Below are 114,289 nucleotides of genomic sequence, written 5' to 3'. Positions count from 1 at the left end.
GGTGTCTTTCGCGAACATTTTTCCAGGATTCATAATGTTATTTGGATCGAAAGCTTGCTTTATTCCTTGCATAGCTGCAATACCTTCCTTACCTAATTTCATTTCTAAATATGGAGCTTTCATCGCACCAACACCATGTTCACCAGTAATTGTGCCACCAAGTTCAATTGCTTTCGCAAATATTTCAGCAAAAGCTTGTTCAGCTCGATGCATTTCTTCTGCATTACGAGCGTCTGTCATACAAGTTGGATGTAAGTTACCATCACCAGCGTGTCCAAACGTACAAATAGGAATATTATATTTTTTTGCAATGGTATTAATAGCTTCAACCATTGGAGCTATTTGTGAACGTGGTACAGTTGCATCTTCTAATATTGTAGTAGGTTTTAATCGTGCGAGCGCTGATAGGGCACTACGGCGAGCGGTACGAAGCGCATTTGCTTCCGTCTCATCTTTTGCAACGCGAACATCAACTGCATTCATAGAGTGGCAAACGTTAGCCATTTTTTCAATATCTCGATTGACTACTTCGGGTGGACCGTCTTGTTCGATTAATAAAATTGCTTTTACATCTGTAGGTAAACCGATTTGTGCAAACTCTTCTACTACTTCAATTGTCGGTTGGTCTAAAAACTCCAGTGTTGCTGGAATGATTTTATTTGCAATAATAGAAGAAACAGCACGTGCAGCTTCATTAATATCTTCATATAATGCAAGCATTGTTTTCTTTGTTTCAGGCATAGGAACAAGTTTTAATATGGCTTCTGTTACCACGCCAAGTGTTCCTTCAGAACCGATAAATAAACGAGTTAAATCGTAACCAGCTACATCTTTTGCTAATTTACCACCAGTGCGAATAATATCACCATTTGGTAAGACAAGTTCAAGCCCCATTACATAATCACGTGTTACGCCATATTTCAAGCCGCGTAATCCACCTGAGTTTTCATTAATATTACCGCCGATTGTAGAAATTTTCATCGAGCTTGGATCTGGTGGATAAAATAAACCTTTTTCTTCTACTGCTTTAATAATATCAAGTGTAATGACACCAGCTTGTACAGTAATTGTTAAGTTTTCTTCATCAATTTCTAAAATATTGTTCATATGGCGGAAAATAAGGACGATACCGCCTTCAAGTGGACATGTTCCTGCGCAAAGATTTGTTCCAGACCCGCGCACATACACAGGAATTTTGTGAGTGTTACATACTTTTAACACTTCAGCTACTTCATTTGTATTACGAGGAGCAATGACTGCATCAGGCATTGCTTGGAAGTTTGGAGTGGCATCATAACTATAAGTTAAACGCCCCATATTGGATGTATCTACATTATCTTCGCCAACAATAGATACGAATGAATGAATAATTTGTTTTTCTAACATTGGAAATCCCCCTCAAACTGTTAACGTGTTTAGTTATAATAAACAACGTGGTAACAGTGCTTTCATTATAATGATAAAAAAGTCGAGGGATTCTTTCTATGTATAATCATCTAAAGATTAATCTGTTTTATCGTTCTTTTTTGTACAATTATCTAATAGGAGGAGTGCGAAGTATAAAACGTTTAAGTCTTTGAATTGTTTTGGATCAAGTCCTGTATGTTCTTCAATCTTTTTTAGCCTATAATGTAAGGTGTTAATGTGTATATGTAATTGTTTAGCTGTCTGTTTATAAGATTGGTTATAATCGATAAATAAGCGTAAAGTGTGCATAAGCTCAGGAGATGATAGTAAGCTTTCGATGGTACGCTCTAGAAATTGTTCACGCGTTTCGACAGAAATATCTTGTAAACACATTTCTAAACGTAAATCTTCATTAAATACAATTTTTTTCGTTTCCAATGATACAGAAAGAGCACGTAATGCTTGTTCGTAACATATGTTCATATTGTTTGGGGTAACTGTTTGCCCAATCCCGATATATAAAGGAATAGAAAATAAAGCTTCGCAGTCTTGTTTTAACCGTTTTAAGAACTGATAAGTTTGTTCTTTGGAGCTCATCGCTGTAAATAAAATAAAACGATCATTTCCCCAGCGAACAAATAGATGCTCTTTTGTTAAAATATTTCGTACATGTTGCCATATTTTACGCTGGAGCATTGTGTCATTTTTGCCAATAGAAAACAAAACAAGTTGTTTTTTCTTATATAAATCAATGCCAAGTGTTTTGGCACGATCAAGAAAACTCGGGGACCACTCTGTATTTTGAAGCCAATCAAAGACAAAAGCTTCATAAGAACGGTGCTCAAGTTCTAATTGCTCTAAAAAGTAGTTTTCATGAATTAATAATTCGGTCATCTTACGCAATATTTCTCCGTAGCGTGAAATATTTTCAGGTTCTCCGGTAATCCCAATGACACCGATTACTTCATCATGAAATAATAGAGGAAGATTCATCCCAGCCTTTACACCTTGCAATCGCCTTTCATCTTCTTTTGTAATGATGACGGTTTTCTTTTGTTTAGCGCAGCGGAGTGCACCTTCATGAAATTGGCCAATTCTTTCTGTATCTGTACTTGCGATAATAACGCCTTCTATATTAATGATAATTATATTTTCTGTAATTAGTCTGCGTACTTCTCGTACAATTTTATTCGCTAAATCAGGAAATAGCATAATTGACACACCTCAAATTCTATTTGTTGTACATTATATATGTAAATTGAGTAAGAAAGGGGAATTTCACACTTTCCACACATTTATTTGTTATTTTACAATTATAACGAAATCATCTGAAGATGGAGGGAATCTTTTGAGAAAGTATGTTTTTCTTCTCTGTTTTTTATTTCTATTAGTAGGGTGTCAAGGAAGTTCATATACACCAATTGCTAAAGATAAAAATGTTATTATAACTACGAATATAAAAGAAGGCAGTATTAGTTTTATTGATAAAAAGGATAAAAAGTTAATTACGACATGGGAACTAAATGAGCCAATGGCCGGAATCACACTGCTTCCAAATGGCGATGAAATACTTGTATACGGTAAGCAATTAGAATATATGTATGTATATTCACTAGCGGAAGGAAGGCAAGTGGAAAAATATAAAACTGGAAAGGGCATTGTAAATGTGGTCGTATCAGCAGATAAAAAACAATTATTTGCTGCTGATCAAAATGTTCAAAAGGTAAGGTTCTTTACGATAAATGGGAAAGAGACAGGAAATGTTTCAACAGGAAAAGGGCCTATAACGATGGTAGAGTATCAGAATCGGTTATCTGTACTAAACTTTTATGATACGAAACTAACGACAATTGATACGAAGAAAAAAGAAGTTGTTCAATCCTTTATGATTCCGCCAGCATCAACAGGAGCGACGATTAGTCCTGATGGGAAAGAAATATGGATTGGCGGGCATGGTGATGGAAATCAAGTGAATGAGAAAGTATTAGTGTATTCTTTACAGAGCGGTGAAATGGTACGTTCTTTACACGCTCCATTTATGCCTGTGAACATAACGAAAGATAATAAGTACGTATATGCATTAAGCCACGGTTCGAATATGCTTAGAAAATTTGATACTAGTACGTATAAAGAGGTAGCTTCCGTTGAAATAGGCTCAAATCCATTTTCATTTTTGAAAAGCGGAGCAGAAGGATATGTAGCAAGTTATGATAGTGATGAAGTGTGCGTTATGGATATGAAGAGTATGAAAATAAAACAAACAATTAAAGTCGGAAAAGGACCGTTTCAACTCATAGAGAGGGAAGGGAAGGACAATGAATAAATATAGAGTGCTAGTTGTAGATGATGAAAGTGATATGAGGCAGCTTGTTGGAATGTATTTGGATAACTTTGGATATGAGTGGGGAGAAGCTGAAAACGGAAAAGAGGCTCTTAAAAAACTAGAAACGGATCATTATGATTTCGTTGTATTAGATATAATGATGCCAGAAATGGATGGACTTTCAGTTTGTAAAGAAATTAGAAAAACGTCAGATGTGCCGATTATATTTTTAACCGCAAAAGGTGAAGAGTGGAATAGGGTGAATGGCTTACGTATGGGAGCAGATGATTATATTGTAAAACCGTTTAGTCCTGGTGAATTGGTTGCACGTATGGAAGCTGTACTAAGAAGATATACAAAGCAAGAACAGCAAGAAGAGATTCAATTTGGACCAATTCTTATCAATGAAAAAAGCAGACGAATTGAGGCGAATGGTGAGTCGATTTCTCTTACTGTAAAAGAGTTTGATTTACTATATTTTCTTTGTCAGCATACAGGACAAGTATTTAGCCGGGAGCAATTACTTGAAAAGGTATGGGGATATGATTATGCCGGAAGTACAAGAACAGTAGATACGCACGTGAAAACGATGCGCTTGAAGCTTGGAGAAAGTGGAAACTACATTCAAACTGTTTGGGGTGTAGGCTATAAATTTGAGGTGTAACATATGTTTACGATGGTACAAAAACTTTGGCTTACAGTAGTATGTGCAGTATGTGTAACAGTGTCCTTTCTTTATTTCGTATCTTTATACTCGTATGAAAAGTTATACGTTGATAATTTAAAAACTTCGTTAGTAATGGAAGGGAAAAGTCTTGCTGCTCAATATGATAAGCGTGAAGGAATATCAACTTTTGAAGAGAAAGTAAGATCGTTTGATCAAATATCTAGTTCAGACGTTATTTTCGTATCTAATCCGCGTGATTTAAGCGCATGTTTGCCTTTTGATGTGCATCATCATTCTCTTATAAGTGAAGGAGATAGGCAAACGCTATTAGATGGGAAAACTGTGACAAAAATAGGATATGAAGAACATTTTGACCGTAATATTATGGGGGTTGTCATTCCTGTATTGGAAAATAAAAAATTAGTCGGAATTGTCTATTCGTATATTCCTTTAAAAAGTATAAAAGATTTAATCTATGATATGGGTCTTATTTTAGCACCGTTAGCAATTGCTATGATTTTAATTACGATATGGGTTGGAAGAAAAATTATAATTGCAATTACGAAGCCACTTTCGCAAATGGAGCGGGTTGCAAATCATTTGGCTACGGGAGATTTTTCGGAGCGGATTACAGTTTCTTCAGAGGATGAAATTGGACGATTAGGAAAAGCATTTAATAAAATGGCAAATTCATTAGAAACAGAAGATGTAAAGCGTAAGGAATTTTTAGCAAATGTTTCGCATGAACTTAGAACACCACTTAGTTATATAAAAGGGTATAGCGAGGCTATTTTAGATGGTGTTGCAAAGGGAGCTCAGCAGGAAAAAGTAACTCAGCTAATTCATAAAGAAGCAGGTCGTATGCAGCGTCTCGTTCATGACTTGTTAGACTTAGCACAATTAGAAGGTGAGCACTTTCCGTTAAAGAAGCAACCTATCGTTTTTTCACAGCTGATTGAAGACGTATTAGATACGTATGAGATTAAGTTTATAGAAAAGGAAATTCATATTTCAACCAATTTAAATCCAGAGGTCATTGTCATGATTGATGAGGATCGTATGCAACAAGTGCTTCATAATGTGTTAGATAATGCGATACGATATACAAATCAAAAAGGAAATATCGTTATAACTTTAGAGCAAATCGATGATTACTGTGAATTAAAAATAAAAGATACAGGAATTGGCATTGATATAGAGCATTTGGAGAATCTTGGGGAACGCTTTTACAGAGTTGATAAAGCGAGAAGTCGTCAACATGGTGGAACAGGTTTAGGCCTTGCTATTGTGAAACAAATTGTTCATATACATGGTGGACAGTGGAAAATTGAAAGTGAAAAAGATAAGGGAACAACGGTTATTATTAAACTGAATGTACAGGATGAGGGGGGCATGTTCTAATTTTTAGGGCATGTTCTTTATATTGAAGAAAATATTTATCCCGCTATTCTCCGGTCAGTAAGACCCTCACCTCAAAATTCAGCGGAAGCAAAGAAGTTAGGTGGAGGCACTGCTGCCCGTAAAAGCCCGATTGGTGAGGGCTAATAATCAGTGGGGGATGAACAAAACCCTCACTGATTAAAGTTTCACTTTATACGTAAAAATATAAATTAATATGTAATAAATATCGAAAATTTGACTATTTTATGAACAAAACATTTGTACTTCTTATCAATTCGGTCTAAAATAGTTATGATGCAAAGTTCTTATAAATCGTTTCAATTGTTGTTTGGAAGATACTGAGGTGATTTAACTGGAGTACAAATCTATTAAACCGAAAAAAATTTACGAAGAAGTATCTGAAGCTATTTTAACAATGATTAAAAATGGTACGTTAAAACCTGGTGACAAACTACTCCCTGTGCATCAATTAGCTGAGCAGTTTCAAGTTGGCAGATCTGCTGTTCGTGAAGCGCTAAGTGCGCTAAGAGCGATGGGCTTAATTGAGATGAAACAAGGAGAAGGTACATATGTGAAGAACTTCGATTCTTCTTCATTAACGAAATCATTAAACAATAGATTATTAATGAAGAAAGAAGATATTTTGAATTTATTAGAAGTACGAAAGGTGCTTGAAGTGGGGGCAGTTCGAGTAGCGGCGGCAAAACGTACGGAAGATAATTTACAAAATATGAAACATTGGTTAGATGAAATGGCAAAGAGCATTGGAGATGAAAAGGCTGGCGAAAAAGCCGATTTTCAATTTCATATGGGAATTGCAGAGTCTTCGCATAATAGCATTTTGCTTGAGCTCATGAATCATGTTTCAGAGATGATTGCTGAAACGATTGGTGAATCAAGACGCATTATTTTATATGGTGAACAAACGACATCAGAACGACTTATAGAAGAGCATCAAGTTATATATGATGCGGTGTTAAAACAAGATGTAGAATTAGCGCAGCAAGCAATGCTAGATCACTTAACAAATGTAGAACATATTGTCACAGGTAAAAACGATATAAATTCGTAATTTAATCTTTTAAAAATTTAATTTTCTGATAAAATAGAGAAAGATTAAGTAAGCGTTTTCTTTAGGAGAGGGAGAGGATAGGCCATGGTTGAGCCTATTTCTTCTCTGCTAAGTCATCTGATGACCATATGTTTGTTGGTGAAGTTGTAAAAAGGGGGAGTAATAGTTATGAAAGTTACTTTATTTGTTACTTGTTTAGTCGATATGTTTGAAACAAATGTCGGTAAAGCAACGGTTGAAGTGTTGGAGCGTTTAGGTTGTGAAATTGAATTTCCAGAAGCGCAAGTTTGTTGTGGTCAGCCTGCTTATAATAGCGGCCATGTAGAAGCAGCAAAAGAAGCAATGAAACATATGATTGAAACTTTCGAAGATGCAGAATATATTGTTACGCCATCTGGTTCTTGTGCGACAATGTTTCATGAGTATCCACATGTTTTCAAAGATGATCCAAAGTGGGCTAAACGTGCACAAAAAGTTGCTGATAAAACTTATGAATTTACACAGTTTATTGTGGATGTTTTAAAGGTTACTGATGTTGGTGCAAGTTTACCAGGGGTCGCTACTATTCATAAATCATGTCATATGACACGTATGCTTGGAATAAAAGAAGCACCAGGAATTTTATTATCGAATGTAAAAGGATTAACTGTGAGAGATTTGCCAAACGTGCAAAATTGTTGCGGGTTTGGGGGAACGTTTTCAGTTAAGATGACTCCAATTTCTGAGCAAATGGTAGACGAAAAAGTAGATAGTGTAATGGAAACAGGTGCAGATTATTTAATCGGTGCAGATTGTGGGTGTTTGTTAAACATTGGCGGACGTATTGAGCGTTTAGGAAAAGAAGTAAAAGTAATGCATATTGCTGAGGTACTGAATAGTCGCTCATGAAGGGGGAACATAAGCTATGTCTATGAAAATCAGTGAGAAAAAATTTAATGATCGCGTTGGTGATGGAATTCAAGATTCGTTTATGCGCGGAGCAGTATCTTCTGCACAAACGCGTTTATATACGAATCGCTTAAAAGCCGCAGATGAACTAGGAAACTGGGAAGAGTGGCGTGAACTAGGTGAACAAATTCGTCAACATACGTTAGAAAATCTTGATTATTACTTAATGCAGTTAAGTGAAAATGTATCAAAAAGAGGCGGACACGTGTACTTTGCGAAAACGAAAGAGGAAGCAGCAAAGTATATTCAAGACGTTGCAAAAAAGAAGCAGGCAAAAAAGATAGTAAAATCAAAGTCGATGGTAACAGAAGAAATTAGTATGAACCATGCGCTTGAAGAGATTGGCTGTGAAGTGTTAGAGAGTGACTTAGGAGAGTATATCTTGCAAGTAGATAACGATCCACCTTCACATATTATTGCACCTGCACTTCATAAAAATAGAACGCAAATTCGCGATGTATTTAAAGAAAAGCTAGGCTATGAAAATTCTGATGACCCGTATGAAATGACAAAGTTTGTTCGTAAACAACTTCGTGAGAAATTTATGGATGCAGAAATTGGTGTAACTGGTTGTAACTTTGCTGTTGCAAATACTGGCTCTCTTTGTTTAGTAACGAATGAAGGTAATGCAGATCTTGTTATGTCAATTCCTAAAACACAAATAGCGGTAATGGGTATGGAACGTATGGTTCCGACAATGGAAGAATTAGATGTTTTAGTTGGTTTACTATGTCGTAGTGCAGTAGGTCAAAAATTAACAAGTTATGTAACAGTAGCGGGGCCAATTCAAGAAGAAGAAGTTGATGGACCTGAAGAATTTCATTTAGTTGTTGTTGATAATGGTCGCTCTCAAATTCTTGGATCTGAATTCCGTTCAGTATTACAATGTATTCGTTGCGCTGCTTGTGTTAATGTATGTCCTGTATATCGTCACGTTGGTGGACATTCATATGGATCGATTTACTCAGGACCAATCGGTGCGGTATTAACACCGCTTCTAGGTGGATATGATGATTACAAAGAGCTTCCTTATGCATCTAGTTTATGCGGAGCATGTACAGAAGCTTGTCCAGTAAAAATTCCATTGCATGATTTATTATTAAAACATCGTCAAGTCATCGTTGAGCAAGAAGGTCGTGCACCACTTGCAGAAAAATTGGCTATGAAAATGTTTAGTATGGGTGCTTCTTCAGCTGCTTTATATAAAATGGGTTCAAAAATGGCACCAGCGGCAATGAGTCCATTTACATCTGGTAATCGTGTATCAAAAGGTGTTGGACCACTTAAAAACTGGACGGATATTCGTGAATTCCCAGCTCCAAGTAAAGAACGATTCCGTGATTGGTATAAAGATCATAAGAAAGGCGGGGATAAATAATGACAGGATTAATTCAAAACCGTGATGCCTTTCTAGATAACATTGCAAAAGAACTTGGGCGCGCGCGTAAAACAGAAGGTGTAGAGCGTCCAGTATGGAAAAGTAATGTGAATATAGAAACGTTAAAAGATTATTCACAAGAAGAATTACTAGAAGTGTTTAAAGAGCAATGTACAAACATTCATACAACTGTAGTAGAAACGACAAACGACCGTTTAGGTGAAGACCTTCAAAAAGTAATCATGGAAAACGGCGGGGGACCTATTTTATTATCAGCAGATGCGCGTTTTGATGCATATGGTTTAACATCTTTATTTAAAGAAGAACTTCCAAAGCGAGATGTTGAAGTAAATGTATGGGATCCAGAGAGAAAAGACGAAAATATGCGTTTAGCTGAAAAAGCGAATATTGGTATTGCATTTAGTGATTATACATTAGCTGAATCTGGTACAATTGTTGTACAAAGTCATAAAGGTCAAGGGCGTTCTTTACACTTTTTACCGACTGTATATTTTGCTATTATTCCACGTGAAACACTTGTGCCTCGTATTACACAAGCAGTTCAGGATATGAACTCACGCGTAGAAAATGGGGAGACAGCGGCATCTTGTATTAACTTTATTACAGGGCCAAGTAACTCGGCTGACATCGAGATGAATCTTGTTGTCGGAGTACATGGACCATTAAAAGCAGTTTATTTCATCGTATAAAAGAGGGGAAAGCAGGCCTGGAAATGGCCTGCTTTTTAGTAGAATAAAGGATAATATGAAGTAGAAGTTCTCTCCTTTTTTTGCTATGTTTTTTGGGAAAGGAGAGGAAGGGATGTTCACTTATTTATATGCACTGTTAGCAGGGATGGTGTTTGGTTCTTTTTTTATGCTAGTTGCGATGAGGGTTCCATTAGGTGCTTCTATTATTACCCCGCGTTCACATTGTGATTATTGCAAATATGTGCTAAGGACAAAAGAACTAATCCCCATCATTTCATTTTATATACAAAGAGGCTGTTGTACGAATTGTAAGAGGAAAATTCCAATTATGTATGTAGCATTTGAATGTATAACAGGAGGTATATTTCTTCTTACAGTGTATATGATTGGAATAGAACGAGAGCTTATTATTATTTTATCCCTTTTTTCGCTACTTCTTATTATTTCAGTTACAGATTACTTATATATGTTAATTCCTGATTGTATTTTAATTTCGTTTGCCTTTTTACTCATTCTCGAAAGTGTTTTTGTACAATTAGTTACTTGGACAGATAGTATAGCTGGTAGTGGTGTTATATTTATTTTGTTATATTGCATGCAAAAGATATATCCAGAAGGGCTTGGCGGAGGAGATATAAAACTACTTTCGTTACTTGGATTTATAGTAGGAGTGAAAGGAGTTTTTATCGTTTTATTTTTAGCATCTTGTTTTAGTCTTTGTTTTTTCGGGATTGGTATCGGATTAAAACGTATAGAAGTACGAAAGCCAATTCCATTTGGTCCTTTTATTAGTCTCGGGGCAATATGTTATGTATTGGCCGCATATTCAAATTAGAGAGGGAATCGAAAATGAACGTATATATGGATGATCAAAGAAGTTGCCCGTTCGGATATGTGCCCGCAACTACAGTAGAATGTGCTTTGCAAATGGTTCGGGATTATGATGTGAATATTCTTTCTCTTGATTTTAATATGGGATGGGGAGCGAAAAATGGACTAGATTTTGTAGAAGCTTTTTGTACAGAGGGATTATATGTAAATGAAATTCACTTTCATACGAATGATGTCATCGGTATGCACAAGATGAAACAGAGAATGGATAAGGGAAAGGAAGAAGGAGAAATTACTCCTCACCTTGTTGTTAAATACGTGGGTAGCTAAAAACTCCAAAGTAAAACTTTGGAGTTTTTAATGTTTCATATGGGCTTGTAAAGGAATAATCTCTTCTTGTTGAGCTGTTGCGATTTCAGTTTCTTCCTGTTGAACTTCAGGCGTTTTCTTTGTTAAGTAGTGGTATACCATACCGACAAATACTGATCCGCCAATAATGTTACCAATTGTAACAGGAATTAAGTTATGAATAGCACCTGAAAAAGAAATTGTCTCAGGATGCGGTGAAACTAAAGATAAAGCAAAGAGTGATAAGTTTGCAATACTATGTTCGTAACCAGATAAGAAGAATGTGAAAACAAGTAGCATCATCACCATTATTTTTGCTGTGTCACCTTTAACCTGAGAAGGTAAGAAGCAAGCAAGACATACGAGCCAGTTACATAAAATGGCTTTAAAGAATAACTGCATCGTAGGTGTATTCATCTTTCCTTCAACGACTTTACTCATTAAGTGACCGTGATCAATTGCTTCAAAAATTCCAGTTGCGTAAAATAGTAAGGCAAAGAATAATGCGCCGGCTAAGTTACCTGCATAACAAGCAACCCAGTTACGAAGTGTATCAGAAATCGTTGTTTCTTTTCTTAAAGTTGCGACAGTAAAGTACATTGTGTTCCCAGTAAACAATTCAGCACCGCCATATATAATAAGTACGAGAGCAATCCCGAAAAACATAGAGGCAGATAAATAAGTTGCTGGTGAATCTGCAATGTGAAAAAAGTTACCTAATTTAAAACATAGTACAATAATAAAACCGATATAAATACCAGCAAGTGCAGCACGAATGAAATATTGCATTGGGTTTGTATCTAGTATTTTCTTTTTGCTTTTAGCCAGTTTGACAACATAATCTAGTCCTTGTTCTAGCATGAGTAATACGCTCCTTTAGTAAATCTTCTATAAATACTCCTTATATGAATAAAGTACATGGAATTGTTCCTACTTTCAATGAGTTTGTGCAATGTTTCACAAAAAGGACATACATACATTAAGAAAACGTTTACAAAAGATAGTATAATGGAATTTTTTCTGGACATTGCGAGGAAGAAAGGAAAAAGAAAAAGCGCTGTAATTACAGCGCTTTTTCGTCTAAATTCTTTTCCACTTTTACTTCTACTTCTTTTGAGAAGAACCAACCACCAACTGCGATTCCGACTAATACAATCCAGAATGTAAGCTTCCACGGAGTGGATTCTGGGAATGAATGTGGAATTACATTTAATGCAGGGTGTGCTAATGTATAAACTGCTAGCTTCACACCAACCCAACCTACAATTAAGAATGCTGCAGTTTCAAGCCCTGGTTTACGTTTTAAGATTTGTACGAAAGCAGTTGCTGCAAAGCGCATAATGATTAATCCGATAAGTCCACCTACAAAGATAACAACGAATTGCCCAGTATCAAGACTACCAATTGTACCTAGTCCTGTTTTTGGTAAAGTCATTGCTAGTGCAACAGCAGCTAAAATTGAATCAACTGCGAAGGCGATATCAGCAACCTCAACTTTAAATACAGTCCACCAAAAGTTCTCTTGTTTTTTCTTTGCTTCTTTTTCTTCTGTTTCTTCATCTGTATTCTTTTTAACATATGTTTTAAATAAGTGATTACCAGCGATAAACATAAGGTAGATGGCACCGATTGCTTGCACTTGCCATACATCGACTAAGAACGAAATCATAAATAACGATCCAAATCGGAAAACGAATGCCCCCGCTAATCCGTAAAATAGTGCTTTCTTTCGTTTTTCTTCTGGTAAATGTTTTACCATAATTGCAAGAACAAGAGCGTTATCAGCCGCTAAAATCCCTTCAAGTGCAATTAGGATGAGTAATACCCAACCATACTCCAATAATAATGATACATCCATGTACATTCTCCTCTCATCTCTATAACTTCTAAATAAGTGAAGAATTTCCCCACTATTTAGTTTCCCCATACTCCTGCCTATTAACTTTGGAAGAATCTGGAAATGAATGCAAAAAAGACCTCTGCCGTTAATAGGCAAAGGTCTTGCTAGACATATGTAATAAAAATGCCAACAAAGCCGGAAGAACTAAGTTCTACGTAATGACGACTTTGTTTCCAAGATATATTCTTGGACGCTACTCCCCTTTGGAGATATGTTATTGTATTCTCATTATATGGATAATTTATACGGTTGTCAACCTGTTAAAATATCTTCATTCGGATATTTTATTTTTCGGTTCTTTTTACGAGCAAATGAAAATGCCAATGTTAAAGGACCCATTTTCCCAAAAAACATCATAAAAATAATAATCGTTTTTCCAATTATAGTTAAGTGGGGTGTTAAGTTCATACTGAGGCCAACAGTCCCAAATGCTGAAAATACTTCGAAAGCACTCATCAATAGAGGAACTCGTTCAGTAATACTCAAAATTAAAATAGCAAAAAAGATAAATGAAATAGAAATAATAGTAATGGTTAATGATTTGACAATGAGAGTATCTTTAATGGATTTTTTAAATACGACAATATCTTCTTGTTCTTGTAAAAATTTAAATACACCAAAAAATATGATTAAAAATGTTGTTAACTTAATCCCCCCACCCGTTGAAGCACTACCAGCACCAATAAACATAAGTAGCATCATTAATAGCAGGGAAGGTTTTGACAATGTAGAAATATCAACTGTATTAAACCCGGCAGTTCGCGTTGAAATTGCTTGGAAATAAGAGGCCATTCCTTCTTCAAATGGGGTAAAACCTCTCATAGAAAGAGAGTTATGGAACTCGAATATAAAAATAAAAAGGGTAGCAATAATGTTGATGATTAGAGTAGAAGAGAGCATAAGTTTTGAATGTAGTGTAAGGTTTTTAAAGTTTTTCTTTCTTTTTATGTCTACGATCACTGTAAAACCAATTCCACCTAAAATGATGAGAGAGGAAATGACGAAATTGACAATAATGCTATGAGAATGGGACATTAAATTATCGCTCCACACAGAAAAACCAGCATTGTTAAAGGCTGAGATTGAATGGAAAAAACTATAATAGATCCCTTTGGTAACCCCGTATTTTGGTACCCATTCAAAAGAAAGAATTAAAGTAGCGATACATTCGACTGTAAAAGAGAATAAAAATAATGCTTTGGCAAGACGGATGACGCCGCCTATATTCGTTTGATTTAATGCTTGTTGTAATAAAATACGGTTTTGAAGACCGATTTTTCTGCCGAGCATAATCGCAATTAAGACAGCAAAGCTCATAATACCAAGTCCGCCAACTTGTATAAGCGTTAAAATGACACATTGTCCAAACAAAGTAAATACTTTTCCAGTGTCCACAACACCAAGCCCTGTAACCGTACAGGCAGAAACTGTTGTAAATAAAGCATCGAGCCATGAAATAGACGTTGTTGTAGCGATTGGAAGCTTTAATAAGCATGTACCTATAATTGATAACATGATAAAAGACAAAGTAAGAACGCGGGGAGGACTCATACGAATGTTAATCCGTTTCATGTTATATATCGTTCCTTTCTGTTTGCTCTTACTAGTATGTGAAAAAGTCCGATTATGTATGTGAAAAATAGAAAGAGGCAGAGAATATCTGCCTCTAAGCCATATGTTATATTATTATCCGCGTAATTGTTGTTGAGCTAAAGAAACAAGACGTTTTGTTACTTCACCGCCAACTGATCCGTTAGAACGAGATGCTGTATTAGACCCTAAGCTTACGCCGAATTCTTGTGCAATTTCATATTTAAATTGATCAAGTGCTTGTTCAGCACCTGGAACTAGTAATTTGTTTGTTTTTGCCATGATGATACACATCCTTATGAGTAATCCAGTCCAGATAAGTACTTATCTGAATTGGTACTGTTATTTTATGTGGAACCGGCGTGCTCATACGCGGAAGTAATCGGTGTGATTAGAAGTTATTGGATAGAAAAAAGAGTAGCAAATTTGCTACTCTTTTTTTAGTATTGTCGCTGTACCTTCCACGACAATATCATCCGATTGATTATATATATTTGTTTGCAACGTAATGATTTTTTTATCGTCACGCTTCTTAATAACCTCTGCCACAACGCGAAGTGTATCACCGATTTTGACAGGGGCACGGAATGAAACATTTTGGGATAAATAAATCGTATTTTTGCCTGGGAGTTTCGTTCCAAGGATGGTAGAAATAAAACTCGAAACGAGCATACCATGGGCAATGCGTTCTTTAAACATTGTCGTTTTTGCAAAAGAGTCTAAAATGTGAATAGGATTCACATCCCCAGTCAATTTTGCAAAATTGATAACATCTTCATCTGTAATTGTTTTTGTAAGGGATGCTTGATCACCGACTTGAATCTCATCATAACGAAGCTCCGGGACGGTTTGTGCTTCTTGGAATGGATTCATTTTGTCCTCCTTCTTTTCCATATCGAAAAATGCCAGCCATCTTGATGTAGTAGGAGGAAGAAAGAGTTTTGTTTGTGCTGCAGTTAGCTCCCACATTTTTCTTACTTGATGGAAGTAAATAGATTTTTTGAGTTTTCCTCGAACTTTTTTGCGAGTTCCAACTGTTTTGACTTGAACTCTTCCAAAAAACCCTCTAACTGTTTTTGAGCCTCTTCACGTTGTAATTGTTGTTGCTCAATAAATTGTTTTGTTGTTTCTTCAAATTGACCGCTTGTTTGTGTAAGAATTGACAAAGATGTTTTTGTAGGAGAAACAGTAAGTTGATGCATATGAGCAGAAAGTTCCTTCCATTTGTCCTGCCACTCGTTAATTTGATCATTTAAGGAGTTTCCAGTTAATTGTTTCACGTAATCTGTATATTGGTTGTTGAACTGAGCAGTGAGTTGTTGTAGTTCTTTTTCTAGTTCATCTACTCCTGATGTTAATTTATGCAAAGCGTCTTGTTGTTGTTTTAATGTTTCTAAAGTAAGCTGCTCTAATTGTTTCCCAGCTGAAGAGAAAAGGGAAAGTGATTGAGACCAGTTTTTCCAAAATGCATCGACTAATTCGTATGGTTTAGTTTCCATTATTTGACCTCCAAATGTTTTTTTGCATATTGTGAACGCAGATTACTCTGCTGTACCACCAGGTGAAGATGAAGAATCCTTTTCATCCTTTTCTGGAGAAGTAGAAAATGGAAAGAATGCATTGGTGTATAATGTGAAAAACGTTCGCAACATATTTTGATAATGTTCAAAAGAAGTCGCACATGTTGTTAAATATTGCTCTCCATATTCAGTTAAAGAATAAATTCTTTTTGCCGGCCCTCCATCGCTTGTATCCCAAGTAGAAGAAATAAGGTTTTCTTTTTCTAATTTGCGTAGTGTTCTATAAACATTACCTTGGTCAACAGAAGAAAAGCCGATATCCATTAGCATTTGAATAAGTTTGTAACCATGAAGACTCCAGTCTTTTAGACAGAGAAGTAAGAAGGGAACTAAGAAGTTTTTTGGCATGGAGTTTGGTTGTTTCGCTTGGTTGCTTTCCAAACTTTCGCGTTGTTCTGGTTCATTTTGTAGCATGATTGTGCATCACCTCATGAATCAGTTAGATGGAATTTTTTGCTTATAAGTGCAATTTACACCTATCTGTTTTTAAAGTCAACACATTTGTTAGAAAATAGAAAAAAATAAAATATAGACTTGAAGTTTTATTCAGAATATTAGAAAATAGTGAATAGGTTGAATTGTTTCAAAAACGAAAAAGGGAGTGTAGGTAAAGTGATTGATCAAAAATTCGATCCACTACAAGCATGGAAAAATGCTTATGAACAAACCGAAACATTTTGGGGAAAAGCGCTCAATGAAACAATTAAAACAGAAGAATATTCTGCTTGGATGGGCAGCGTTCTAGATTTGAATTTGTTTTATCAAAAAGCATTAAATGATACGACAAAAAACTATTTAGAACAAGTAAATGTGCCGACGAAAGAGGATATCGCAAGAGTAGCTACGCTAGTTATTAACTTAGAAAATAAAGTAGATAACATTGAGGAGTTTCTAGAGGAAAAAGTAGATTCTTTAGGACAAGCTCCTACATTAAAGCGTGATGTAACGAAAGTAAAACAAGATATTCATACGCTTGAAACAAAAGTAGATCAAATTTTAGAATTGCTAGAAAAGCAAAATGCAGTACTAGCTAAACTACAAGTACCTGTAAAAGAAGAGGTAAAGCCTGCGAATAAGCCAGAAAATAAAAAATGATAAAAGCGCTTGTTTATAACAGATAAAAGAGAGAGGGAGAATCTCTTTTCACGTATAAACAGCGAAACATAATTATATATGGACTCTATAGTATGAGTACCAAAATGATTCATAACAATCGTTCACAAATTCATTTAAGGGGGAAAAGAAATGGTTCAATTAAATGGAAAAGTAGCAATCGTAACAGGTGGAGCAAAAGGAATTGGAAAAGCGATTACAGTAGCATTAGCACAAGAGGGAGCAAAAGTAGTTATTAACTATAATAGCAGTAAAGAAGCAGCTGAAAACTTAGTAAACGAATTAGGAAAAGACGGACATGACGTTTATGCAGTGCAAGCGGATGTTTCTAAAGTAGAAGATGCAAACCGACTTGTAGAAGAAGCTGTGAATCATTTTGGTAAAGTTGATATTCTTGTTAATAATGCTGGTATTACAAGAGATCGTACATTCAAAAAGTTAAATCGTGAAGATTGGGAGCGCGTAATTGACGTGAATTTAAGTAGCGTATTTAATACGACAAGCGCGGTTCTTCCATACATAACTGAAGCGGAAGAAGGAAGGATTATTAGCATTTCTTCTATTATTGGTCAAGCAGGTGGATTTGGCCAAACAAACTACTCAGCAGCAAAAGCAGGTATGCTAGGATTTACAAAATCGTTAGCGTTAGAACTTGCAAAAACAAATGTCACTGTAAACGCTATTTGCCCAGGATTTATTGATACTGAAATGGTAGCAGAAGTACCAGAAGAAGTACGTCAAAAAATCGTTGCAAAAATCCCGAAAAAACGTTTTGGTCAAGCTGATGAAATTGCAAAAGGTGTAGTATACCTATGCCGTGACGGTGCGTATATCACAGGTCAACAATTAAACATTAACGGCGGATTATATATGTAATGAAGTAAGAAAAATGTGCATATCCATAGCAGGAATGCACTTCTTTTTTTAGAAGGAAATCGACCAAAAAGGAGATAGAAAAATGACTACATTCGCAACAGAATGGGAAAAGCAATTAGAGCTATACCCAGAAGAGTACCGAAAAGCATACCGCCGAGTGAAAAGGGCGAGTGAAATTTTATTACGTGAACCAGAGCCGCAAGTAGGATTAACGCCGAAAGAGGTTATTTGGACGAAGAATAAGACGAAGCTTTATCGCTACATTCCAAAACAAGAAAAAACACAAAGAGTTCCAATTCTGTTAATATATGCTCTTATTAATAAACCATATATTATGGATTTAACTCCTGGAAATAGTTTAGTGGAATATCTAGTGGATCGTGGTTTTGATGTGTATATGCTTGATTGGGGCACATTTGGTTTAGAAGATAGTCATTTGAAATTTGATGATTTCGTGTTTGATTATATTGCAAAAGCCGTAAAAAAAGTAATGCGAACTGCGAAATCGGACGAGATTTCTTTACTTGGTTATTGCATGGGTGGAACGCTAACTTCTATTTATGCAGCGCTTCATCCGCACATGCCAATTCGTAACCTAATCTTTATGACAAGTCCTTTTGATTTCTCTGAAACAGGATTGTATGGTCCTTTATTAGATGAGAAATACTTCAATTTAGATAAAGCGGTTGATACATTTGGAAATATTCCGCCAGAAATGATTGATTTCGGAAACAAAATGTTAAAGCCAATTACGAACTTTGTTGGTCCATATGTTGCTTTAGTAGATCGTTCAGAGAATGAACGCTTCGTCGAAAGCTGGAGATTGGTTCAAAAGTGGGTTGGGGATGGTATTCCGTTCCCAGGTGAATCATACAGACAGTGGATTCGTGATTTTTATCAAAATAATAAATTGGTTAAGGGTGAACTCGTTATTCGCGGACAAAAGGTAGACCTTGCAAATATTAAGGCGAATGTCTTAAATATTTCTGGGAAACGTGATCATATCGCTTTGCCATGTCAAGTAGAAGCATTGCTAGATCATATTTCTAGCAATGATAAACAATATGTATGTTTACCGACAGGACATATGTCTATCGTTTACGGTGGAACAGCTGTAAAACAAACATATCCGACGATTGGAAATTGGCTTGAAGAGCGTTCTAATTAAAGATAAAAAATCCAACTAGCCTATGTTAGTTGGATTTTTTTATGAAAAATAACAAAACATAGAAAGGAGAAATTTATATTTTAGGAGTATAATTATGAAACTTATGATGGGTAAGTTGTTTTGGAATACAGGAGTTTCTGTACCTTGTTATCCACTGTTAGAAAATGATATGATATGTGATGTGCTCGTAGTCGGAAGCGGCGAAGCTGGTGCTCATATAGCGCATTCGTTAGCGAAAATTGGCATGAGTGTTACACTTATTGAAAAAAGAGCCATTGCATGTGGTAGCACAGCTGCTAATACAGGTTTACTACAATTTCTTCATGATAAATCGTTAACCTCTCTTATCCATACATTTGGTAAAGAAAAAGGGGTGCGAGCATATAAGCTTTGTTATGAAGCGCTAAGAACAATGGAAGCGGTAATACCGACTCTTGATATTAATCCCCATTTTATTCTGCGAAATAGTTTATATTATGCAAGTAAAAGTGAGGATGTCTCATTTTTACAAGAGGAGTACAATACGTTACAGAATTATGGATTTCCTGTTGAGTATTTTACAGCATCTGATATTAAGGAGCGTTATCCTTTTATAAAACAAGCGGCATTATATACACACGGTGATGCTGAGGTAAATCCGTATTTATTAGCACATAGTCTTTTGCATAAAGCAAACCAAATGGGAGCTAATATATATGAACATACAGAGGCAATACATATAAAAAAACGCAAAAATGATTTAATTTGTTACACGAAAACAGGGAATCAAATTGTAGCAAAGAATATTATTATGGCGACAGGTTATGAAGCGCTTTTTGGAAAGAAAGAAAAAAATACAACAGTAGACACCTCTTATGCAATTGTAACAAATGAAATAGATCAGTTTGAAGGCTGGCATGAGCGATCGTTAATTTGGGAAACGGCACGACCCTACTTATATTTTCGAACGTATCAAAACCGCATTATTGTAGGCGGATTAGATGAAGCGATGCAAATTCAAACAATCGGTGATACGAAATTATTGCATAAGCGTGATATCCTTATTAATATTGTAAAAGAGATGTTCCCGCAGTATAAAAATATACAGGCAGACTACTATTGGGCAGCTGTATTTGGTGGTACTCATGATGGTCTTCCCATTTTAAAAGAAGATGAAAAGATACATAATTTATTTTACGCATTGCCGTATGGAGGTAATGGAACTGTATATGGAATGGTCTTTGCCAAATTATTTGAGCAGTTATTTACAAATAAAGAAAGTAAAGATTTTTCTTTATTTAATCGATAGAAAAAAGGTAGCGAAGTGATGGAATGAGAGATATAAAAAAGTTTTTACAAAAATTACGTCCTGTACAACTCATCGTTTTGTTTTATTTATTAGCGGTAGTTGTATCGGTGATATTGCTTAGTTTCCCGTTTGTTACGAAGCCCGGTGTGAAATGGACATTTATAGATGCTCTTTTTACATCGGTTAGTGCGGTAAGTGTTACGGGGCTGTCTGTTATTACGATTCCAGATACGTTTACTACTGCAGGAATTATTGTTTTAGCTCTTATTTTACAATTAGGCGGCTTAGGAATTATGGCGCTTGGTACATTTGTTTGGATCATTACGGGGAAAAAGATTGGTTTGCAAAGAAGAAGATTAATTATGGCAGATCATAATCAAGGAAATTTATCGGGTCTCGTAGAATTGATGCGTTCTATTTTAATTGTAATTATTTCGATAGAACTTATTGGAGCAATCTTATTAGGTACAAGATTTTTACTTTACTTTCCGACTTGGCAAGAAGCTTATTTTCACGGTTTCTTTGCAGCTGTTAGTGCGACTACGAACGGCGGATTTGATTTAACAGGACAATCATTAATTCCGTATAAAAAAGATTATATTGTTCAAATGATTCATATGTTACTAATTATTTTAGGAGCGATTGGTTTCCCTGTGCTAATGGAAGTAAAGCAATTTCTTAGTAAAAGGCGACAACAATTATTCCGTTTTTCATTATTTACAAAATTGACGACAACAACATTTTTCACACTCGTTGTTGTGGGTACAATTATGATTTTTTTACTGGAGAGAAATCATTTTTTAGTAGGAAAATCATGGCATGAAACTGTATTTTATACATTATTTCAATCTGTGACGACGCGAAGTGGTGGACTTGCAACAATGGATATACGTGAATTATCACAACCGACGCTTTTATTTATGAGTATATTAATGTTTATAGGGGCATCTCCAAGTTCGGTTGGGGGCGGAATACGTACAACTACATTTGCTGTTAGTATATTGTCACTATACACCTTTGCAAGGGGCGGTAGAACAGTTAGAGTCTTTAAACGTCAGCTACATGAAGAGGATGTACTGAAAGCATCTGTCGTTATGACGATGGGGATTTTGTTATGTGCTACTGCGCTATTCATTTTATCTATTACGGAAAATGTACCGCTTATGAGCTTAATTGTTGAAGTTTGTTCTGCTTTCGGAACGACGGGACTATCAACAGGTGTCACGCCTGATTTAACAACTGTTGGGAAACTTGTACTTATTGTGCTTATGTTTATCGGACGCGTTGGTATTTTAACATTTATTTTAGCTAGTGGTGGAAGGGAACAACCACCTCGCTATAAATACCCGAAAGAGCGGATTATTATTGGATAGTATGAAACCATTCTACCTACGTTAGGTAGAATGGTTTTTTAGTCGTTAATTCCAAATTGTGGATGCATGAAAGCTTCATCTTTATTATCCGCTTCGTTTTTTAGCAACTCTTGATTTTCTTCTGAAATCCACCCAATATCATTTGTAGGATGGATCCACTCATCGCCAGCCATAATGGCAGAATCTACTTCATCACTCCAATTGTTAAGCGGACTGTTCTCGGAATTATATTTACTGTCTCCAATTACAACATTATATTGATTCACAAAAGGTTGTTGCATCGTTTTTCCTGTTCCTTTAAAAGATGGAAAATTCATTTGATGCGGGAGCGTTTCGTCTAAAATGGGTGATTGAATCTTTTCTTTTTTCTTCAAAATTATCGCTCCTTTTTATAATGATTTCTTCATATGTAGTATTTCCATCTAACGCCTCTTATGTACTTGTTAACACTTGCCAGTAATAATTATTTTAAGTTGTTTCAAACTAGAGTAGAAAGTGATTTCTTGAGAGCAGGTGAATGTATTGGTAAAAAGAAAAGTGAAACAAAATGCGGCAATCAATAATAATAAAACTCCGAAAGAAAGCTTACCAGATGCAGAATTTGCATTAGAGTATGAAGGAGAAAATAGCGCAAAGTATGCGAATCGTAATTCAAAAAAAGGGAAACAAAAATGAGGCGTTTTTTACAAACGCCTCATTTTTTTGTGGGATTATAAAGGTTTTTTTAATTATTTGTAAATTTAGTGTTTTCTATTAGCAGAAAAATGCGAAAAAACATAGAAGTAGCAACGTATTACACAAAAACAAACAACAAACAAAAGATTAATGTTGGTTTAATACTGCTTTTACACTAGTTGTTTATATTTGAGTTGTACATAAGATTTGTAAAAGGAGAGAGAAACAGTGAAAAAAACAATCTTTAAAGCTGTAGCGACTGGAATGGTATTTTCGTTATTAATGGGGTGTGGTGCAAAGAAGGAAGAAAGTGCTGGAGCGAAAGTGAAAGATGACAAATTATCTGGATCATTAACTGTTTACACAGCAATTGAAGAAGAGCTTGTACCAATTTATCTTGATTCCTTTAAAAAGAAATATCCTGATGTGAAATTGAACATTGTACGTGATTCAACAGGAGTTATTACTGCGAAATTGCTAGCTGAAGGGAAAAATACACAAGCAGATGTTGTATGGGGAACTGCGGCATCAAGTCTATTAGCTTTAGATAAAAAAGATATGTTAAAAGGATACTCTCCAAAAGGAGCAGATCGTGTTCTTCCACAATTTAAAGATGATAAGCAACCTGAAAAATGGGTAGGAAATACTGCATTTATGACGGGGATTGCTGTAAATAAAGAAGAGTTAAAGAAGAAAAATTTACCGATGCCAGAATCATATGAAGATTTAACGAAACCAGAGTATAAAGGAACACTTGTTATGCCACATCCAGCATCATCTGGAACAGGATTTTTAACAGTTTCTGCATGGCTACAAATCATGGGTGAAGATAAAGGCTGGGATTACATGAAGAAACTTCATGATAATATGGCAAGTTATACGCATTCAGGATCAAAACCAGCGAAATTAGCAGGAGCGGGTGAATATCCAGTTGGCGTATCAATGGTTTATAGTGCTTTGAAAGAGAAACAAAAAGGTGCACCAGTTGAAGTTGTATTGCCGAAAGAAGGATTAGGTTGGGAAGTAGAAGCGAACGCACTTATTAAAAAAGATAATGCAAAAAATGAAAAATTAGCGCAAGCATTTTTAGATTGGGCGATTACTGATGATGTAATGAAGTTATACTTCGAGAAAAATGGATTTGCGACAATTAAAAATGATTATAAACTTCCAGATGGATTTCCTAAAGATGTAACAGAAAAGTTATACAAAAAGAATGACTTTAAGTGGGCAGCAGAAAATCGTGACAAAATTTTAGAAAAATGGGAAAAAGAGTTTGGCCAAAAAGCAGAACCGAAAAAGTAAGTGAGTGGGAGAGAGAAAAAATGAGCGAATATTTATCAATTCAACACATTCAAAAACAGTTTGATGCATTTACAGCGTTAAAAGATATTTCTTTTACTGTGAACAAAAATGAGTTTGTATGTTTATTAGGCCCAAGTGGTTGTGGGAAAACGACATTGCTTCGAATTTTAGCAGGGCTAGAAGAGGCAACAACAGGTAGTATAGCTGTGAATGGAAAAGATATTACAGCATTACCTCCTGGAAAGAGAAACTTCGGAATGGTGTTTCAATCGTATGCATTATTTCCGAATTTAACAGCACTTGAAAATATTGAATACGGCTTAAAGACAAAAAAATATGGAAAAGTAGAAGTAAAAGAGAAAGCGCTAGAGGCGTTAAAACTTGTAGATTTGCTGAATGTAAAAGATAAATATCCTGCTCAAATGTCTGGTGGACAACAGCAGCGAGTGGCACTTGCACGTGCGCTCGCTCTGTCTCCAGATATTTTGTTACTCGATGAGCCGTTATCTGCTTTAGATGCAAAAGTACGTGAAAAGTTACGTAGAGAAATGCGTGATTTGCAAGAGAAAGTAGGAGTAACAACTATTATGGTCACGCATGATCAAGAAGAGGCATTAACGATGGCTGATAAAATTGTTGTAATGAATCATGCGGAAATTATGCAGATTGGAACACCAGAGGAGATTTATCAAAGACCGGCCAATCCGTTTGTGGCAGATTTTATTGGTTCTATTAATTTCTTTTCGAAAAATAACGAAGAGCATGCAATTCGTCCTGAACATGTAACAATTGTACAAAAGGACGGTATTAAAACAGTTGTGGAAAGTATGGAATTTCGTGGATCTGTATATCGAACGGAAGTGCGAGTCGTAGAAGAAAACACACACCTTTATAATGAGAAAATTGTAGTGGATATATTAGCATCAGAAGTAGAAGTAGCTGATATTAGAAAAGGAAAGTCGATTCAAATCTCTTTCTCAGAAAATCATATGTTGTCATATGGAAAGAAGGTCATTGTATAGATGGAGATGTTAGAAAACTACAAGGTAGAAAGTGCGAAAAAAAAGATTAAGAGAAGTATAGGGAAAGAGGAATGGATCCAAAGGCTTGTAATTATCGGTATGATTCTTTCCTTCCTTGTCATACTTGTATTACCACTATTACAACTATTTACACAAGCTTTTTATAATAAAGATGGAGTTTTCATTGGTTTAGCGAATTTCAGTAAATATTTTACAACACCAACTTTAGTTCAGTCTTTACAAAATACGGTATGGATTTCGGGCGCAACAACAATTATTTCAGTTTCAATTGCATTCGTTTACGCATATGCAATTGCCCGTACGAATGTTTTTGGAAAGCGTGTATTTCAGTATGTAGCGTTATTACCATTGTTTGCACCAACGATGATGCACGGTATAGCACTTACATATTTATTTGGTAATCAAGGGCTAGTAACGAAAGGAATGTTTGGGTTATTTGAAGGTATACAAATCCCTTTATATGGACCAGTAGGAATTGTAATAGCTGAAGTTATGTATACATTTCCGCAAGCCTTTCTCATATTACTAATTGCCTTTCAAGGATCCGATTATCGTTTATATGAAGCTTCTAATATGCTAGGGGCGAGTAAAACAAAACAATTTTTCACGGTTACTTTACCTAGTGTAAAGTACGGATTAATTAGTGCAATGTTTGTTGTGTTTACACTTAGTTTCACTGATTTTGGGGCACCAAAAATTGTTGGTGGACAATATAATGTGCTTGCTACTGACGTATACAAACAAGTAATTGGACAGCAAAATATGTCGATGGGTGCAACAGTTGGAATGATTTTATTAATCCCAGCTATATTCGCATTTGCAGTTGATCGTATTACGCAAAGAAAGCAGGCGAATTTCTTATCTTCAAAAGCAGTACCATACAGAATAATAGCTAATAAGAAAAGAGATGTCATCTCATTCATATACTGTAGTGTGATTACATTTATGATCATTCTGTTATTTGTGGCAGTTGGTATTGCTGCAAGTGTGAAAGTATGGCCATATAATATGAGTTTTACATTTGAGCATTTTAATTTTTCGAGTTTAACAGGAGATGGACTTGAAGCATTTAAAAATAGCGTAATTGTTTCAGCAGTTACAGCAGTTATTGGGGCGATTTTAACATTTGTATTTGCATATGCAATTGAGAAAATAGACCAGCTACAATTCTTCCGAAAAACAGGTTACTTTTTCTCTATCGTTCCTTTAGCCATACCAGGTTTAGTACTCGGATTAGGATATGTCTTTTTCTTTAGTCAACCAACGATTCAAATTTTGGGACTATCAGTAACGAACCCGTTTCATTCTTTATACGGAACAATCGCTGTGTTAGTACTAGTAAATATCATTCATTTTTATTCTGTAACATTTGTCACGGCAACGACTGCTTTAAAGAAATTAGATCGAGAGTTTGAGCTTGTTTCGCAGTCGATGGGTATTCCGTTTTATAAAACATTCTTTAGAGTAACGGTACCAATGTGTTTACCAGCAATTTTAGAAATGGTAATGTACTACTTCGTAAATTCAATGGTAACTGTATCGGCAGTTGTATTCCTATATGCAGCTGATTTTAAACTAGCTGCCGTATCAATCGTAAATATGGATGATGCAGGAAATGTGGCGCCAGCAGCTGCAATGAGTGTGCTTATTGTTGTTACAAATATTGTAGTAAGAGTTGTATATGAATGGGGAACGAAAGCACTTCGTAACCGAACTTCACAATGGCAAAAAAGATAAGTAAGAAAGGTGATGGACAGAATGAAAATTGAAGCAGTTATTTTTGATTGGGCAGGGACAACAGTTGATTACGGATGTTTTGCACCACTAGAAGTATTCATGGAGATTTTTCATAAACGGGGTGTAGCAATTACAGCAGAAGAAGCTCGTAAGCCAATGGGGTTATTAAAAATAGATCATGTAAGGGCACTTACTGAGATGCCTCGTATTGCGAGTGAGTGGAATCGTGTTTTCCAACAATTACCAACAGAAGCAGACATTCAGGAGATGTATGAAGAATTTGAAGAGATTCTCTTCGCTATTTTACCACGCTATGCTTCGCCGATTAATGGAGTAAAAGAAGTGATTGCTTCTTTACGTGAAAGAGGAATTAAAATTGGTTCAACGACTGGTTATACGAGAGAAATGATGGATATTGTAGCAAAGGAAGCAGCGTTACAAGGATATAAACCTGATTTTCTTGTTACGCCAGATGATGTTCCAGCAGGCCGTCCATATCCATGGATGTGCTATAAAAATGCAATGGAACTTGGTGTGTATCCGATGAACCATATGATAAAAGTTGGGGACACAGTATCAGATATGAAAGAAGGTAGAAATGCTGGAATGTGGACAGTTGGTGTAATTCTTGGCAGTAGCGAGCTCGGTTTAACGGAAGAGGAAGTGGAGAATATGGATTCGGTAGAACTTCGTGAAAAAATAGAAGTAGTTCGCAATCGTTTCGTTGAAAATGGGGCGCACTTTACGATAGAAACGATGCAGGAACTCGAAAGCGTAATGGAACATATCGAGAAACAAGAACTTATTATTTCATAAAAGGGGAATAGGATCATGACTGAAAATCACTACTTATTATTAACACCAGGACCATTAACGACAACAAAATCAGTAAAAGAAGTTATGCTATACGATTGGTGTACGTGGGATGATGAATATAATACGATGGTGCAAGAAGTAAGAGCTAAACTTGTATCGTTAGCGACGAAGGAAGAAGAGAAATATACAACAGTGTTAATGCAAGGAAGCGGTACGTTTTCAGTTGAAGCAGTAATTGGTTCTGTTATTCCGGCAAATGGGAAGATTCTCGTTTGTACAAATGGTGCGTACGGTAAGCGCATTGTGCAAATGGCAGAGATGTTACAGATTGATGTGGTGGTCAGTCAAACAGAAGAGTGGGAACCTACTAATATTGTAGAAGTAGAGAAGTTATTGCAAGAAGATAAAGAGATTACGCATATTGCAGTTGTTCATTGCGAAACGACGACAGGCATTATAAATCCAATTGTAGATGTATGTAAATTAGGAAAACAGTATGGAAAGGTTACAATTGTTGATGCGATGAGTAGTTTCGGCGGGATTGAAATAGACATTGCTGATTTACAAATTGATTTTTTAATTAGTAGTGCGAATAAGTGTATTCAAGGGGTTCCTGGATTCGGATTTGTAATCGCAAAACGTGATGAATTATTGAAGTGTAAAGGGCAAGGACGCTCTTTATCTCTTGATTTATATGATCAATGGGAAACGATGGAAAAACAAAATGGGAAATGGCGTTTTACTTCACCTACACATGTTGTACATGCTTTTTATCAAGCACTACTTGAACTAGAAAAAGAGGGAGGAGTAAGAGCGCGTTACAATCGATATTACAACAATCAAAAACTACTAGTAAATAGAATGGGAGAAATCGGATTTAAGCCACTAGTAGATGAGGAATACCAATCTCCTATTATTACATCTTTCATTTATCCAAAAGAGGGATTCGAGTTTCAACAGTTATATAACGAATTAAAGCGTTATGGATTTGTTATTTACCCTGGGAAAATTTCGAAAGTAGATACGTTCCGCATTGGAAATATCGGTGATGTACATGAACAAGATATTAATCGCTTAGTTGATAGTATTGCTAAAGGAGCTGTTATTGGGTGAAAGTGTTTTGCTTAGGTGGAGCAGGTAAAATTTGTCGCGAAGCTATTTTGGATTTAGTTCAATTTTCATCTTTTGAGACAATTACAGTAGCTGATTTTAACGAGGTGGAGGGCCGTAAAGTAGTAGAATGGCTCAACGACCCTCGTGTTGATTTTGTAAAAGTAGATGTAACGGATCACGAGGATACGGTTGCAAAAATGATTGGTTATGACATTGTAATGGACGGTACGACGATAAAGTTAAACAGATTGTCGACCCGCTGTATTGCAGAAGCAGGATGTCACGGTGTGAACTTAAATGGATTTGGTGAAGAAAATGAATCGCATGCTATATTTGTTGAAAATGAAAAGATATGTTTACCTGGATTTGGCATGACGCCGGGTGTAACGCAAATGATGGCAATGCATGCAGCAAATCAATTGGATACTGTAGAGTCTGTCCGTGTAAGTCACGGTTCGTATCGTCCGATTGCTTTTTCTGCATCAATTACAGAGACAACGACATATGAATATGATCCATATTTACCATCGCGTACAGTGTATGAAGATGGTGAATTTAAGCAAGTACCTCCGTTTGCGCGTCCGAGAGAAATAGAATTGCCAGAGCCTTATGGTAAGGCAACGCAGTATATCATTCCGCATTCTGAAACGATTACGCTAGCAAAGGCATTAGAAAATAAAGGTGTCAAACTGATAGAGACGAGAGGAACTTGGCCACAGCAAAATATGCAACTTGTACGTGCTTTATATGATTACGGCATATTGCGTAATGATCAGATTGAAATAAACGGGAAAGAAATAGGCATTATGGATTGTATTTCACAGTATTTATTGCAATCGAAAGAAGGGCAAGAAACAGAGCTTTATGGTTATGCACTTCATGTAGAAGTAATAGGTATGAAAAATAATGAGAAGCAAAGACATGTGTTATATCATACACATCCGTTATCTGATGGTTCTGTTGTAGGATGGGAAAAATTAAGAGCGTATACGAGAAACGTCGGTATTCCATTTGGGATTGCTGCAGAGTTAATTGCAAATGGAAATGTAAATAGGGTGGGTGTTGTTACGCCTGAAGAAGCCTTTGAAAATCCACAATTGATTTTTGATGAGCTAGCAAAGCGCGGTATTCATATTCATGAAGAAGTTTCTACTTATAAAGAAAATTATAGCTTTGTATAAGTAAGGACGTTTATAAGGGAGATATAAATGAGGTGAAGCTATGTCTGTAGTAGGAGAAGAAAGAAAGCGAACCATTCTTGAAAAGGTAGAATTTAAAGGGAAAGTAAAGGTTTCAGAATTAGCGAGAGAATTTGCTGTATCAACAGAAACGATTCGTCGATATTTAGAAGAATTAGATCGTGAAAAGAAGCTGAAAAAAGTGTATGGTGGAGCTGTTCAACTTCCAGGCGCTGGAGTAGAGGCACCAATGTTAGAAAGAGAAATGCTACATATAGAAGAGAAGAAAAGAATTGGTTATAAAGCAGCGACATTTGTAGAAGACGGTGATGTCATTGCAATTGATGATGGAAGTACACCGCTTCAAATGGTTCCATACCTTGTTCATCGTAAAAACTTAACGATTGTAACAAGTTCATTTCCAGTCGCAACACAATTAATTTCTTCTATTAATAAAAAGATGTTTCACGGTGAAGTTTTGTTTATAGGTGGAAAAGTATCTCCAAAGCATTCGCGTGTATCAGGGTCTATTTCTCAGCAAGTCATACAGCAATTTCATTTTCATAAAGCGTTCGTTTCGATTGATGGGTTATTACCTAGTTTTGGAGTTTCCAGCTTTGAATTAGAGAAAGCGAAATTGTCAGAGGCGATGATGAAATTAGCTGAGAAAACATATATTTTATGTGATCATACGAAGGTAGGCGTGAAAGGGAATTATCGTATAGCAGCAATTTCGCGTATTCAACACGTAATTTGTGATAAAAAAATGCCATATAGCTTTGAAGAAGAACTTAAGAAGCATAATATTCAGTGGACAGTTTGTTAAATACAGTGAAAGCACATAAACTCCCGCCTAATTTTTAGGAGGGAGTTTTATTATCTGTAAATTGTAAAATAAAAGATTTGCAGTTATGCAAAAAGTGGACACATTTTCTCACCTCTTTCATATAATTTACCAATACAAAAAAAGTTGGTCGAAGGAAAGAAGGGAGAACATGTCAGAACGAATATATAATAAACTTGTATTGTACGCGAATATTTTGCAAAAAATCGGTGTCATCAATGAGAAGGAAAAAAGTGAAATTCTTCATACGATAGGTAAAAAAGCCCTTTGAATAAAGGGCTTTTTTATTTTTTTATCTTTAAAAATATAAATTTAATGTAATATTCTCATTGACAATGATAATGATATTCATTATCATTTATTTGTGGATAATTGATAATACTTATCAATTGTAAAGATTATATATGATAGGGGATATTATTTTGAAAAAAAATTACATGAAGGCGCTAGTAGTAGCGACAACATTAGCAATTCCATTTGCTACGTACTCTACTCCAGCATTAGCGGCATTAAAAGTTGAAGCAAATCAATCGGTAGCAGCAGCGAGTGATCGCACGTATGATACTGAGATTAAAATATATAAGGACCAAAAAGATGAGCCATCTATGGTTTCTCAATATATAAAAGATCCTAAAGTAACGATTGCGGCTGGCAAAAAAATTGTCACTGTAACAATGCAAGATAGTGATTATTTTCAATATCTTAGAATAGAAGATAGAAACCAGCCTGGTGTATTTCATGATGTGAAGGTTTTGTCAGAAGATAAGAGGAAGAATGGAACGAAAGTAGTTCAATTTGAAATTGGTGAGTTTGAGAAGAAGCACAATATGCAAATGCATATACTTATTCCAGCTATTGGATATGATCACAAATATCAAGTTCAATTTGAAATTAAAGATCCAACTGTAGGTAACAAAGAAACAGAGAAACCAGATGATAACTCTAATTCAGGCAATACGGAAACGGATAATCCAGTTGATAATCAAAATATGATAACAGATAAGAAATTAAGAGAGCTTGTTAATAAAAAAGTATTTAATAGAAAAGATTTAAATACACCAATTACGAAAGAAGATTTATTACAAGTAAAGGATTTGTTTTTAAATACAAATGAGATACTTGATTATAGTGCATTAAAATATATGCCAAATTTAAAATCTTTAACAGTTGCGAATGCGAAGATAAAAGATCCGTCGTTCTTTGCGAACTTAAAGCAATTAAGTCATTTAGCTTTGCGTGGTAATGAATTTTCAGATGTAACGCCACTTGTTAAGATGGATAATTTAGAATCTCTTGATTTAAGTAATAATAAAATTACAAACGTTGCACCACTAACTGAAATGAAAAATGTAAAAAGTTTATTTCTATCAGGCAACCAAATAGAAGATGTAACAGCATTAGCGAAAATGGAACAACTAGATTACTTGAATTTAGCAAATAATAAAATTACGAACGTTGCTCCATTAAGCGCTTTGAAAAATGTAACATACTTAACTTTAGCAGGTAATCAAATTGAAGATATTAAAGCGTTATATTCATTACCTTTAACAGACTTAGTATTAACACGTAATAAAGTTAAAGATTTATCCGGCATTGAGCAAATGAAGCAATTAGAAGAATTGTGGATCGGGAAAAATGAAATAAAAGATGTTACTCCTCTAAGTAAGATGACACAGTTAAAACAATTACACTTACCTAACAATGAGTTAAAGGATATTACGCCATTATCAAGTTTAGTAAACTTACAAAAGCTTGATTTAGAAGCGAATTATATTTCAGACTTATCACCAGTTAGTAATTTGAAAAAATTAGTATTTCTAAGTTTTGTTGCAAATGAAATCCGTGATGTCCGACCAGTTATAGAACTAAGTAAGACGGCTTATATTAATGTCCAAAATCAAAAAGTATTTTTAGAGGAAACAGAAGTAAATAAAGAAGTAAAAGTACCTATATATGAAAAAGATGGTGAGGTTTCTACGAAAATCCGTCTGAAGAGCGATAACGGTACGTATAGTAATGGTGTAGTGAAATGGAGTACACCAGGTGAGAAAATATATGAATTTGGTGTGAAAGATCCATTCGCGGATACAGGAATTTTCTTTACAGGGTCTGTTATTCAAAATGTAGTAGAAAGTAAAGACGGTAATACGTCTAAAGAAGATGAGAAAACAGAAGTGGTAGAATTTAAAGATATACCAAAGGGACATTGGTCAGAAGAAGCAATTAATTACTTAGCGAAAGAAAAATTATTTATAGGCTATGGAAATGGTGAATTTGGATTTGGGGATAACATTACTCGTGGACAAGTAGCTCTTCTAATACAAAGGTATTTAAAATTAGAAAATAATCTAGTACCAAAAACGGCATTTACAGATACGAAAGGAAATATGTATGAAACGGCTATTGATGCAGTGGTTCAATCTGGAATTATGACAGGCTATGGAAATGGTATGTTCCGTCCAGATGGAGTATTAACTCGATATGAAATGTCAGTAGTATTACAAAGAGTATTTCAGTTAAAAGAAAATGAAAATAGTGCAGAGAATTTTAAAGATATACCAAATGACCATTGGGCGAAAGGATATGTGAAAGCTTTAGTGGATAATAAAATATCAAAAGGCGATGGGGAAGGGAATTTTTTAGGAGATAATTTCGTAACACGTGAACAATATGCACAGTTTTTATATAATGCAATAAAGAAATAAAGTGAAACTTTAATCAGTGGGGGTTTTGTTCATTCCCCACTGATTATTAGCCCTCACTAATCGGGCTGCCCGTTAATGCGGAATAAAAAATGAGGAAAATACGCTATTCTTTAATTAAAGAGTAGCGTATTTTTATGTACAAAATGAAATAGAAAATAGATAGGAGTATAGACATATGAATAGCCTATTTTAAAGAAGAACCACGAAACTATATTGACAAAAAAGCGTTCTCATGTGATAATTCAATTAATTTTTAGAATAATCAAAAAATATTCCTTTTACATAGAAAGGATTTGAACCTTATATGAATATTATGCCGGGGGTGACGAAATGTTATTTTTTCTGAAGAAATGGAATGAATTAAAAGATGTGAAATCTGAATTGGCACTTCGTGATTGGTTTTATGGTACCAAAATTAGCTTATCGCTATGTACGTCAAAAGAGCCGTTAACATTCTTAGTAAATGTTGAAGGAAGAGATAAAGGGCTATTTTCGGAAGAAGATTTTATTGTCGTAAATTGCATGTGCGAGTCAGTATTTGAAAATGAAGAAAAACCAGCTGCAGAGTCATTTATGCATGCGGATATTTATAAAAAAAGTAGTGCAGGATGTATTTTACAAGTGCAGACTGTAGATAGTCATTTAATATCAGAGTTATATGGGGAAGAAGGAGAAGTAACGTTCGATAAACGCAGTGTGGAGCGTGTTTTCGGAAAAGAAGGTATAACAGAAATGACAATTCCAATTGTAGAAGATGAAAAAAAATTCGCTGATTTATTAGAAAGGAATGTTCCGAATTTCATTGAAGGTGGAGGGGTAGTTCTTGTTCATAATTACGGCATGATTGTGTGGGGAAAAACGCCAGAAGAGGCGAAAAAATGGCTAGAGGGTATAGAATATTTAATGAACTATCATGTAAAGTTATTAATGATTAAGGGGGCAAGAAGCTCTGTTATATAAAAATGGATGTGATATAGCTACAAGTTAATAAATAAATGAAAGCGTTTTAAAAATAATTTCACTCATAAAATATAGGTCTCCTTATTATATATAGATTACATGTTGACATGTAAGGAGGAACATATTTTGCGAGTTAAATATCATTTTCTGCCAAAGCAGCAAGTAACATTTTGCAAAATAAATGATTCTGGTGAAGAGGCACTGCAAATGATGAACGAAACGGGATTTCGAGCCATCCCGGTATTAGCAGAAGATGAGAAGAAATTCACGGGGATTATTTATAAAGTAGATTTATTAGAAAAAAAATGCAATAGCGGATTAGAGCATGTAAGTGCAGGGGATATGCTCGACGATTCCAATGCATTTATTTTTGAAAAGGATTCCTTCTTCAGAGCCTTTTATGTAATTCGTCGGCTTCCGTTTTTAGCCGTGCTAAATGATTATAATGAATTTGTCGGTATGTTAACGCATTCGAATATATTTGATGTTATTGAAGATTCATTTGGTATGCGAACAGGTGGTTATATATTAACAATTGCAACACAAGATTGTAAGGGAACGATTAAAGAGCTTGGGACATTGTTAAAAGCATATAATATCGGTGGCCTATTTACGCTAGATAACGGTGATCAATATATCCGCCGCGTTATTGTAAATATATCAGATGAGTTAGATGAAACAAAATTAAAGCAATTAATCGGAAAAATAGAGAAAAAAGGATTCAGAGTGAGTCATGTAGATTATATTTAAGTTAAAAAGAAAAGTACCTATCTGTTATATATAGATAGGTACTTTTTTGTCCCGCTATTTGTGGGCAGTAAGATCTTCGCCTCAAAATTCAGCGCAAGCAAAGAAGTTAAGTGGGGGCGGACTGCCCGTAAAAGCCCAATTGGTGAGGGATGTGAGTAATGAACTTTATTTTGAAACAGGAGGCGGGGATAATGCTAGATCAGATAAGAAAATAAAGTCTGCATGCTCACGAATTTTAGGGATAGAAGTTTCAATAACGCGTGATGTAATTTCACCTGGGGGGCCCACATGCCCGATAGCTACCATAATAGGTTTTTCTTGAATTTTTTTGATGAGTAATTGGGCTTGTTTTGAAATATGTCCTGCTGTATACACATCATCAAAAAATAGTTGGTTTTCAATAATAGGAACTCCTAATTCTTTTCCGATTTTTGGGACGACACTATTAGGATTCGTTTTACTATCTAAGTAAAATAAACCGTGTTTTTTACAAGCAGCAAGTATAAGGCGAACAATTCTTTCATCCGCTGTTACTTTTGACCCCATATGATTGTTCATTCCAATTGCATGCGGTACTTCTTGAATCGCTTGTTCAAGTCGGTTGTTTATTTCTTCATCGCTTAAATCAGTTGTAATTGCTTTCGGCCCAAGCCATTCTTTTTTACCTTTTATAGGTTCCATTGGCATATGTATAATAACTTCATGTCCTTTCTTATGGGCAGCTATTGCGTCTTCTTTTGTGGAAGGAAGAAAAGGCATAACAGCAACAGTGAGTGGAATGGGAAGTGATAACATTTGATTAGTCCCCTTCATATTATTACCGAAATCATCAATGACAATAGCAACTTTATTCGTATGAGCATTTGCTTGAATAGGAAATAAGAAAGACGGTAAAAACAAAACAATGATGAATAATGCAATCGTATATTTTCGCATATAAATATTTCCTTTCTATTGTTATCCTGCTATTTGTGGGTAGTAAGACTCCCACCTCAACATTGGGCTGGATAGGTGGGAGATTCACTGCCTACCCGATTGGTGAATGCTAATTATCAGTGGGGGCTGAACAAAAAAACACTGATTAAAGTTTCACTTTATCAATCATCATTATGTTTTGCTTTTTTATATAAATTAAACAAAAAATGTCGAAGAAAAGTAGGTGGAAAATTAAGAATCCCCGGTTTACGTAGAATTTATAAAAAAAGAAGATGAAAAAAATGTCTATTATTGCGAATGTATTTACAAAGATAGAATAATTTGTAATAATTCTCAAAGTGAGGGTAAAGATTTGTAAATTACAGGGAGAAAATGTTAAATTTTCTGATTCTTCAAATTTGCATATGATTAAGTAGTTAAAAAAAGTCAATGGAGAAGTGAAGTTAAGAGCATGGAAGTATAATAAGGGGGATATGGATGTTTACTGTAAAAAGGAAGTACACATTAGAAAAGCTTTCACGTGATATTCATATGAAACGTGAAGAAATGATTCAACTAGGATTAACAAGTGGGCTAAATAGTAGGGAGACAATTCAAGTTAGTCAAGAATTGGACAAGCTTATTTTACAATATCAATGTTATAAAGAAAAACAAACACCGAAATGGTTTTCAATTATAAAAATACCTATTTTCCAAATCGGGTATGAAGGAAAATCAAATAATTTTTGGCGAATGCTTGTGGCTGGTTTTATGAAATAGGTATAATTACCCTTATAGGATAAGGATAATTATACTATGTGTAACGGAATTTCGATATGAACTGTCGTTCCTTCATTTTCTGTACTGTCGATAAAAATATGCCCATTATACATCTCTACAATTCGTTTACATATGACAAGTCCAAGACCTGTTCCAGTATCTTTATTAGTAAAGAACGGATGAAAGAGGTGTTTTTGAATATGTTGCGGAATCCCTTTTCCAGTATCTGTAATATGCAGTTGTGCGTGTGTTTCATTGTTTTTTACTACAATGGTTAGTGTATCATTAGAAGTCATGGCCTCAATTGCATTTTTGGTAATGTTTAAAACCACTTGTTTCATATGGTCTTTCGAACAACGGATATGAACAGGATGGTCTGGCAAATGTAAATGGAATACAATGTTATGTAAATTCGCCTCAGATTGAATAATTAATGCTACCTCATTTAGAATTGTTCTTACATCATATGTTTGTTCGATGATGGCGGTTGGCTTTCCTAGAATAAGAAATTCACTTACAATTTCATTGATTCGCTCTATTTCTTGTTCAATTACGGAAAAGTAGAACTGATCTTGTTCATCTTTATATTTCTCTTTTAATAGAGCGACGAGTCCTTTAATTCCAGTAAGAGGATTACGGATTTCGTGTGCTGTACTCGCTGCAAAAGTTCCAACTAATTCAATTTTCTGTAGTTCATTTTGTTGTCTTTCAAGTTTTGTTTGACGTTTTAACAACATATATTGAGCAAGCAAAAATAAAATAGACATTAAAAATAAAGTAGCTATACACTCTATTGCAACCCACTGGTATAAGGTTTTTTGATGAATGGGTAATGGAGAAACAGAGACCTTCCAATTTAATCTTTGGAGTGGGGTAGTAAGCATATTAGAATGCGTATCACTTGTGTCGTTATTATCATCGGTTAGAAAAACTACATCATGTTTATCAGTTACCTCAAAATGGTATTGTGGTTTAATGGCATTTAAAGAAGAGGAAATGTAATCAAAGCGTAAACTAGCTAATAATAATCCTGAGAGCTCCTTCTGTTTATTAAATATGGGGGCAGCAATCATAATAGCTTTATGTCCAAGAACGCGATCAGTAATGACTGATGATACAGTGGTTTTTTTAGTTTGGAGCGCGTCTTGAATATATTTACGGTCTGAAACATCTATAGGCTTTGATTCATCTTCAGATGCGATTGTAATGACTCCTTCTGGTGTAGCGTAATATAGACCAGAAAAGCGTGCATCGTTTCCATCTGTATCATGTACAATTTGTTTAATGCCATTTATATTACCAGTCTCGGTGCCTACAACTTTTGCAAGCATGTCTAAAGCAGAAATTGCTTCACCAAGATGATGATCCAAATAATCTCTATATAAAAAGAGAACTGTATGAGCAGATAATTTGTTTTCCTGTTTCATTTTATATGTATGATACGAATAAAATGTAGCACCAATCCCTATTGTCGGTAGGATAACAAGCAATATATATATAATTATGCTTTGGAATTTGACTTTCAAATGTGGTACTCCTTCTTTTTTTATTATCATTATATATAAACTATGTTAAAATTGTCATGTTTTTATTCAAGAATGATTTTTAATATATTAGGGGAGAGGAAATGGATGAGTGAATGCTCATTCGGAATTCACATGAAGTATGAAGTGGTATTTTCTTTTTATTGCTGAGAATTTAAGTGAAGGGTTGAAAGTTGTATGACATCAAATAATGAACGAGAAGATGTTTCTCAATCTTTAAAAGTATTTATTGCATTATCTCGTGTACATCGTTCTGTTATGGATACTACAAATAAATCTATACAAAGTAACGGGTTAAATCCAACTGAATTTGCTGTATTAGAACTGCTATATCATAAAGGCGGTCAACCACTCCAGCAAATTGGTGAGCGCATTTTAATAGCTAGTGGCAGCATTACATATGTTGTAGATAAGTTGGAGAAAAAGGGATTAGTAAAGAGAATCCCATGTCCGAATGACAGACGTGTTATTTACGCGCAATTAACTGAGTCTGGCGAGAACTTTATTGCTTCTATTTTTCCGGGGCATGAGAAAGTTATACATCAGTCTTTTGAAATGTTAACGAAAGATGAAAAAGATGAATTACTTGATTTATTAAAAAAAATTGGGAAGTATGAAAAATAATATGTTCCAAAGGAGCTTTGGATAAATAAATCCAAGGCTTTTTTATTTGTAATGAACTCAGGGCAGTCACTGCCGAAATTTGTTGAAAATTAAGAGGGGATTCGAGAATACGTATTGAATTATAATAAAGGTATGTAATGGAGAGGAGGCTCGTTCATGTCATTTAAAGACTATGAATATAAACGCCCAAATATTGAAGAGTTAAAAGAGAAATTTACTGTTGCTTTAGAGAAGTTTGATAACGCAAAAACTGTAGAAGAACAAAAACAAGTCATTCATTCAATTAATGAGATTCGCAACGATTTTGGTACAATGGGAAACCTTTGTTACATTCGCCATTCTGTTGATACGACGGATACTTTTTATAAGGAGGAGCAGGATTTCTTTGATGAATTCTCTCCAGTTGTACAAGGATATGGTACAAAATATTATAAGGCACTCATTAATTCTCCATTTCGTGAAGAATTAGAGGCGTATTATGGAAAACAATTATTTGCTCTAGCAGAATGTGATTTAAAAACATATTCAGATGAAGTCGTGAAAGATTTACAATTAGAAAATAAATTATCATCGCAATATACACAGTTATTAGCATCTGCAAAAATTGACTTTGCTGGAGAAGAAAGAACGTTATCGCAACTGATTCCGTTTATGCAAGGAAAAGAAAGAAGCGAACGTAAAGCAGCAAGTGAAGCATACTACGGATTTTTAGCTGGAAATGAGGAAGAACTAGATCGTATTTATGATGAGCTTGTTAAAGTGAGAACGAAAATCGCAAAATCTTTAGGTTTCAAAAACTTTGTTGAACTTGGATATGCAAGAATGTACCGTACAGATTATAATGCGGAGATGGTGGCTAATTACCGTCAGCAAGTGCTAGATTATATCGTTCCCGTTACAACGGAATTAAGAAAGCGACAACAAGCACGTATCGGTGTAGAGAAGTTAGCTTATTACGACGAAAACTTTGAGTTTGCTACAGGTAACCCAACTCCAAAAGGAGATGCGGATTGGATTGTTGATCATGGAAAGACAATGTATAAAGAGTTATCGGTTGAAACAGATGAATTTTTCAATTTCATGCTAGATAATGATTTATTAGATTTAGTTGCGAAAAAAGGAAAAGCTGGTGGCGGATATTGTACATATATTGAGAATTATAAAGCGCCATTTATTTTCTCAAACTTCAATGGAACATCTGGTGACATTGATGTATTAACACATGAAGCAGGTCATGCTTTCCAAGTATATGAAAGTCGTAAATTTGAAATTCCAGAATATAATTGGCCAACATATGAGGCATGTGAAATCCACTCTATGAGTATGGAATTCTTTACATGGCCATGGATGAAGCTATTCTTTGAAGAAGATGCAGATAAATATTACTTCTCTCACTTAAGTTCAGCACTCCTGTTTTTACCTTATGGTGTATCTGTTGACGAATATCAACATTATGTATATGAAAATCCTGAAGCATCACCGGAAGAGCGTAAGACAGCATGGCGTAACATAGAGAAGAAATATTTACCGCATCGTGATTATGAGGATAATGATTATTTAGAGCGCGGTGGTTTTTGGCAACGTCAAGGACATATTTATAGTTCGCCGTTCTATTATATTGATTACACGCTTGCTCAAATTTGTGCGCTACAATTTTGGAAACGTGCAAGAGATAATAGACAAGAGGCTTGGGAAGATTATGTGAATCTGTGCCAACAAGGTGGAAGTAAATCGTTCTTAGAATTAGTAGAAGTTGCAAATTTAACATCACCATTTGCTGAAGGCTGTGTAAAAAGTGTTATTACAGAAATTGAAGCATGGTTACATGCGATTGACGACACAAAATTGTAAAAAACATACGCTTTTTTTCACATGTTTAACATCGACATAATGGGAAAATGATGAGATAATAAAAGAAAATTCAGAATACTAAAGAGGTGTTTCTAATAAGGAGCACCTCTTTTCACAAACAAAAGGGGGGAACAAGTATGCTTCAATCTAATATGGATGTAAGTTTAGAAAGTTTAGTAAACTCATTACAGTCTACTCGAAGCACGCTATTATCAGAAATTGAAATGTTAAATGACACAGAAGTGAATGTAAAGCCACGCCGTGATAAATGGAGCATTATTCAAATTTTACACCACTTGCATTTAGTTGAACAATCTGTCACGTCTGCCCTTGTATATGCTTTACAAAAAAAGGAAAGAAACATAACTCCATTTAAAGACCTCCAACTTACGCTTGATCGCACACATAAACGAGAAGCTCCTCAGCAAATGCAACCAACAGAAACTTTAATGAAAAAACAGCAAGGAATTCAATTGCTAGAACATTCACGCCAAGAACTATTACACGCGCTTCATAGTGTTATAGATGAAAAAGATTTATTTGAAAATGGATTAAAGCATCCTGTTTTTAATGATCTGAATTTGTATCAATGGGTTCAATTTCTTGATTTGCATGAACAAAGACATCTTACGCAGTTAAAAGAGGCGAAACATGCAATTTTGCAACGCTAAAGTGGAAGAAGTGGGAAACCACTTCTTTTTTGATACGTGCATAGTTTTCTTTCTTATTTTGGAATACTACATGGAGAAAGAAAAGAAGGAGTTGAAAAAACATGTCTAAGAAGAAGCGAGAAGAAGAGCGCGCCTGGAAAGCACGTAAAGAAAATCAACAACCGCACGGAAAAGTGAAAACTTTTGCTGAATTAGTTGAAGGAACAGAAAAAACGTGATGAGTATTTCATCACGTTTTTTGTATGAGTGGAAAAGTTAATAAAAAGGTTGTACCGATTCCTTTTTCACTTATAATATCAATTTTTCCATTCATAGCTTGAACAACACTGAATACGACCATCATTCCAAGTCCAGTACCTTTTTCTTTCGTTGAATAAAAAGGAGAGCCAAGACGTTTTACTTGTTCTGAATCCATACCGACTCCTGTATCTTTTATATATAACTGAATATGCTTATGATCAGGAACTAATGTGAAATAAAGATCACCGCCTTTTGGCATAGCCTCAATGCAATTTTTTAAAATATTTAATAAACATTGATTTAGTTTTTGCTTTTCACCAGCGATAAAAAAAGAAGTGCTTTGCTTTATATAATGAGTACGTACATTTGTTAAATTAGCAAGCGGTGTAATTAACGACAATGCATGTAGTAATTCTTCTTCTAACTGTAATGTTTGTTCTTTTTCAATGCTTGGTTTAGCAAAGGTTAAATAATCTGTAAGAACATGATTTGCTTGTTCGATGCCATTAATGGCAATGTCGATATATAATTTTCGTTCCTGCTCAGTGCATGTACCTGATTGTAACAGTTGTAAAAAACCTTTCGTTGAAGTTAATGGATTACGAATTTCATGAGAGATAGACGCTGCCATTTCACCAATTAAATGAAACTTTTCAGCATTTATAAGTTCGTTTTGGAGACGAACTTGAGTTTGTAATATGTGTAGTAAATATAGAATTAGAATCGTACCAAGCATTGAACATAACTCATACACAATAATATGCGGTATATAATCAGTCTTATTTGTAACCTTTGAAAGGAAGAAGGGTATCCAACTAAATCCGTATGTGAGACTGTAGATAATAGCAAGTGTTATTTTTATACGATTAGAAGTTCGATTGAAAAATTTATATGTTAATAATAGAACAATAAATAGAAGAACAGAACCGATAAGAGATGGGAAAACACCTACCCCACCTAATAATAAGCGATATATGTTTAATACAACTAAGATAGAACCACCAGCAATAGGCCCTCCCGTTAATGTACCGACAATTAATACAATATGGCGCATATCAAATTGAAAACCATTATTTGTTTTTGCTGCAAATGTAATACAGAGTACGGTAGCAAGGCAACAGAGTACAATGAATATAGCTGAATTTAATTTAGGAGAGCGTTTCCCTTTTTGATTCCAAAATAAATGATATACGAGCATTGTAATCAGGATGAATAATATATTTAAAAAGAGATAAATAATAAAGGATTTCAGTGGGATGCCTCCTCTCTTCTTAGATTAAATTAATCATACTATAAAATGAAAGAAATGAAATAATAAATAGCGGAAAAATCAGAAATTTTTACGCTAGTATACAATATGTTACAATAAGCTGTGTCAATGAAAGAAGAAATTCCGTGCATCGCGCGGGAGAGGTTCGCGAACTCCCTCTATAAAAAACTATGGAAACAACAATATCCTTAGGTATTGTTTTGTTTTTTTATTGTGACAGTTCAAGAACGTTCTTTCTTCTTATTTATAGTAGAGAAGGAGAATGAGTGAAATGAAAAAAGAAAAAGCAGTTGTTGTTTTTAGTGGAGGACAAGATAGTACGACATGTTTATTTTGGGCAATAGAGCAGTTTGCAGAGGTAGAAGCTGTAACGTTTAATTACAATCAACGTCATAAGCTAGAAATTGATTGTGCAGCGGAAATTGCAAAAGAACTAGGAATAAAGCATACGGTACTAGATATGAGTCTATTAAATCAACTTGCTCCAAATGCGTTAACCAGAACGGATATGGAGATTACACATGAAGAAGGTGAATTGCCATCGACATTTGTAGATGGACGAAATTTACTCTTCTTATCATTTGCTGCTGTATTAGCAAAACAAGTTGGAGCACGTCATATTGTAACGGGTGTATGTGAAACTGATTTCAGTGGTTATCCAGACTGCCGTGACGTGTTTGTGAAATCGTTAAATGTTACTTTAAATTTATCTATGGATTACCCGTTTGTCATTCACACGCCACTTATGTGGATTGATAAGGCTGAAACATGGAAATTATCAGATGAACTTGGAGCATTTGAGTTTGTTCGAGAAAAAACATTAACATGTTATAACGGAATCATTGGTGATGGTTGCGGTGAATGTCCAGCATGTCAACTTCGTAAAGCAGGATTAGATACGTACCTACAAGAACGCGAAGGAGCGAATAACTAATGGATAACTTTTTTGGATTTCGCATCGTAGAGAATTTGCAAAAAATGGACAAGGATATTCAGCGTAAACAACTCAAATACCATAATAAAAGAGTAATGGTCAGCAAGGAATTTACATTTGATGCAGCACACCATTTACACTGTTATGAAGGGAAATGTAAAAACTTACACGGTCACACATATAAAGTTGTATTTGGAATTAGTGGATATGTAAATGAAATAGGTCTTGCAATTGACTTTGGAGATATAAAAGAAATTTGGAAAAATGAAATCGAAATTTATCTAGATCATCGTTATTTAAACGAAACGTTACCTGCAATGAATACGACTGCTGAAAATATGGTCGTTTGGATTTATGAAAAGATGGCAGAAGCACTAACAAAAGAGAATCGAGTGAACGAATATAAAGGAGCTCGCGTTGAATTTGTTCGTCTATTTGAGACGCCGACTAGTTATGCGGAAGTAAGACGGGAGTGGATGCTTGATGAGTAAAATCCCTGTCTTAGAAATATTCGGTCCGACTATTCAAGGTGAAGGAATGGTTGTAGGGCAAAAAACAATGTTTATCCGTACAGCTGGTTGTGATTATAGCTGTGCTTGGTGTGATTCTGCTTTTACGTGGGATGGATCAGCTAAAGATCAAATTAGACAGATGACACCAGAAGATATTTGGGATGAGCTTGTTGCAATTGGAGGAGAAAATTTTTCTCATGTTACGATTTCAGGTGGAAATCCGGCATTACTGAAAAATATTGAGTTTCTTCTTTCTATATTAAAAGAAAATGGAATGCGAACGGCAATTGAAACGCAAGGGAGTAAATGGCAAGATTGGTTACTTCAAATTGATGAGGTAACAATTTCTCCAAAACCACCAAGTTCAACGATGAAAACAGATTTTCATAAGTTAGATGCTATTATTCAGAAACTAGCAGGAAAAGATATTAGTTTAAAAGTAGTAGTATTCGATGATCATGATTTTGAATATGCAGTTAAGATGCACGAACGTTATCCAAAGGTACCATTTTTCTTACAAGTAGGAAACGATGATACAAAAACAGTGGATGATGCGATGCTTATAAAAAAATTATTAGATAAGTATGAATGGCTGATTGATAAAGCTGTAAATTGTAAAGAGATGAATGATGCAAAAGTATTGCCTCAGCTTCATGCGTTAGTATGGGGAAATAAGCGCGGCGTATAACGAGAAGGGATGTTTAAAATGACAGGAAGATTAGATGAAGATTTAAAAGATGTAACATTACTAGGGAATCAAAATACAAAATATTTATTTGAATATAGCCCAGAAATATTAGAGGTATTTGATAATAATCATCCAAACCGTGATTATTTTGTAAAATTCAATTGTCCTGAATTTACAAGTTTATGCCCGAAAACAGGACAACCAGATTTTGCAACAATTTATATTAGCTATATTCCAGAGCAAAAAATGGTAGAGAGTAAATCTTTAAAGTTGTATTTATTTAGTTTCCGCAATCATGGTGATTTCCACGAAGATTGCATGAACGTTATTATGAACGATTTAATTAAATTAATGGATCCGCGTTATATTGAGGTATGGGGGAAATTCACACCACGTGGTGGCATTTCAATTGATCCATACTGCAACTACGGGCGCCCAGGTACGAAGTATGAACAAATGGCTGACTACCGCATGATGAACCACGATCTATATCCGGAAACAATTGATAATCGTTAATAGAAAGAAAGGGCCTGTATAGTATACAGGCCCTTTCTTTCTATTATATTATGCATTTTGATTAATGACAGTATAGTTTTTATGACTTACAACTGTAAGAGGTTCCATATCTAGTTCTCTAAAATTCTTCATAATTGTTATATCAACAATAACAGAGTTTTGATTTACTTTTTGAACACGGCCTTGCATTCCACCTTTAAATTCGATGATATCTCCAGTTTCTGCGATCTGCATAAGCAACTCTCCTTGTTACAGTTTTCCCAAAAAAAGAATAAATTTGGGTTTTTTTATTTCCTCCTATTTTGAACCATATTTCCTACTTTGTAAATGTTTCCAAAGTAAAAATTCGAAAAATATTCACTTTTTGTAAGAAAATATGTAGAAAATCCATGTTTTTTAGAAAAAATAGCAAAAATGCGAGAATCTTTATATCGAGGTATAATGAAAAAGTAGAATAACCTGCTGAAGTGGGAGAAATTAGAGGCGGTAAAATGATGTTTGAATTTGTGGGGAGTGTTATAGCTTTAATTTTATTTTTATTTTCTTATATGCATTTAAAAAAGATTCGTCAATATGATACGAGTACATATTTTGATGGGATGGATGGTATCCATGCTTCGATAACACATGATAGTGGTGGGGAGATGTAAAGGTATATAACTTTATTTTCTTGCGTGGTATGATGTTTAGAACTAGTGCATAATAGAGTTCATAAGTGATGAATGGAGAGTGAAAAGAATGAAGATTTCTTTTATTCGTCATGGTTGTTTAAGTCGTATAAGAGAACCGATGACAATTAATTCATTTCACGAATGGATGAAACAGTATGATTCCGAGTCAATGATACAAAAAGCTAAAATACCGATAGAAACAATAGAGGCAATTGAAGCAGCGAAATTTGTCTTAACAAGTGATCAAAGGCGTGCTGTACAATCAGCAGCTGAATTGACGGATTCTTTATCTTTTATGCAAAATTCTCTTTTTAGAGAAGCTGAAGTTCCTTCATGCTTTTTTGCTCCGAAGTGGTTGAAATGCACAATTAAGGTATGGATGTTCATTGGACGAACATTATGGATACTTGGCTACCATAAAGATGTTGAGTCTTATAAGGAAGTAAGAGAGAGGGTAAGGCAAGCGGCTTACCTGTTACATCGTTATGCTCTCGTACATGGAAGTATAGCTCTTGTAGGTCATAATTATGTGAATGTAATGATTGGTGCCGAACTGAGAGCGATGGGATGGTCTGGTTCTCCTATTTTGCACAGAGAGCCATGGGGATGTACAACATATACGTTTCACGAGGCGATGGATGGAAATATATTAAATACAAATTTAACATAAAAGCACACGATTTATATAAATCGTGTGCTTTCTTTTTAAGATATAGAAATTTTGACGTTTAATGGTTTTACGAGATGAGCATAAGGTTCCCCTACTAGCATAACAATTTCATCTTTTTTATAACCTAACTTTTCGTATAGTGAATAGGCGCGTTTGTTTTCTAAATTAACAAGTAAAGCGATTTTTTTATGCCCTTTTTCAGTTGCATAGATTTCGGCAGCTTCAATTAATTTAGAACCTATACCTTTTCCGCCGTGTGCACTTGAAACTGATAATGTATCAATGTAATACTCATCAAGCTCAGCTTCTTTTTCTAACGTAATTGATTCATCTTTATGTAATGCTCTTAAGTGATGTACAATTGGTGCGTCAAGCTGTGTTGCTTCACTACCGTGATAAGCGACAATAATTCCAACTGCACTCTCGTCTTGTTCATAGACAAAACAGTTTTCGTAGCTCAGACGGTTATTTTCTTTTGAGAACCATGTCTCAAGTCCTAGTAATACTTCTGCTTCAACTGTGCTACCTGTGATTTTTTCAGCAATTTCATGCAGAGCATTATACAATAAAGGAGCTATTGCCATTGCATCTGTCTTTTTTGCTTTCCGAATCATAGTATCCCTCCTAGTTCTATTTGTATATTGTAGCATAGTGGTATGGAACTTTGCATAATTGAATGCCGAAATGTTTGATATAGAGAAGTAGCTATGTTAGTATATGATATTTAGTGGACATATAGTAAAACAATATTGTTTGCGAAATAACGAAAATAAAATCATGGCATAATAACGAGATAAAGTGAAACGTTAATCAGTAAGATTTTTTGTTCATTCTACGACTGATTAGTAGTCAACACCAATCGGACTACCTGCAAATAGCGGGATAAATTTACAGTTGTTGACCTATAGAATATAAGATAAAATAAAATATTGCAGAGAGGTGAAATACATGGATAAAGAATTAGCAAATACAATTTTAGATCAGCTAAAAAATGGTGAAATAAAGGAGTATGTTGTTACGAAAGATGTATTTTATACGTTCAGAGAAGTTGTTGTAAATAGAGAAGACTTTAAGCATTTCATTGGTAACGCACAGCGAGGCGGGCAAGTGATTTATACATATTCAGAAACGCCACGTTCATAAAGGAGAATTTTGATCAGCAGGGCATCTCTCACTGATTAGTAGCCTTCACCAAACGGACGTTTCATGCGGGATAAATAAAAGATAAAGGAGAGGGGAATTATGGGCGATTTTAAACAAGGCATTTTACCACATTGGGATTATATGTGGAAAGATAGAGCCGGCAATCGATTTATGGGAATGGTTATGTATCCAGAGAAACGAAAATGTTCAGCAAAAATGCTTCAGAAAATAAAAAGAGCATATGAAGAAGCAATAGAAATTAAAGTAACTGTACAAGTTCAACATACATATCAGTACGTAGAAGGACTGATTGTATACTTTGATGAAGAGGCTCCTGTATGTACAATGCTTGATAAAGATGAAAATCCACATCATATATTTGTAAAAGATATTTTGCGCATTGAGTACTCTGAATAAACTTTTCATAAATAAATTGAAGTTCCATAATAATAATCTTTTTCTATAATAGTTATCTTTTAGTATGTAACGAAAAACGAAAGTATATGTATAATATATTTAATAAGGTAAATTTGATAAATGTAATCGTTTTTTAGAGCAGATTATAGTTTCATATCTGTTCTTTTTTGCGTGATGCTGGAGAAATATATTTCTTCAGCATCTACCGTTTTATGACAAAATATATTGTTAACTTTTTTAAAAATAAGGTTAAATTCGTTGACAACTTTTTTGAAAAGCACTTTATTGACATGAGTTTTAGAATGTTGTTTCATAGTCATTGTATTGAAAAAAAACGGCTATCATGTCGAAAAGTAAAAGTTAAAAAAAGAAAGAATTTATACATATATCTTGTGTCTTATTTTGAAACGTAATACAATATATAGAGAAATCAAGAACAACATATAGAGAATATAGATTTGAGAGGGAGGGTCGGAAATGTTAGTTGCATATGATTCTATGACAGGAAACGTGAAGCGTTTCATTCACAAATTAAATATGCCGGCCGTTCAAATTGATGAAGATCTAGTAATAGATGAAGACTTTATTCTTATTACGTATACAACAGGTTTTGGAAATGTACCAGAACGTGTTTTAGACTTTTTAGAGCGCAATAATGAAAAATTAAAAGGCGTATCTGCAAGCGGCAATCGTAACTGGGGAGACATGTTCGGTGCAAGTGCTGACAAGATTTCTACTAAATATGAAGTGCCTATTGTATCAAAATTTGAGTTATCTGGAACAAATAACGATGTAGAATATTTTAAGGAAAGGGTGCGGGAGATTGCGACACATTGAACTGAATAATGAAATCACGCAAATGCAGGACGGTTTTTATCAGCTTCATAAAGATAAAGAGGCATTAGAAGTCTTTATGGAAGAAGCTAGAGAGAATACCGTTCCTTTTAATAGCGTGGCAGAGCGAATGGAGTATATGAAAGAACATGATTACTATTACAACGTTCTGGACGAGTATAGCTTGGAGGAAGTAGAGGAAGTATATAACATCGCTTATGGTGAAAACTTCGAGTTCCAATCTTATATGGCAGCATCTAAGTTCTACAAAGATTATGCGTTAAAAACGAATGATCAAAAACAATACTTAGAAAGCTATGAAGATCGTGTAGCAATTGTTTCATTATACTTAGGACGCGGTGATGTTTCGAAAGCAAGACAATTCGCAAGCATGATTGTAAAACAAAACTACCAACCAGCGACACCAACCTTTTTAAATGCGGGAAGAAGCAGAAGAGGAGAAATGGTGTCTTGTTTCTTGTTAGAGATGGATGATAGCTTAAATTCAATTGGCTTTAACATTAATACTGCGATGCAATTATCAAAAATCGGCGGGGGAGTAGCTTTAAACTTATCTAAGCTACGCGCACGTGGTGAGCAAATTAAAGGTATCGACAACGCTGCAAGTGGCGTAGTACCTGTTATGAAATTGCTTGAAGATTCGTTTTCATATGCGAATCAGCTTGGCCAACGAAAAGGTGCCGGCGCAGTATATTTAAACATTTTCCATTGGGATATTATTGAATTCCTTGATACAAAAAAAATAAATGCCGATGAGAAGAGCCGTATTCAGTCTCTATCAATCGGAATTATCGTTCCAAGTAAGTTCTTTGAGCTTGCTGAGAAAAACGAACCTTTCCATGTTTTCGCGCCTTATACGGTTTATAAAGAATATGGCAAGCATTTAGATGATATTGACATTGATGAAATGTACGATGAATTAATGAGCAATCCGAAAGTGAAGAAGAAGCCACTAGATATTAGTGCACGTGATATGCTTATTAAAATCGCTATGATTCAGCTTGAGTCTGGTTACCCATACTTAATGTTTAAATCAAATGCAAATAATCAACATCCATTGAAGGAGATTGGAACTGTGAAGATGTCGAACTTATGTACAGAAATCTTCCAGCTTCAAGAAACTTCAGAAATAAATGATTACGGTACAGATGACATTATCCGTCGTGATATTAACTGTAACTTAGGATCGTTAAATATCGTAAACGTAATGGAAAATAAAGAAATTCGTGAAGCAGTTCATGCGGGAATGGAAGCTTTAACAGCTGTTTCTGATATGACGATTATTCCGAATGCACCAACTGTGAAAAAAGCAAATGACGAGCTTCATTCAGTTGGACTTGGAGCAATGAACTTACACGGATATTTAGCAAAAAATAAAATCGCTTATGAAAGTGCAGAAGCGAAAGAATTCGCTCGTACATTCTTTATGATGTTAAATTACTATTCTATTGAGAAAAGTATGGAAATCGCTACAGAAAAAGGCGAGACATTTAAAGACTTCGATAAATCTGATTATGCGAATGGCACATACTTCGAAAAGTATGAAACGACAGATTACAGTCCAGTAACTGAAAAAGTTCAGCAACTATTTGAAGGAATTCATATTCCGACAAAAGAAGATTGGACAAGTTTAAAAGAGCAAGTGCAGAAGAATGGTTTATATAACTCATATCGTCTTGCCATTGCTCCAACACAATCAATCAGTTACGTTCAAAATGCAACTTCAAGCGTAATGCCGATCGTAAGTCAAATCGAATCAAGAACATATGCGAATGCGACAACATATTATCCAATGCCGTATTTATCAAAAGATACGTTCTGGTACTATAAATCTTCTTACGATATGAATCAGTTTAAATTAATTGATTTAATCGCAGAAATTCAAGAACATATTGACCAAGGAATTAGTACAATTCTTTACGTTAATAGTGATATTTCAACACGTGAATTAGCACGTTACTATATCTATGCACATAAAAAAGGCTTAAAGAGTCTGTATTATACGAGAACACGTAAATTAAGCGTGGAAGAGTGTGTGGCTTGTACCGTTTAATATAAAAAGTGAGACATGATGAGCAGGGTTTTCTGAACCCTGCTCATGCTTAGTTATCATATTTAGAGAAGGGGCGATTTAATGCGTGCGGTAAACTGGAACAAAAAAGAAGATGATTTTAGTTTAATGTTTTGGAAGCAAAACATCGCTCAGTTTTGGACAGAAGAAGAAATTGCGGTTTCGTCTGACAAAAATACTTGGGTGCAATTATCGAAAGAAGAGCAAATTGCTTATAAGCGTGTATTAGGTGGTTTAACACTTTTAGATACGAAACAAGGTGGCGAAGGAATGCCACTTGTACTTGTTCATCTTGAAAATTTACAAGCGAAAAGTGTATTAGCTTTCATGGGAGCTATGGAAGAAGTACATGCGAAAAGTTATAGTCACATTTTCACAACACTAGCTACAGAAGAAGAGATTGATGATATTTTTGACTGGGTAGACAATCATCCGTTACTTGAGAAAAAAGCTGGTATTATTACTAGTTACTATCGTCGTTTATTAAAGCCTGAAGTAACAAAAAAAGAGTTATACATGGCAATGGTAGCAAGTGTGTTCTTAGAAAGTTACTTATTCTATAGCGGATTCTTCTATCCACTTTACTTAGCTGGTCAAGGAAAACTAACAGCAAGTGGTGAGATTATCAACTTGATAATTCGTGATGAGTCAATTCACGGCGTATTCGTCGGTATTTTAGCACAACAAATCTTCGCAGAACTTTCTGCAGAAGAGCAACAAGAAGTGCAAAAAGAAACACAAGAGTTATTAATGGAACTATATGAAATTGAAATGGCCTATACAGAAGAAATTTACACTTCTATCGGTCTTGTAGAAGATGTAAATCGTTTCGTTCGTTACAATGCAAATAAAGGGCTTATGAACTTAGGGCTTGAGCCGAAGTTTGAAGAAGAAGAAATTAACCCAATCGTTTTAAATGGTTTACGTACAGATACGAAAAACCATGATTTCTTCTCTGTAAAAGGAAATGGTTACGTAAAAGCAACGAACGTTGAAAAGTTAGCTGACGATGACTTCGTGTTTAACTTTTAATATAGGATTATAAAGAAAAACTGTCTTATTCATTGATAAGACAGTTTTTCTTTATAATTTTGTTTACATAACACTATTATTTTTGTATAGCGATTTATATTTGGGAAGTTCTATTCGTTTAACGGATAGAACTTTTTTGTAATTAAATGGGTATTTACAAACCTTTTGTATCGGTGTATTATTTAACTAGTACACCGATACAAAAGGAGGGAAGAAATGAAAATAGAGTTTTCTCCAAATACACCAATTTACATTCAGGTAATGGAATACATAAAAAAAGAGATCGTAACAGGACATTTATTACCTGGTGATAAAATTCCCTCGGTCCGTGAATTAGCGAGTGAATTACAAGTGAATCCAAATACGATTCAGCGTACATTTCAAGAGCTAGAACGGGATGGAGTTGTTGTCACACGTAGAGGAATGGGACGGTATGTAACGAATGAAGGGGAGAAAATTATGGAGCTACGAAAAGAGATGGCGAAAGAATTACTTCATTCTTTTATAGATGGAATGGACAATTTAGGTTTTTCAGAAGAAGAAATTCTTACAATTCTTCGTTCTTCATTACATGAGAAAAGGGAGGAGAGCGAATGACAGAGCTATTAAAAATAGAAAATTTATGGAAGAGATACGGATTAAAAGCAGTGATTCGTGAATTAAACATAGAGATTCCGGAAGGGAAAATCGTTGGGCTTGTTGGAGATAACGGGAGCGGGAAAACGACGTTATTGAAAATGATTGCAGGCTTGCAACACCCTTCTGAAGGTAGTATTACAATAGACGGTAAAAAGGTAGGATTACAGACGAAAGAAATCGTTTCATTTATGTCCGATAAGCCAATCTTTGATGATTGGATGACTGTAAAAGACGCTTTATTTTTCTACCGGGATTTTTACAATGATTTCGATATTCAAAAAGCGGTAGATACGATTGCAGAATTTAAAATACCGTTAGAAGAAAAAATTACAGCTTTATCAAAAGGTATGGTTGAAAAGCTTCAAATTATATTAACGTTTTCGAGGAAAGCGAAGTTATACGTATTAGATGAACCGCTTGGCGGGATTGATCTTGTTTCTAGAGAGCACATATTGAATCTCATTCTACAATTTTATAGAGAAGATTGTACGATACTAATCTCGACGCACTTAATAAACGAAGTTGAAAATATTTTTGATGAAGTGATCTTTTTAAAAGATGGGGAAATTGTATTGTATGAAAATGTAGAAGAGTTACGTTTTCAGAGAGGAAAAGCTGTTACAGAGGTGTTTAAGGAGGTGTTTAGTAGATGAAGCCGAGCTTAATATATATGTACAATATAAATAAAAAGCAAATAATTATTTCTTTGTTAACATTTATATTCGTTGTCGCTGTAGCTTTCGTAAGTTTGGGGAATTATATTAAGCAAGAATCAGGAGAAGTAAGACAAACAATTATAGTTAGTTTCGTTATTCTAGTATATATAACTTTTTTAGCAATGATAGTTATTCAGGCGGTGTCTGCATTTGGAAAAATGACTGAAAGCACATTATTTCGGTTAACATCGATATCCGGTAAAAAGATTGTTTTAGCAATATTGTTATACGCTGTAATTTATTCACTTATTTTCGAATTAATAGGATCTATTTTTTTATATGGTATTTCTATGAAAATAATAAAAGGTACAGAGCTCTATGAGGTATTATTTACTCAAAGTGTATTCAATCCACTAAAGCACCTCTTTAGTACTATGTTATATGTATTTAATTTATCAAGCATATTGCTAGTATTACTTTTTTCAGTAGCAAGCGTTAAAGTGTTTTCTTTGAAAAAGAAGAAGTTAAAATATCCACTGGTATTTTTCTTATTTTTACTAGTAACAAAATTATTAGGTACTATATATGGAATGTTGGGTGGTCTTGCACCTACTACGCCTTTAATAGCAAAGTTAGTATATATAGATGAATCATCAGAAGTGAATGTGTTTCTCTATCCAGAAAAACTTATGAATTTATATAGTATTGCTTTTTCAATCGGTATATTTGTTCTACTTATTTATATAACAGGTCGCATTATCGATAAAAAACTAGAAGTCTAAAGGAGGAATCAGCATTGGGAAACGTAGTAGTAAAGTTAGAGAATGTTCGAAAAAAGATTGGTGGAACGGAAATTATTCGTGGTTTATCATTTGAGGTTCGTGAAGGAGAAGTATACGGATTCCTTGGGCCGAACGGTAGCGGTAAGACGACGACGATCCGTATGATGACAGGTCTTATTTCAATGACAGAGGGCGATATTACAATTTGTGGACATAGTATTCGCTCGGAGCGTGAAAAGGCACTAGAGCAAATTGGAGCGATTGTAGAAAATCCTGAACTATATGATTATATGACAGGAATGCAAAACTTAAAGCATTTTGCGAATATGGCCATTACACCAATTAGTAAAGAGCGCATTGCTGAGATTATAAAGCTTGTTGAGTTAGAGCATGCGATTCATAAAAAGGTGAAAACATATTCACTTGGCATGAAACAACGTTTAGGAATTGCACAGGCATTACTTCATCAGCCGAAAATCTTAATTTTAGATGAGCCGACAAATGGATTAGATCCAGCTGGTATTCGCCAAATTCGTGATTATTTACAACGTTTAGCGAAAGAAGAGAATATTGCTGTAATCGTATCAAGTCACTTATTGAGTGAAATTGAATTAATGTGTGATCGCGTTGTTATTATTAAACAAGGTGAGTTTGTACAAGAGTACAACTTACATGAAAAAGTGAAACATGATGAGGCAGTCGTTGTAGCGTTTGAAGTAGATGAAGTTCAGAAAGCAAATGAAATCATTAAAGGCAAAGCAAAAGGGAATGTAATTGTAGCATCTGTAACAAAAGACAACATTCCACAACTTGTAAAAAAACTTGTTCATGCTGATGTGCTTGTATATGGCGTTACTGTTCAAAATAAAACGTTAGAGGATGAGTTCTTAGCGATTACTGGGGGAGTGAAAGCGTAATGTTTAAATTAATTCAAAATGAATTTTTAAAGTTGCATGCGAAAAAAGGTATGTATATTTTAATTGGTGTCATTGCGGCACTCGAAATTTTAGGTACTTTAGCAATGTTGAAGTGGGGAAAAGGTGATGAGTTTAAGGGGTCATATTTAGATTATGCAAACTCAGAGATTGGCTTAATTGTTTTATTTACAACGATTTTTGGGATTACACTTGCTGCCCGTACTCTTACTGATGAGTTCCAAAAAGGTACAATTAAACAATTGTTAATCCGTCCAAGAAAAAGACTTGCAGTTTTATTTTCTAAATATATTACAGTGTTATTAGCAATGTTATTTATCGTATTAGCTGGTATGCTAATTGCAATGATTATTGGCGGTATTGTAATGGATGGTAGTAAAACAGAATTAACATTAGGAATCGTAATGAAGTCCACTTTATATCAACTACTTTCACCGTTCTTTTTTGCAACACTTTCATTTTTCCTAGCAAATGTCTTTAGAAAATCTGTATTACCATTAATTATTACGATGTTCCTATTCTTCTTACAAGGTGCAATTAATATGGTATTAATAATGTTTGCAAAAGGTGTAGCGAAGTTTGTAGTATTCAACCATTTGGATTTAAGAGCTTACGATAGTAATAAATTAATCAATGGTGGAATGGAACCAACATTTACAGAATTTACGTTTACAACTTCATTATTACTTGTAGCTGCATACTTTGTTGTGTTACTTGTAGCATCAAGTGCATTATTCCAAAAACGTGACGTATTATAATAAAAGAAATCCCCGCTTGTAAAAACGGGGATTTTTATTACATAAATTTCTCTTAGATTGCAACCTGAAGAACAGCGATATGTTATTTTAAGAGATATGCTGTTTGAAATGATTTGAGAAAAATAGGAAGAATTTCAACTATATTCATATTATAATTTAGTTATCCTGCTATTTATAGGGAAAGGATTGCCTATAAAGTATTGATTAAAGTTTTATTGTATTTTTACTATCTTTGGGGGTGTTCTATATGCACTATGCATTTTCACGTATAAGGCTACGTAGCTTTTTTGGATGGATGATTATAGGGGTGCTCCTTATAATGATCCCATTAGGTCTAGCAAATGTTTCTGAGAATACGATGGAGGTTATTTCACAAATAACTGTATTTTTTGTATTTCCGTTACTTTGGCTATACGTAAAAACAAATAAAAATAATATTGTATTTAACAGTTTTTTTTATAAGCAAGGACATTTACCTTGGGGATTAATTGTATTAGCAACGATAATGGGAATGATTTTTTCAGTTGGCATATCTCAGATTCAATTTTACATATTAGCACATACGTTACCGAATTTCTTAGTTACTATGCTAGAAGACGGAAATGTTATTAATACGAGTAACGTATATATGACGATATTTACTTTCATTTCAGCATGTGTGTTAGCACCTATTATGGAAGAGGTTATTTTTAGGGGATTTTTCTTACAGCGAATGGCTTATAAATGGGGAATTAAAAAAGCTGTAATTATATCTTCAATTATTTTTGGCTTAGGACATTTTGATGTTATTGGTGCGTTCATGTTTGGTGTCGTTATGTGTCTTTTATATATAAAGACACAAAATATATGGACGAATATAGCTGTGCACGCTCTAAATAATTTGATTGCAACAAGTATGCAATTTTTCGGTGGAGAAGAAAGTGGTACAATCTCAATTACTGAATTACAAGCGCAAAGTAATTTATGGATTGGTATTGGTCTTACAGTTGTTGGATTACTTTGGTTAATTCCTTATGTTTGGAAACAATGGCGTACAGTAAAAGAAGTTGGCGTGCCACGCGTACGTTTTATAAATGAGCAAAAAGTAGTGAGTTCATCACAAGAAAATGAAGTGTATAGTCAAGTGATCGTAACCGATAGATTGATGGCCATAGAGTTACCAGATGAGGCTGTAAATAAGCTTCGGTTAGAAGAAAATGATTATGTAACAGTATCTGTAGAAGAAGATAAAATCGTTATAAAGAAAGCACATAATAGATAATTAAAAAGTAGCTCCTTAGGAGCTACTTTTTAATTTGTAATAATTTCTACACGAAAATTATTACCGTTCTTTACATATTTAATATCTGTAACAGTGCGGACCGTCTTTAAAATCTCCACTTTTTCACCAATTCGTGGGATGGTCGGAACATTGTCCCAAATACCAAGCAAGTCATCTAATTGTGCCGTTTTTTCATAAAACCAGATTTTCAATGTAAAGCCCCTTTCTCGAACTTTATGTATTTTAATACATAATATATTATTTTTATTCTTATTGTAAGGGTTTTTTTTATATTTTATGAATAAAAATAAATTAATCTTCTGGGAAGATATGTTCAATATCAGGAGTAAGAGATACTTCTGATAATACGATATGAGAAACGGTCGTTGCATATGAAGAAACATCATTGATAAATTCTTCCAGTTCAACGAGTGAAGGAACAGAAATTTTTACAATGTAGCATAAGCTTCCTGTTACTCGGTAACAAAAACTTGCAGATGGATAAGATTGAATAAACTGTTGCATACGTGTTGTATCACCATTTTTTAAAGTGATTTCTAAAATACAATCTAAAACGAGTCCTGCTTTTTTATAATCAATATCGATTGTGTATTTTTGAATAACACCTTCGCTTTCGAGCTTACGAACACGTTCTGAAGTAGATGGAGCAGATAAGTTTACTCGTTTCGCCAATTCACGCATCGAAAGGCGACTATCATTATATAATTCATTTAAAATTTTTCGATCAACACGGTCTAATTGCATTTGTAAATATACCTCCAGTAAAATAATGATTTTTGTAAAGGGAAAATATAAATTAAGATTCATATGAAATGTAAAGTGAACGTTATTTATTTTACAATAAAACAGAAGGAAATAGGAGGGGAAATGATGGAGAGAATTTCATTATCAAATGTAGGAGATACAAAGTTTCAAAAGTTATTAGGGCATAATTCGGATATATTACATTCGTGGAGTACGTTAGAAGATACACTGTACAATAAAGGAACTCTTTCAGCAGAGTTGAAGGAGCAAGTGAGAAGAACATTAGCGTATGGGAATGAATGTCCGTACTGTATGGCAAAAGGAAGACCTGATGATATGCAAAAGGCAGAGGAGATTGGTGTAGCCGTTACTTTTGCGCATACATTTGTTCATGACCGAAAAGCAATAGATGATACTATGTTTCACGTATTAAAACAATATTGGACAGAAAAAGAAATTGTAGAGCTTTGCGCCTATGTTTGCTTTATTACTGCGTCACAACAACTTGGTTTTCTATTTCAATTACAGCCAAATTAAGGGGGAAATGATGACAAATCAAATAGCACTTATCATAATCGATGTACAAAAGGCATTTCAATTACCAGATTGGGGCGAGAGAAATAATATTTTTGCTGAAGAAAACATGAGAATTTTATTAGAAGAATGGAGAAAAAGGGAACGACCAGTTTTTCATATTCAACATGTAAATAAAGAAAATGCTCAGTCAATGTTTTATGAGAGAGCGGAAACGGTAAACTTTAAAGAAGAAGTGCAACCACTACTTGGTGAAGTGGTTATTCAGAAATTCGTTAACAGCGCGTTCATTGGGACAAATTTAGAAGAGCAATTAAGAAAGAACAAATGTAATGCAGTAGTGGTTGTAGGATTAACGACAAATCATTGCGTGGAAACTACAACACGAATGGCAGGGAATTTAGGATTTACAACATATTTAGTGAGTGATGCAACGGCTACTTTTAACCGTAAAGGTTTAGATGGTAAGGAGTATAGTGCAGAAGATATTCACAATATGACACTTGTAAATTTACATGAAGAGTTTGCTACGATTGTGACGACAAAAGAAGTATTAAAATTATTTTAAGAAAATAATTGCAAATTATGTAGAAAAAAATGAGAATATTTCGTATAATCTAAGTACAATCATTTTGAAAATAGGGGTGGCATCATATGGAGCAAATTTCAGTAAAGAAATTAGAAGAGGTACTTGTTGTAGCAGGGGATGATAAACAGAAGCAAAAGGAATTTTATGAATTGCTCTTATCTACTGAGTTTTATGTTGCTGGTTCACTAGAAGCAGAGGACGGGGCAACAGAGGGAATACTTCGTTTGCGTCATTTCCAAGGAGAAGGTAGATGGATCGTTCCGTTCTTTACACAAATGGAATTTGTAAAAGATGTGTTGCCAGAAGGAACGCCCCTTATTACGATACGTGGGAAAGAGTTATTTGGTAGCATTGAGAAAGATGCTACAGCTGTATTAAATGTTGGTACTGATATAAGTAAAACATTTATTCCAGAAGAAATTGCAGATATCTCATCTGGACGAATTTTTAATTATTATAAGTAAAAGGAAAAGCGTAATCGCTTTTCCTTTTTAATTTGAATATGGAGTGGCTATACCGGAAGAAATAGAGACTGTTTTATTATTCGTGTTTATTGTCGCTGTAGCTCCAAGTGGAATACCGATGTTTGGACTTATATGTCCAATTGGTAAACCGAATAGGACCGGTATATAATATGGTGCGAAATATTCATATAATATTGCTTGCAATGATTGAGATGGCTTTGAAGGAGTGCAGTCGTGACAACTTGTGAAAATAACGCCCCTGCATTCATTAAACTTTCCAGATAAAAGTAGCTGATTTAACATACGGTCAATGCGGTACGGTTCTTCACCAATGTCTTCAAGTAATAAAAGTGTATTGTCCGTATTTATCTCGTAGGGCGAGCCAATTATACTTGTTAACACAGCTAAATTTCCTCCAACTAACGTACCTGTAACTGTACTGTGAGAGCAAGGTACGATACATTCTGATGCAGATAAAATGGTTGAATACGGATGGAATAGTTGATTGAAAGAGGATAAAGATAGGGAATCAATACCTTTTCCTAGTTCTTCAATCATCGGACCATGAAATGTTATAAGCTTTGCATAACGTGAAACAGCAGTATGTAAAGCTGTAATATCGCTATATCCCCAAAAGATTTTAGGGTTTTGCCGAATGATTTCATATTGAATGTGAGGGAGGAGACGAGCACTTCCGTAACCACCTCGTGCACAGAAAACGGCCTTCACTTCATTATTTGTAAATGCTTCATGTATATCGTCAAGCCGAACTTGATCACTTCCGGCTAAAAATCCATATTTCTCGTAAACGCTCTTCCCGATTATTACGGATAACCCCATCTCTTGTAATACATTCACACCTTGTAATACATTTTCGATTGTAGGTGGACCAGATGGTGCAATAATCATTACTGTATCACCTTGTTTTAATGCATTTGGATAAATCATTAAGCTCAGCCTCCTTCTCTTTCAATATATTCGCTTCATATGAAGTTCAACCCTTGCAAAAGCAGGGGAAAGCTTATCAAATAAAGAAGATATAAGGGAAATAGGAGGGAAAATGATGTTTACAAGTCGAGTAACAGACATATTAAAAATTGAGTATCCCGTTGTTCAAGCCGGTATGGCAGGCGCGATTACGACGCCAGAACTTGTTGCAGCAGTAAGTAATAGCGGAGGATTAGGGACGCTTGGAGCGGGCTATATGAGCCCAGAACAAATTCGTGAAGCGATTTATAGAATAAGAGAACTAACAGATAAGCCTTTCGGTGTTAATTTACTTGTAACGAAAGAGATACAAATAGAAGAAGAGAAGGTAAATGAGGCGAAAGTATTACTAAGCGGAGTGAATAGAGAATTAGGTATAGAAGTAGAAGGAACGTTAAAGCTTCCAAAAAGCTATAAGGAACAATTACAAGTGCTATTAGATGAAAAAGTACCGGTCGTTAGTTTTGCATTTCAAACGTTAGAAAAAGAAGAAATAAATGATTTAAAAAGAAGTGGAATAAAAGTTATCGGAACAGCTACCCATGTGAAGGAAGCGAAAGTACTTGCCGAGTTAGGAGTAGATATTATTGTCGGGCAAGGAAGCGAAGCCGGAGGGCATAGAGGAACGTTTATTGGGAAAGAACGAGATGCTATGATCGGTACTTTTGCGTTAATACCTCAGTTAGTAGGGGCTATTCCGCATATCCCAATTGTCGCAGCAGGTGGTGTAATGAACGGACAAGGGCTTGTTGCGGCATTGGCACTAGGAGCAGAAGGTGTTCAAATGGGATCGGCCTTTTTAACAAGTGAAGAGAGTATTACGCACGATGTGTATAAAGAAGCGGTTTTACATAGTACAGATACGAGCACAACTGTAACTCGTGCGTTTTCCGGGAAATATGCACGGGGTATTCGGAATGAATTTATAGAGAGACATGAAGGAAAAGAAGAAGGGCTTCCAATGTATCCAGTGCAAAACGTATTAACTTCTAAAATACGCAAAGAGGCAGCGAAGCAAAATAAGGAAGAATATATGTCGCTTTGGGCAGGACAGGCAGCATCATTAGCTCGAATCGAATCAGCTCAGTATGTAGTGGAGCGAGTTATGAAAGAAGCAGAGAATGCAATCGAACAATTACAAAATATATACAAAAAGACCACTTGAGTAATTCAAGCGGTCTTTTCACTAGTTTGCTTTATAAAATTGTTGGATGGCTTCGTCGATGTAAACCCAGCCTTTCCAACCTAAGTGCATATGATCTTTTAAGAAGTATTTATCATATTCATGATTTGAGAAGTCGGCAATTGGATAACCAGCTTTTTCAATTTGCTCATGAACTTTCTTATAGTATGCTTCGCGGCGTTCTTTCGGGAAGCCAGCGTAGTCGTACCAAGGACCTTTGACAGGAACAGAAATGAAGAGTGGTTTTGCACCAGATTGTTTTAATAAATCAAGTACAATTTGTAAATCTTCATATTCTGGCGATTGGTCGTAAGCATCATTTTTTAAGTAACCTTCACGTTGCTTTAATTTTTTCTTAATTTTGCTATTGAAGTAACCATCTTCGATACCATATTCATTAGATCCAGATTCTGCTGCACCTGTTTGATCCGCATGTTTACGAGCTTCTTCCCAGTTCATTTGTTTTAATGAAGGATCGAGCTTCTCTTTGTGCGGTTTAATATTAAACATAGCTGTAAATAAATCTTTACGATCTAAAATGTTACGGTAAATATAAGCGAAAGGTTTAGCAGCAATTGCTTTTACTTTATACTTCGTATCATCATAAGCGATACCTTCAAGCGAGATTTTTAATAAAGTTTCTTTTTTTACAATCTCAAAGTTTAATAAACGCTTTGCAATTTGTTTTTTCATTTCAGGTTTTAAATCATTGTTGAAAATGAAGTGGTAACCTTGTTGTTTTGAAAAGTTAGGTGCAAAGTGCGTTTCATCAATACCTTGTGGTACAAACCATTGCGGAGAAAGAACGAATACCATTTTCTTATCTTTCAATTGATCCATTGTAGATGCAAAGTTTAACACATGTACAAGGTCTTGTGTTCCGCCGCGTCCAAGAAGGAATGGTGTGAACCCTTCAGGCTTTACTTTAAAATAATTAGATGGATGGAAAGCATCCATACGTGCGAATTCCGATGAACCGTACATCGGAAGATATTTTGGATCTGCTAACATCTTTTGCTGTAAAATCATACTTTGAATTTTTTCTTCTTTTAAAGAAGTGGCAGCTTGTTCTACTTTTTCATCACTTAAAAGTGGAAGTAGGAAGCGCGTTGGAATAAGTAAGAATACAGCAAAAAGGGCCAATGCTAAAAGCATCGGACCAAATTTTGCTTTGTTCATCGGATTTCTTCCAACTTTTTAATAACCATGTTTGGTGTAGCCCACTCGTCACGGTCAAAATCAGAAATAGAAACTTCAATATCTAAACGCTCTTGGAATTCAACTAATAAAGATACTACAGCAAAAGAATCAAGAATACCTTCTTCAAATAATTGAACATCTAAGTTTTCTTTCACAATATCGTTTTCACATACTTCTTCTAAAATATCTAATACTTGCTCTTTGAATTCTGCCATTTTTAAAATCTCCTTTATATCCGAAATATATTATATGTGCAACTTCTTAATGGAATAAGAAGGGTGCATTAAAAGTATCTGTTAAGGTGTCCAGAGAAGATTAGGAAACCGAAACATACAATGTGGAACGTAATTACAATCGCAAGGATGCGTGTGAATTTATTGTTTGGCCAAAATTTATGCTTCTTGTTTTTTCGTTCGAAAATATCGAATAAAATAAACAGTGCGGCATGATATAGACCATAAATAATATACTGCGCAACAGCGCTTCCTTGGATATGCCAAATTCCCATAATGAAGAAGTTTAAAAATGCACCGATATACGAAATTGTGTAACGGTTCTTAATTAACTTTTTCTTCGTTGCAAAAAATACGAAACGCATGTAGATGAAGTCACGGAACCAGAATGATAAACTCATGTGCCAGCGGTTCCAGAAGTCTTTAATATTACGACTAAGGAATGGTTTATTAAAGTTTTCTGGCGTTTTAATTCCCATCATATAACTTACACCAATTACAAAAGAGCTATAACCAGCAAAATCAAAGAATAGATATAAGCTATAGCTATACATGTAAATCATATTTGAAAAGATTGTATCGTGTTGAGCGAATGCTGGATCCATACAATATTGCTTTATTAAGTAAGCAATAATAAATTTATACAAGAAACCTTGGAAAATACGATTTAGTCCTGTATATAGTAAATTTTGATATTCTTCAGCGCTAGGTGGCTTTTGAATATCTTTTTGGAATCTACGGTAACGATCGATAGGTCCTGTTGAAATCGCAGGGAAAAATAAAACGAATTCCCAGAAGTTAAAGAAAGAAAGCTCTTTAATTAAACCATCACGAACTTCAAATACCATTTGAACTGCTCTGAATGTTACGTAAGATATACCTAGAAAAACAACAAGTTTTAACTCAGGTAGTAACGATGCAAATGGTGCGATTTTTGCCAAAATAAGAGGCAAAATCGATAAAATAACAGCTATGCAAAATGTGAATGTACTATTATTTTGTTTTCTTAAAATTAAATAGCCTTTAATTAGGGCATATTGCCAAATAATAAATGCGGCTAACATCATTGCTTGCTTTGGTTTATCTGAGAAGATAATAGCAAGCATGACTAATGTTAAAACGGCATTATATTTACGCAACATTTTACCTTTTAATCCAGCTATGATAGTAGGTATTAATAAAATGCCCACTATAGCGAAAAAATAAAATGATCCATATGCGGTCATGCTGTAACCTCACTCAATAATTTTTTGCGATCTACCTTTCCATTTGGTGTCATTGGAATAGAAGATTGATACATGAATTTACGTGGAATCATGTAGTTTGGTAATCGCTCATTGAGTTCTTTTTTGATTGCAGATGTTAATTTGAATTCTTTTTCAAACGAATGCTCCCCAGGAACAACAACCGCTAATAAATAATCGTATTTCTCACCTTTTTTAATTGGAACGATAACTGCTCCTTCTACGTAAGAACACGCACGAAGGTGATGCTCAATTTCTTCTAATTCCATTCGATAACCATGCAACTTAATTTGGAAATCAAGACGACCATTATAGAATAGAAGACCATTTTCAACATAGCCAGCATCGCCTGTTTTATAGGCGCGCTCACCGTCAATCATAGTAAATGCTTTTTCTGTTAATTCAGGGCTTCCTAAATATCCAACGCTTACGCTTGGACCGACAATTACGATTTCACCTTTTTCACCATCAGGTGCAATCGTGCCATCTTCTTTCATAATAAGAAGGCGACAGTCTGATTTACAATAGCCAACTGGAAGTGATTTGTATTGATTAAGCACTTCTTCTGTAACGTGAATACCTGTTACAGCGACAGTAGCTTCTGTTGGACCGTAAGTATTCATAATTGTTGCTTTTGGGAAACGCTCAATTAATTTTCTAGCCACTTCATTTGGTAACACTTCACCGCAGAATAAGAATGTTTTCATGTTCGGTAGCATACTTTCAGAGAAGGATGATTCCATTAAACACATTTCAGCGAAAGAAGGTGTCGAAGTCCATACTTGAATATCCGATTGCTCTAAAGAAGCAAACAAGTCTTTTGGACGCGCAATCATATCTTTATCGATTGCCCAAAGTGTACCACCTGTTACTAATGATGGGTAAATATCCATTACAGATAAATCGAATGAGAAAGGTGCTTGATTTAAGAATACTTGCCCTGTTTGTAAGTTGAAATCTTCTACAGCCCATTTTGTAAAGCTAACAAGGCAGTTATAAGTAATCTGAACCCCTTTCGGATTACCTGTGCTTCCTGATGTGTAAATAATGTAGAAGTTCTCATCACCTTTTACCGCATGTTCAGGATTTGGAGTGTTCCCTTTATGAGTAAAGAAAATATCTTTTAAGTTGTCTTCACTTACGATGCGAACTGGTAAATCAGTTACAGTTACTGCTGTTGCCGATAAAAGTAATTTCGCACCAGAATTTTCAGCAATACGTTGTACACGATCAGCTGGGATAGATAAATCTACAGGAATGTAAGCATGTCCAGCTTTTACACATCCTAAAAAGTTAACAATCATTTCAGGTTGCATATGGCCATACACCATAATTGGTGAACGATCGTCTGGATACTCAGAAGAAATCCAATGTGCCAACGCATCAGAATCTTCCTTTAATTGTTTGTACGTAATTTTCGCATCTCGCCAAACAAAAGCGGTTTGATCAGGCGTTTCTGCAGCCCACTTTTCAATTTGTTCTAATAACTTCATAACGTTCCCACCCTAGAATTCATTGTAAATAAATGTACTTGTGTTTGTATCATGGAATCCATACAACCAAAGTAATGCAAATAAAATTGCAAGATAATAAACCGTCTTTGCAACCCATTGTGTGAGTGGTCGAGACCATATCTCTTTTAATCTTTCCATGTCTTTCCCTCTCTTAATGAAATAATAGCTCTTTGTAGGTATCATGTCCTACATTATTGTGAAAAAAACAAAATCCCACATTTTAGGTAAAAATAAGTCAAAAGGCTCTTTTTTGATATTAGCACTAAATACTAAAAAAGAAAATCCCTAACTTAGCAATTATATTACATTCAGCATGAATTTGTAATGGGTTTGACATGTAAATAGAAAGTGGATTGTGTGAATACATAAAAGTGGACTATAAGAATACGTAAAAATACAGTATTTGTTTTTATTAATCATTCAAGACGGAGTAAACTTTTAAATTTCTAGTTCTTTTGAAAAGGAGGAAATTATCATGAATAGAGTGTGGAAGAATCTAATTTCGGAAGAAAATATCGTGAAATGGAGAAGGCACTTCCATAAGTATCCGGAATTATCATTTCATGAAAAAGAAACTTCGCAATTTATATATGATACATTATGCTCATTTTCTTCTTTTGAAGTAACGAGACCGACGAAGTATAGTGTACTAGCAATTAAAAGAGGTGTGAAGCAAGGGAAAGTAATTGCGATTCGAGCTGATATAGATGCTTTGCCAATTCAAGAGGAGACAAGTAAATCTTATACATCTGTGAATAAAGGAATGATGCATGCATGTGGGCACGATGCTCACACAGCTATTTTATTAAGCACAGCAGAGGTGCTATCAAATATAAAGGAAGATTTTGCAGGTGAGATTCGTCTATTCTTTCAGCACGCAGAAGAGGTGTATCCTGGCGGGGGACAAGAAATGGTTGAGGCAGGTGTAATGGACGGTGTTGATTATGTAATAGGTTTACATGTTATGTCTGGATTAGAAAGCGGAAAGATAGGAATTGTGTATGGGCCGATGATGGCGGCACCAGACGTATTTACAGTTGAAATTCAAGGCAAAGGAGGACATGCGGCGCGACCAGAAGAAACGATAGACCCTATTGCTATCGGAGCACAGATTATTACAAATTTACAACATATCGTATCAAGAAATACGAGTGCTTTTATGCAAAGGGTTATTTCAGTTACACAATTTCATGGGGGAACGGCTGACAATATTATTCCTAGTACAGCAACTTTAATGGGAACCGTTCGTTCATTTAATCAAGCATTGAGGGTGGAAGCAGAAGGGAAAATCGAGAAAATTGTGAAAGGAATTACAGAAGCACATGGAGGATCGTATACATATACGTATCGATATGGATATGATCCGGTTATTAATGATGAATATATTACGAAAATAGTAGAAGAAAGTGCACTACATTTGTTTGGGAATCAGCGTGTTGTGAAGCTTGAACCTTCTATGGGTGGGGAAGATTTTTCAGCATATTTAAGAAAAGCACCCGGTTGTTTCATTAAATTAGGAACAGGTAATGAAAATATATATACTTGTTATCCACATCATCATCCGAAATTTGACGTGGATGAATCAGCATTAATTTGTGGAGTGGAGCTATTTTTAGAGACGACTATAAGATTACTAAAATCATAGAAAAACAAAAAAAGGCAACTGCACTCTATTGCAGTTGCTTTTATTTCTTTCCGTCAGAGAGGGCTGAGAAAGAACTATGCTCATTCATAGTATATGAATAGCTAACGGACAAGCTTGTACATTTTAATCATTTTTTTAAAAATAGTTGTTGACATTGATAATCAATGTCAATTAATCTAAAAGTAGTTGAAATTGATAATTATTATCAATAGGATGGATGCGACATGTTAATGAGAAAAAATTTTCACCTTCTGCGGAGGGGATTAAAAGATAAAAATAAAGATAAAGATGTTGATCAGCATATGGAATGGCAAAGAAATGTAATTCGGTCTGAATATGTAGATGAGAAGAAGAGCATTCAAACAGAAAAAGAGATACAAAGTAAAGGGAGAGGTTCAGTTGAGTAAGTTAGTAATGATTTTTGCAAGTATGAGTGGAAATACAGAGGAAATGGCTGACCACATTGCCGGCGTAATTCGTGAAACAGAAAATGAAATTGAAGTTATTGATATTATGGATTCACCAGAAGCTTCTATATTAGAACAGTATGATGGAATTATTTTAGGTGCATATACTTGGGGAGATGGTGATCTTCCTGATGATTTCTTAGATTTTTATGATGCAATGGATTCTATTGATTTAACTGGGAAAAAAGCGGCAGTATTCGGATCGTGTGATTCGGCTTATCCGAAATACGGAGTGGCAGTTGACATTTTAATAGAAAAGCTACAAGAGCGCGGGGCAGCAGTTGTGTTAGAAGGACTAAAAGTAGAATTAACGCCAGAAGATGAAGATGTAGAAAAATGTTTACAGTTTGGAGCTGAATTTGTAAAACACCTTTCTTAATGGCAGAAGGGAGATGAAGAGCAAGTGCATGAGAAAATCTCAATCAAAACGATGACAGATTATCATTTGTATGATTTTATGCGTTGTCCGCATAAATTTTATTTTCGTCATATAAAAAGAAGAGAACCTTCTTCATTTGAATGGCAACAAATAGCACAAATGATTGTCAATCAAATTATTAACGAGTATTACACGCTACCTGCGGGTCAACAAACGAAAATTGTACTTTTAATATTAATAGAAAAGTATTGGAAAAAAGTAAGGATTAATATGTTTGCTTCGAAGACGGAGTACTATATTGTATTAGCTAAGCTAACGGATCACTTATTACAGTTTGTTGAAAAGGATGATAGTCAGACACCACCATTGTTTTTATACGAGAAGTTTCAAACATATATGGAAGAGTTAGGTGTCCACATGTCATTGACATTTGAAGTTGGTGAGTGGAGTGCTGGGTCGTTTGTAATTAAAAAGTATGTCGTCGATGCGGATGAGGAAATGCTTGCTCTTTGTCAGAAGCTAATGACAGTATTCAGTTATAAAGCTTTCGGCGTTCTTCCAGGAAAGATTGAAGTTATTAATTTAATAGAAGGAACTAAGTATGAGTACATTCCAAAACAGGAAGATATTATAACTGGAATGGCTGATTTATCTAGAATGAAAGAAATGTTGCAACAACCTGAGCATTATACAGAGCGTCATTTTCGTTCTGAGTGTATAAGTTGTGCATTTCGTAGTGAATGCCAAGGGGAAGAAGTAAAGAAAGAAGCGGAGCAGAAGAAAAATATCGTACATTAAAGGATGCAACTTTGCATCCTTTTTTGTTGTTGACATGAAAAGCTTTTCATCATTTACCGTATATTTGTAGCAGATTTTAATAAAGGGAGGAATAATCAATGAAAGATGAAACGAAAGTATTTCAGTGGTTAAAAGAACAGAATGCTCCTTTTGAAATTCAACTGCAAATTTTACAAGCATTTCAACTGTATAAAGTCATTGTTGAAATGGATAAAAAGTTAATGTTGTATGAGGAGAGAGTATATAGGGAGAGAATGTAATCTCATCCCTGCAGTATTATTTTCAGTTGTTCTGTACCCGATATGAATTCAAGTTCCTCGTTTCTAAGTTAAGTTATTCCACTTTACGATATCAGAATTTTCTTTCTATATGTTAAAATATAGCTATCATTATGAAGAAGGGCGGGAGTATTACGAAAAAAAGACTGTTAATCAGTTCTCTATGTATCGCTTTTATATTGTTATGGTCATATAAAGAGGAGGTTTTTGCTACCTTTAAACCGATTGATCAGTACGAGTTAAATAAGGAGTTAAAGAACAAAAGTATAGAAAATTTAACTCATAATGAAATGAAAAAGGTAGGAGAGCATTTTGTGACCGAGCAACTATCAGTGTTTGGGTCTACTAATAAAGAAGATGTGAAACGAAAAGGTGAAGAACTATTTTTAAATAGAGGGTATGAACAATTAATGGGAAATTATTATCCAAATCGTTTTCGAGATTTAGAGTATAAATTTACAAACGAGGAGATACGTGAAGAGACCGATGAGAGTTTTCTTTATCAAGCTGTAGCGTACGTTGCGGGTACTGAAAATGGTAAGAGAAGCGAAATGAAATTGAATTATGAAGTGAAAATTGTAAAGGTTAATAATATATTTATGGTGCTAGAACAAAAGCAGCGCGTACAATAAAGGAAATTCATTGCTCAATAGAACATTTTGGGGTGTGTACTACTTAATGCGGAATAAAAAGGCCCTCAAGGAATAAAGGGCCTTTAAAGATTTTCATTTTGTTGACCAAGTTCTTTTTGAGCAATATATAAATTTCCTTGCTCGACTTGTTTAAGGGTATGAACAGAATCCCCTGCATATCCTTTTTGTGTTTTAACAGTTCTTTTTGAACGATTGGAATCTTGTTTCTTCATATAATAGGCCACCTTTCATCAAAAATAAACGAAAATGATAAGTATGAGTAATACAGCAGCGAAAATGGTAATGCCCATTAAAAACGAAGTGTTTTTATATTTAGGTGGCTTATGTACATCTTGCCGATATCCAGGTGAAATTTCAGGGGCAAATTCTTCATCGAATGATTGCTTTTTTTCTTTGTCGTCCATATGTACCCACCTTTCTTGTTCATTATATTATACGTTACAAGAAAAAATATGCATAAAGAAAACAGCCGCTTTATTATTAGCGGCTGTTTTGTGTTGTATATTTTCGTTGTACTTGAAAGAGACGGATAAGTAGGAAGGCAGCGCCAAATGCTAGACCGATAATAAGACCGATCCAATAGCCTTTTGCGGCCCATTCTGTATACGTTGCTAATATATAACCTAGTGGTAGACCTATTATCCAATAAGCAATTAAAGTCATAATTAGAGCGACATTTACATCTTTATAACCACGCAGAGCTCCTTGTACAGGGGTTGCAATTGCATCTGAAATTTGAAATAAAATCGCAAAGATAAGAAATTCTTTTGCTAAATGATGAACTTTTGCATCTGTCGTATAAATAGAAGCAATTTGATCATCAAAGAAGTAGAGAAGAATCGAATATAATAAAGCAAAGGCAAGGGCTAATCCAATTCCAATCAGTCCGTATTGTTTTGCATTATCGAAACGTTTTGCACCAACTTCGAATCCGACCGCAATAGTCATTGCCATTGCTAAACTTAGCGGAGTCATATATAACAAGGAAGCAAAGTTCATAGCTGCTTGGTGAGCTGCAATAGTTGTCGTACTAAAATTACTCATCATAAGCGTTACCGCAGCGAAAATACTCGTTTCAAAAAAGATAGCAAATCCGATAGGGACGCCAAGCTTTAAGAATGCTGTCCAACTCGAAAGAGAAGGGCGGTATAATTGTTTGAAAATGTTGAAAGAGGCAAAAGGCTCTTTCGTCTGAATAATAATGACTGTAATAATTAAAATGCACCAATATGTTGCAGTGGAAGCAATTGCCGCTCCGACACCACCAAGCTTTGGGAAACCGAAGTTACCAAAGATTAATAAGTAATTTAATATTACGTTAATTGGTAATGATAGTAATGTAATAATCATCGTTGTTCGAGTTTTTCCTAATGCATCAATAAATCCACGTAAAACCGTGTAAGTGAATAAAGGTATAATTCCTATTGCGATAATACTTAAAAATTGAGCTGCAATACGTTCCACAGGTTCTTCTAAGCGCATGCCGTTTAAAATAGGTGAAACGACGAAGAAACCGATGAGGATAACAACGAAGCTAGCACAAATTGCTAAATAAACTGCTTGTATGACAACGTGAGGAACGTCCTCTTTTTTCTTGGACCCAACGAGCTGGGCAACAATGGGAGTCGTGGCCATTAAAATCCCTGTTAACCCAGTACTAACTGGAATCCATATACTTGTTCCAATTGCGACACCTGCTAAATCAGTTGGGCTTGCATGTCCTGACATTGTTGTATCAAAAAAACTCATCGCAAATAATGACATTTGCGTTACGAAAATCGGAAAAAATAGTAATACAAATTGCTTTAACTTTTGTGAGAATGAAGTAGTTTCTTTCATAAAATCCCCTTTCCGTATAAAAAAACAAACTCTTACTATCATACAATTTAATCAAAGATTAGAAAAGAAATACGCGCCTACAACATATGAAACCAATAAAAAAAAGGATGCACTTTGAAAAGGGATAAGGTATTATGATAAGGTGTGAAAAAATTACATATTATTTGTTATTAAGGAGGCACTACTTGTGGCTGATTGGTTAATTGGTTTAATCATGGGTGCTGTTGAAGGGTTAACAGAGTTTCTACCAGTATCATCAACAGGACATATGATTTTAACAGGACATTTAATTGGATTTGACGATGAGAGAGCGAAAGTTTTTGAAGTTGTTATCCAATTGGGATCGATTTTAGCAGTTGTTGTTATATTTTGGAAGCGTCTATGGTCGTTAGTTGGAATAGGTAAAGTAACAGACGGACCATCGTTAAATTTATTACATATTATTATCGGGATGATTCCTGCCGGGGTACTTGGCGTATTATTCCATAGCACTATTAAAGAGGTTTTATTTGGTCCAGGACCAGTTGTTATTAGCTTAGTAGCCGGTGGTATTTTAATGATTGTTGCTGAGAAGTTTTCAAAACCAAGTACAGCAAGAACGTTAGATGAAATCACATATAAACAGGCATTTACAATTGGAATGTTCCAATGTTTAGCTCTTTGGCCAGGATTTTCTCGTTCTGGTTCTACAATAAGTGGTGGTTTATTAGCTCGCGTGTCGCATACAGCGGCAGCTGAATATACGTTCATTTTAGCGGTACCGATGATGGTAGCTGCAAGTGGCTTAGATTTAATTAAAAGCTGGGATGTATTAAGCTCAGCAGATATAACGCTATTTGTAACAGGATTTGTAACTGCATTCGTTGTTGCGATGCTTGCAATTGTTTCATTCTTGAAATTATTATCTCGTGTAAAACTAACACCGTTCGCTTATTATCGTTTCATTTTAGCTGCGGTATTCTATTTCTTCATTATGTAAAATAAAAACCTGCCGAGCTCGGCAGGTTTTTATTTTACTAATTTTTCTATCATGTTTTCCATTACATGTTCCCAAAGAGAAGTATCATCAGCTAATGTAGCACGGAAATTAGCATACATTTCTTTTTGTTTTTCTTCGAATGTTGGATCTTCTTTTTCAGGTAATGTAGCGCGCATTGAAGTTACTAATTCTTGTACTTTTGGAGCGCGTGGTCCAAAGACGGCTTGTTCATTTCCATCTTTATCAATGAAAATAAAGATTGGAATCGCACGTGCTGTTCCATTTGTTAAATATTGATCCATTAATTCTAAGTTTTCATCGCGAATTAATAAACGCATATCAATATTTGCAACTTCAGAAATTCGTTTCATAACAGGTACGCATAAAAGAGCATCGCCACACCAATCAGCAGTTAATACGATAACACGCCAGCCATCATTTTGACGTTCTTCTAATACAGGAAGTAATTCATTTGGAATTAAAAAATTATTGTAAATGTGTAGTAGCTCGTATTGGTTTACTTGCATTTCATTCACATATGTATCAAAGGACATACCTTTATCAGCCCATTGTTGTAAGTTCATAATTAACACCTCTTTAGTAAGATTTGCTTTCATTGTACCAATTTTTATATAGAAAAGCTTGTATTCTTACTCTTTCTTGTCACTTAATAATTTATTTAATAGAAAAAAGAATAGTACGACACATAATTCAGTTAAGTTGGACATTTGTACGCTTTCTATCCAATCATCAGCAGTATGAATGACGAACCAATCTAGTGTAATTTCAATGAATGAGAAAAGAGTGAGAGAAATCCAATTTGGCATGTTTTGAGTCAATGGATATAGCAGCGCTTTGAAGAAACTGAAAATAAATAATGTAATACCATCTAAGAAAGTGATTAATAAAAAAAAGAGAAGTAAAGCAGTACGTGAACTATATGCTATACCTGTAATTTGAAAGATTCCTACATATACAAAAAATATAAATGTAAAAACTATAATGAGAAAAAGAGCAATAATACTAATGATAATTGTTTTATCTTTTAGGCTGAGATTTGAGAACCTATCCTCCTCATGCATTAAAATCCCCCTTTTTCTGGAAGTTGACTTCATTTTATCATGAAATACATATTAAAAAACTACGAATTATGGGAAAATAAGGTGACAAAAAGTAAGATTTCATGTAAAATTATTAATAAGGTTTTTATTTAACTAAATGAAATAAAAGGAGCTGTCAATGTTGTCTCAAAATCGAGAGCAATTAATGGAAGAACTATCGACAAATGTGTTTGCTATGTTTCGCACGTTGCGTAATGATATCGGAAAAATATTCGGTGGTTACATACCGTGGAATGAATTCATCGTCCTAAGAATATTAAATCGTACGAATAAAGAAATGGTATCGCGTGTAGCAAATGAATTAAATGTGTCGAATAGTCATATTACAGCTGTTACAGAAAAATTAATTAATAAAGGTTTTGTAACTCGTTCACGTTCTACATCAGATCGCCGAGTTGTGTATTTAGAGATTACAGAACAAGGGAAAGATTTAGTTGCGAAAATGGAAGATGCGAAAAAACAATATTTACAAGAAAGATTCTCTGCACTTTCTGAAGATGAAATGAATGTAATGATTTCAATTTCCAAAAAACTTATTTAAGTGATTATAAACAAGAAAACGCTTACGTGATAAAATAGAAGATCTTCCTTATAGATGGGAGATCTTCTTTCGTGTGTAATAGATGTTAATAAATAAAATGTGTATGAAAAAAGATAGAGCGCCATACTACTAATACAAGGAAGGAGGGAGAAATATGACGAATCGTAACGGTAGTAAAGGGAGCGGTAATCAAGGATCACCAAAGTCCGGCCAGTTTAATCAGGAATTTAGCACTGAATTTGAAACTGGTAATGATAATAAAGGGAAAGAATATCGTTCTAAAAAAGGGAGTAAATCAAAAAAGGAGTGAATTAATTCACTCCTTTTTTGATTTACGATGCTGCCGATTGATCCGTATTATATTTTTCTTCTGATTTTGCGACAATCATTGCGCAAATTGCATCGCCAGAAATGTTTACAGCTGTTCTAGACATATCTAGAATACGGTCAATACCGATAATTAAAGCGATACCTTCTACTGGTAGATTTACTTGATTTAAAACCATTGTAAGCATTACAAGTCCAACACCAGGTACACCAGCAGTACCGATACTAGCTAGTACAGCAGTTAATACGACCATAGCTAATTGCGGTAATGTAAGTTCAACTCCGTATACTTGAGCGATAAATACAGTGGCTACTCCTTGCATAATGGCAGTACCATCCATATTAATAGTTGCCCCTAGTGGTTGTACAAATGAGCTTATCGCTTTTGGAACGCCAAGCTTATCTTGTGCTGTTTTCATTGCAAATGGAAGCGATGCATTAGAGCTAGATGTACTAAATCCAATTGCCATTATTGGCCCGAAATGTTTAAAGAAACGAACAATACTTTCTTTTGCTAATATCTTTAATAAGCCACCATATACAAAGACCCCGTGAATAATGAGTACTAACATAACGACAATCATATACTTGAACATCGCAGCGACGCCTGCAAGCCCCATTTTACCAACGGATGAAGCGAGCAAACCGAATGTTCCAATTGGGGCTAATTTCATAACGAGATTAACAAGATACATCATTAATTCGTTGCCCTGTTCAAGTAATGAATGGATACCTTGAACTCGTTTTCCTAAAATAGCTATACCGAGTCCAATCAATACGGCAAAGGCAATGATTTGTAACATGTTTCCGTCAGCCATCGCTTTTGCTGGGTTATCTGGTACGATATTTAGCAATGTGTCAACGAAAGATGTTTCAGTTTTTGCACCTTCATACTTCAGACCTTCTGTTTTAAAATTACCGCCAGCTCCTGGTTTTATAATAAGTGCAAATGTAACCGCTATAGAGATGGCAACCGCAGTTGTTACGAGAAAGAATGAAATTGATTTTAAACCGATTCTTCCAAGTTGTTTCGGATCTCCAAGGCCGGCAGCACCAAGTACGATAGAAATGAACACAACAGGAACAACTAGCATTTTAATAAGTCGAATAAACAATTGACCAATTGGGTTGAACATATATTGATTTAGTGGCTCAAAGATAGATGGAGCAGCTAAATTTAGAGTGAGTCCAACAACTAGACCTAGAAATAATGCGATTAAGATTGCTTTTGTTTGTTTCAATAAAATCCCCCCTTTTGTTTTTGTGAAATTTCTTTCTAAAGTAATTATACCGAAAAAACCCCTAATTTAACTATATTTTCTGAATTTTTGGTTTTTAGGTGTAGATAGACTGATTTTGTGTTTGGAAAATAAAATAGACCATCACATAGGATGGTCTAGGGAAGGGGACAATTTATGTCAATTTAATTAGGGATGGAAGTTGCTTTAAGACACTGGGGAATGTCTTATAAATTAGGGAGGAACAACTTCAATACATATACTTTAAAAGGTATGTGTGACTCTCATGTGAACATAGGGTGAAAGAGAGAGGGAGTTTTAAATAAAAGGTAGAAAGACAAAAAAATAAGACCATCACATAAGATGGTCAAGGAAGGGGACAATTTATGTCAATTTAATTAGGGATGGAAGCTGTTCAAAGACACTGGGGAATGTCTTATAAATTAGGGAGGAACAACTTCGATACATATACTATAAAAGGTAGATGTGACCTCTGTGTGAACATAGAGTGAAAGAGAGAGGGAGTTTTAAATAAAAGATAGAAAGACAAAAAAATAAGACCATCATTTATAAGATGGTCAAGGAAGGGGACAATTTATGTCAATTTAATTAGGGATGGAAGCTGTTCAAAGACACTGGGGAATGTCTTATAAATTAGGGAGGAACAACTTCGATACATATACTATAAAAGATAGATGTGACCTCTGTGTGAATATAGAGTGAAAGAGAGAGGGAGTTTTAAATAAAATGAAAATTTAATGAGTGTTTTTTGTTCATCCCCTGTTTATTATTAGCCTTAACCAATCGGGCGTTTATTGCCCACAAATAGCGGAATAAAAGATAGAGCAAACAAAAAATAAGACCATCATTTATAAGATGGTCAAGGGAAGGGGACAATTTATGTCAATTTAATTAGGGATGGAAGCTATTCAAAGACACTGGGGAATGTCTTATAAATTAGGGAGGAACAGCTTCGATACATATACTATAAAAGGTGGATGTGACCTCTATGTGAACATAGAGTGAAAGATATGGGGATTTGAAAGATAGTACATATGAAATTGTTATTGCTAGCAATATAGAATTAGGATATAGAGTTTTCCAGCATAAAACGAAAAGGAATCTGAATATAAATAAAAGTTGTAATCTATGAAAAAAAGGATTATGCTCAACTATATTATGAGAATATAAGGTTTGTCCCAATTATTTAAGGGCTTTTAAAAAGCTTTTTATTTATGAGGGGAAGCTTCACTTTAATAAGGGAGTTAGTGATATGGACGTAACAAAAAAACAAGGGCTGTATAATCGTCTTATACGATTAAACCCACCACAAATATTAGCATTAGGCTTTTTCTGCTTAATTGTGGTTGGTGGTTTGTTATTAAAATTACCATTCGCAACGAAAGCACATATTAGTTGGGTAGATGCTTTCTTTACAGCAACGTCAGCAGCGACCGTAACTGGTTTGGGAGTAGTGGATACAGCAAGTACATTTACGGTGTTTGGCGAAATTGTTATTATGTTTTTAATTCAAACAGGTGGTTTAGGTCTTATGACAATTGCCATTTTAATTGTTTGGGTACTAGGTAAAAAAATCGGATTACGCCATCGTTTATTAATTGGAGAAGCATTTAATCAAACAAATATAGGTGGTCTTGTAAAATTAGTAAAGCGTGTCTTTATATTTTCGATTTGTATTGAACTTATTGGGGTCATCTTTTTATCGTTTCGCTTTATTCCAGAGTTTGGTTTTGGAAAAGGTTTATACTATAGTATTTTTCATGTAATTGCATCTTATAATAATGCAGGATTTGCTTTATGGCCAGATAATTTAACAAGATATGTAGGGGATCCCATTATTAATATTGGGATTTGCTCTTTAATTGTAATCGGAGGACTCGGTTTTACCGTATTAATTGATATATGGTATAGTCGCAGTTTTCGAAAATTATCACTTCACTCAAAAATAATGATTATTGGAACAGTAGTGCTAAATGTTATAGCAATGATTGTAATTTTTGTATTGGAATATAATAATGTGAAGACGTTAGGGAATTTATCTTTAAATGAAAAACTATGGGCTTCCTTCTTTCAAGGTATTACTCCGCGGACAGCTGGATTTAATACGGTTGACTATGGAGGTATGGAAGAATCATCTATATTATTTACGATGATTTTAATGTTTATTGGTGCAGGAAGTGTATCGACAGGTGGAGGAATTAAATTAACGACGTTTGTTATCTTAATTACATCTGTCCTTTCTTTCTTTAGAAAAAAGGAGGAAATTGTTTTATTTCAGCGTACAATTAAAATGTCGACAGTAACGAGGGCATTAGCAATTGCTGTTGCCAGTCAAATACTTATTTTAGCAGCGGTATTCATATTAATGCTTACAGAAAACTTCAGCTTTATTCAATTATTATTTGAGACAATATCAGCGTTTGGCACAGTCGGATTAACGATGGGAATTACTGCACAGCTATCGGCATTCGGAAAATGTATTATTATGTTTGTTATGTTCTGCGGATTAATTGGACCATTAACACTTGTGTTCTCTTTAGCGCGACCAGCAAAACAAAAAATAAAATATCCATCGGAAGATGTGTTTACAGGATAAGGTATCCCGCGTTAAGCGAGATACCTTTTTCTTTTTTAGAACAGGGAGAACAATAGACCAATAAGTGCTACTCGGAATAAAATTGCGATAAGTGCAGCAATTCCACCGACAACTGCAGCGATACCGCCAGTTACAGTAGCTCCGCGATTATAAGCGTAAATACCGAGTAAAACAGAAACAAGACCAAATAGTGTTGGAAATGTAAATAGCGATAAGATAGATAGCGCAAGAGCGATAAAACCAGCAGTTGATCCAGCAGCGGACGATTTTACAACATCTTTATCGTCTTTATCATCGTAATCATAATCAATGCGTTGTGGTGCAACCTCAGCGGCGTACTCTTCTTTATAGTCACTATAATCACTATCTATTCTATCTCTTCTTTTATAATCATCAAATTTCTCAGTCAAAGTCATGACTCCTTTCATAACAAGGTTCAATAGTAGTATGTATCTCTTTTTCTTTTTTATCCCGCTATTTGTGGGAGTCGAGCTACGTACACATCCCACTGATTAAAGTTTCACTATACCGGAGCATGTACAGGGAGTAGTATCTTTTAAAAGAAGGAAAATGTTTTTTTGAAATAGGAAAAGTTAGTATGACTTCCTCTATTTTGGAAAATATAAAAAGGAATAATGAGGAAAGGGTGCAATACATAATGGAACATCCAATTGAAAATTTAATGAAAACGGCAATGACAAATTTAAAAGAGATGGTAGATGTAAATACAATTGTTGGGAGCCCGGTTTCAACAGCTGACGGAAATGTAGTATTAACAGTATCTCAAGTGGCTTTTGGTTTTGGAGCTGGTGGAAGTGATTTTAAAGGGGATTTCATCACTGAAAAACATAACGGTGGGCAAAATCAGCATAAAGAGAACAAACAAGGGCATCCATTTGGAGGAGGAAGCGGGGCTGGGGTTTCCATTAGTCCAGTAGCTTTTTTAGTAGTTGGTTCTAATGGGGTGCAAGTATTACATCTCAACAGCAGTACACATTTAATTGAAAAGGCTTTAAATACTGTACCAAGCACTGTAGATAAATTTGTGAATGCTCGTCAAAAGTGAACTTGCATTTTTTAGGAATTATGATATATTAGAAAAAGTGCGCTTTAGGATGATCGGAATAATTGAAATGTAAATATATATGATGTGTGGAATAAGGGAGAGGAATTTATGATTAATATCAAAAACTTAGTAGTTGGCTTATTTATGTTAGTTAGCGGCTTTGTTGTATATGTAATAAAAGAAAAAGCTCCATTCTAAAACAGACAAACCGTTAATGTCTGTTTTTAATTTACGGAAAAAAGTTGACAAGTTATTGTATTGGTGTTAGAATTTTAATTCGTGTCTCGGTTACAGCTAGTGTAAAGTAAATATCTCTTATGAATGCAATACGAAAAGTTTGCGAAAGATCGGGTAATTTTATCAACAACTTTTGTGAACAAACCCTATAAATTGTATTTGTAAGCTATATATGTATACTAGTGAATCAAGGAGCGGTCAGTGGAACCGTAATGATGAGAGAGAGGTAGGGCTTTCATCCAGTATATGTTACTTTCCCGTTAGGTGAATATAAAAAAGAGGACTCCTTTTAAAAGGGGTCCTCTTTCATTTTTTAAGTGCGACTTTCAACTTGTTGACAAATTTCATCCGTTGTTAAACCGTGAGCTGTAATGACTGATCCTTTAATTGATGTATCTGCAATGCCCATCACATTAGAATCTTGCCCAGTTACAACGCAACAATCACACCCTTGTGCATCCTGTTCTGAGTTAAGTGTAACAACTTCATGACCTTGTTGTTGAAGAGCTTGTTGAACGTCTGTTAATGAGTTTTCAACGCCAATTCTAGCCATAATTATCACCTCCTACCATCTAATTGCTAGTATGCTCAAGTTCACTGCATATATTTATGAAAAGACGGTAGGAAGTAAATCTTTGTTTAGTCGTTATATACGCCAGTAAGCATTTGACTAACGAATTGATCGTTTAATGTATCTTGTGCTGAAGAAGTATTTGAATGGATGTCGATTGAAGCAATAAAATGATTATGTTCTTTCGTATTTGGTTCTACCTCTACGTAATTATCGAATTTACAAAAACCTTTCGTATCCATTAGATCAAATAATTGCAGCATTTCTACTACCTCTTGTCTCGTTCCTTTAATTTGTACACACGCCATATTTATTTCCTCCTTTATTTTGACAAATTGTTTTTTAAAAATAGGATTATGATTACGAAATGAAAAATATGAATGTTATTTTTAGACAGCGCTATTTTTGTTATTTTCCCCCTTTTTCAGCAAAAGTCGTTATATATCCCCGGATTTATAAAATCGGACGTCCGTTTATTGAATACAATAGATTCGTATCAATTGATGAAAATCCTTCTTTTAAACAAATATTTTTTTAGTGGAAATTGGCGAAAAAATTTTTTGACTTTTTGTAAACGTTAACAATGTTGTTAAATCAGTATAAGCAAAGAAGTACGTACGATTAAAAATTATAAATTTTCTAAAAATTCACTTGATTTATTTAGAAAGGAGAGTAAACTAGGAAACAATAAAAAATTCATAGAACATAGGAGGCGCTTCTAGTGAATGAGCAATGGATTTTCTTAAATGGAGAATTTGTTCCAAAAGATGAGGCAAAAGTTTCAGTATATGATCATGGCTATTTATATGGCGATGGAGTGTTTGAAGGAATTAGAGTTTATAGCGGTAATGTTTTCCGTTTGAGAGAGCATCTTGTCCGGCTGTATGAATCAGCAAAATCAATCCTTTTAGAAATTCCATATTCATTAGATGAAGTAACAAATATTGTTGTTGAGACGATTCGACAAAATAAATTATCTAATGGATACATTCGCCTTGTTGTATCAAGAGGAGCAGGAAATCTTGGATTGGATCCCGATTCATGTAAGAAGCCGAATGTAGTAGTAATTGCAGAACAATTATCTTTATTCCCACAAGAATATTATGAGAAAGGGATTCCAGTTGTAACAGTTGCAACGCGCCGAAATCGTCCCGATGTTTTATCCCCTCAAGTAAAATCTTTAAATTACTTAAACAATATTTTAGTTCGTATTGAAGCGAAATTAGCTGGAGTACAAGAAGCACTTATGTTAAATGATCAAGGATATGTAGCTGAAGGATCAGGAGATAACGTGTTTATTGTTAAAGGAAATAAATTAATTACACCACCAAGTTCTGCTGGAGCGTTAGAAGGTATTACACGAAACGCCATTTTAGAAATCGGCGAAAAACTTGGGTATGACGTAAGAGAAGAGTTATTTACAAGACATGATGTATATGTAGCTGATGAAGTGTTTTTAACAGGAACAGCTGCTGAAGTGATTGCTGTTACGACAGTAGATGGTAGAACGATTGGCTTAGGGCAAACAGGTCCACATACGAACCGTTTATTAAAAGAGTTTCGTAAGTTAGTTGTAGAAGATGGAGAGAAAATTTACGAAGAAAATAAAGTTGGATAACAACTTTTTTAACATAAGAAAGCGTTGATAGGGAGGAGTAGTTGATTGTGAAGCCTCACAGAGAGTCGGTGGTTGCTGAAAACCGATGGTTCACGTCGACGAACATCGCCCTTGAGTGCTAAGCTAAAGCATTTGTCTAGGCTTAGACGGTAGCTCCGTTATTAGCTAGATCCATTTATGGATCACTGAGGCAAGAGTATTCTTGCGAAGAAGGGTGGTACCGCGAAATCTTTCGTCCCTTCAGCACATAGCTGGAGTGTGGACGTAGGATTTTTTTATTGTATAAAAGTTTGAAAAAGGGGGCTTATAAGAACAATGTCTTCAAAAACGGAAGAGAAACTGGCAACTGGTGCACAGCTATTGTTAGAAGCGCTAGAAAAGGAAGGCGTAGAAGTGATTTTCGGTTATCCGGGTGGTGCCGTTTTACCTCTCTATGATGCATTGTATGATTGTGAAATTCCGCATATTTTAACAAGGCATGAGCAAGGGGCAATTCACGCTGCTGAAGGGTATGCCAGAATTACAGGGCATCCAGGGGTTGTAATTGCAACGAGTGGGCCAGGTGCTACAAATGTAATTACGGGTCTAGCTGATGCGATGATTGATTCATTGCCACTTGTAGTATTTACAGGCCAAGTAGCAACAACGTTAATTGGGAGCGATGCTTTTCAAGAGGCAGATATTATGGGACTTACGATGCCAGTGACAAAACATAACTATCAAGTGCGAAAGGCCTCAGATTTACCTCGAATTATTAAAGAAGCATTTCATATTGCTAAAACTGGAAGACCAGGACCAGTCGTTATTGACCTTCCGAAAGATATGGTAGTCGAGAAAGGTGAGCAATGTAGCAATGTACAAATGGATTTACCGGGATATAACCCTAATTATGAACCGAATCTACTTCAAATAAACAAATTACTCAAAGTAATTGAAACCGCAAAAAAACCGTTAATTTTAGCTGGAGCGGGTATATTGCATGCGAAAGCTTCGAAAGAATTGACAAATTTTGCTCGTAAATATGAAATCCCTGTTGTGCATACATTACTTGGTCTTGGTGGTTTTCCACCAGATGATGAACTATTTCTAGGGATGGGAGGAATGCATGGTTCTTATACAGCCAATATGGCGTTATATGAATGTGACTTACTCATTAATATAGGCGCGAGATTTGATGATCGGCTTACAGGGAATTTAGCTTATTTTGCTAAAGGGGCTACTGTTGCGCATATCGATATCGATCCAGCAGAAATTGGGAAAAATGTGCCAACTGAAATTCCTATTGTTGCAAGTGCTAAGCGGGCATTGGAAGTATTACTTGAACCAGAAGGGGGAAAAGAAAATCATCATGAATGGATCACTTTATTAAAGGGGAGAAAAGAACAATATCCATTCTCTTATAAAAGAAATTCTGAAAGTATTAAGCCCCAATACGCAATTGATATGTTATATGAAATTACGAAGGGAGAAGCGATTGTAACAACAGACGTTGGGCAACACCAAATGTGGGCAGCCCAATATTATCCGCTGAAAAATCCAGATAAATGGGTAACTTCTGGTGGATTAGGAACGATGGGGTTTGGATTTCCAGCAGCAATCGGTGCGCAAATTGCAAAGCCTGAAGAATTAGTTATTGCAATTGTTGGTGATGCTGGGTTTCAAATGACTCTACAAGAATTAAGTGTATTAAAAGAACACGCTTTACCCGTTAAAGTATTTATTTTAAATAATGAAGCTTTAGGAATGGTAAGACAATGGCAAGATGAATTTTACAATCAAAGATATTCACATTCTTTATTACCATGCCAACCAGATTTCGTCGCTCTTGCGAATGCATATGGCATAAAAGGTGTTCGTATTGACGATCCACTTCTTGCAAAGAAGCAAATCCAGCATGCGATCGAATTACAAGAGCCAGTCGTAATTGATTGTCGTGTACTTCAATCAGAGAAGGTTATGCCGATGGTTGCGCCAGGAAAAGGTGTTCACCAAATGGAGGGAGTGGAAAAAGGGTGAAGAGAATTGTTACAGCGACAGTTCGAAATCAAAGTGGTGTGTTAAACCGAATCACAGGGGTTATGACACGAAGACATTTTAATATTGAAAGTATTTCAGTAGGTCATACAGAATCATCAGATATATCGCGAATGACGATTGTTGTACACGTTGAAAGTGAACAGCAAGTGGAGCAGTTAATTAAACAACTGCATAAGCAAATTGACGTACTGAAAGTATCAGATATTACAGAAGAAGCAATGATTGCTAGAGAGCTTGCTCTTATTAAAGTAGCAACTTCTGTAGCGAGGGCAGAATTATATAGTTTAATTGAACCGTTTCGAGCCGCTGTAATAGATGTTGGGAAGGATTCCATAGTTGTGCAAGTAACAGGTACGCAAGATAAAGTAGAAGCGTTAATTGAATTACTTCGTCCATACGGTTTGAAAGAAATTGCTAGAACAGGTGTAACAGCATTTACACGTAGTATGAAAAAACAAGATAAGCAAGTTATGTTAATTCAATAATCATTTAAATATAGGGGGAAATGAAAATGGCAAAAGTTTATTATGAGAAAGATGTAACAGTAAATGTATTAAAGGAAAAGAAAGTAGCAATCATCGGATATGGCTCGCAAGGTCATGCACATGCGCAAAATTTACGTGATAACGGATTTGATGTAGTAGTAGGTTTAAGAAAAGGTAAGTCTTGGAATAAAGCGAATGAAGATGGATTTTCTGTATATACAGTAGCAGAAGCAGCGGAAAAAGCTGATGTAGTAATGATTCTACTGCCTGATGAATTACAACCAGAAGTATATGAAGCTGAAATTGCACCAAATTTACAGGCTGGAAACTCCCTCGTGTTCGCACATGGATTTAATGTTCACTTTGATCAAGTAAAACCACCAGCTAATGTAGATGTATTTCTAGTAGCGCCAAAAGGACCGGGGCATCTCGTACGCCGTACGTTCGCCGAGGGCGGGGCTGTTCCTGCATTATTTGCAGTATATCAAGATGCAACAGGAGTTGCGACTGAAAAAGCACTTTCTTATGCTGACGGAATTGGAGCAACGAGAGCTGGTGTACTAGAAACGACGTTTAAAGAAGAAACAGAAACAGATTTATTTGGAGAGCAAGCTGTACTCTGCGGCGGAGTGACTGCACTTGTAAAAGCTGGGTTTGAAACGTTAGTTGATGCAGGATATCAGCCTGAACTTGCATATTTTGAATGTTTACATGAACTGAAGCTAATCGTTGACCTTATGTACGAAGGTGGACTTGAAAATATGAGATATTCAGTTTCAGATACAGCGCAGTGGGGAGACTTCGTATCAGGACCACGCGTTGTTACTGAAGATACGAAGAAAGCGATGGGGGCAGTATTAGCAGAAATTCAAGATGGTACATTTGCAAGAGGCTGGATTGCAGAGCATAAAGCAGGAAGACCAAATTTCCATGCGACAAATGAGAAAGAGAATAAACATGAAATCGAAGTAGTTGGACGTAAATTACGTGAAATGATGCCTTTCGTACAGCCGCGAGTAAAGGTAGGGGTTAAATAATATGAAGCAGGTTTTGTTCATGGATACAACGCTTCGTGATGGCGAACAATCACCAGGAGTAAATTTAAATGAACAAGAGAAATTACAAATTGCTAGGCAATTAGAGAGGCTTGGTATTCATGTAATGGAAGCTGGATTCGCGGCAGCTTCCGAAGGTGACTTTCAATCGGTAAAACGTATTGCGAATACAATTCAAAATGCTACGGTTATGAGTTTAGCTAGAGCGAAAGAAAGTGACATTCGAAGAGCATATGAAGCTGTGAAAGGTGCTGTATCTCCTCGTCTACACGTATTTTTAGCTACGAGTGATATTCATATGAAATATAAACTTTGTATGTCAAAAGAAGATGTGTTAAATAGTATTCATCGCTCGGTTACGCTTGGAAAATCATTATTTCCGACAGTACAATTTTCTGCAGAAGATGCGACAAGAACAACAAGAGATTTTTTAGCTGAAGCAGTAGAAGTTGCGATTCGTGCAGGAGCGAATGTAATTAATATTCCAGATACAGTTGGATATACGAATCCGGAAGAGTATTATTCTCTTTTTAAATACTTACAAGAATCCGTTCCATCATATGAAAAAGCGATTTTTTCTTGTCATTGTCACGATGATCTTGGTATGGCAGTAGCAAATTCGTTAGCTGCGGTTGAAGGAGGAGCATTGCAAGTAGAAGGAACGATTAATGGCATTGGAGAAAGAGCAGGGAATGCAGCGTTAGAAGAAGTTGCGGTAGCTCTTCATATTAGAAAAGATTTTTATAAAGCAGAGCCTTCAATGACTTTAAAAGAAATTAAGGCGACGAGTATATTAGTAAGCAGGTTAACGGGTATGGTTGTACCGAAAAATAAAGCAATCGTTGGAGCGAATGCATTTGCTCATGAATCGGGCATCCACCAAGACGGGGTTTTAAAAGAAGTAACAACTTATGAAATTATCGAACCAGCGCTTATAGGAGAATCTCAAAATCTCTTTGTACTTGGGAAACATTCTGGCCGTCATGCGTTTACGGAAAAAATGAAAGAGCTTGGTTATGAATTTACAAATGAAGAGCGAGATGCGGCATTCGAAGCATTTAAAAAATTGGCTGATCGTAAAAAGGAAATTACTGAAGAAGATTTACGCGCACTTATGCTTGGTGAAGCAGCATTTGCAGCTCAGCAATATAACATTACGCAATTACAAGTGCATTTCGTATCAAATAGTACACAATGCGCAACAGTTGTGCTGAAGGATGAGGAAGGAAATGTATATGAAGATGCAGCCACTGGTTCTGGTAGTATTGAAGCGATATACAATGCGATTCAAAGAATTTTAGGATTAGAATGTGAATTGGCAGATTATCGCATACAATCTATTACACAAGGTCAAGATGCACTTGCTCACGTTCATGTTGAATTAAAAGAAGGTAGTCACCAAATATCAGGTTTCGGAGTTGCGCAAGACGTATTGGAAGCGTCGGCGAGAGCTTATGTCCATGCAGCAGGGAAATTAAAATCTCTTATAGCGCTTGTGAAATAAATATTTGATAGGTGAGAGAAGCTTTCCTCACCTATCAAATTAAAGTTCTGAAAATTCAGTTAAAAGGAGTGTTAAAAATGGAAAAACGTATCGTTTGTTTAGCTGGTGATGGTGTTGGTCCAGAAGTAATGGAAAGTGCGAAGGAAGTATTGCATATGGTAGAAAGGCTATATGGACATCATTTTCATTTGCAAGATGAGTACTTTGGTGGTGTTGCTATCGATTTAACTGGGCAACCATTACCACAGCGAACACTTGCCGCCTGTTTAGCGAGTGATGCGGTTTTACTTGGAGCAGTAGGTGGACCAAGGTGGGATAGTGCGAAAGAAAGGCCTGAGAAAGGATTATTAGCATTAAGAAAAGGACTCGGTGTATTTGCGAATGTTCGCCCTGTAACGGTAGAAAGTGCAACTGCACATTTATCACCATTAAAAAACGCTGATGAAATTGATTTCGTTGTCGTTCGTGAATTAACAGGCGGAATTTATTTTTCTTATCCGAAAGAGCGAACGGAAGAAGTGGCGACAGATACACTTACGTATCATCGCCATGAAATTGAACGTATCGTTTCGTATGCTTTTCAATTAGCGAATAAGCGGAAGAAAAAAGTAACATCTATTGATAAAGCGAATGTTTTAGAGTCTAGTAAATTATGGAGAACTGTGACAGAAGAAGTAGCACTTCGCTACCCAAATGTGGAAGTAGAACACATTTTAGTAGATGCAGCAGCTATGGAATTAATTCGGAATCCAGGAAGATTTGACGTTATTGTAACGGAAAATTTATTTGGTGATATTTTAAGTGATGAGGCTTCAGTATTAGCTGGATCATTAGGAATGCTTCCATCAGCAAGTCACGCTGAAAAGGGGCCTTCATTATACGAGCCTATTCACGGATCAGCACCGGATATTGCGGGGAAAAATAAGGCGAATCCAATTGCGATGATGCGTTCTGTTGCAATGATGCTTGGGCAATCGTTCGGATTAACGAGAGAAGGATATGCAATTGAAGAAGCAGTTTCTGCAGTCCTTAAATCAGGAAAATGTACAGCAGATATCGGGGGGACTGAAACGACAACTTCATTTACAAAGGCAGTTATTCAAGAAATGGAAGAGCAAGCGTTAGTAGGGAGAGGAAGATAATGGGGAAAAGGTTACTAGATAAGCTTTGGGAAAGACATGTAGTTGCGACTAATGAAAATGGATTGGATTTATTATATATCGATCTACATCTTGTTCATGAAGTAACGTCACCGCAAGCCTTTGAAGGCTTGCGGCTTACAAATCGAACAGTCCGCAGACCAGATTTAACATTTGCAACGATGGATCATAATATTCCAACGAAAGATGTTTGGAATATTACCGACCGCATTGCGAAGCAGCAACTAGATACACTTCGGGAAAACTGTAAACAATTTCAGGTGCCATTAGCGGATATCGGAGATGAAGAGCAAGGGATCGTTCATGTAATAGGACCAGAACTTGGACTCACACAGCCAGGAAAAACGATTGTTTGTGGTGATAGTCATACAGCGACACACGGTGCTTTTGGCGCACTAGCGTTTGGTATTGGTACGAGTGAAGTGGAACATGTATTGGCAACGCAAACGTTATGGCAACGAAAGCCGAAAGCGATGGGCATTGAGTTAAAAGGAAAGTTACCGCAAGGTGTTTATGCGAAAGATATTATTTTACATCTTCTTTCAAAGTACGGAGTAGCAGTTGGAACAGGTTACGTAATGGAATTTTACGGAGAGGCCATTCATGCTATGGATATGGAAGAGAGGATGACGCTTTGCAATATGGCAATTGAAGGGGGAGCAAAGGCTGGCATTATTGCACCAGATGAAAAAACGGTTGCTTACGTAAAAGGGCGTAAATATGCACCGAAAGACTATGAATCTATTAAGAAAAAATGGTCAGAACTTTATACAGATTTAGATGCAGTTTATGATTTACATATTCTAGTAGATGTTACGGATTTAGCACCGTACGTTACGTGGGGAACAAATCCTAGTATGGGTGTTCGGATCGATGAGAAATTGCCAGAAAAGCATGATGCAAATGACGAAAGAGCGTTTTCTTATATGGGATTGAGTCCCGGACAAAGTACGTATGACATTCCAGTTCAACATGTTTTCATTGGATCTTGTACAAATTCCAGGCTTTCTGACTTAGAAATTGCTGCATCTGTCGTGAAAGGTAAAAAAGTAAAAGAAGGTGTGCGAGCACTTGTTGTACCTGGATCTCAAAGGGTAAGAGAAGCAGCGATGCATAAAGGATTACATCGCATATTTGAAGAAGCTGGATTTGAATGGAGAGAGCCCGGATGCTCAATGTGTCTAGGTATGAATCCAGATCAAGTGCCTGAAGGGGAACATTGTGCCTCTACGTCAAATCGCAATTTTGAAGGAAGACAAGGAAAGGGAGCACGAACGCATTTAGTTAGCCCGGCAATGGCGGCAGCGGCTGCGTTATATGGTCATTTTGTTGATATTAGAAAGGAGAGTTATGATGGAGCCATTTCGTATTCATAAAGGTACTGCCGCAGTACTGATGAATGATAACATTGATACAGATCAAATTATTCCGAAGCAATATTTAAAGAGAATTGAAAGAACTGGGTTTGGGAAGTTTTTATTTGATGAGTGGCGATATGATAATAATCGCCAAGAAAACCCTAATTTCCCGCTTAATGCACAAGAAAGAAAAGGAGCCAGTATATTAATCACAGGCGATAATTTTGGATGTGGCTCGTCAAGAGAACATGCTCCATGGGCACTTGCTGATTATGGTTTCCGCGTTATTATCGCTGGAGGATTTGCCGATATCTTTTATATGAATTGTATGAAAAATGGCATGTTACCGATTGTAATGGATAAAGATATGCGTGAACAACTTGCTAAAACAGATGCGAGAGAACAAATCACAGTTGATTTAGAAAATGAAATAATGACAACGAATACGCATAGATTCCATTTTACAATCGAGAGAATGTGGAAAGAGAAGTTATTAAATGGTTTAGATGAAATTAGTATTACAATGCAATATGAACAAGAAATAAAAGAGTATGAAAGAAAAGTGGCTTTACATTAAAAAAATGACGGAATATTAAAAATGTATTTACATTCAAAATTAACTGTTATATACTATGTGAAAATCAGAGGAGAAAGGGAGTAAGTATTATGAATATCGTGCAATCTATTACAATGCTTACACAACTACATCATCATACATGAAACCCTTGAACCTAGCGTGAAAACGTGTAGGTACAAGGGTTATTCCCGTTGTACCTACACTCTACTGAAGAGCCTTGTAGGTATTTTGTCTACAAGGCTCTTTTTATTTTCGGCTTAGGGGAATGAAATAGGCATACATTAGAAGGGGAAAGGTGTGAAAATTTAGATGACAAAATGGAAACGGGCAAATCCAAATGGAACGAGAGATTATTTATTCGAAGAATGTACGTTAATTGAAGAAGTAGAACAAAAATTAAGGCTTACTTTTTTAGAGAGAGGTTATGAAGAAATAAGAACACCTACAATTGAATTTTATGACGTTTTTGCATTTCAAAATAGACCGATAGATGAAGAGAAGATGTATAAATTTTTTGATGAAAAGGGAAGGATTATCGTTTTACGTCCAGATATGACAATTCCTTTAGCGAGAGTTATTGGAACACAGAGATGGGATACGCCACTTAAAGTGACGTATAGCGGGAATGTATTTCGAGCGAATGAATCCCATTCTGGAAAATATAATGAAATCGTACAAAGTGGTATTGAAGTTATCGGGATTGATAATGTAAGAGCTGAAATTGAATGTGTAATAAGTGTCATTCAAGCACTTCAAAAGTTGAAGGTGCAATCTTTTACAATTGAGATTGGGCAAGTACAGTTATATAAATGTATTGTAAAAAAACTCTCCATCCATGATGAAGAAGAAAGGGTACTTAGAACGTATATAGAAAGTAAAAATTATGCAGCCCTCTCAAATTTTATCGGAGAAAAGAAATTAAATCGATGCGATGAGACAGTAAGGTTACTTGAGAAATTGCCAAGGCTATTTGGAAATTTAGAAGTTATTGAGGAAGCAGAAAAGCTTGCTTCAAGTAATGAAATGAAAATGGCAATTGCAAGAATAAAAGAAATGTATGAAACAATTGAAACGTTAGGATATGGTTCTTACATATCAATTGATTTGGGCATGATTCAACACTTAGATTACTATACGGGTGTTATTTTCAAAGGATATATATATGAAATTGGAGAAGAAATCGTTAGTGGCGGAAGATACGATGAGCTAATTGGCAATTTTGGAGAAATGCTGCCAGCTGTTGGACTCGCGGTACAAGTAAATCAAATTGTGAAGGCGCTGCAAGAGCAGCAAGAACCATATGAACGAAATCAAATTGATATTGTGATTCATTATGAGTTAAATAGATTAGCGGAAGCAGAAAGGCTACGAAATTTACTTCGAAAGGATGGGAAAAATGCTTGGTTATCTCTATTCTCTAATTTAAGCGATACCTTTCAATTCGCAAGAAAAAATAAAATAGGAACGGTCGTTGAGGCAAAGAATGAATACTTAGTGGAATATGTATGGAATGAGAAATGGGTAGTCCAGAAAGAAGGAGAGGCTTCATGCGTAACATTCAAATTGCGTTAACGAAAGGAAGATTAGAAAAACATGTCATTCCACTTTTTGAGCAGATTGGAATTGATTGTTCCGAGCTCAAAAATAAAGGTCGGAAGCTTGTATTTCAAAGTAAAAATACAAATATTTCATTTATTTTACTAAAAGCGGTTGATGTTGCTACTTATGTAGAACATGGGGTAGCTGATATTGGCATCGTTGGAAAAGATATTTTAATGGAAAACGAGAAAGATATTTATGAAATGCTGGATTTAGGAGTGGGGATTTGTAAGTTTTGTGTTGCTTCTATTCCTACGTATAATCCGAAGAGTTACCGGAAGAAAAGAATCGCTACGAAATACCCACATATTACTTCTACTTATTTTCATGATAAGGGAGAGGATGTAGAAATTATTAAAATAGAAGGTTCTGTAGAGATCGCTCCTCTTCTTGGATTGGCAGATGCGATTGTAGATATTGTTGAAACAGGAAAAACATTACAAGAGAATGGACTCATTGTATTTGAGGAAATGTACTTTATATCGGCTCGGATGATTGTAAATAAGGCAGCCTTAAAAACTAAAAAAGACGAAATATTCAGTATTATAAATATGATGGAGCAAGAAATCTTATCAGGGAAATAGGAGGATTTAAAATGGAAATCATTTATGAAGACTTTAAGGAGGCATTATCTAAAATAAAAGTGCTAAGAGAAAACGCTAATATAATAGAAGAAACTGTTCAAAGAAGTGTAAGAGAAATCATTAGACATGTAAGGGAAGGGAATGATGAGGCTTTATCTTTCTATACAAAAAAGTTTGATGGTGTAGAGATGAAAGATTTTCGTGTAAGTGAAGAAGAAATACAGCAAGCGAGTATGTTTGTAGAGAATTCATTTTTAGAAGCTTTAAAAGAGGCGAAGAAAAACATTGTTTCGTATCACGAAAAGCAAAAGAAGTATTCAATCTTCGATTGTGAAAGTAAAGGCATAATTAGAGGGCAGCTCATTCGGCCATTAGAAAATGTAGGTGTATATGTACCAGGTGGGACAGCCTCATATCCTTCTTCAGTATTAATGAATGTATTGCCGGCGAAACTTGCAGGTGTGAAAAAGATTGTAATGGTAACACCGCCGAGGAAAGGGGGAATTGATCCTCATATATTAGCTGCTGCAAATCTTGCGGGAGTAGATGAAATTTATACGATAGGTGGCGCACAAGCAATTGCTGCTTTAGCATACGGGACGGAATCGATTCCGAAAGTGGATAAAATAGTTGGACCGGGAAATTTGTACGTCGCTCTAGCGAAACGAGAAGTATACGGGATAGTAAATATCGATATGATTGCTGGTCCATCAGAAATTGTAGTTGTCGCGGATGAAACAGGTAATGCAAAATATATCGCAGCGGATTTATTATCGCAAGCAGAGCATGATGAGAGAGCAACGGCGATTTGTATTACAACGAATATGGAACTAGCTAAAGAAGTAGAAAAAGAGGTAGAAAGACAGTTAGAAACGTTACCAAGAAGTGAAATTGCACGTGAATCAATAAATAGAAATGGAGCCATCTTTATCGTTGCTTCTTTAGAGGAGGCACTAAAGTTATCAAATAAAATTGCTCCAGAACATTTAGAGTTACATATAAAAGAACCGATGAATGCTCTAGATTATGTGAAACATGCAGGCTCTATTTTCCTTGGGCCATATGCACCTGAACCGCTCGGGGATTATTTGGCGGGACCGAATCATGTATTACCAACGAGCGGAACGGCAAGATTTTTTTCTCCGTTATCAGTCGATGATTTCGTGAAAAAATCAAGTTTTATTTCTTATACAGAGGAAGCATTAAAAAATGTACAGCATCATATTGTAGAGCTTGCAAATAAAGAAGGGTTACATGCACATGCGAGAGCAATCCAAATAAGGTTTGAGGAGGAAAAATAATGCGTCAGTCCAGTCAAGCACGTGAGACGACAGAAACAAAAATTAAATTAAGTTTGCAGCTTGATGAAAGTACGAGTGTATCTATTCAAACGGGGGTTGGTTTTTTCGATCATATGCTGACTTTATTTGCTAGACATGGAAGATTTGGATTGCAAGTTGAGGCAGAAGGTGATGTATTTGTCGATGCACATCACACCGTTGAAGATGTTGGAATTGTACTCGGAAATTGCTTGAAAGAAGCATTGCAAAATAAAGAAGGAATTAATCGTTACGGTTCCGCGTATGTACCGATGGATGAATCTTTAGGATTTGTTGCAATTGATATAAGTGGACGCTCATATTGTGTATTTCAAGGGGAATTAACAAATCCGAAGCTCGGGGATTTTGATACAGAATTGACGGAAGAATTTTTTAGAGCAGTTGCACATGCTGCCAATATTACATTACATGCGCGCGTTCTATACGGAAGTAATACACATCACAAAATTGAAGCATTATTTAAAGCTTTTGGTAGAGCGCTTAGAGAAGCGGTCGAAAAAAATGCCAACATTACTGGTGTAAATTCAACGAAAGGGATGTTGTAATTGATTGCCATTATAGATTATGGAATGGGAAATATTCGCAGTGTAGAGCAAGCATTAAAATATATTGAGGCAGAGTACATTGTAACGAGTGATAAAGAAGAGATATTGAGAAGCGATGGCGTGATTCTACCGGGAGTAGGTGCATTTCCGAAAGCGATGGAAGTATTAAAAGAAAGAGATTTAGTGTGTGTACTAAAAGAAGTTTGTGACATAGGAAAACCACTCCTCGGTATATGTTTGGGCATGCAACTTTTATTTGAACGAAGTGAGGAACTAAAAGATTGTAGCGGGTTAGGTTTACTACCAGGTGAAATTCGGAAGTTAAAAGTTTCGTATAAAATTCCTCATATGGGATGGAATGAATTAAGGAAGGAAAGAGAATTTCCGCTTTGGAATGGATTAGTGGATGGTTCTTTCGTGTATTATGTTCACTCATATTACGCGGATTGTCCAGATGAAATTGTATGCGGAGTAAGTGATTATGGAATGCAAATACCAGGGTTTGTCGCGAAAGGAAATGTATTTGGTGCACAGTTTCATCCAGAAAAAAGTGGCGAAATTGGCATGCAAATATTAAAAAATTTTCAAGGAGTGGTAGAAGCATGGAAATCTTCCCAGCTATCGATTTAAAAGAAGGGCGATGCGTTAGACTTTATCAAGGAGAGTTTAGTAAAGAAACGGTGATGAATGAAGATCCGGTAGCGCAGGCGATCATATTTGAAAAGCTTGGAGCGGAAATACTACACATTGTTGATTTAGACGGTGCAATTGCTGGCGAGTCGTTAAATTTGCCCGTCATTGAAAAAATCTGCAAGGCGGTACGTATTCCTGTGCAAGTGGGAGGAGGAATTCGTTCACTTGTAACGGTGGAGAAGTTATTGTCAGCAGGTGTAGAAAAAGTGATTTTAGGAACAGCAGCTCTTTATGATAAGTCATTTTTAGAGGAAGCAGTTCGTCTATATAAAGAGAAAATCATTGTTGGAATTGATGCGAAAAATGGTTTCGTAGCAACGAGAGGTTGGCTTGATCTGTCTGAAATTTCTTACGTTAGTTTAGCGAAACAAATGGAAAGTTTAGGTGTTCAAACGATTGTGTTTACAGACATTTCGAAAGACGGGACGCTTGCAGGTCCAAATTTTGAACAATTAGCGATACTTCAAAAAAGTGTGGGCATTCGTCTCATCGCCTCTGGAGGAGTGGCATCTATTCAAGATGTGAAAAAGTTAAATGATATGAATATATATGGTGTCATAATTGGAAAGGCGCTTTACGAGAAAACGATTGATTTAGAAGAAGTGTTACAGGTAACGAAGTTATGTTAGCGAAACGAATCATTCCATGTCTAGATGTGAAAGAAGGGCGAGTCGTAAAGGGTGTAAATTTTATAGGATTACAAGATGTCGGTGATCCGGTTGAAATAGCTGAAGCATATAACGAGGCAGGGGCAGATGAAATCGTATTTTTAGATATTACAGCGACTCATGAAGGAAGAAAAACGATTATAGATGTTGTAGAAAAAACAGCAGCTAAAGTATTTATTCCTCTTACGGTTGGCGGGGGGATTTCAAGTGTGAAAGATATGTACAATTTACTAAGAGCTGGAGCAGACAAAGTTTCAATAAACTCAGCGGCAGTGCGAAACCCGAAGCTTATAGAAGAAGGGACAGAACACTTTGGATCACAATGTATTGTCGTGGCAATTGATGCTAGAAAAGTAGCAGAAGGTAAATGGAACGTATACGTCAACGGCGGAAGAGTTGACACAGGAATGGATGCCATAGAATGGGCGAAGCGTGTTGTTAAACTTGGGGCAGGTGAAATTTTGTTAACGAGTATGGATGCAGATGGAACGAAAAGCGGATATGACCTTCGTTTAACAGAAGAAATTTCAAAAAGTGTTTCCATTCCAGTCATCGCATCAGGGGGCTGTGGTCATACGGATCACATTATAGAAGTTTTTCAAAAGACAACAGTTGATGCAGCGTTAGCGGCATCCATCTTTCATTATGGTGAGGCGACAGTGCAGAGTGTAAAGCGAAAATTAAGAGATGCAAATGTTGAGGTGCGGTTATGAAACCTAATTTTTCAAAAGGATTAATACCAGCAATTGTCATCGAAGAAGGTACGAAAGAAGTTTTAATGCTAGCTTATATGAATGAAGAAGCATATGAAAAAACGTTAGAGACGAAAAGAACATGGTTTTATTCTCGTTCGAGGCAGTCGTTATGGAATAAGGGGGAAACATCAGGGAATCTTCAATATGTGCAATCTTTATATTTAGATTGTGATCAAGATTCAATTGTTGTGAATGTGAAACAAGTAGGACCTGCTTGTCATACGGGAGAGAAGACATGTTTTCACTATCAAATTATATAGGGGGATACATATGGAAAATGCCTTTAAGTTGCTGTATAAAACAATTGAAGAACGAAAGGAAAGCCCACTTCCTGAATCGTATACAAATTATTTATTTTCAAAAGGAGAAGATAAAATTTTAAAGAAAATTGGTGAAGAGTGTGCTGAAGTAATTATCGCATGTAAAAATAATGATAAAGAAGAAGTAGTGAAAGAAATGGTTGATGTATTTTATCACTGTTTCGTTTTATTAGCTGAAAAAAATATTACATTGGAAGATGTCATGCGGGAGGTGAAAGAACGAAATGGAAAGCTTTCGAGAGTTGGGGATAGAAGGGAAATAGATACATTATAAGGGGGAATGTATATGAAAGTAGATTATCATCTTCACTTAGAAGAAGGACCGTATTCAATAGGATGGCTTGCTAAAATAAATGAAGCGCTGGAACGTTATGAACCGCTTCAAGAAAGGCATTCTATTGATTGGCTTATGAAAACACAAGAGCGTTTGCAAAAGCGTGTGAAGGAAGGGCCATTTACAACAGAATGGATGGACCTCTATTTAGAAGAAGCTGTGCGAAAAGGTATAACAGAAGTTGGGATTGTTGATCATTTATATCGTTTTCATGAAGCGAAAGGATATTATGAAAAATATGTAGATATTAGTGATTCTAAGCTCGGTCGTATACAGAAGGAATGGTTAGATCAAGTAAGGGTAGTTTCACTGTATGATTTTACAAAGGTCATTGAAGAGGCGAAAGAACGATGGAGTAAAAGAGGTGTCACACTTAAACTTGGAATTGAAGCGGATTATTTTATTGGTTGTGAAGGAGAGTTAAAAGAATTATTAGCGCTAGGAGACTTTGATTATATAATTGGTTCCGTTCATTTTCTAAATGGCTGGGGATTTGATAATCCAGATACGAAAGAATATTTTGAGAAGCATGACCTACGCGCATTATATGATATGTTTTTTAAAACAGTTGAGAGTGCGATTCGTACCGAGTTATTTGATATTATCGCTCATCTTGATAATATAAAGGTATTTAATTATCGATTGGATGAGAATGAACAGCTTTCTTATTATGAGGAAATTGCCTGTGCGTTAGTAGAAACGAATACGGCAACAGAAATAAATGCAGGATTATACTATCGTTATCCTGTTCGTGAAATGTGCCCAAGTCCACTATATTTACAAGTATTAGCTAAGTATGGTGTTCCAATTACGATTTCTTCGGATGCCCATTATCCAAATGATTTAGGGAATTATGTACAAGAAAATGTACAAACATTACTAGCTCACGGTGTTACTCAGGTTGCAACATTTACGAAGCGAGCAAGAGTAATGAGGTCGCTTGAAGAAGAAGTAACAAATTCAAAATGAAACGCAATTTTTTGATGAAAACCGTCCTTTTTGTTCAAAATAAGAAAGAATGAAAAGGAGGGTAAGAAATGGCGAAACAACAAAATAAACAAAATGTACAAGGTGCACAGCAACAAGCTTATACTTCTGAAACGAATGCTGAATCTCAATCGGTTATTGAGGAGCAAATTAGCGATACGGTTGCAGAAGGAACGATTGATGTGAAGCTTGGAAAAGAATCGCAGGAAAAAGCGTAAGAAAAGGGGAGAGTTGCATCTCCTCTTTTTTCATGGAAAAGTGTCGATTTTTAAAACTATAATCAAATTCCTTGGTTTTTATATGTGGATTTCTTACAATGAAATATAAGAGATATCTTATTTTCTATAGAAGAGGTGTTAGTAGTGGCAAAAATATTAGTAGCGGGAAAAATTCCGGAAATTGGATTAGAACTATTAAAAGATCATGATGTAGAAATGTACGATAAAGAGGAGTTAATTTCTATAGATGAATTAACAGAGCGTGTAAAAGATAAAGATGCATTGTTAAGTTTACTTTCGACAAAGGTGCCAAAAGAAGTTATTGATGCAGCGCCTCATTTAAAGATTGTTGCAAACTATGGTGCTGGTTACGACAATATTGATTACAAGTATGCGGGCGAAAAAGGAATTGCAGTTACGAATACACCGAAAGTATCAACGGAAGCGACTGCAGAATTAACATTTGCACTTCTTTTAGCAGCGGCGCGTAGAATTCCTGAAGGGGATACGTTATGTCGTACGACTGGATTTAACGGATGGGCACCGTTATTTTTCTTAGGACGAGAAGTTCATGGTAAGACAATCGGAATTATAGGTCTTGGAGAAATCGGGAAGGCTGTTGCAAAACGTGCGAAAGCATTTGGAATGGATGTTTTATATACAGGGCCAAATCGTAAGCTTGAAGCTGAAAGTGAGCTGGGGGCAACGTATGTGATGTTGGAAGAATTATTACAAACAGCAGACTTTATTACAATTAACTGTGCTTATAATCCAAATTTACATCATATGATTGATGAAGAGCAGTTTAAAATGATGAAGAAAACAGCGTATATTGTAAATGCTTCACGTGGACCAATTATGAATGAAGCAGCACTTGCTCATGCATTAAAAACGAATGAAATTGAAGGAGCAGCTCTTGACGTGTTTGAATTTGAACCGAAAATTACAGAAGAGTTAAAAGAATTAAAGAATGTAGTACTTGCTCCACACGTAGGGAATGCAACATTTGAAACTCGTGATGCGATGGCTGAAATGGCTGTCAGAAATATTTTAGCTGTATTAAACGGCGAAGAGCCAGTAACACCTGTAAATCAAAAGGTATTAGTTACAAAATAAAAAGAAACCTTCCGGACTCGGAAGGTTTTCTTATTTTTCTTTATTCGCTTTTTTAGACGGTCTTTGTCTAATGAATTGAGATAACATGTACAAAATATATAGTGGAATGGCAATAAATAAGAAAACAGAAAAATTTCCAAATCCTGTTTGATACATTGTAATAATGATTCCAACTAAAAATAGTGTAATAATGATGCTATATCGTGGAATTGGTACATCTTTTAAACTTGGGATACGAATGCGGCTCACCATTAAAAATGCGAACGTTACAAATACGGTAATAAGAACGATTTTTGGAATGGTATGTGAAAATAATGTTAAGAAAGCAACAAGCCCTCCCGCTGCTGTAATCGGTACTCCAGTGAAATATTTCATTGAAGTAGAAGATGGTGTTACATTAAATCGTGCTAAACGATATGCTCCGAAAAGAGGGAATAATCCCGCTATGTATAATCCGATGATTCCGTAGTTTGAGAAAGATGTGTAATACATTAAAACAGCTGGTGCTGCACCAAATGTTACGACATCTGCAAGCGAGTCGAGCTCTTTTCCCATTTGTGAATCAACACGTAATAAACGAGCAACACGACCATCAAGACTATCTAACATCATCCCGATAAGTACTAAAATAGCAGCTGATTTATAATATCCTAAAGATGCATAGCCGATTGATAAAAATCCGCTATATAAATTTCCGAGCGTAAATAAGTTTGGAATAGCTGCTCTATACAAAATCTGATCCCTTGCTTTCTGTAATAAATTCTTAATTAGTGTATGAAAGTTTACTTATTTTATCATACCATAAATTTATTCCTCATACGAAAGAAATTACCAATTTGTGAAAGATTTCATAGAAGGATGGTTTGAAAATTAAGTGAAAATAAAAAGAGGAAGCAACTTGTATAAAGTTGCTTCCTTTACTATTCAAATTTCGTTGTCATCGTTCCAGTTTTATATCGATTATTAGGATCGAAGCGTAATAAATCTCCATAAATTAATTTATCGGAGAGTTTTAATTCTGTTTTTGCTTTTTCAATATACGGCTGACATAGCGTCATGTCAGCTTCTTCACCCGTACTTCTTTTGTAGCACATATTTTTTGTATAAACATACTCTTCAGAAACAAAGCTACCATCACGCATTACCATAAGCGGGTCTTTCTCTTTAATAAATAAGTCAGTTCCAAATTCAACGGATTTATTTGTTTTAATACCAAGTAAATGAAGGAGCGTTGGCTTAATATCAATTTGACCGGATACTTTAGAAACAACTTTTCCTTCTTGGCCAGGCACATGAATAATAAGAGGGACTCGTTGTAATTGCATAGAATCGAATGGTGTAATAGTATCTTTTCCTAGGAACTGTGCCATAGCTGCGTTATGGTTTTCGGAAATACCGTAATGATCACCATAGATGACAATAACGGAATTATCATACAATCCTTCTTCTTTTAATTGTTTAATAAATAATTTAAGAGCTTCATCTGTGTAACGAACAGTTGGGAAGTAGCGGTTTACAACACCACTTTCCGAGTTGAATTCATCAACATATTGATCTTCCGGATTTAGAAGAAATGGAAAATGATTTGTTAATGTAATAAATTTTGTATAGAACGGTTGCGGTAAAGATTTTAACTTTGGAATAGATTGTTCAAAGAACTCTCTATCTTTTAATCCCCAACCGACAGACATTTGCTCCGTTCCTGCGTAATCATTTAAATTAAAGTAACGATCATATCCAAGCGCAGGATACATTACATCCTGATTCCAAAACGTTTTATCATTTGAATGGAAGACGGCAGAAGAATATCCGTATTTCTTTAATTGTTCTGGTGTCGCTGTGTATTCATTTGTTGCATGAGTAAAGAATACAGAACCACGATCTAGCGGATAAAGTGAGTTTTCAACGATAAATTCAGCATCAGAAGTTTTACCTTGTCCAGTTTGATGATAGAAGTTATCGAAATAGAAACTATCCTTAATAAATTCATTTAAAAATGGTGTAATTTCTTTTCCATTTATTTTTTTATTAATAACAAAGCTTTGTGTAGATTCCATTGAAATTAAAATTACATTTTTACCTTTTGCAGCTCCAAATAAGTTTTTATCAACTTGTTTGTCTTTTGAGTCTGTATAGTTTTTAATTTCAGAAAACCCATCCCCACTTGCAAATACACGCTCAGCTGAGGACTTGGATTGAAGCGTAATATCAAATAGATGATATGTGTATAAACCTAAATTCTTCACGACAGTTTGACGGTCAAATGAGCGTGAGAACATTTGTGGTTTATAAATAACTGATACAACAATTTGTAGTGCTAATAAAGCTGTTACACCGCTAAAGAAAGTTCGCTTCTCTGAGCGGGAAAGTGGTGTTTTGTCGCCAAATGACGGGAATTTACGCGAAATAAACATTAAAATAATTGCATCTGCAAATAAAAGTAATGTTTTGTACGTAAAGAGTTCTTTTATACTTGTCCCTAAATCAGCCATATTGTTTGTTTGGAATAAAACCGGGAAAGTAACGAAATCGTTATAGAACCCATAAAACATTGCGTTTCCAAATAAAATAAATGACAGTATAAAACTGATTCCAATTATAATTCGGTTTCGGTGCTTAGATGCAAGTAAAGCTAAGCCGAAAAATAAAAGTAACGCAGCTAGTGGATTGATAAAAAGCATGAATTCTTCAAAGAAATTATCAATTTTAATATCAAATGCTAGCTTGTACACAATATATGTTTTAATCCATAGTAAAACGACTGCAACGAGTGCAAATCGCAGTTTTGGAAACAGATGTTGTAGCATAATATACTCCTCTCCTAAAAAGCATGACAGTTCTTGAGAGTCAGTTTGCTTAACGACTCATTTTATATATACGAACAGTCCTTTGTTATTATGATTATTATACTATGAGTATCATTATACGAAAATAAAAGAAGGTTGTGGGCTTTTTTATAATAATCGAGTAGAAAAAGAGTGGTGGGAGACAATAAAACAGAATTTCTATGTATGATAATTATCGTACGCAGAAAGAATCGCGTGATAATACGGAGGTTATAATGCGAAAATTATTATATTTTATAGCATGCAGTAGTGTTATACTTTTTACTTCACCGAGTGTGTCAGTAGCCCAATATGATGCACCTCTTATGGAAGATGCACTTTATTCTGTTTTATTTCCAAAAATAAATAAAGCAATTGAAAAACAATATGGAAGTTTGAAACCTTATCAATGTCCTAAAATTATTAGTTTAAAAAAAGTGTATAGCGGTACATATTTATTTCAAGCAAGTATTGAAGTGACAAAGTATGAACGTGTTGCTGGGAAAATTGCTCCACCATTTGAGAAGGTAACGATTACATTTAATAACGAAGAAGGCGAATGGGAAGTAACAAAGGTATTAGTAAAGCGCTTACCAGACGATACGAAATTAAACTGCAAAAAAACAATATAAAAAATTGTTTGACAAATAAAATGGTCCTTTGGTATTGTTAATAGCAACAATTAGATGTTTGAAAATTAAATAGACTTACCTCATCTACTCTCAAAGGTAGAGGCCGCGATAGGAAAGAGTAAGCTATGGGAGATTTAATGGAATCTGTGATCATAGGTTGAAAGGGACTATTGCCGAAATATAAGAATAACCATCTTATTCATATATTGGGACTGCATTGAATAAATGTAGTACTGTCATAAGATTTATTTTATGGAGAGCTATTTGGAGATGTTGATGCGGTTTCTTATTTTGAGGAGATAACAACTCGTTTATTTTTTCAATATATATTTTTCCTAATAAGAAACGCGTGTGAACATTGTTCCGCGCGTTTTTTGTCTATCTAAAAGCGTGCTGCAATGAATAGAAGATTGGGGTTATGAGTTTTAGAGGAAATAAGGGAGGAATTTAAATGTATTTACACGGCACAAGCCGAATTAATGGGCAAGGACACTTAGAAATTGGAGGGTGCGATACGACGCAGCTAGCAAAGCAATACGGAACACCACTTTATGTATACGATGAAGAGTCTATTCGAGGAAAATGCCGAGCATTTCATCGTGCTTTTAAAGAAAGTGGTTTCTCTTATCAAGTAGCATATGCAAGCAAGGCGTTCTTGTGCATGGAGATGTGCCGAGTAGCTCGTGAAGAGAATATGTCATTAGACGTTGTCTCTGGGGGAGAATTATATACTGCGCTCCAAGCAGGATTTCCGGCATCACGTATTCATTTTCATGGAAATAATAAAACAGAAGAAGAAATAGTGATGGCTCTTCAGGCGAATATCGGTTGTTTTGTCGTAGATAACTTCTTTGAATTAGAAGTTTTACACGATTTAGCGATGCAACATGGGAAATTTGTGAACATATTAATTCGTGTAACGCCTGGAGTAGAGGCGCACACACATGAATATATTACGACAGGCCAAGATGATTCGAAATTTGGATTTGGCGTTTCAAACGGTCAAGCGATGCAGGCAATTAGATTTGCTGTACAAAAATCCAATTATAATGTGCTAGGGATCCATTCACATATTGGATCGCAAATATTTGAAACAGCTGGTTTTGTTCGAGCGATTGAAGTTCTTCGCCAATTTTTAGAAGAAGTGAGAGAGCAAACAAACTATGTAGTAAAAGTGTTGAATGTAGGCGGGGGATTTGGAATACGCTACACAGAGTCGGATACACCATTAACTCTTGAGACATATGTGCGAGCTGTAACAAGTGCAGTGAGAGAACAATTTACTGTACGTGAATATCCATTGCCAGAAATATGGATTGAACCAGGCCGTAGCATTGTAGGTGATGCTGGGACAACACTTTATACAGTTGGATCTGTGAAAGATATTCCTGGTATTCGGAAATATGTATCAGTCGATGGTGGAATGACAGATAATTTAAGACCTGCTTTATATAGCGCGCGTTATGAAGCGATGTTAGCGAATCGAGGGAATGATGAGAATGAGGAACTCGTTTCGATTGCCGGGAAATGCTGTGAGAGTGGAGACATGTTGATTTGGGATATTCATTTACCGAAAGTCGCTGCTTCTGATTTACTAGCAGTTTCCTGTACAGGAGCATACGGGTACTCGATGGCGAATAATTACAATCGGATTCGAAGACCAGCCGTTGTCTTTGCAAAAGGCGGAACATCGCAAGTAGTTGTGGAACGCGAAACATATGAAAATATTATTGGGAACGATCGCATACGTATTAAAGAACTTGTCTAAATAGGAAAAGGAGTTGTTCGTATGGGCAATTCCTTTTTTATAAAATAAAATAATTAAAATATATCGGAAAACTAGGATTGAAAAAAATCAGAATTGTGATAAAATACAAATACAAAGCTTATCAAGAGAAGCGGAGGGAACTGGCCCGAAGAAGCTCGGCAACCTGCTTATAGAAAGCAAGGTGCTAAATCCAGCAAAATGGGATCCATTTTGAAAGATAAGGTAAAATATATTACCGAACAGTCTTTTCGAAATGGGAAAGATTTTTTTTATGAATAAAAAGGGGGGGCTGTTCGCGTGAGTGTACGGGAACATTTTGATGAAGTATCCGAGAAGATTGAAGCGATGCTTGCTGATATGAAATATGGTTCAATTACAATTGTTGTGCAAGATGGAAAAGTAATTCAGTTAGAGAAAAGTGAAAAAGTACGTTTAAAGTGAAAAGCGCTGACTAGAAAAACTAGAGGCGGTTTTAACCTATTTTCATTAGGTTAAAACCGTCTTTTTGCTTTTACAGGGGGAAAAAACATGTTGACGTATGAAACGTGGGAAGAAAATGTTGTTTCATTTTCGGAAGAAGACGAAACAAAAGGCGCGCTATCAGTATTAAAGTGGGCTTATGGAGAGTATAAAGATGAAATTGTCTACGCATGTAGCTTTGGGGTGGAAGGTATGGTATTGCTGCACCTTATAAACCAAGTAAATCCATATGCTAAAGTCGTATTTTTGGATACAAATGTTCATTTTCAAGAAACGTATGAATTAATTCGGAAAGTGCGGGAAAGATTTCCTTCATTGAATATTATAGAAAAACAGCCAGAACTTACACTTGATGAACAGGCGAAGTTGCATGGTGAAAAACTGTGGGAGAGCAATCCGAATCTTTGTTGTAAGATTAGAAAAATTTTACCTTTAGAAAAATCATTAGTAGTGGAAAAAGCATGGATATCAGGCTTAAGAAGGGAACAATCAGAAACACGTAAGCATACAAAGTTTATAAATCAAGATCATCGTTTTCAATCTATTAAAGTTTGTCCACTCATTCATTGGACGTGGAAAGAAGTTTGGCGATATGTATACAAACATAGCTTGCCGTATAACCCGTTGCATGATATTGGTTATCCAAGTATTGGGTGTGAGAAATGTACGTTACCTGTTGGGGATGGTGGCGATTCAAGAGATGGTAGATGGGCTGGAAAAGTGAAAACTGAATGTGGTCTTCATTACCAATAAGATGAATCTTGAAATAAAGCTAAGAGAGGATATAGAAAAATGAGCATAGTAAACGAATTAGTAAACCGTATAGATGAGGCATATGACGTATCACAAATTGAAAAAGAAATTAAGTTAGACAATATTGCGTTAAGTGATTTAGAACTATTGGCGACAGGTGGATATAGCCCCCTTACTGGTTTTTTAGGGAAGGAAGATTATGATTCAGTCATAGAAACGCTTCGTTTAGCAAATGGTAGTGTGTGGAGTATACCGATTACATTACCGGTAACAGAAAAAGTCGCAGAAAGCCTGAAGGTTGGAGAGGAAGTAAAGCTTGTCAACAATGGAAATATATACGGTGTCATTCAAATAGAAGATATTTTTGTACCAGATAAAGAAAAAGAAGCGTTACTTGTATATAAAACAACGGATGAGGCTCATCCAGGAGTGGAAAAATTATATGAACGACCAAACGTTTACGTTGGAGGAACTATTATTCTAACAAAACGCTTTGAAAATAATCAATTTCCTTCTTATCATTTAGACCCAATTGAAACGAGGGAAGAATTTAAAAAACGTGGGTGGAAAACAGTGGTCGGATTTCAAACGAGAAACCCGGTACATCGTGCCCATGAGTATATTCAAAAATCTGCTCTTGAAATTGTAGATGGTCTCTTTTTAAATCCGCTCGTCGGAGAAACGAAATCGGATGATATTCCTGCTGATGTAAGAATGGAAAGCTATAAAGTACTCCTTCAAAACTATTATCCGAAAAATCGTGTCTTTTTAAGTGTATTTCCTGCTGCCATGCGTTACGCAGGACCAAGGGAAGCGATATTTCATGCGTTAGTAAGAAAGAATTTTGGATGTACCCACTTTATAGTAGGGCGTGATCATGCTGGAGTAGGAGATTATTACGGAACGTATGAAGCGCAAGAAATTTTCACAAATTTTACGATAGAAGAGTTAGGAATTACACCACTATTCTTTGAACATAGTTTTTACTGCACGAAATGTGAAGCGATGGCTTCAACGAAAACATGTCCGCACGGAAAAGAAGATCATGTTATTTTATCGGGTACAAAAGTAAGAGAATTATTAAGAAACGGTGAGATTCCGCCGAGTACATTTAGTCGTAAAGAAGTAGTGGAAGTACTAATTAAAGGATTGAAAAAAGCAGTAGTAACAGAATAGGGAGAGAACGAGATGGATACGAATATTACTTGGCATACAGCGTCGGTTTCAAAAGATGAGAGAAGAGCGAAGAATGGACATCACAGTTTTGTAATTTGGTTTACTGGTTTATCAGCTTCGGGTAAATCTACAGTAGCGAATGCGGTCGCTCGTAAACTGTTTGAAAAGAATATTGGAAATTATGTGCTGGATGGGGATAACATTCGTCACGGTTTAAATAAAGACTTAGGATTTTCTGAAAGTGATCGCATGGAAAATATAAGACGTATTGGCGAAGTGGCAAAGTTATTTGTCGATCAAGGAACAGTTGTCCTTACAGCATTTATTTCACCATTTCGAGTAGACCGTAAACAAGTAAGAGATTTATTAGCGGCAGATGAATTTATTGAAATTTTTGTGAAGTGTCCGATTGAAGAGTGTGAGAAACGAGATCCGAAAGGGCTTTATAAAAAGGCAAGAAAAGGTGACATTAAGGATTTCACAGGTATTGATTCGCCTTATGAAGAGCCAGCACAAGCGGAATTAATTGTAGAAACGCACAAATATTCTATTGCAGAATGTGCGGAACAAATCGTGAAGTATTTACAAGAGCGTAGTTTTATATAGGGGGATAAACAATGAGTTATGAAAAAGTATGGGCTAACAATGAAAAATTAAATCAGACGGAGAAAAATAAATTAGAAAAAGATGGCTTAGAAATTTTTAATGATATTCCTTACTATGCGGAAAATGGATTCGAATCTATTCCGAAAGAAGAGTGGGATGCCTTTAAATGGGCAGGATTGTATTTACAACGTCCAAAAGAAGCTGGTTATTTTATGATGCGGGTAAATATTCCGTCAGGGATTATTACAAATGCACAGGCAGAAGTGCTTGCTTCTATCGCTGAAGATTATGGACGTGATGTAATAGATATTACGACGAGACAAGCGATTCAGTTTCACTGGTTAGAAATTCAGCAAATTCCAGATATTTTTAATAGATTAGCAAGAGTTGGGTTATCTTCAGCGGGGGCTTGTGGTGATATAACGCGTAATATTACAGGTAATCCGCTTGCTGGCATTGATGCAAATGAATTATTTGATACAACGCATATTGTAAAAGAAGTATACGATTACTTCCAGCATAATGAAGAGTTTTCTAATTTACCACGTAAATTTAAAATGTCTATTAGTTCTAATATTTATAACTCAGCAAACGCAGAGATTAACTGTGTTGCATTTACACCTGCTACGAAAGAAATAGATGGTGAGAAAAAAGTTGGTTTTCATATAAAAGTAGGTGGAGGATTATCAGCCCGTCCGTATTTAGCTGATGAATTAGATGTATTCGTTTTACCAGAAGAAGTGAAGGCGGTGGCGATTGCGATTGCTACTATATTCCGTGATTTTGGATATCGTGAAAAACGTCATTTAGCTCGGTTGAAATTTCTTGTTGCGGACTGGGGAGCAGAGAAATTTAAAGAGAAACTAATAGAGTATACAGGGCCTTTACAAAGTAAAGGGGAAAGTGCACTCAAAGGATGGAATGCAGGCTATTTTTATGGTGTTCAAGACCAAAAACAAGAGGGATTAAAATATGTAGGTTTTAATGTACCGGTAGGTCGTTTACATGCAGAAGAAATGTTTGAGATTGCAAGAATCGCAAAGCAATATGGAAATGGACAAATTCGTACATGTAACTCGCAAAACTTCATTATTCCGAACGTTCCTCCGGAAAATGTAAAAGGATTACTTAGTGAACCGCTGTTTGAAGCGATATCTGCTAGCCCGAAATCATTTATTGGTCATGCGGTTTCATGTACCGGTATTGAATATTGTAATCTTGCACTAGTAGAAACGAAAGAAAGATTACGAAAAATTGCAGAATACTTAGATACACAAATTGCACTCGATGTTCCAGTTCGAATTCATATGGTAGGCTGCCCGAATTCATGTGGTCAACGTCAAATTGCTGACATTGGGTTACAAGGTGTGAAAATGAAAACGAAGGAAAAAGGCATTGTTGAAGCGTTTGAAATATACGTAGGTGGAACATTATTAGATGGCGGTGCCTACAATCAAAAGTTAAAAGGAAAAATAGATGGCGAGGATCTACCTGATGTACTCGCATCATTTATAAGTTATTTCAAAGAGAATAAATTACCAGCTGAAACATTTTATGATTTTGTAGGTCGTGTTGGTGTAGATACATTACAAATAGCGTTAAATAACGTGCTAGAAGAAGTAATAGCGTCTTAGGAGGGACGATATGGATTTATATCGATTTGAAGCTGTGTTAGTAAATAGTATTGTTCCGATTGTTGTTGTTGCTCAAAGTGAAGAACAGGCATTTAAGCTTGCGGAGATTGAGCTTGAAAAGCATTTTTTACCGTTGCCAGAGGTAAAAGAGATTTCTTTGTTTGAAAAAAAGAAGATTCGAAAAGGTGCGGCATTTGTTATCCATGAGTAGAGATCAGTAATACGAAAAAATAAAAACTTCCATTCTTATATACGAATGGAAGTTTCATTTTAATAGAAGAAATGAGGAGAGATGATGGGAAAGGTTTATATTGTTGGAGCGGGTCCTGGCGATCCAGATTTAATTACTGTTAAAGGGTTGAAATGTATTGAGAAGGCAGATGTTATTTTATACGACCGACTTGTGAATAAAGAGCTGCTTTCACACGCAAAGCCTGACGCGGATTTAATTTATTGCGGAAAACTCCCGAATTATCACACGATGAAGCAAGAGACAATTAACACGTTTCTTATTAAGTATGCGAAAAAAGGAAAAGTTGTAACGAGGCTTAAGGGCGGCGATCCATTTGTGTTTGGTAGAGGGGGAGAAGAAGCTGAAGCATTAGCAAAGCAAGGTGTACCATTTGAAATCATTCCTGGTATTTCAGCTGGAATAGCTGCTCCTGCTTATGCGGGCATTCCAGTGACGCACCGTGATGCAAGTGCAAGTTTTGCTATTGTGACTGGGCATAGGAAAGAAGGTGCTGAAGAAGAAGTGAAATGGGAGAGTTTAGCGAAAGGTGTAGAGACTTTAGCGGTATATATGGGGGTTAGTAATTTGCCCTACATATGTGAGCAACTTATGAAGCATGGAAAAGATAAAAGTACGCCAGCTGCTATTATTGAGCAGGGGACGACGTCTATGCAACGCACAGTTGTTGGAACGTTAGGGACAATTGTAGATGTTGCGAAAAAAGAGCAAATTCAAAATCCGAGCATGATTGTAATTGGAGAAGTTGTCCGTTTTAGAGAAAAAATTCATTGGTTTGAGAAGCAGACAGAAAATGCTTATCAAGTAAGTGGAGTGTTGTAAAATGAAAGCCGTCTTATATATATGTCATGGAAGTCGTTTGAAGACAGCGAAAGAAGAGGCGATTCAATTTATTACATCGTGTATGAACCGTATAGAAGCGACTATTCAAGAAGTTTGTTTTTTAGAGTTAGCGAATCCTTCTATTGAAGATGGTTTTCGTACATGTGTGGAGCGTGGGGCCACGGAGATTATTGCTATCCCTGTTTTTTTATTAGCGGCAGGGCATGTAAAAAAAGATATCCCTTTTGAATTGGAAAAGTTAACTAATCAATTTTCGGATGTTAAAGTGACCTATGGTAATCCGTTTGGTGTATCAGAAACACTTGTTAAATCGGTGTATAGCGGAAGTGGCATCGAACAGGAAGATAAAAATGAAGTGACGTTACTTCTTGTTGCAAGAGGGAGCAGTGATCCTGAAGTATTAAGAGATATAAACTGGATTGCTTCTTTATTTCAAACAAAAGAGAAGGTTAAAAAAGTAGAAGTTTGTTATTTAGCGGCTGCAGAGCCAAAATTTGAGGAGAAGTTAAAGGAAGTTGTAGAACAAAAAGAAAAGAACATCGTTGTACTGCCTTACTTGTTATTTACAGGTTTACTTATGAAACATATTGAGAAAGAAGTGCGCCAATATGAATTGGGAGAGATAAAAATCAGTCCATATTTAGGGAAGAATGAAGCGTTTCAAGATATGTTAATTCAGAAAACGACGGAGTTATTGAAAGGAGATCAGTATGTATCCACTTACAGTGCGAGTTAATGAGAAACGCGTTGTTGTTATTGGTGGGGGAAAAGTTGCAGGATTTAAAATTATTCCTTTACTCAAACAGGGTGCGGATATAGTTGTGATAAGTCCAGAATTAGATGCGAATTTAGTAAAACTTGTGGAAGAAAAGAAAATTCGTTGGTATCAAAGAGAATATGAGAAAAGTGATATTAAAAGTGCTTTTTTAGTTGTTGCAGCGAGTAGTGATTCAATATTAAATGAACAAGTTGCTGAAGATGCCGCCGAGAATCAATTAGTAAATGTTATTACAAATCCAGAAAGTGGTAATGTTCATTTTCCGGCAGCAATTCATCGTGGTTTACTTAATATAGCAGTTTCTACTGGGGGAGCGAGCCCTAAGCTCGCAAAAAAAATTCGAGATGAGGTTGCAAATAAATATGATGAGACATATGAATCCTATTTAGATTTTTTATATGAAGTAAGGGTGAAGTTAAAAGATTTACAGTTAGAAAAGAGGGAACGAAATATATTGCTCCAAGAAGTGTTGAAATCAGTATATGTGCAAAACGAGGGGAAAAGAGAAAGTTTTTTACGAGAATTAGAGGAAAAGATTTTAAAATAATAAAAGATAAAGTGCGCTTTACAAATATAAAAATATAATTTATAATCACAAGTAACTTCAATAGATGAAATCGATGAGCAAGAAGAGTACGTATATTTGATGCGTTCAGAGAGCTGGGGTTAGGTGGGAGCCCGGTACGATAAAATATACAGAATGGGCTTGCGAGAGGTATGTTGAACATTGTAGTAGGCAACCCGGGTTCCGCCGTTAAAAGGATAGAGTATCGGAATTATTCCTGTACTTGAACAAGTGGGATTTATCAATCCAATTGAGGTGGTACCACGGTATTTACATTACATATATCGTCCTCTACATGCATATTTGCGTGTAGGGGACTTTTTTATTTTCTAAAGGAGGTGTGCGAGTATGAAATGAAAGTGTATAATTAACAAAAGTTTAAATATTCAGAAAAGGAGAATTTATGATGAAAGAAACACAGCAATGGACGTCGAAAATAGGCTTTGTACTCGCAGCAGCCGGAGCCGCAGTAGGTCTTGGTGCGATATGGAAATTTCCATATGTTGCAGGTAATGGCGGGGGAGGCGCATTCTTCCTTGTATTTTTACTATTAACTTTATTTATAGGTATGCCTCTTCTAATAGCGGAGTTTGTTATTGGACGTAGCACGCAAAAAGAGGCGGTTACAGCTTATAAAGTACTAGTGCCAAATAGCAAAGTATATCCTTGGATTGGTCGTATGGGAGTTGTTACTTGTTTTAGTGTACTATCTTTTTATAGTGTTGTAGGTGGATGGATTTTACTTTATTTATATTATAGTGTGACAGGAAGTTTCTGGAATGGAGCAGCTGATTATGGACAATTGTTCGGTGAAACGATTTCAAATCCATTAAGTGCGATTGGAGCACAATTTATCTTTATGCTTTGTACGATTTTTGTTGTAAGTAAAGGTGTAGAGAAAGGTATAGAAAAGGCAAGTAAGTACATGATGCCGCTATTATTTATTTTATTTATTGCGATTATTGTTCGTGCGTTAACACTCGATGGTGCTTTTGCTGGAGTAGAGTTCTTCTTAAAGCCAGATTTTTCAAAGCTTACAGCAGATACGATTTTATACGCGATGGGACAATCTTTCTTCTCACTAACAGTAGGTGCCTCAGTAATGGTCACGTATAGTTCGTATTTAAAGAAAGAGGAACATTTAGCGAAATCAGCAACATCTATTGTAAGTTTAACTGTTTTTGTTACAGTACTTGCAGGATTAGCAATTTTCCCAGCGATTTTCGCATTAGGAGTAAAACCAACTGAAGGACCAGGATTACTGTTTATCGTCCTTCCAGCAGTATTTGCAAAAATACCATTTGGTCAATTTTTCTTTATTATGTTTTTAATTTTATTCTTCTTTGCGACTTTAACATCAGCAATTTCAATGCTTGAAATTGTAGTAGCATCTGTTGCGAAAGGTAATGAGAAGAAGCGTCCGTCAGCATCATTATTAATCGGTATTCTTATTTTTGCAGTCGGTATTCCATCAGCTTTATCATTTGGGATTATGAGTGACGTGAAAATATTCGGGAAAACATTCTTTGATTTAGTTGACTTTTCGGTAAGTAACGTATTGCTGCCGTTAGGAGTACTAGCTATTTCATTATTTGTACCAAATAAAATGAGTAAAGAGTTATTGATGAAAGAATTAGAAGTGACGGAAACGAAGGGGAAAACGTTATTTAATATTTGGTTCTTCTTACTTCGTTATGTTATTCCGGTAACTGTAATAATTGTATTTTTAAATGCGATAGGTGTATTTAAAATGTTTGCATAAAAAAAGGCGGGGATCTGGTCATCTCCCTGTCAAGTAGACAGTAATAAAAAGAGTATTATGCCACGGCCTTTTCCCGATATTCTATCGGGGAAAGGCCGTGAAGTTTTTCTTGGAATCTTTCTGTATTATAAAATTGAATATATTCTTGAATTGCTCGGTAGGCCATTTCATATGTTTTTGGGCACACTAAATACAACTTCTCTGTTTTTAAATGTGAGAAGAATGATTCGATACACGCATTATCAAAACAGTTTCCACGTC

At 35.4% G+C, this 114,289-nt stretch carries 130 protein-coding genes, 4 riboswitches and 2 other annotated features (1 of these 136 cut by a window edge); of the genes, 95 read left to right on the top strand and 35 right to left on the bottom strand.

Annotated elements, in window-relative coordinates:
• Both glcD and D1166_RS00630 read right to left on the bottom strand, forming a co-directional pair.
• Positions 1-1,386, bottom strand: partial view of a glycolate oxidase subunit GlcD gene (gene glcD / locus D1166_RS00635; protein ID WP_097855598.1) — the 5' portion only. Its footprint begins 27 nt before the window's first position; the window shows 1,386 of its 1,413 coding nt (coding positions 1-1,386); the start codon lies at positions 1,384-1,386; its stop codon lies off the left edge, out of view.
• 117 nt (positions 1,387-1,503) lie between these two features.
• Complete coding sequence (locus tag D1166_RS00630; RefSeq protein ID WP_097855599.1) at positions 1,504-2,619, bottom strand: CdaR family transcriptional regulator; 1,116 nt, start codon at positions 2,617-2,619, stop codon at positions 1,504-1,506.
• A 136-nt stretch (positions 2,620-2,755) separates the two neighbouring features.
• Here D1166_RS00630 and D1166_RS00625 point away from each other — a divergent pair, with 136 nt between their 5' ends.
• The 9 genes from D1166_RS00625 to D1166_RS00585 all read left to right on the top strand — a co-directional run bounded on the left by D1166_RS00625 (position 2,756) and on the right by D1166_RS00585 (position 11,067).
• Positions 2,756-3,730, top strand: a complete 975-nt coding sequence (locus D1166_RS00625) for a YncE family protein (protein WP_001234148.1) — start codon at positions 2,756-2,758, stop codon at positions 3,728-3,730.
• Complete coding sequence (locus D1166_RS00620) at positions 3,723-4,394, top strand: response regulator transcription factor (RefSeq protein WP_001046400.1); 672 nt, start codon at positions 3,723-3,725, stop codon at positions 4,392-4,394. The genes D1166_RS00625 and D1166_RS00620 overlap by 8 nt, the downstream gene beginning before the upstream one ends.
• Before the next feature lie 3 nt (positions 4,395-4,397).
• A complete protein-coding gene (locus D1166_RS00615; RefSeq protein ID WP_000494818.1) occupies positions 4,398-5,798 on the top strand; it encodes a sensor histidine kinase in 1,401 nt (466 codons plus the stop codon).
• A gap of 382 nt (positions 5,799-6,180) precedes the next feature.
• Positions 6,181-6,870, top strand: a complete 690-nt coding sequence (locus D1166_RS00610; protein ID WP_254904472.1) for a FadR/GntR family transcriptional regulator — start codon at positions 6,181-6,183, stop codon at positions 6,868-6,870.
• A 168-nt stretch (positions 6,871-7,038) separates the two neighbouring features.
• The gene (locus D1166_RS00605; RefSeq protein ID WP_000869150.1) at positions 7,039-7,758 is read left to right on the top strand and encodes a (Fe-S)-binding protein; all 720 of its coding nucleotides are present in this window, start codon (positions 7,039-7,041) and stop codon (positions 7,756-7,758) included.
• A 16-nt stretch (positions 7,759-7,774) separates the two neighbouring features.
• Entirely contained in the window at positions 7,775-9,196 is a 1,422-nt protein-coding gene (locus D1166_RS00600) for a LutB/LldF family L-lactate oxidation iron-sulfur protein (RefSeq protein ID WP_000061922.1), read from the top strand.
• On the top strand, positions 9,196-9,906 hold the full coding sequence (locus tag D1166_RS00595; RefSeq protein WP_000147183.1) for a LutC/YkgG family protein: 711 nt from the start codon (positions 9,196-9,198) through the stop codon (positions 9,904-9,906). Before D1166_RS00600 ends, D1166_RS00595 begins: the two co-directional genes overlap by 1 nt.
• A 112-nt stretch (positions 9,907-10,018) precedes the next feature.
• The gene (locus D1166_RS00590) at positions 10,019-10,741 is read left to right on the top strand and encodes a prepilin peptidase (RefSeq protein ID WP_000495716.1); all 723 of its coding nucleotides are present in this window, start codon (positions 10,019-10,021) and stop codon (positions 10,739-10,741) included.
• 14 nt (positions 10,742-10,755) lie between these two features.
• Positions 10,756-11,067, top strand: coding sequence for a cyclic-phosphate processing receiver domain-containing protein (locus tag D1166_RS00585; protein WP_001103761.1), 312 nt, complete (start codon positions 10,756-10,758; stop codon positions 11,065-11,067).
• A gap of 27 nt (positions 11,068-11,094) precedes the next feature.
• Here D1166_RS00585 and D1166_RS00580 read toward each other — a convergent pair whose 3' ends face one another.
• The 7 genes from D1166_RS00580 to phaQ form a co-directional block, all read right to left on the bottom strand.
• A complete protein-coding gene (locus D1166_RS00580) occupies positions 11,095-11,946 on the bottom strand; it encodes a formate/nitrite transporter family protein (protein ID WP_000893029.1) in 852 nt (283 codons plus the stop codon).
• Between the two features lie 202 nt (positions 11,947-12,148).
• Positions 12,149-12,943 carry a TerC family protein gene (locus D1166_RS00575; protein ID WP_000383326.1) on the bottom strand — a complete coding sequence of 265 codons (795 nt, stop codon included), beginning with the start codon at positions 12,941-12,943 and terminating at the stop codon, positions 12,149-12,151.
• Between the two features lie 82 nt (positions 12,944-13,025).
• A riboswitch (yybP-ykoY riboswitch) is annotated at positions 13,026-13,199 on the bottom strand.
• A 38-nt stretch (positions 13,200-13,237) separates the two neighbouring features.
• On the bottom strand, positions 13,238-14,557 hold the full coding sequence (locus D1166_RS00570; RefSeq protein ID WP_000822340.1) for a TrkH family potassium uptake protein: 1,320 nt from the start codon (positions 14,555-14,557) through the stop codon (positions 13,238-13,240).
• A gap of 114 nt (positions 14,558-14,671) precedes the next feature.
• Positions 14,672-14,857, bottom strand: a complete 186-nt coding sequence (locus D1166_RS00565; protein WP_001140707.1) for an alpha/beta-type small acid-soluble spore protein — start codon at positions 14,855-14,857, stop codon at positions 14,672-14,674.
• Positions 14,858-15,004: 147 nt separating this feature from the next.
• Positions 15,005-15,448 (bottom strand): MaoC family dehydratase, encoded by a 444-nt coding sequence (locus D1166_RS00560; protein ID WP_001067916.1) that lies wholly within the window; start codon positions 15,446-15,448, stop codon positions 15,005-15,007.
• A 101-nt stretch (positions 15,449-15,549) separates the two neighbouring features.
• Positions 15,550-16,074 (bottom strand): polyhydroxyalkanoic acid inclusion protein PhaP, encoded by a 525-nt coding sequence (gene phaP / locus D1166_RS00555; RefSeq protein WP_000448594.1) that lies wholly within the window; start codon positions 16,072-16,074, stop codon positions 15,550-15,552.
• 42 nt (positions 16,075-16,116) lie between these two features.
• Positions 16,117-16,569, bottom strand: coding sequence for a poly-beta-hydroxybutyrate-responsive repressor (gene phaQ, locus D1166_RS00550; protein WP_000939955.1), 453 nt, complete (start codon positions 16,567-16,569; stop codon positions 16,117-16,119).
• 198 nt (positions 16,570-16,767) lie between these two features.
• Here phaQ and phaR point away from each other — a divergent pair, with 198 nt between their 5' ends.
• The 5 genes from phaR (at position 16,768) to D1166_RS00525 (ending at position 21,973) form a co-directional block, all read left to right on the top strand.
• Positions 16,768-17,250: a polyhydroxyalkanoic acid synthase subunit PhaR gene (phaR, locus tag D1166_RS00545; protein ID WP_097861910.1), complete on the top strand. Its 483-nt coding sequence runs from the start codon at positions 16,768-16,770 to the stop codon at positions 17,248-17,250.
• Between the two features lie 150 nt (positions 17,251-17,400).
• Positions 17,401-18,144 (top strand): acetoacetyl-CoA reductase, encoded by a 744-nt coding sequence (locus D1166_RS00540; RefSeq protein ID WP_000250407.1) that lies wholly within the window; start codon positions 17,401-17,403, stop codon positions 18,142-18,144.
• 82 nt (positions 18,145-18,226) lie between these two features.
• The gene (phaC, locus tag D1166_RS00535) at positions 18,227-19,312 is read left to right on the top strand and encodes a class III poly(R)-hydroxyalkanoic acid synthase subunit PhaC (protein WP_000206333.1); all 1,086 of its coding nucleotides are present in this window, start codon (positions 18,227-18,229) and stop codon (positions 19,310-19,312) included.
• A 94-nt stretch (positions 19,313-19,406) separates the two neighbouring features.
• Positions 19,407-20,600: an NAD(P)/FAD-dependent oxidoreductase gene (locus tag D1166_RS00530; protein WP_016117447.1), complete on the top strand. Its 1,194-nt coding sequence runs from the start codon at positions 19,407-19,409 to the stop codon at positions 20,598-20,600.
• Positions 20,601-20,623: 23 nt separating this feature from the next.
• Complete coding sequence (locus D1166_RS00525) at positions 20,624-21,973, top strand: TrkH family potassium uptake protein (protein ID WP_001204691.1); 1,350 nt, start codon at positions 20,624-20,626, stop codon at positions 21,971-21,973.
• A gap of 38 nt (positions 21,974-22,011) precedes the next feature.
• Here the strand turns inward: D1166_RS00525 and D1166_RS00520 are convergent, their stop codons facing one another.
• Positions 22,012-22,347: a DUF3905 domain-containing protein gene (locus D1166_RS00520; RefSeq protein WP_118043225.1), complete on the bottom strand. Its 336-nt coding sequence runs from the start codon at positions 22,345-22,347 to the stop codon at positions 22,012-22,014.
• A 148-nt stretch (positions 22,348-22,495) separates the two neighbouring features.
• Here D1166_RS00520 and D1166_RS31105 point away from each other — a divergent pair, with 148 nt between their 5' ends.
• The 11 genes from D1166_RS31105 (at position 22,496) to cbpA (ending at position 35,099) form a co-directional block, all read left to right on the top strand.
• On the top strand, positions 22,496-22,648 hold the full coding sequence (locus tag D1166_RS31105; protein WP_000240799.1) for a hypothetical protein: 153 nt from the start codon (positions 22,496-22,498) through the stop codon (positions 22,646-22,648).
• Positions 22,649-22,876: 228 nt separating this feature from the next.
• Complete coding sequence (locus D1166_RS00510; protein WP_000750895.1) at positions 22,877-23,953, top strand: putative 2-aminoethylphosphonate ABC transporter substrate-binding protein; 1,077 nt, start codon at positions 22,877-22,879, stop codon at positions 23,951-23,953.
• Between the two features lie 20 nt (positions 23,954-23,973).
• On the top strand, positions 23,974-24,975 hold the full coding sequence (locus D1166_RS00505; protein ID WP_097861908.1) for a putative 2-aminoethylphosphonate ABC transporter ATP-binding protein: 1,002 nt from the start codon (positions 23,974-23,976) through the stop codon (positions 24,973-24,975).
• A complete protein-coding gene (locus D1166_RS00500; protein WP_000425518.1) occupies positions 24,976-26,733 on the top strand; it encodes a putative 2-aminoethylphosphonate ABC transporter permease subunit in 1,758 nt (585 codons plus the stop codon).
• Positions 26,734-26,754: 21 nt separating this feature from the next.
• Positions 26,755-27,549, top strand: coding sequence for a phosphonoacetaldehyde hydrolase (phnX, locus tag D1166_RS00495; RefSeq protein WP_000687363.1), 795 nt, complete (start codon positions 26,755-26,757; stop codon positions 27,547-27,549).
• A gap of 15 nt (positions 27,550-27,564) precedes the next feature.
• On the top strand, positions 27,565-28,662 hold the full coding sequence (gene phnW, locus D1166_RS00490; RefSeq protein ID WP_000138230.1) for a 2-aminoethylphosphonate--pyruvate transaminase: 1,098 nt from the start codon (positions 27,565-27,567) through the stop codon (positions 28,660-28,662).
• Complete coding sequence (locus D1166_RS00485; protein ID WP_000862174.1) at positions 28,659-29,843, top strand: saccharopine dehydrogenase family protein; 1,185 nt, start codon at positions 28,659-28,661, stop codon at positions 29,841-29,843. Before phnW ends, D1166_RS00485 begins: the two co-directional genes overlap by 4 nt.
• 40 nt (positions 29,844-29,883) lie before the next feature.
• Positions 29,884-30,666 (top strand): DeoR/GlpR family DNA-binding transcription regulator, encoded by a 783-nt coding sequence (locus tag D1166_RS00480; protein WP_000117667.1) that lies wholly within the window; start codon positions 29,884-29,886, stop codon positions 30,664-30,666.
• Between the two features lie 422 nt (positions 30,667-31,088).
• Positions 31,089-33,389 (top strand): NEAT domain-containing leucine-rich repeat protein, encoded by a 2,301-nt coding sequence (locus tag D1166_RS00475; protein ID WP_097861907.1) that lies wholly within the window; start codon positions 31,089-31,091, stop codon positions 33,387-33,389.
• A gap of 330 nt (positions 33,390-33,719) precedes the next feature.
• On the top strand, positions 33,720-34,349 hold the full coding sequence (locus tag D1166_RS00470; protein WP_000896005.1) for a class II aldolase/adducin family protein: 630 nt from the start codon (positions 33,720-33,722) through the stop codon (positions 34,347-34,349).
• A 126-nt stretch (positions 34,350-34,475) separates the two neighbouring features.
• Entirely contained in the window at positions 34,476-35,099 is a 624-nt protein-coding gene (gene cbpA, locus D1166_RS00465; protein ID WP_001264207.1) for a cyclic di-AMP binding protein CbpA, read from the top strand.
• A gap of 165 nt (positions 35,100-35,264) precedes the next feature.
• On the opposite strand, the gene D1166_RS00460 is transcribed toward cbpA, so the two are convergent.
• Positions 35,265-36,035: a divergent polysaccharide deacetylase family protein gene (locus D1166_RS00460; RefSeq protein ID WP_001234107.1), complete on the bottom strand. Its 771-nt coding sequence runs from the start codon at positions 36,033-36,035 to the stop codon at positions 35,265-35,267.
• A 477-nt stretch (positions 36,036-36,512) separates the two neighbouring features.
• On the opposite strand from D1166_RS00460, the gene D1166_RS00455 reads away from it, so the two are divergent.
• Entirely contained in the window at positions 36,513-36,794 is a 282-nt protein-coding gene (locus D1166_RS00455; protein ID WP_000495536.1) for an aspartyl-phosphate phosphatase Spo0E family protein, read from the top strand.
• Between the two features lie 29 nt (positions 36,795-36,823).
• Here the strand turns inward: D1166_RS00455 and D1166_RS00450 are convergent, their stop codons facing one another.
• The gene (locus tag D1166_RS00450; protein ID WP_000865053.1) at positions 36,824-38,320 is read right to left on the bottom strand and encodes a DUF3149 domain-containing protein; all 1,497 of its coding nucleotides are present in this window, start codon (positions 38,318-38,320) and stop codon (positions 36,824-36,826) included.
• A gap of 195 nt (positions 38,321-38,515) precedes the next feature.
• On the opposite strand from D1166_RS00450, the gene D1166_RS00445 reads away from it, so the two are divergent.
• From D1166_RS00445 to D1166_RS31650, 4 genes are all read left to right on the top strand, one after another.
• Complete coding sequence (locus D1166_RS00445) at positions 38,516-38,962, top strand: MarR family winged helix-turn-helix transcriptional regulator (protein ID WP_097855606.1); 447 nt, start codon at positions 38,516-38,518, stop codon at positions 38,960-38,962.
• Positions 38,963-39,118: 156 nt separating this feature from the next.
• Complete coding sequence (locus D1166_RS00440) at positions 39,119-40,813, top strand: M3 family oligoendopeptidase (protein ID WP_000008578.1); 1,695 nt, start codon at positions 39,119-39,121, stop codon at positions 40,811-40,813.
• A gap of 137 nt (positions 40,814-40,950) precedes the next feature.
• Entirely contained in the window at positions 40,951-41,484 is a 534-nt protein-coding gene (locus D1166_RS00435; RefSeq protein ID WP_000941969.1) for a DinB family protein, read from the top strand.
• 101 nt (positions 41,485-41,585) lie between these two features.
• Positions 41,586-41,702, top strand: a complete 117-nt coding sequence (locus tag D1166_RS31650; RefSeq protein ID WP_097855607.1) for a DUF6254 family protein — start codon at positions 41,586-41,588, stop codon at positions 41,700-41,702.
• A gap of 11 nt (positions 41,703-41,713) precedes the next feature.
• Here the strand turns inward: D1166_RS31650 and kinB are convergent, their stop codons facing one another.
• Complete coding sequence (gene kinB / locus D1166_RS00430) at positions 41,714-42,922, bottom strand: sporulation sensor histidine kinase KinB (RefSeq protein WP_000964156.1); 1,209 nt, start codon at positions 42,920-42,922, stop codon at positions 41,714-41,716.
• A 206-nt stretch (positions 42,923-43,128) separates the two neighbouring features.
• Positions 43,129-43,172: riboswitch (PreQ1 riboswitch) on the top strand.
• Between the two features lie 93 nt (positions 43,173-43,265).
• Between kinB and queC the strand changes: the two genes are divergently transcribed.
• From queC to queF, 4 genes are read left to right on the top strand one after another with little or no spacing between them, the layout of a single operon-like run.
• On the top strand, positions 43,266-43,928 hold the full coding sequence (gene queC, locus D1166_RS00425) for a 7-cyano-7-deazaguanine synthase QueC (RefSeq protein WP_000711595.1): 663 nt from the start codon (positions 43,266-43,268) through the stop codon (positions 43,926-43,928).
• A complete protein-coding gene (gene queD, locus D1166_RS00420; protein WP_000368414.1) occupies positions 43,928-44,419 on the top strand; it encodes a 6-carboxytetrahydropterin synthase QueD in 492 nt (163 codons plus the stop codon). The genes queC and queD overlap by 1 nt, the downstream gene beginning before the upstream one ends.
• On the top strand, positions 44,412-45,128 hold the full coding sequence (gene queE / locus D1166_RS00415) for a 7-carboxy-7-deazaguanine synthase QueE (protein WP_000036297.1): 717 nt from the start codon (positions 44,412-44,414) through the stop codon (positions 45,126-45,128). Before queD ends, queE begins: the two co-directional genes overlap by 8 nt.
• 18 nt (positions 45,129-45,146) lie before the next feature.
• Positions 45,147-45,644 carry a preQ(1) synthase gene (gene queF, locus D1166_RS00410; RefSeq protein WP_001986050.1) on the top strand — a complete coding sequence of 166 codons (498 nt, stop codon included), beginning with the start codon at positions 45,147-45,149 and terminating at the stop codon, positions 45,642-45,644.
• 48 nt (positions 45,645-45,692) lie between these two features.
• On the opposite strand, the gene D1166_RS00405 is transcribed toward queF, so the two are convergent.
• A complete protein-coding gene (locus D1166_RS00405; RefSeq protein ID WP_001165082.1) occupies positions 45,693-45,878 on the bottom strand; it encodes a YkvS family protein in 186 nt (61 codons plus the stop codon).
• A gap of 260 nt (positions 45,879-46,138) precedes the next feature.
• On the opposite strand from D1166_RS00405, the gene D1166_RS31100 reads away from it, so the two are divergent.
• Entirely contained in the window at positions 46,139-46,294 is a 156-nt protein-coding gene (locus D1166_RS31100; RefSeq protein WP_000461432.1) for a hypothetical protein, read from the top strand.
• A gap of 88 nt (positions 46,295-46,382) precedes the next feature.
• Positions 46,383-46,985 (top strand): histidine phosphatase family protein, encoded by a 603-nt coding sequence (locus tag D1166_RS00400; RefSeq protein WP_000703097.1) that lies wholly within the window; start codon positions 46,383-46,385, stop codon positions 46,983-46,985.
• 35 nt (positions 46,986-47,020) lie between these two features.
• Here D1166_RS00400 and D1166_RS00395 read toward each other — a convergent pair whose 3' ends face one another.
• The gene (locus D1166_RS00395) at positions 47,021-47,599 is read right to left on the bottom strand and encodes a GNAT family N-acetyltransferase (RefSeq protein ID WP_000619548.1); all 579 of its coding nucleotides are present in this window, start codon (positions 47,597-47,599) and stop codon (positions 47,021-47,023) included.
• A 334-nt stretch (positions 47,600-47,933) separates the two neighbouring features.
• Here D1166_RS00395 and D1166_RS00390 point away from each other — a divergent pair, with 334 nt between their 5' ends.
• The 11 genes from D1166_RS00390 to D1166_RS00335 all read left to right on the top strand — a co-directional run bounded on the left by D1166_RS00390 (position 47,934) and on the right by D1166_RS00335 (position 57,534).
• Positions 47,934-48,128: a hypothetical protein gene (locus D1166_RS00390; RefSeq protein WP_000356684.1), complete on the top strand. Its 195-nt coding sequence runs from the start codon at positions 47,934-47,936 to the stop codon at positions 48,126-48,128.
• 99 nt (positions 48,129-48,227) lie between these two features.
• Positions 48,228-48,545: a hypothetical protein gene (locus tag D1166_RS00385; RefSeq protein ID WP_000502197.1), complete on the top strand. Its 318-nt coding sequence runs from the start codon at positions 48,228-48,230 to the stop codon at positions 48,543-48,545.
• A gap of 477 nt (positions 48,546-49,022) precedes the next feature.
• Complete coding sequence (nrdI, locus tag D1166_RS00375) at positions 49,023-49,382, top strand: class Ib ribonucleoside-diphosphate reductase assembly flavoprotein NrdI (RefSeq protein ID WP_000959447.1); 360 nt, start codon at positions 49,023-49,025, stop codon at positions 49,380-49,382.
• Positions 49,369-51,453, top strand: a complete 2,085-nt coding sequence (gene nrdE, locus D1166_RS00370; RefSeq protein WP_097855608.1) for a class 1b ribonucleoside-diphosphate reductase subunit alpha — start codon at positions 49,369-49,371, stop codon at positions 51,451-51,453. The genes nrdI and nrdE overlap by 14 nt, the downstream gene beginning before the upstream one ends.
• Before the next feature lie 81 nt (positions 51,454-51,534).
• Positions 51,535-52,503 carry a class 1b ribonucleoside-diphosphate reductase subunit beta gene (nrdF, locus tag D1166_RS00365; RefSeq protein ID WP_001203029.1) on the top strand — a complete coding sequence of 323 codons (969 nt, stop codon included), beginning with the start codon at positions 51,535-51,537 and terminating at the stop codon, positions 52,501-52,503.
• 216 nt (positions 52,504-52,719) lie between these two features.
• Positions 52,720-53,100, top strand: coding sequence for a GntR family transcriptional regulator (locus D1166_RS00360; RefSeq protein ID WP_000687513.1), 381 nt, complete (start codon positions 52,720-52,722; stop codon positions 53,098-53,100).
• Positions 53,097-53,795, top strand: coding sequence for an ABC transporter ATP-binding protein (locus D1166_RS00355; protein ID WP_000137710.1), 699 nt, complete (start codon positions 53,097-53,099; stop codon positions 53,793-53,795). The genes D1166_RS00360 and D1166_RS00355 overlap by 4 nt, the downstream gene beginning before the upstream one ends.
• The gene (locus D1166_RS00350; RefSeq protein ID WP_097861906.1) at positions 53,792-54,580 is read left to right on the top strand and encodes an ABC transporter permease; all 789 of its coding nucleotides are present in this window, start codon (positions 53,792-53,794) and stop codon (positions 54,578-54,580) included. Before D1166_RS00355 ends, D1166_RS00350 begins: the two co-directional genes overlap by 4 nt.
• Before the next feature lie 14 nt (positions 54,581-54,594).
• Positions 54,595-55,497: an ABC transporter ATP-binding protein gene (locus D1166_RS00345; protein ID WP_000528786.1), complete on the top strand. Its 903-nt coding sequence runs from the start codon at positions 54,595-54,597 to the stop codon at positions 55,495-55,497.
• A complete protein-coding gene (locus D1166_RS00340; RefSeq protein ID WP_097855611.1) occupies positions 55,497-56,273 on the top strand; it encodes an ABC transporter permease in 777 nt (258 codons plus the stop codon). The genes D1166_RS00345 and D1166_RS00340 overlap by 1 nt, the downstream gene beginning before the upstream one ends.
• 247 nt (positions 56,274-56,520) lie before the next feature.
• Positions 56,521-57,534, top strand: a complete 1,014-nt coding sequence (locus tag D1166_RS00335) for a CPBP family intramembrane glutamic endopeptidase (RefSeq protein ID WP_000558819.1) — start codon at positions 56,521-56,523, stop codon at positions 57,532-57,534.
• Positions 57,535-57,563: 29 nt separating this feature from the next.
• On the opposite strand, the gene D1166_RS00330 is transcribed toward D1166_RS00335, so the two are convergent.
• Entirely contained in the window at positions 57,564-57,746 is a 183-nt protein-coding gene (locus D1166_RS00330) for a DUF3913 family protein (RefSeq protein ID WP_000707107.1), read from the bottom strand.
• A gap of 100 nt (positions 57,747-57,846) precedes the next feature.
• Positions 57,847-58,299: an Lrp/AsnC family transcriptional regulator gene (locus D1166_RS00325; protein ID WP_001175505.1), complete on the bottom strand. Its 453-nt coding sequence runs from the start codon at positions 58,297-58,299 to the stop codon at positions 57,847-57,849.
• Between the two features lie 126 nt (positions 58,300-58,425).
• Here D1166_RS00325 and D1166_RS00320 point away from each other — a divergent pair, with 126 nt between their 5' ends.
• The 3 genes from D1166_RS00320 to D1166_RS00310 all read left to right on the top strand — a co-directional run bounded on the left by D1166_RS00320 (position 58,426) and on the right by D1166_RS00310 (position 59,886).
• The gene (locus D1166_RS00320) at positions 58,426-58,836 is read left to right on the top strand and encodes a carboxymuconolactone decarboxylase family protein (RefSeq protein ID WP_000439753.1); all 411 of its coding nucleotides are present in this window, start codon (positions 58,426-58,428) and stop codon (positions 58,834-58,836) included.
• 10 nt (positions 58,837-58,846) lie between these two features.
• Positions 58,847-59,401 (top strand): cysteine hydrolase family protein, encoded by a 555-nt coding sequence (locus tag D1166_RS00315; RefSeq protein WP_000184430.1) that lies wholly within the window; start codon positions 58,847-58,849, stop codon positions 59,399-59,401.
• 86 nt (positions 59,402-59,487) lie between these two features.
• The gene (locus tag D1166_RS00310; RefSeq protein WP_000435266.1) at positions 59,488-59,886 is read left to right on the top strand and encodes an SseB family protein; all 399 of its coding nucleotides are present in this window, start codon (positions 59,488-59,490) and stop codon (positions 59,884-59,886) included.
• Positions 59,887-59,913: 27 nt separating this feature from the next.
• Here D1166_RS00310 and D1166_RS00305 read toward each other — a convergent pair whose 3' ends face one another.
• Positions 59,914-60,834 (bottom strand): S66 peptidase family protein, encoded by a 921-nt coding sequence (locus tag D1166_RS00305; protein ID WP_000640074.1) that lies wholly within the window; start codon positions 60,832-60,834, stop codon positions 59,914-59,916.
• A 115-nt stretch (positions 60,835-60,949) separates the two neighbouring features.
• Here D1166_RS00305 and D1166_RS00300 point away from each other — a divergent pair, with 115 nt between their 5' ends.
• Positions 60,950-62,038 (top strand): NAD(P)H-dependent flavin oxidoreductase, encoded by a 1,089-nt coding sequence (locus tag D1166_RS00300; RefSeq protein WP_000495285.1) that lies wholly within the window; start codon positions 60,950-60,952, stop codon positions 62,036-62,038.
• Between the two features lie 21 nt (positions 62,039-62,059).
• Here D1166_RS00300 and dltD read toward each other — a convergent pair whose 3' ends face one another.
• The 5 genes from dltD to D1166_RS00275 all read right to left on the bottom strand — a co-directional run bounded on the left by dltD (position 62,060) and on the right by D1166_RS00275 (position 66,385).
• Positions 62,060-63,235 carry a D-alanyl-lipoteichoic acid biosynthesis protein DltD gene (dltD, locus tag D1166_RS00295; RefSeq protein WP_001030265.1) on the bottom strand — a complete coding sequence of 392 codons (1,176 nt, stop codon included), beginning with the start codon at positions 63,233-63,235 and terminating at the stop codon, positions 62,060-62,062.
• The gene (gene dltC / locus D1166_RS00290) at positions 63,232-63,471 is read right to left on the bottom strand and encodes a D-alanine--poly(phosphoribitol) ligase subunit DltC (RefSeq protein WP_000807310.1); all 240 of its coding nucleotides are present in this window, start codon (positions 63,469-63,471) and stop codon (positions 63,232-63,234) included. The genes dltD and dltC overlap by 4 nt, the downstream gene beginning before the upstream one ends.
• Positions 63,472-63,539: 68 nt before the next feature.
• Positions 63,540-64,715: a D-alanyl-lipoteichoic acid biosynthesis protein DltB gene (dltB, locus tag D1166_RS00285; protein ID WP_000127953.1), complete on the bottom strand. Its 1,176-nt coding sequence runs from the start codon at positions 64,713-64,715 to the stop codon at positions 63,540-63,542.
• The gene (gene dltA / locus D1166_RS00280) at positions 64,712-66,226 is read right to left on the bottom strand and encodes a D-alanine--poly(phosphoribitol) ligase subunit DltA (protein ID WP_000770513.1); all 1,515 of its coding nucleotides are present in this window, start codon (positions 66,224-66,226) and stop codon (positions 64,712-64,714) included. The genes dltB and dltA overlap by 4 nt, the downstream gene beginning before the upstream one ends.
• A 12-nt stretch (positions 66,227-66,238) precedes the next feature.
• Entirely contained in the window at positions 66,239-66,385 is a 147-nt protein-coding gene (locus D1166_RS00275) for a teichoic acid D-Ala incorporation-associated protein DltX (RefSeq protein WP_000440293.1), read from the bottom strand.
• Positions 66,386-66,722: 337 nt separating this feature from the next.
• Here D1166_RS00275 and D1166_RS00270 point away from each other — a divergent pair, with 337 nt between their 5' ends.
• From D1166_RS00270 to D1166_RS00250, 6 genes are all read left to right on the top strand, one after another.
• Positions 66,723-67,892, top strand: coding sequence for an amidohydrolase (locus tag D1166_RS00270; protein ID WP_097861905.1), 1,170 nt, complete (start codon positions 66,723-66,725; stop codon positions 67,890-67,892).
• Positions 67,893-68,116: 224 nt separating this feature from the next.
• Positions 68,117-68,299 carry a hypothetical protein gene (locus tag D1166_RS00265; protein ID WP_000929021.1) on the top strand — a complete coding sequence of 61 codons (183 nt, stop codon included), beginning with the start codon at positions 68,117-68,119 and terminating at the stop codon, positions 68,297-68,299.
• Positions 68,292-68,738, top strand: a complete 447-nt coding sequence (locus tag D1166_RS00260; RefSeq protein WP_000041153.1) for a flavodoxin — start codon at positions 68,292-68,294, stop codon at positions 68,736-68,738. The genes D1166_RS00265 and D1166_RS00260 overlap by 8 nt, the downstream gene beginning before the upstream one ends.
• A 24-nt stretch (positions 68,739-68,762) precedes the next feature.
• Positions 68,763-69,536 (top strand): hypothetical protein, encoded by a 774-nt coding sequence (locus D1166_RS00255; RefSeq protein WP_000544577.1) that lies wholly within the window; start codon positions 68,763-68,765, stop codon positions 69,534-69,536.
• Positions 69,537-69,634: 98 nt separating this feature from the next.
• Positions 69,635-69,796 carry a hypothetical protein gene (locus D1166_RS31095; RefSeq protein ID WP_000651084.1) on the top strand — a complete coding sequence of 54 codons (162 nt, stop codon included), beginning with the start codon at positions 69,635-69,637 and terminating at the stop codon, positions 69,794-69,796.
• 131 nt (positions 69,797-69,927) lie between these two features.
• Positions 69,928-70,446 (top strand): hypothetical protein, encoded by a 519-nt coding sequence (locus tag D1166_RS00250; protein ID WP_000715262.1) that lies wholly within the window; start codon positions 69,928-69,930, stop codon positions 70,444-70,446.
• An 83-nt stretch (positions 70,447-70,529) separates the two neighbouring features.
• Here the strand turns inward: D1166_RS00250 and D1166_RS31090 are convergent, their stop codons facing one another.
• The 3 genes from D1166_RS31090 to D1166_RS00240 form a co-directional block, all read right to left on the bottom strand.
• A complete protein-coding gene (locus tag D1166_RS31090) occupies positions 70,530-70,679 on the bottom strand; it encodes a hypothetical protein (RefSeq protein ID WP_000743742.1) in 150 nt (49 codons plus the stop codon).
• An 18-nt stretch (positions 70,680-70,697) separates the two neighbouring features.
• Positions 70,698-70,871, bottom strand: a complete 174-nt coding sequence (locus tag D1166_RS00245) for a hypothetical protein (protein ID WP_000341062.1) — start codon at positions 70,869-70,871, stop codon at positions 70,698-70,700.
• A gap of 76 nt (positions 70,872-70,947) precedes the next feature.
• Positions 70,948-72,306 carry an MATE family efflux transporter gene (locus D1166_RS00240; RefSeq protein ID WP_000665550.1) on the bottom strand — a complete coding sequence of 453 codons (1,359 nt, stop codon included), beginning with the start codon at positions 72,304-72,306 and terminating at the stop codon, positions 70,948-70,950.
• 187 nt (positions 72,307-72,493) lie between these two features.
• Here D1166_RS00240 and uppP point away from each other — a divergent pair, with 187 nt between their 5' ends.
• Positions 72,494-73,285 carry a bacitracin resistance undecaprenyl-diphosphatase gene (uppP, locus tag D1166_RS00235; protein ID WP_000796256.1) on the top strand — a complete coding sequence of 264 codons (792 nt, stop codon included), beginning with the start codon at positions 72,494-72,496 and terminating at the stop codon, positions 73,283-73,285.
• Between the two features lie 29 nt (positions 73,286-73,314).
• Here the strand turns inward: uppP and D1166_RS00230 are convergent, their stop codons facing one another.
• Positions 73,315-73,902: a thioredoxin family protein gene (locus tag D1166_RS00230; protein WP_001999429.1), complete on the bottom strand. Its 588-nt coding sequence runs from the start codon at positions 73,900-73,902 to the stop codon at positions 73,315-73,317.
• 33 nt (positions 73,903-73,935) lie between these two features.
• Complete coding sequence (locus D1166_RS00225) at positions 73,936-74,367, bottom strand: regulatory YrvL family protein (protein WP_000544068.1); 432 nt, start codon at positions 74,365-74,367, stop codon at positions 73,936-73,938.
• Between the two features lie 160 nt (positions 74,368-74,527).
• Here D1166_RS00225 and D1166_RS00220 point away from each other — a divergent pair, with 160 nt between their 5' ends.
• Together D1166_RS00220 and D1166_RS00215 are read left to right on the top strand one after the other, a co-directional pair.
• Positions 74,528-74,947 (top strand): MarR family winged helix-turn-helix transcriptional regulator, encoded by a 420-nt coding sequence (locus D1166_RS00220; protein WP_000081432.1) that lies wholly within the window; start codon positions 74,528-74,530, stop codon positions 74,945-74,947.
• A 154-nt stretch (positions 74,948-75,101) separates the two neighbouring features.
• Positions 75,102-75,257, top strand: a complete 156-nt coding sequence (locus D1166_RS00215) for a hypothetical protein (RefSeq protein WP_000184928.1) — start codon at positions 75,102-75,104, stop codon at positions 75,255-75,257.
• Between the two features lie 22 nt (positions 75,258-75,279).
• On the opposite strand, the gene D1166_RS00210 is transcribed toward D1166_RS00215, so the two are convergent.
• Entirely contained in the window at positions 75,280-76,515 is a 1,236-nt protein-coding gene (locus D1166_RS00210; RefSeq protein WP_097861904.1) for a dicarboxylate/amino acid:cation symporter, read from the bottom strand.
• Between the two features lie 1,270 nt (positions 76,516-77,785).
• On the opposite strand from D1166_RS00210, the gene D1166_RS00205 reads away from it, so the two are divergent.
• Entirely contained in the window at positions 77,786-79,129 is a 1,344-nt protein-coding gene (locus D1166_RS00205; RefSeq protein ID WP_097813779.1) for a TrkH family potassium uptake protein, read from the top strand.
• Positions 79,130-79,164: 35 nt separating this feature from the next.
• On the opposite strand, the gene D1166_RS00200 is transcribed toward D1166_RS00205, so the two are convergent.
• Positions 79,165-79,539: a hypothetical protein gene (locus tag D1166_RS00200; RefSeq protein ID WP_000136546.1), complete on the bottom strand. Its 375-nt coding sequence runs from the start codon at positions 79,537-79,539 to the stop codon at positions 79,165-79,167.
• Between the two features lie 188 nt (positions 79,540-79,727).
• Between D1166_RS00200 and ytfJ the strand changes: the two genes are divergently transcribed.
• The gene (gene ytfJ / locus D1166_RS00195; RefSeq protein ID WP_097861903.1) at positions 79,728-80,195 is read left to right on the top strand and encodes a GerW family sporulation protein; all 468 of its coding nucleotides are present in this window, start codon (positions 79,728-79,730) and stop codon (positions 80,193-80,195) included.
• Positions 80,196-80,303: 108 nt separating this feature from the next.
• On the top strand, positions 80,304-80,393 hold the full coding sequence (locus D1166_RS00190; RefSeq protein ID WP_000608227.1) for a hypothetical protein: 90 nt from the start codon (positions 80,304-80,306) through the stop codon (positions 80,391-80,393).
• A 352-nt stretch (positions 80,394-80,745) separates the two neighbouring features.
• Here the strand turns inward: D1166_RS00190 and D1166_RS00185 are convergent, their stop codons facing one another.
• Together D1166_RS00185 and D1166_RS00180 are read right to left on the bottom strand one after the other, a co-directional pair.
• Positions 80,746-80,985 (bottom strand): YkuS family protein, encoded by a 240-nt coding sequence (locus D1166_RS00185; RefSeq protein WP_000101022.1) that lies wholly within the window; start codon positions 80,983-80,985, stop codon positions 80,746-80,748.
• A gap of 86 nt (positions 80,986-81,071) precedes the next feature.
• The gene (locus D1166_RS00180; protein WP_000752512.1) at positions 81,072-81,311 is read right to left on the bottom strand and encodes a DUF3911 family protein; all 240 of its coding nucleotides are present in this window, start codon (positions 81,309-81,311) and stop codon (positions 81,072-81,074) included.
• A gap of 413 nt (positions 81,312-81,724) precedes the next feature.
• Between D1166_RS00180 and ilvE the strand changes: the two genes are divergently transcribed.
• The 20 genes from ilvE to D1166_RS00080 all read left to right on the top strand — a co-directional run bounded on the left by ilvE (position 81,725) and on the right by D1166_RS00080 (position 99,956).
• The gene (gene ilvE / locus D1166_RS00175) at positions 81,725-82,621 is read left to right on the top strand and encodes a branched-chain-amino-acid transaminase (RefSeq protein ID WP_001005487.1); all 897 of its coding nucleotides are present in this window, start codon (positions 81,725-81,727) and stop codon (positions 82,619-82,621) included.
• A gap of 15 nt (positions 82,622-82,636) precedes the next feature.
• Positions 82,637-82,864: a binding site (T-box leader), on the top strand.
• 72 nt (positions 82,865-82,936) lie between these two features.
• Complete coding sequence (ilvB, locus tag D1166_RS00170; protein WP_000095832.1) at positions 82,937-84,637, top strand: acetolactate synthase large subunit; 1,701 nt, start codon at positions 82,937-82,939, stop codon at positions 84,635-84,637.
• The gene (gene ilvN / locus D1166_RS00165; RefSeq protein WP_000822952.1) at positions 84,634-85,143 is read left to right on the top strand and encodes an acetolactate synthase small subunit; all 510 of its coding nucleotides are present in this window, start codon (positions 84,634-84,636) and stop codon (positions 85,141-85,143) included. Before ilvB ends, ilvN begins: the two co-directional genes overlap by 4 nt.
• A gap of 26 nt (positions 85,144-85,169) precedes the next feature.
• Positions 85,170-86,180 (top strand): ketol-acid reductoisomerase, encoded by a 1,011-nt coding sequence (gene ilvC, locus D1166_RS00160; RefSeq protein ID WP_001151747.1) that lies wholly within the window; start codon positions 85,170-85,172, stop codon positions 86,178-86,180.
• A 1-nt stretch (position 86,181) separates the two neighbouring features.
• Complete coding sequence (gene leuA / locus D1166_RS00155; protein ID WP_000815755.1) at positions 86,182-87,702, top strand: 2-isopropylmalate synthase; 1,521 nt, start codon at positions 86,182-86,184, stop codon at positions 87,700-87,702.
• Positions 87,703-87,779: 77 nt separating this feature from the next.
• Positions 87,780-88,844: a 3-isopropylmalate dehydrogenase gene (gene leuB, locus D1166_RS00150; RefSeq protein ID WP_000415384.1), complete on the top strand. Its 1,065-nt coding sequence runs from the start codon at positions 87,780-87,782 to the stop codon at positions 88,842-88,844.
• Positions 88,844-90,238: a 3-isopropylmalate dehydratase large subunit gene (gene leuC / locus D1166_RS00145; RefSeq protein ID WP_000518102.1), complete on the top strand. Its 1,395-nt coding sequence runs from the start codon at positions 88,844-88,846 to the stop codon at positions 90,236-90,238. Before leuB ends, leuC begins: the two co-directional genes overlap by 1 nt.
• Positions 90,216-90,797 (top strand): 3-isopropylmalate dehydratase small subunit, encoded by a 582-nt coding sequence (gene leuD / locus D1166_RS00140; protein WP_000433190.1) that lies wholly within the window; start codon positions 90,216-90,218, stop codon positions 90,795-90,797. Before leuC ends, leuD begins: the two co-directional genes overlap by 23 nt.
• Before the next feature lie 309 nt (positions 90,798-91,106).
• Entirely contained in the window at positions 91,107-92,369 is a 1,263-nt protein-coding gene (locus D1166_RS00135; RefSeq protein WP_000170293.1) for an ATP phosphoribosyltransferase regulatory subunit, read from the top strand.
• The gene (gene hisG / locus D1166_RS00130; protein WP_118043224.1) at positions 92,345-92,980 is read left to right on the top strand and encodes an ATP phosphoribosyltransferase; all 636 of its coding nucleotides are present in this window, start codon (positions 92,345-92,347) and stop codon (positions 92,978-92,980) included. Before D1166_RS00135 ends, hisG begins: the two co-directional genes overlap by 25 nt.
• 11 nt (positions 92,981-92,991) lie before the next feature.
• Positions 92,992-94,281 (top strand): histidinol dehydrogenase, encoded by a 1,290-nt coding sequence (gene hisD, locus D1166_RS00125; RefSeq protein ID WP_000402913.1) that lies wholly within the window; start codon positions 92,992-92,994, stop codon positions 94,279-94,281.
• The gene (gene hisB / locus D1166_RS00120; RefSeq protein ID WP_001249951.1) at positions 94,281-94,865 is read left to right on the top strand and encodes an imidazoleglycerol-phosphate dehydratase HisB; all 585 of its coding nucleotides are present in this window, start codon (positions 94,281-94,283) and stop codon (positions 94,863-94,865) included. The genes hisD and hisB overlap by 1 nt, the downstream gene beginning before the upstream one ends.
• Positions 94,866-95,495: an imidazole glycerol phosphate synthase subunit HisH gene (gene hisH / locus D1166_RS00115; RefSeq protein ID WP_000560336.1), complete on the top strand. Its 630-nt coding sequence runs from the start codon at positions 94,866-94,868 to the stop codon at positions 95,493-95,495. It abuts the gene before it with no gap.
• Positions 95,468-96,187: a 1-(5-phosphoribosyl)-5-[(5-phosphoribosylamino)methylideneamino]imidazole-4-carboxamide isomerase gene (gene hisA, locus D1166_RS00110; protein ID WP_000402298.1), complete on the top strand. Its 720-nt coding sequence runs from the start codon at positions 95,468-95,470 to the stop codon at positions 96,185-96,187. The genes hisH and hisA overlap by 28 nt, the downstream gene beginning before the upstream one ends.
• On the top strand, positions 96,181-96,939 hold the full coding sequence (gene hisF, locus D1166_RS00105; RefSeq protein WP_000880110.1) for an imidazoleglycerol phosphate synthase cyclase subunit: 759 nt from the start codon (positions 96,181-96,183) through the stop codon (positions 96,937-96,939). The genes hisA and hisF overlap by 7 nt, the downstream gene beginning before the upstream one ends.
• Complete coding sequence (gene hisI / locus D1166_RS00100; RefSeq protein WP_000803961.1) at positions 96,936-97,241, top strand: phosphoribosyl-AMP cyclohydrolase; 306 nt, start codon at positions 96,936-96,938, stop codon at positions 97,239-97,241. The genes hisF and hisI overlap by 4 nt, the downstream gene beginning before the upstream one ends.
• Positions 97,242-97,251: 10 nt before the next feature.
• Positions 97,252-97,575, top strand: a complete 324-nt coding sequence (gene hisE, locus D1166_RS00095) for a phosphoribosyl-ATP diphosphatase (protein WP_000426357.1) — start codon at positions 97,252-97,254, stop codon at positions 97,573-97,575.
• Between the two features lie 12 nt (positions 97,576-97,587).
• Entirely contained in the window at positions 97,588-98,604 is a 1,017-nt protein-coding gene (locus D1166_RS00090) for a histidinol phosphate phosphatase domain-containing protein (protein WP_000861846.1), read from the top strand.
• 68 nt (positions 98,605-98,672) lie between these two features.
• Entirely contained in the window at positions 98,673-98,840 is a 168-nt protein-coding gene (locus D1166_RS00085; RefSeq protein ID WP_001118880.1) for a YozQ family protein, read from the top strand.
• Between the two features lie 144 nt (positions 98,841-98,984).
• Entirely contained in the window at positions 98,985-99,956 is a 972-nt protein-coding gene (locus tag D1166_RS00080) for an NAD(P)-dependent oxidoreductase (RefSeq protein WP_001062829.1), read from the top strand.
• Between the two features lie 30 nt (positions 99,957-99,986).
• Here the strand turns inward: D1166_RS00080 and pssA are convergent, their stop codons facing one another.
• A complete protein-coding gene (gene pssA / locus D1166_RS00075) occupies positions 99,987-100,688 on the bottom strand; it encodes a CDP-diacylglycerol--serine O-phosphatidyltransferase (RefSeq protein WP_000285417.1) in 702 nt (233 codons plus the stop codon).
• 188 nt (positions 100,689-100,876) lie between these two features.
• Entirely contained in the window at positions 100,877-102,763 is a 1,887-nt protein-coding gene (locus D1166_RS00070) for an LTA synthase family protein (protein ID WP_118043223.1), read from the bottom strand.
• Positions 102,764-103,017: 254 nt separating this feature from the next.
• On the opposite strand from D1166_RS00070, the gene D1166_RS00065 reads away from it, so the two are divergent.
• From D1166_RS00065 to D1166_RS00010, 12 genes are all read left to right on the top strand, one after another.
• Positions 103,018-103,413 (top strand): DUF3888 domain-containing protein, encoded by a 396-nt coding sequence (locus D1166_RS00065; protein ID WP_001228824.1) that lies wholly within the window; start codon positions 103,018-103,020, stop codon positions 103,411-103,413.
• An 89-nt stretch (positions 103,414-103,502) separates the two neighbouring features.
• Positions 103,503-103,684: riboswitch (Lysine riboswitch) on the top strand.
• Positions 103,685-103,864: 180 nt separating this feature from the next.
• Entirely contained in the window at positions 103,865-105,181 is a 1,317-nt protein-coding gene (gene lysA / locus D1166_RS00060; RefSeq protein WP_097861901.1) for a diaminopimelate decarboxylase, read from the top strand.
• A 115-nt stretch (positions 105,182-105,296) separates the two neighbouring features.
• Positions 105,297-105,405, top strand: a riboswitch (SAM riboswitch).
• 73 nt (positions 105,406-105,478) lie between these two features.
• On the top strand, positions 105,479-105,622 hold the full coding sequence (locus D1166_RS00055; RefSeq protein WP_000116158.1) for a YezD family protein: 144 nt from the start codon (positions 105,479-105,481) through the stop codon (positions 105,620-105,622).
• A gap of 87 nt (positions 105,623-105,709) precedes the next feature.
• Complete coding sequence (locus D1166_RS00050; protein WP_000959010.1) at positions 105,710-106,414, top strand: phosphoadenylyl-sulfate reductase; 705 nt, start codon at positions 105,710-105,712, stop codon at positions 106,412-106,414.
• 39 nt (positions 106,415-106,453) lie between these two features.
• Positions 106,454-107,590, top strand: coding sequence for a sulfate adenylyltransferase (sat, locus tag D1166_RS00045; protein ID WP_097861900.1), 1,137 nt, complete (start codon positions 106,454-106,456; stop codon positions 107,588-107,590).
• A 12-nt stretch (positions 107,591-107,602) separates the two neighbouring features.
• Positions 107,603-108,196, top strand: coding sequence for an adenylyl-sulfate kinase (gene cysC, locus D1166_RS00040; protein WP_000380492.1), 594 nt, complete (start codon positions 107,603-107,605; stop codon positions 108,194-108,196).
• Positions 108,197-108,207: 11 nt separating this feature from the next.
• Positions 108,208-109,830 carry a nitrite/sulfite reductase gene (locus tag D1166_RS00035; RefSeq protein ID WP_000119614.1) on the top strand — a complete coding sequence of 541 codons (1,623 nt, stop codon included), beginning with the start codon at positions 108,208-108,210 and terminating at the stop codon, positions 109,828-109,830.
• Between the two features lie 10 nt (positions 109,831-109,840).
• Positions 109,841-110,041 carry a DUF3906 family protein gene (locus D1166_RS00030; protein WP_000366913.1) on the top strand — a complete coding sequence of 67 codons (201 nt, stop codon included), beginning with the start codon at positions 109,841-109,843 and terminating at the stop codon, positions 110,039-110,041.
• An 84-nt stretch (positions 110,042-110,125) separates the two neighbouring features.
• Positions 110,126-110,902, top strand: coding sequence for a uroporphyrinogen-III C-methyltransferase (cobA, locus tag D1166_RS00025; RefSeq protein WP_000521255.1), 777 nt, complete (start codon positions 110,126-110,128; stop codon positions 110,900-110,902).
• 1 nt (position 110,903) lies between these two features.
• Positions 110,904-111,659 carry a sirohydrochlorin chelatase gene (locus tag D1166_RS00020; protein ID WP_097861899.1) on the top strand — a complete coding sequence of 252 codons (756 nt, stop codon included), beginning with the start codon at positions 110,904-110,906 and terminating at the stop codon, positions 111,657-111,659.
• Positions 111,634-112,248: an NAD(P)-binding protein gene (locus D1166_RS00015; protein ID WP_097861898.1), complete on the top strand. Its 615-nt coding sequence runs from the start codon at positions 111,634-111,636 to the stop codon at positions 112,246-112,248. Before D1166_RS00020 ends, D1166_RS00015 begins: the two co-directional genes overlap by 26 nt.
• 64 nt (positions 112,249-112,312) lie before the next feature.
• Positions 112,313-112,561, top strand: a binding site (T-box leader).
• Positions 112,562-112,672: 111 nt separating this feature from the next.
• Positions 112,673-114,028, top strand: coding sequence for a sodium-dependent transporter (locus D1166_RS00010; RefSeq protein WP_000665440.1), 1,356 nt, complete (start codon positions 112,673-112,675; stop codon positions 114,026-114,028).
• Between the two features lie 55 nt (positions 114,029-114,083).
• Here the strand turns inward: D1166_RS00010 and D1166_RS00005 are convergent.
• Positions 114,084-114,289, bottom strand: a 206-nt coding sequence (locus D1166_RS00005) for an IS3 family transposase (RefSeq protein ID WP_141195368.1), incomplete at its 5' end; no start/stop codon positions are given.

It is taken from the genome of Bacillus sp. ISO11 (assembly GCF_003458115.1).
Taxonomy (GTDB): Bacteria; Bacillota; Bacilli; order Bacillales; family Bacillaceae_G; genus Bacillus_A; species Bacillus_A cereus.
This window is presented reverse-complemented; position numbering and strand designations above follow the sequence as displayed.

Bases quoted from the DNA above. Each gene is read 5' to 3' on its own strand.
- D1166_RS00630 (WP_097855599.1), bottom strand. From the start codon at position 2,619: ATGCTATTTCCTGATTTAGCGAATAAAATTGTACGAGAAGTACGCAGA.
- D1166_RS00620 (WP_001046400.1), top strand. From the start codon at position 3,723: ATGAATAAATATAGAGTGCTAGTTGTAGATGATGAAAGTGATATGAGG.
- D1166_RS00615 (WP_000494818.1), top strand. From the start codon at position 4,398: ATGTTTACGATGGTACAAAAACTTTGGCTTACAGTAGTATGTGCAGTA.
- D1166_RS00605 (WP_000869150.1), top strand. From the start codon at position 7,039: ATGAAAGTTACTTTATTTGTTACTTGTTTAGTCGATATGTTTGAAACA.
- D1166_RS00600 (WP_000061922.1), top strand. From the start codon at position 7,775: ATGTCTATGAAAATCAGTGAGAAAAAATTTAATGATCGCGTTGGTGAT.
- D1166_RS00595 (WP_000147183.1), top strand. From the start codon at position 9,196: ATGACAGGATTAATTCAAAACCGTGATGCCTTTCTAGATAACATTGCA.
- D1166_RS00590 (WP_000495716.1), top strand. From the start codon at position 10,019: ATGTTCACTTATTTATATGCACTGTTAGCAGGGATGGTGTTTGGTTCT.
- D1166_RS00585 (WP_001103761.1), top strand. From the start codon at position 10,756: ATGAACGTATATATGGATGATCAAAGAAGTTGCCCGTTCGGATATGTG.
- D1166_RS00580 (WP_000893029.1), bottom strand. From the start codon at position 11,946: ATGCTAGAACAAGGACTAGATTATGTTGTCAAACTGGCTAAAAGCAAA.
- D1166_RS00575 (WP_000383326.1), bottom strand. From the start codon at position 12,943: ATGGATGTATCATTATTATTGGAGTATGGTTGGGTATTACTCATCCTA.
- D1166_RS00570 (WP_000822340.1), bottom strand. From the start codon at position 14,557: ATGAAACGGATTAACATTCGTATGAGTCCTCCCCGCGTTCTTACTTTG.
- D1166_RS00565 (WP_001140707.1), bottom strand. From the start codon at position 14,857: ATGGCAAAAACAAACAAATTACTAGTTCCAGGTGCTGAACAAGCACTT.
- D1166_RS00560 (WP_001067916.1), bottom strand. From the start codon at position 15,448: ATGAATCCATTCCAAGAAGCACAAACCGTCCCGGAGCTTCGTTATGAT.
- phaP (WP_000448594.1), bottom strand. From the start codon at position 16,074: ATGGAAACTAAACCATACGAATTAGTCGATGCATTTTGGAAAAACTGG.
- phaQ (WP_000939955.1), bottom strand. From the start codon at position 16,569: ATGCTACAAAATGAACCAGAACAACGCGAAAGTTTGGAAAGCAACCAA.
- D1166_RS00540 (WP_000250407.1), top strand. From the start codon at position 17,401: ATGGTTCAATTAAATGGAAAAGTAGCAATCGTAACAGGTGGAGCAAAA.
- phaC (WP_000206333.1), top strand. From the start codon at position 18,227: ATGACTACATTCGCAACAGAATGGGAAAAGCAATTAGAGCTATACCCA.
- D1166_RS00530 (WP_016117447.1), top strand. From the start codon at position 19,407: ATGAAACTTATGATGGGTAAGTTGTTTTGGAATACAGGAGTTTCTGTA.
- D1166_RS00525 (WP_001204691.1), top strand. From the start codon at position 20,624: ATGAGAGATATAAAAAAGTTTTTACAAAAATTACGTCCTGTACAACTC.
- D1166_RS00505 (WP_097861908.1), top strand. From the start codon at position 23,974: ATGAGCGAATATTTATCAATTCAACACATTCAAAAACAGTTTGATGCA.
- D1166_RS00500 (WP_000425518.1), top strand. From the start codon at position 24,976: ATGGAGATGTTAGAAAACTACAAGGTAGAAAGTGCGAAAAAAAAGATT.
- phnX (WP_000687363.1), top strand. From the start codon at position 26,755: ATGAAAATTGAAGCAGTTATTTTTGATTGGGCAGGGACAACAGTTGAT.
- phnW (WP_000138230.1), top strand. From the start codon at position 27,565: ATGACTGAAAATCACTACTTATTATTAACACCAGGACCATTAACGACA.
- D1166_RS00480 (WP_000117667.1), top strand. From the start codon at position 29,884: ATGTCTGTAGTAGGAGAAGAAAGAAAGCGAACCATTCTTGAAAAGGTA.
- D1166_RS00475 (WP_097861907.1), top strand. From the start codon at position 31,089: ATGATAGGGGATATTATTTTGAAAAAAAATTACATGAAGGCGCTAGTA.
- D1166_RS00470 (WP_000896005.1), top strand. From the start codon at position 33,720: ATGTTATTTTTTCTGAAGAAATGGAATGAATTAAAAGATGTGAAATCT.
- D1166_RS00460 (WP_001234107.1), bottom strand. From the start codon at position 36,035: ATGCGAAAATATACGATTGCATTATTCATCATTGTTTTGTTTTTACCG.
- D1166_RS00455 (WP_000495536.1), top strand. From the start codon at position 36,513: ATGTTTACTGTAAAAAGGAAGTACACATTAGAAAAGCTTTCACGTGAT.
- D1166_RS00445 (WP_097855606.1), top strand. From the start codon at position 38,516: ATGACATCAAATAATGAACGAGAAGATGTTTCTCAATCTTTAAAAGTA.
- D1166_RS00440 (WP_000008578.1), top strand. From the start codon at position 39,119: ATGTCATTTAAAGACTATGAATATAAACGCCCAAATATTGAAGAGTTA.
- D1166_RS00435 (WP_000941969.1), top strand. From the start codon at position 40,951: ATGCTTCAATCTAATATGGATGTAAGTTTAGAAAGTTTAGTAAACTCA.
- D1166_RS31650 (WP_097855607.1), top strand. From the start codon at position 41,586: ATGTCTAAGAAGAAGCGAGAAGAAGAGCGCGCCTGGAAAGCACGTAAA.
- kinB (WP_000964156.1), bottom strand. From the start codon at position 42,922: ATGCTCGTATATCATTTATTTTGGAATCAAAAAGGGAAACGCTCTCCT.
- queC (WP_000711595.1), top strand. From the start codon at position 43,266: ATGAAAAAAGAAAAAGCAGTTGTTGTTTTTAGTGGAGGACAAGATAGT.
- queD (WP_000368414.1), top strand. From the start codon at position 43,928: ATGGATAACTTTTTTGGATTTCGCATCGTAGAGAATTTGCAAAAAATG.
- queE (WP_000036297.1), top strand. From the start codon at position 44,412: ATGAGTAAAATCCCTGTCTTAGAAATATTCGGTCCGACTATTCAAGGT.
- queF (WP_001986050.1), top strand. From the start codon at position 45,147: ATGACAGGAAGATTAGATGAAGATTTAAAAGATGTAACATTACTAGGG.
- D1166_RS00405 (WP_001165082.1), bottom strand. From the start codon at position 45,878: ATGCAGATCGCAGAAACTGGAGATATCATCGAATTTAAAGGTGGAATG.
- D1166_RS31100 (WP_000461432.1), top strand. From the start codon at position 46,139: ATGTTTGAATTTGTGGGGAGTGTTATAGCTTTAATTTTATTTTTATTT.
- D1166_RS00400 (WP_000703097.1), top strand. From the start codon at position 46,383: ATGAAGATTTCTTTTATTCGTCATGGTTGTTTAAGTCGTATAAGAGAA.
- D1166_RS00395 (WP_000619548.1), bottom strand. From the start codon at position 47,599: ATGATTCGGAAAGCAAAAAAGACAGATGCAATGGCAATAGCTCCTTTA.
- D1166_RS00390 (WP_000356684.1), top strand. From the start codon at position 47,934: ATGGATAAAGAATTAGCAAATACAATTTTAGATCAGCTAAAAAATGGT.
- D1166_RS00385 (WP_000502197.1), top strand. From the start codon at position 48,228: ATGGGCGATTTTAAACAAGGCATTTTACCACATTGGGATTATATGTGG.
- nrdI (WP_000959447.1), top strand. From the start codon at position 49,023: ATGTTAGTTGCATATGATTCTATGACAGGAAACGTGAAGCGTTTCATT.
- nrdF (WP_001203029.1), top strand. From the start codon at position 51,535: ATGCGTGCGGTAAACTGGAACAAAAAAGAAGATGATTTTAGTTTAATG.
- D1166_RS00360 (WP_000687513.1), top strand. From the start codon at position 52,720: ATGAAAATAGAGTTTTCTCCAAATACACCAATTTACATTCAGGTAATG.
- D1166_RS00355 (WP_000137710.1), top strand. From the start codon at position 53,097: ATGACAGAGCTATTAAAAATAGAAAATTTATGGAAGAGATACGGATTA.
- D1166_RS00350 (WP_097861906.1), top strand. From the start codon at position 53,792: ATGAAGCCGAGCTTAATATATATGTACAATATAAATAAAAAGCAAATA.
- D1166_RS00340 (WP_097855611.1), top strand. From the start codon at position 55,497: ATGTTTAAATTAATTCAAAATGAATTTTTAAAGTTGCATGCGAAAAAA.
- D1166_RS00335 (WP_000558819.1), top strand. From the start codon at position 56,521: ATGCACTATGCATTTTCACGTATAAGGCTACGTAGCTTTTTTGGATGG.
- D1166_RS00325 (WP_001175505.1), bottom strand. From the start codon at position 58,299: ATGCAATTAGACCGTGTTGATCGAAAAATTTTAAATGAATTATATAAT.
- D1166_RS00320 (WP_000439753.1), top strand. From the start codon at position 58,426: ATGGAGAGAATTTCATTATCAAATGTAGGAGATACAAAGTTTCAAAAG.
- D1166_RS00315 (WP_000184430.1), top strand. From the start codon at position 58,847: ATGACAAATCAAATAGCACTTATCATAATCGATGTACAAAAGGCATTT.
- D1166_RS00310 (WP_000435266.1), top strand. From the start codon at position 59,488: ATGGAGCAAATTTCAGTAAAGAAATTAGAAGAGGTACTTGTTGTAGCA.
- D1166_RS00305 (WP_000640074.1), bottom strand. From the start codon at position 60,834: ATGATTTATCCAAATGCATTAAAACAAGGTGATACAGTAATGATTATT.
- D1166_RS00300 (WP_000495285.1), top strand. From the start codon at position 60,950: ATGTTTACAAGTCGAGTAACAGACATATTAAAAATTGAGTATCCCGTT.
- dltD (WP_001030265.1), bottom strand. From the start codon at position 63,235: ATGAACAAAGCAAAATTTGGTCCGATGCTTTTAGCATTGGCCCTTTTT.
- dltC (WP_000807310.1), bottom strand. From the start codon at position 63,471: ATGGCAGAATTCAAAGAGCAAGTATTAGATATTTTAGAAGAAGTATGT.
- dltB (WP_000127953.1), bottom strand. From the start codon at position 64,715: ATGACCGCATATGGATCATTTTATTTTTTCGCTATAGTGGGCATTTTA.
- dltA (WP_000770513.1), bottom strand. From the start codon at position 66,226: ATGAAGTTATTAGAACAAATTGAAAAGTGGGCTGCAGAAACGCCTGAT.
- D1166_RS00275 (WP_000440293.1), bottom strand. From the start codon at position 66,385: ATGGAAAGATTAAAAGAGATATGGTCTCGACCACTCACACAATGGGTT.
- D1166_RS00270 (WP_097861905.1), top strand. From the start codon at position 66,723: ATGAATAGAGTGTGGAAGAATCTAATTTCGGAAGAAAATATCGTGAAA.
- D1166_RS00265 (WP_000929021.1), top strand. From the start codon at position 68,117: ATGTTAATGAGAAAAAATTTTCACCTTCTGCGGAGGGGATTAAAAGAT.
- D1166_RS31095 (WP_000651084.1), top strand. From the start codon at position 69,635: ATGAAAGATGAAACGAAAGTATTTCAGTGGTTAAAAGAACAGAATGCT.
- D1166_RS00250 (WP_000715262.1), top strand. From the start codon at position 69,928: ATGAAGAAGGGCGGGAGTATTACGAAAAAAAGACTGTTAATCAGTTCT.
- D1166_RS31090 (WP_000743742.1), bottom strand. From the start codon at position 70,679: ATGAAGAAACAAGATTCCAATCGTTCAAAAAGAACTGTTAAAACACAA.
- D1166_RS00245 (WP_000341062.1), bottom strand. From the start codon at position 70,871: ATGGACGACAAAGAAAAAAAGCAATCATTCGATGAAGAATTTGCCCCT.
- D1166_RS00240 (WP_000665550.1), bottom strand. From the start codon at position 72,306: ATGAAAGAAACTACTTCATTCTCACAAAAGTTAAAGCAATTTGTATTA.
- D1166_RS00230 (WP_001999429.1), bottom strand. From the start codon at position 73,902: ATGAAAGCAAATCTTACTAAAGAGGTGTTAATTATGAACTTACAACAA.
- D1166_RS00225 (WP_000544068.1), bottom strand. From the start codon at position 74,367: ATGCATGAGGAGGATAGGTTCTCAAATCTCAGCCTAAAAGATAAAACA.
- D1166_RS00215 (WP_000184928.1), top strand. From the start codon at position 75,102: ATGACGAATCGTAACGGTAGTAAAGGGAGCGGTAATCAAGGATCACCA.
- D1166_RS00205 (WP_097813779.1), top strand. From the start codon at position 77,786: ATGGACGTAACAAAAAAACAAGGGCTGTATAATCGTCTTATACGATTA.
- ytfJ (WP_097861903.1), top strand. From the start codon at position 79,728: ATGACTTCCTCTATTTTGGAAAATATAAAAAGGAATAATGAGGAAAGG.
- D1166_RS00190 (WP_000608227.1), top strand. From the start codon at position 80,304: ATGATTAATATCAAAAACTTAGTAGTTGGCTTATTTATGTTAGTTAGC.
- D1166_RS00185 (WP_000101022.1), bottom strand. From the start codon at position 80,985: ATGGCTAGAATTGGCGTTGAAAACTCATTAACAGACGTTCAACAAGCT.
- D1166_RS00180 (WP_000752512.1), bottom strand. From the start codon at position 81,311: ATGGCGTGTGTACAAATTAAAGGAACGAGACAAGAGGTAGTAGAAATG.
- ilvB (WP_000095832.1), top strand. From the start codon at position 82,937: ATGTCTTCAAAAACGGAAGAGAAACTGGCAACTGGTGCACAGCTATTG.
- ilvC (WP_001151747.1), top strand. From the start codon at position 85,170: ATGGCAAAAGTTTATTATGAGAAAGATGTAACAGTAAATGTATTAAAG.
- leuA (WP_000815755.1), top strand. From the start codon at position 86,182: ATGAAGCAGGTTTTGTTCATGGATACAACGCTTCGTGATGGCGAACAA.
- leuB (WP_000415384.1), top strand. From the start codon at position 87,780: ATGGAAAAACGTATCGTTTGTTTAGCTGGTGATGGTGTTGGTCCAGAA.
- leuC (WP_000518102.1), top strand. From the start codon at position 88,844: ATGGGGAAAAGGTTACTAGATAAGCTTTGGGAAAGACATGTAGTTGCG.
- leuD (WP_000433190.1), top strand. From the start codon at position 90,216: ATGGAGCCATTTCGTATTCATAAAGGTACTGCCGCAGTACTGATGAAT.
- D1166_RS00135 (WP_000170293.1), top strand. From the start codon at position 91,107: ATGACAAAATGGAAACGGGCAAATCCAAATGGAACGAGAGATTATTTA.
- hisG (WP_118043224.1), top strand. From the start codon at position 92,345: ATGCGTAACATTCAAATTGCGTTAACGAAAGGAAGATTAGAAAAACAT.
- hisD (WP_000402913.1), top strand. From the start codon at position 92,992: ATGGAAATCATTTATGAAGACTTTAAGGAGGCATTATCTAAAATAAAA.
- hisB (WP_001249951.1), top strand. From the start codon at position 94,281: ATGCGTCAGTCCAGTCAAGCACGTGAGACGACAGAAACAAAAATTAAA.
- hisA (WP_000402298.1), top strand. From the start codon at position 95,468: ATGGAAATCTTCCCAGCTATCGATTTAAAAGAAGGGCGATGCGTTAGA.
- hisF (WP_000880110.1), top strand. From the start codon at position 96,181: ATGTTAGCGAAACGAATCATTCCATGTCTAGATGTGAAAGAAGGGCGA.
- hisI (WP_000803961.1), top strand. From the start codon at position 96,936: ATGAAACCTAATTTTTCAAAAGGATTAATACCAGCAATTGTCATCGAA.
- hisE (WP_000426357.1), top strand. From the start codon at position 97,252: ATGGAAAATGCCTTTAAGTTGCTGTATAAAACAATTGAAGAACGAAAG.
- D1166_RS00090 (WP_000861846.1), top strand. From the start codon at position 97,588: ATGAAAGTAGATTATCATCTTCACTTAGAAGAAGGACCGTATTCAATA.
- D1166_RS00085 (WP_001118880.1), top strand. From the start codon at position 98,673: ATGGCGAAACAACAAAATAAACAAAATGTACAAGGTGCACAGCAACAA.
- D1166_RS00070 (WP_118043223.1), bottom strand. From the start codon at position 102,763: ATGCTACAACATCTGTTTCCAAAACTGCGATTTGCACTCGTTGCAGTC.
- D1166_RS00065 (WP_001228824.1), top strand. From the start codon at position 103,018: ATGCGAAAATTATTATATTTTATAGCATGCAGTAGTGTTATACTTTTT.
- lysA (WP_097861901.1), top strand. From the start codon at position 103,865: ATGTATTTACACGGCACAAGCCGAATTAATGGGCAAGGACACTTAGAA.
- D1166_RS00050 (WP_000959010.1), top strand. From the start codon at position 105,710: ATGTTGACGTATGAAACGTGGGAAGAAAATGTTGTTTCATTTTCGGAA.
- sat (WP_097861900.1), top strand. From the start codon at position 106,454: ATGAGCATAGTAAACGAATTAGTAAACCGTATAGATGAGGCATATGAC.
- cysC (WP_000380492.1), top strand. From the start codon at position 107,603: ATGGATACGAATATTACTTGGCATACAGCGTCGGTTTCAAAAGATGAG.
- D1166_RS00035 (WP_000119614.1), top strand. From the start codon at position 108,208: ATGAGTTATGAAAAAGTATGGGCTAACAATGAAAAATTAAATCAGACG.
- D1166_RS00030 (WP_000366913.1), top strand. From the start codon at position 109,841: ATGGATTTATATCGATTTGAAGCTGTGTTAGTAAATAGTATTGTTCCG.
- cobA (WP_000521255.1), top strand. From the start codon at position 110,126: ATGGGAAAGGTTTATATTGTTGGAGCGGGTCCTGGCGATCCAGATTTA.
- D1166_RS00020 (WP_097861899.1), top strand. From the start codon at position 110,904: ATGAAAGCCGTCTTATATATATGTCATGGAAGTCGTTTGAAGACAGCG.
- D1166_RS00015 (WP_097861898.1), top strand. From the start codon at position 111,634: ATGTATCCACTTACAGTGCGAGTTAATGAGAAACGCGTTGTTGTTATT.
- D1166_RS00010 (WP_000665440.1), top strand. From the start codon at position 112,673: ATGAAAGAAACACAGCAATGGACGTCGAAAATAGGCTTTGTACTCGCA.